At 64.0% G+C, this 115,343-nt stretch carries 99 protein-coding genes and 3 tRNA genes (1 of these 102 running past the window's edge); 64 read left to right on the top strand and 38 right to left on the bottom strand.

The features are described 5' to 3' along the window. From BN2476_RS19455 to phaR, 6 genes are all read left to right on the top strand, one after another. Positions 1 to 574, top strand: partial view of an RluA family pseudouridine synthase gene (locus BN2476_RS19455; protein ID WP_087735790.1) — the final stretch only. Its footprint begins 716 nt before the window's first position; the window shows 574 of its 1,290 coding nt (coding positions 717–1,290); the start codon falls outside the window, past its left edge; its stop codon occupies positions 572 to 574. Next, on the top strand, positions 571 to 1,422 hold the full coding sequence (gene pgeF / locus BN2476_RS19450) for a peptidoglycan editing factor PgeF (RefSeq protein WP_087735789.1): 852 nt from the start codon (positions 571 to 573) through the stop codon (positions 1,420 to 1,422). Before BN2476_RS19455 ends, pgeF begins: the two co-directional genes overlap by 4 nt. 412 nt (positions 1,423 to 1,834) lie before the next feature. Further along, positions 1,835 to 3,847, top strand: coding sequence for a class I poly(R)-hydroxyalkanoic acid synthase (gene phaC, locus BN2476_RS19445; RefSeq protein ID WP_438942888.1), 2,013 nt, complete (start codon positions 1,835 to 1,837; stop codon positions 3,845 to 3,847). Between the two features lie 183 nt (positions 3,848 to 4,030). Continuing rightward, a complete protein-coding gene (locus BN2476_RS19440) occupies positions 4,031 to 5,212 on the top strand; it encodes an acetyl-CoA C-acetyltransferase (protein WP_087735787.1) in 1,182 nt (393 codons plus the stop codon). A gap of 175 nt (positions 5,213 to 5,387) precedes the next feature. Then, positions 5,388 to 6,128: a 3-ketoacyl-ACP reductase gene (locus BN2476_RS19435; protein WP_087735786.1), complete on the top strand. Its 741-nt coding sequence runs from the start codon at positions 5,388 to 5,390 to the stop codon at positions 6,126 to 6,128. Positions 6,129 to 6,276: 148 nt separating this feature from the next. Beyond that, on the top strand, positions 6,277 to 6,855 hold the full coding sequence (gene phaR, locus BN2476_RS19430) for a polyhydroxyalkanoate synthesis repressor PhaR (protein WP_012400378.1): 579 nt from the start codon (positions 6,277 to 6,279) through the stop codon (positions 6,853 to 6,855). Positions 6,856 to 6,966: 111 nt separating this feature from the next. On the opposite strand, the gene BN2476_RS19425 is transcribed toward phaR, so the two are convergent. Together BN2476_RS19425 and BN2476_RS19420 are read right to left on the bottom strand one after the other, a co-directional pair. After that, the gene (locus BN2476_RS19425; protein ID WP_143810992.1) at positions 6,967 to 7,443 is read right to left on the bottom strand and encodes a hypothetical protein; all 477 of its coding nucleotides are present in this window, start codon (positions 7,441 to 7,443) and stop codon (positions 6,967 to 6,969) included. Continuing rightward, positions 7,434 to 7,820, bottom strand: a complete 387-nt coding sequence (locus BN2476_RS19420) for an aggregation-promoting factor C-terminal-like domain-containing protein (protein ID WP_087735784.1) — start codon at positions 7,818 to 7,820, stop codon at positions 7,434 to 7,436. Before BN2476_RS19420 ends, BN2476_RS19425 begins: the two co-directional genes overlap by 10 nt. 481 nt (positions 7,821 to 8,301) lie before the next feature. Here BN2476_RS19420 and rimO point away from each other — a divergent pair, with 481 nt between their 5' ends. The 5 genes from rimO (at position 8,302) to BN2476_RS19395 (ending at position 14,016) form a co-directional block, all read left to right on the top strand. Beyond that, the gene (gene rimO / locus BN2476_RS19415; protein WP_087735783.1) at positions 8,302 to 9,693 is read left to right on the top strand and encodes a 30S ribosomal protein S12 methylthiotransferase RimO; all 1,392 of its coding nucleotides are present in this window, start codon (positions 8,302 to 8,304) and stop codon (positions 9,691 to 9,693) included. 3 nt (positions 9,694 to 9,696) lie between these two features. Then, positions 9,697 to 10,635 (top strand): sugar kinase, encoded by a 939-nt coding sequence (locus BN2476_RS19410; protein WP_087735782.1) that lies wholly within the window; start codon positions 9,697 to 9,699, stop codon positions 10,633 to 10,635. Positions 10,636 to 10,781: 146 nt separating this feature from the next. Then, the gene (gene bktB / locus BN2476_RS19405; protein ID WP_087735781.1) at positions 10,782 to 11,966 is read left to right on the top strand and encodes a beta-ketothiolase BktB; all 1,185 of its coding nucleotides are present in this window, start codon (positions 10,782 to 10,784) and stop codon (positions 11,964 to 11,966) included. Between the two features lie 159 nt (positions 11,967 to 12,125). Continuing rightward, positions 12,126 to 12,767 carry a hypothetical protein gene (locus BN2476_RS19400; RefSeq protein WP_087735780.1) on the top strand — a complete coding sequence of 214 codons (642 nt, stop codon included), beginning with the start codon at positions 12,126 to 12,128 and terminating at the stop codon, positions 12,765 to 12,767. A gap of 61 nt (positions 12,768 to 12,828) precedes the next feature. Continuing rightward, on the top strand, positions 12,829 to 14,016 hold the full coding sequence (locus tag BN2476_RS19395; RefSeq protein WP_087735779.1) for a cystathionine beta-lyase: 1,188 nt from the start codon (positions 12,829 to 12,831) through the stop codon (positions 14,014 to 14,016). A gap of 114 nt (positions 14,017 to 14,130) precedes the next feature. Here BN2476_RS19395 and serB read toward each other — a convergent pair whose 3' ends face one another. Beyond that, complete coding sequence (gene serB / locus BN2476_RS19390; protein WP_087735778.1) at positions 14,131 to 14,970, bottom strand: phosphoserine phosphatase SerB; 840 nt, start codon at positions 14,968 to 14,970, stop codon at positions 14,131 to 14,133. Between the two features lie 210 nt (positions 14,971 to 15,180). On the opposite strand from serB, the gene BN2476_RS19385 reads away from it, so the two are divergent. The 4 genes from BN2476_RS19385 (at position 15,181) to BN2476_RS19370 (ending at position 20,942) form a co-directional block, all read left to right on the top strand. Continuing rightward, complete coding sequence (locus BN2476_RS19385) at positions 15,181 to 16,416, top strand: cytochrome P450 (RefSeq protein ID WP_087735777.1); 1,236 nt, start codon at positions 15,181 to 15,183, stop codon at positions 16,414 to 16,416. A gap of 194 nt (positions 16,417 to 16,610) precedes the next feature. Further along, complete coding sequence (ku, locus tag BN2476_RS19380) at positions 16,611 to 17,609, top strand: non-homologous end joining protein Ku (protein ID WP_087735776.1); 999 nt, start codon at positions 16,611 to 16,613, stop codon at positions 17,607 to 17,609. 54 nt (positions 17,610 to 17,663) lie between these two features. Continuing rightward, complete coding sequence (ligD, locus tag BN2476_RS19375) at positions 17,664 to 20,501, top strand: DNA ligase D (protein WP_087735775.1); 2,838 nt, start codon at positions 17,664 to 17,666, stop codon at positions 20,499 to 20,501. A 102-nt stretch (positions 20,502 to 20,603) separates the two neighbouring features. Next, entirely contained in the window at positions 20,604 to 20,942 is a 339-nt protein-coding gene (locus BN2476_RS19370; RefSeq protein ID WP_087735774.1) for a hypothetical protein, read from the top strand. Positions 20,943 to 21,000: 58 nt separating this feature from the next. Here BN2476_RS19370 and BN2476_RS19365 read toward each other — a convergent pair whose 3' ends face one another. Further along, positions 21,001 to 21,960 (bottom strand): LysR family transcriptional regulator, encoded by a 960-nt coding sequence (locus BN2476_RS19365; RefSeq protein ID WP_087735773.1) that lies wholly within the window; start codon positions 21,958 to 21,960, stop codon positions 21,001 to 21,003. A gap of 152 nt (positions 21,961 to 22,112) precedes the next feature. On the opposite strand from BN2476_RS19365, the gene BN2476_RS19360 reads away from it, so the two are divergent. Together BN2476_RS19360 and BN2476_RS19355 are read left to right on the top strand one after the other, a co-directional pair. Continuing rightward, positions 22,113 to 23,129: a zinc-binding alcohol dehydrogenase family protein gene (locus BN2476_RS19360; protein ID WP_087735962.1), complete on the top strand. Its 1,017-nt coding sequence runs from the start codon at positions 22,113 to 22,115 to the stop codon at positions 23,127 to 23,129. A 351-nt stretch (positions 23,130 to 23,480) separates the two neighbouring features. After that, complete coding sequence (locus BN2476_RS19355) at positions 23,481 to 24,047, top strand: DUF6013 family protein (protein ID WP_087735772.1); 567 nt, start codon at positions 23,481 to 23,483, stop codon at positions 24,045 to 24,047. Positions 24,048 to 24,193: 146 nt separating this feature from the next. Here BN2476_RS19355 and BN2476_RS19350 read toward each other — a convergent pair whose 3' ends face one another. Together BN2476_RS19350 and BN2476_RS19345 are read right to left on the bottom strand one after the other, a co-directional pair. Continuing rightward, positions 24,194 to 25,000, bottom strand: a complete 807-nt coding sequence (locus BN2476_RS19350; protein ID WP_087735771.1) for an ABC transporter permease — start codon at positions 24,998 to 25,000, stop codon at positions 24,194 to 24,196. Continuing rightward, complete coding sequence (locus tag BN2476_RS19345; protein WP_087735961.1) at positions 24,997 to 25,758, bottom strand: ABC transporter ATP-binding protein; 762 nt, start codon at positions 25,756 to 25,758, stop codon at positions 24,997 to 24,999. Before BN2476_RS19345 ends, BN2476_RS19350 begins: the two co-directional genes overlap by 4 nt. Before the next feature lie 104 nt (positions 25,759 to 25,862). Here BN2476_RS19345 and BN2476_RS19340 point away from each other — a divergent pair, with 104 nt between their 5' ends. Beyond that, positions 25,863 to 28,427 carry an AsmA family protein gene (locus tag BN2476_RS19340; RefSeq protein ID WP_087735770.1) on the top strand — a complete coding sequence of 855 codons (2,565 nt, stop codon included), beginning with the start codon at positions 25,863 to 25,865 and terminating at the stop codon, positions 28,425 to 28,427. Between the two features lie 156 nt (positions 28,428 to 28,583). Here the strand turns inward: BN2476_RS19340 and BN2476_RS19335 are convergent, their stop codons facing one another. Continuing rightward, on the bottom strand, positions 28,584 to 29,084 hold the full coding sequence (locus BN2476_RS19335) for a hypothetical protein (RefSeq protein ID WP_087735769.1): 501 nt from the start codon (positions 29,082 to 29,084) through the stop codon (positions 28,584 to 28,586). 598 nt (positions 29,085 to 29,682) lie between these two features. On the opposite strand from BN2476_RS19335, the gene BN2476_RS19325 reads away from it, so the two are divergent. The 3 genes from BN2476_RS19325 to BN2476_RS19315 all read left to right on the top strand — a co-directional run bounded on the left by BN2476_RS19325 (position 29,683) and on the right by BN2476_RS19315 (position 34,054). Beyond that, entirely contained in the window at positions 29,683 to 31,302 is a 1,620-nt protein-coding gene (locus tag BN2476_RS19325; protein WP_087735767.1) for a sensor histidine kinase, read from the top strand. 187 nt (positions 31,303 to 31,489) lie between these two features. Further along, positions 31,490 to 31,981, top strand: coding sequence for a response regulator (locus tag BN2476_RS19320; RefSeq protein WP_087735960.1), 492 nt, complete (start codon positions 31,490 to 31,492; stop codon positions 31,979 to 31,981). An 81-nt stretch (positions 31,982 to 32,062) separates the two neighbouring features. Further along, on the top strand, positions 32,063 to 34,054 hold the full coding sequence (locus BN2476_RS19315) for a hybrid sensor histidine kinase/response regulator (protein WP_087735766.1): 1,992 nt from the start codon (positions 32,063 to 32,065) through the stop codon (positions 34,052 to 34,054). Between the two features lie 143 nt (positions 34,055 to 34,197). Here BN2476_RS19315 and mscL read toward each other — a convergent pair whose 3' ends face one another. From mscL to mfd, 5 genes are all read right to left on the bottom strand, one after another. After that, entirely contained in the window at positions 34,198 to 34,647 is a 450-nt protein-coding gene (gene mscL / locus BN2476_RS19310) for a large conductance mechanosensitive channel protein MscL (RefSeq protein ID WP_087735765.1), read from the bottom strand. Between the two features lie 340 nt (positions 34,648 to 34,987). Beyond that, positions 34,988 to 36,007, bottom strand: coding sequence for a threonine/serine dehydratase family protein (locus BN2476_RS19305; protein WP_087735764.1), 1,020 nt, complete (start codon positions 36,005 to 36,007; stop codon positions 34,988 to 34,990). 83 nt (positions 36,008 to 36,090) lie between these two features. Further along, complete coding sequence (argE, locus tag BN2476_RS19300) at positions 36,091 to 37,338, bottom strand: acetylornithine deacetylase (RefSeq protein ID WP_087735763.1); 1,248 nt, start codon at positions 37,336 to 37,338, stop codon at positions 36,091 to 36,093. Between the two features lie 198 nt (positions 37,339 to 37,536). After that, entirely contained in the window at positions 37,537 to 38,715 is a 1,179-nt protein-coding gene (locus BN2476_RS19295) for a M20 family metallopeptidase (RefSeq protein ID WP_087735762.1), read from the bottom strand. Between the two features lie 13 nt (positions 38,716 to 38,728). Further along, complete coding sequence (mfd, locus tag BN2476_RS19290; protein WP_087735761.1) at positions 38,729 to 42,217, bottom strand: transcription-repair coupling factor; 3,489 nt, start codon at positions 42,215 to 42,217, stop codon at positions 38,729 to 38,731. Positions 42,218 to 42,452: 235 nt separating this feature from the next. Here mfd and ispD point away from each other — a divergent pair, with 235 nt between their 5' ends. Then, a complete protein-coding gene (gene ispD / locus BN2476_RS19285) occupies positions 42,453 to 43,163 on the top strand; it encodes a 2-C-methyl-D-erythritol 4-phosphate cytidylyltransferase (protein WP_087735760.1) in 711 nt (236 codons plus the stop codon). A gap of 72 nt (positions 43,164 to 43,235) precedes the next feature. Beyond that, positions 43,236 to 43,715, top strand: a complete 480-nt coding sequence (gene ispF, locus BN2476_RS19280) for a 2-C-methyl-D-erythritol 2,4-cyclodiphosphate synthase (protein WP_087735759.1) — start codon at positions 43,236 to 43,238, stop codon at positions 43,713 to 43,715. 128 nt (positions 43,716 to 43,843) lie between these two features. Here ispF and BN2476_RS19275 read toward each other — a convergent pair whose 3' ends face one another. From BN2476_RS19275 to ompR, 4 genes are all read right to left on the bottom strand, one after another. Then, positions 43,844 to 44,368 (bottom strand): carboxymuconolactone decarboxylase family protein, encoded by a 525-nt coding sequence (locus tag BN2476_RS19275; RefSeq protein ID WP_087735758.1) that lies wholly within the window; start codon positions 44,366 to 44,368, stop codon positions 43,844 to 43,846. Positions 44,369 to 44,444: 76 nt separating this feature from the next. Continuing rightward, positions 44,445 to 44,993, bottom strand: a complete 549-nt coding sequence (locus tag BN2476_RS19270) for a peroxiredoxin (protein ID WP_087735757.1) — start codon at positions 44,991 to 44,993, stop codon at positions 44,445 to 44,447. A gap of 292 nt (positions 44,994 to 45,285) precedes the next feature. Then, complete coding sequence (locus tag BN2476_RS19265) at positions 45,286 to 46,635, bottom strand: ATP-binding protein (protein WP_087735756.1); 1,350 nt, start codon at positions 46,633 to 46,635, stop codon at positions 45,286 to 45,288. Positions 46,636 to 46,678: 43 nt separating this feature from the next. Beyond that, positions 46,679 to 47,413, bottom strand: a complete 735-nt coding sequence (ompR, locus tag BN2476_RS19260; RefSeq protein ID WP_007585880.1) for an osmolarity response regulator transcription factor OmpR — start codon at positions 47,411 to 47,413, stop codon at positions 46,679 to 46,681. A gap of 229 nt (positions 47,414 to 47,642) precedes the next feature. On the opposite strand from ompR, the gene BN2476_RS19255 reads away from it, so the two are divergent. Beyond that, complete coding sequence (locus BN2476_RS19255; protein ID WP_087735959.1) at positions 47,643 to 47,978, top strand: hypothetical protein; 336 nt, start codon at positions 47,643 to 47,645, stop codon at positions 47,976 to 47,978. Positions 47,979 to 48,075: 97 nt separating this feature from the next. Then, the gene (locus BN2476_RS19250; protein WP_087735755.1) at positions 48,076 to 49,254 is read left to right on the top strand and encodes a DUF1501 domain-containing protein; all 1,179 of its coding nucleotides are present in this window, start codon (positions 48,076 to 48,078) and stop codon (positions 49,252 to 49,254) included. A gap of 12 nt (positions 49,255 to 49,266) precedes the next feature. Here the strand turns inward: BN2476_RS19250 and BN2476_RS19245 are convergent, their stop codons facing one another. Further along, a complete protein-coding gene (locus BN2476_RS19245) occupies positions 49,267 to 50,100 on the bottom strand; it encodes a squalene/phytoene synthase family protein (RefSeq protein ID WP_087735754.1) in 834 nt (277 codons plus the stop codon). A gap of 279 nt (positions 50,101 to 50,379) precedes the next feature. Here BN2476_RS19245 and BN2476_RS19240 point away from each other — a divergent pair. Next, a tRNA-Leu gene (locus BN2476_RS19240) sits at positions 50,380 to 50,466 on the top strand. Between the two features lie 192 nt (positions 50,467 to 50,658). On the opposite strand, the gene BN2476_RS47025 is transcribed toward BN2476_RS19240, so the two are convergent. The 3 genes from BN2476_RS47025 to BN2476_RS19220 all read right to left on the bottom strand — a co-directional run bounded on the left by BN2476_RS47025 (position 50,659) and on the right by BN2476_RS19220 (position 53,204). Next, entirely contained in the window at positions 50,659 to 50,871 is a 213-nt protein-coding gene (locus BN2476_RS47025) for a hypothetical protein (protein WP_087735753.1), read from the bottom strand. 668 nt (positions 50,872 to 51,539) lie between these two features. Beyond that, positions 51,540 to 51,995 (bottom strand): MarR family winged helix-turn-helix transcriptional regulator, encoded by a 456-nt coding sequence (locus tag BN2476_RS19225; protein WP_087735751.1) that lies wholly within the window; start codon positions 51,993 to 51,995, stop codon positions 51,540 to 51,542. A 63-nt stretch (positions 51,996 to 52,058) separates the two neighbouring features. Continuing rightward, complete coding sequence (locus BN2476_RS19220) at positions 52,059 to 53,204, bottom strand: glycerate kinase (RefSeq protein WP_087735750.1); 1,146 nt, start codon at positions 53,202 to 53,204, stop codon at positions 52,059 to 52,061. A 524-nt stretch (positions 53,205 to 53,728) separates the two neighbouring features. Between BN2476_RS19220 and tig the strand changes: the two genes are divergently transcribed. The 8 genes from tig (at position 53,729) to BN2476_RS19180 (ending at position 62,920) form a co-directional block, all read left to right on the top strand. Next, positions 53,729 to 55,075: a trigger factor gene (gene tig, locus BN2476_RS19215; protein ID WP_087735749.1), complete on the top strand. Its 1,347-nt coding sequence runs from the start codon at positions 53,729 to 53,731 to the stop codon at positions 55,073 to 55,075. Positions 55,076 to 55,268: 193 nt separating this feature from the next. Further along, positions 55,269 to 55,928 (top strand): ATP-dependent Clp endopeptidase proteolytic subunit ClpP, encoded by a 660-nt coding sequence (gene clpP / locus BN2476_RS19210; RefSeq protein ID WP_007585897.1) that lies wholly within the window; start codon positions 55,269 to 55,271, stop codon positions 55,926 to 55,928. A gap of 207 nt (positions 55,929 to 56,135) precedes the next feature. After that, positions 56,136 to 57,407 (top strand): ATP-dependent Clp protease ATP-binding subunit ClpX, encoded by a 1,272-nt coding sequence (clpX, locus tag BN2476_RS19205; protein WP_087735748.1) that lies wholly within the window; start codon positions 56,136 to 56,138, stop codon positions 57,405 to 57,407. A gap of 182 nt (positions 57,408 to 57,589) precedes the next feature. Next, a complete protein-coding gene (gene lon, locus BN2476_RS19200; RefSeq protein WP_087735747.1) occupies positions 57,590 to 60,007 on the top strand; it encodes an endopeptidase La in 2,418 nt (805 codons plus the stop codon). A gap of 349 nt (positions 60,008 to 60,356) precedes the next feature. After that, entirely contained in the window at positions 60,357 to 60,629 is a 273-nt protein-coding gene (locus BN2476_RS19195; protein ID WP_007585907.1) for an HU family DNA-binding protein, read from the top strand. Between the two features lie 70 nt (positions 60,630 to 60,699). Beyond that, positions 60,700 to 60,775 (top strand) — tRNA-Val (locus BN2476_RS19190). A gap of 41 nt (positions 60,776 to 60,816) precedes the next feature. Beyond that, positions 60,817 to 60,893: transfer RNA gene (locus BN2476_RS19185), tRNA-Asp, on the top strand. Positions 60,894 to 60,991: 98 nt separating this feature from the next. Then, a complete protein-coding gene (locus BN2476_RS19180) occupies positions 60,992 to 62,920 on the top strand; it encodes a SurA N-terminal domain-containing protein (protein ID WP_087735746.1) in 1,929 nt (642 codons plus the stop codon). A gap of 106 nt (positions 62,921 to 63,026) precedes the next feature. Here the strand turns inward: BN2476_RS19180 and BN2476_RS19175 are convergent, their stop codons facing one another. Continuing rightward, on the bottom strand, positions 63,027 to 63,365 hold the full coding sequence (locus BN2476_RS19175; protein WP_087735745.1) for a hypothetical protein: 339 nt from the start codon (positions 63,363 to 63,365) through the stop codon (positions 63,027 to 63,029). A gap of 144 nt (positions 63,366 to 63,509) precedes the next feature. Continuing rightward, positions 63,510 to 64,253: an arylesterase gene (locus BN2476_RS19170; protein WP_235850884.1), complete on the bottom strand. Its 744-nt coding sequence runs from the start codon at positions 64,251 to 64,253 to the stop codon at positions 63,510 to 63,512. Between BN2476_RS19170 and BN2476_RS19165 the strand changes: the two genes are divergently transcribed. Further along, entirely contained in the window at positions 64,252 to 64,938 is a 687-nt protein-coding gene (locus tag BN2476_RS19165) for an ABC transporter ATP-binding protein (protein ID WP_087735744.1), read from the top strand. The two genes, BN2476_RS19170 and BN2476_RS19165, sit on opposite strands and share 2 nt — an antisense overlap. 106 nt (positions 64,939 to 65,044) lie before the next feature. Here the strand turns inward: BN2476_RS19165 and pgi are convergent, their stop codons facing one another. From pgi to BN2476_RS19150, 3 genes are all read right to left on the bottom strand, one after another. Then, complete coding sequence (gene pgi, locus BN2476_RS19160) at positions 65,045 to 66,667, bottom strand: glucose-6-phosphate isomerase (RefSeq protein ID WP_087735743.1); 1,623 nt, start codon at positions 66,665 to 66,667, stop codon at positions 65,045 to 65,047. Between the two features lie 307 nt (positions 66,668 to 66,974). Beyond that, entirely contained in the window at positions 66,975 to 68,576 is a 1,602-nt protein-coding gene (locus BN2476_RS19155; protein ID WP_087735742.1) for an NAD(P)H-hydrate dehydratase, read from the bottom strand. A 126-nt stretch (positions 68,577 to 68,702) separates the two neighbouring features. Then, positions 68,703 to 70,004, bottom strand: coding sequence for an NAD(P)/FAD-dependent oxidoreductase (locus BN2476_RS19150; RefSeq protein WP_087735957.1), 1,302 nt, complete (start codon positions 70,002 to 70,004; stop codon positions 68,703 to 68,705). Positions 70,005 to 70,461: 457 nt separating this feature from the next. Between BN2476_RS19150 and purL the strand changes: the two genes are divergently transcribed. Next, entirely contained in the window at positions 70,462 to 74,541 is a 4,080-nt protein-coding gene (gene purL, locus BN2476_RS19145) for a phosphoribosylformylglycinamidine synthase (protein WP_087735741.1), read from the top strand. A gap of 182 nt (positions 74,542 to 74,723) precedes the next feature. On the opposite strand, the gene BN2476_RS19140 is transcribed toward purL, so the two are convergent. The 4 genes from BN2476_RS19140 to BN2476_RS19125 all read right to left on the bottom strand — a co-directional run bounded on the left by BN2476_RS19140 (position 74,724) and on the right by BN2476_RS19125 (position 78,136). Next, positions 74,724 to 75,503, bottom strand: a complete 780-nt coding sequence (locus BN2476_RS19140) for a peptidylprolyl isomerase (RefSeq protein ID WP_087735740.1) — start codon at positions 75,501 to 75,503, stop codon at positions 74,724 to 74,726. Between the two features lie 10 nt (positions 75,504 to 75,513). Beyond that, the gene (locus BN2476_RS19135) at positions 75,514 to 75,840 is read right to left on the bottom strand and encodes a BolA family protein (protein WP_087735739.1); all 327 of its coding nucleotides are present in this window, start codon (positions 75,838 to 75,840) and stop codon (positions 75,514 to 75,516) included. Position 75,841: 1 nt separating this feature from the next. Then, entirely contained in the window at positions 75,842 to 76,372 is a 531-nt protein-coding gene (locus BN2476_RS19130; RefSeq protein WP_087735738.1) for a septation protein A, read from the bottom strand. A gap of 246 nt (positions 76,373 to 76,618) precedes the next feature. After that, positions 76,619 to 78,136, bottom strand: a complete 1,518-nt coding sequence (locus BN2476_RS19125) for a protein adenylyltransferase SelO (protein ID WP_500043839.1) — start codon at positions 78,134 to 78,136, stop codon at positions 76,619 to 76,621. Positions 78,137 to 78,338: 202 nt separating this feature from the next. On the opposite strand from BN2476_RS19125, the gene BN2476_RS19120 reads away from it, so the two are divergent. From BN2476_RS19120 to BN2476_RS19100, 5 genes are all read left to right on the top strand, one after another. Beyond that, positions 78,339 to 80,027, top strand: a complete 1,689-nt coding sequence (locus BN2476_RS19120; RefSeq protein WP_087735736.1) for a 3-(methylthio)propionyl-CoA ligase — start codon at positions 78,339 to 78,341, stop codon at positions 80,025 to 80,027. A gap of 170 nt (positions 80,028 to 80,197) precedes the next feature. Further along, positions 80,198 to 82,282 carry a 3-hydroxyacyl-CoA dehydrogenase NAD-binding domain-containing protein gene (locus tag BN2476_RS19115; RefSeq protein WP_087735735.1) on the top strand — a complete coding sequence of 695 codons (2,085 nt, stop codon included), beginning with the start codon at positions 80,198 to 80,200 and terminating at the stop codon, positions 82,280 to 82,282. A 65-nt stretch (positions 82,283 to 82,347) separates the two neighbouring features. After that, the gene (gene pncA, locus BN2476_RS19110) at positions 82,348 to 82,974 is read left to right on the top strand and encodes a bifunctional nicotinamidase/pyrazinamidase (protein ID WP_087735734.1); all 627 of its coding nucleotides are present in this window, start codon (positions 82,348 to 82,350) and stop codon (positions 82,972 to 82,974) included. Positions 82,975 to 83,029: 55 nt separating this feature from the next. Further along, on the top strand, positions 83,030 to 84,208 hold the full coding sequence (locus BN2476_RS19105) for an acetyl-CoA C-acyltransferase (protein ID WP_087735733.1): 1,179 nt from the start codon (positions 83,030 to 83,032) through the stop codon (positions 84,206 to 84,208). Positions 84,209 to 84,576: 368 nt separating this feature from the next. Continuing rightward, on the top strand, positions 84,577 to 85,428 hold the full coding sequence (locus BN2476_RS19100; RefSeq protein WP_087735732.1) for an SH3 domain-containing protein: 852 nt from the start codon (positions 84,577 to 84,579) through the stop codon (positions 85,426 to 85,428). Positions 85,429 to 85,558: 130 nt separating this feature from the next. Here the strand turns inward: BN2476_RS19100 and BN2476_RS19095 are convergent, their stop codons facing one another. Continuing rightward, entirely contained in the window at positions 85,559 to 86,050 is a 492-nt protein-coding gene (locus BN2476_RS19095; RefSeq protein WP_087735731.1) for an LEA/WHy family protein, read from the bottom strand. 291 nt (positions 86,051 to 86,341) lie between these two features. On the opposite strand from BN2476_RS19095, the gene BN2476_RS19085 reads away from it, so the two are divergent. Further along, positions 86,342 to 86,965, top strand: a complete 624-nt coding sequence (locus BN2476_RS19085) for a trimeric intracellular cation channel family protein (RefSeq protein WP_087735729.1) — start codon at positions 86,342 to 86,344, stop codon at positions 86,963 to 86,965. 132 nt (positions 86,966 to 87,097) lie between these two features. Here BN2476_RS19085 and BN2476_RS19080 read toward each other — a convergent pair whose 3' ends face one another. Beyond that, complete coding sequence (locus BN2476_RS19080; protein WP_087735728.1) at positions 87,098 to 87,391, bottom strand: GYD domain-containing protein; 294 nt, start codon at positions 87,389 to 87,391, stop codon at positions 87,098 to 87,100. Positions 87,392 to 87,819: 428 nt separating this feature from the next. On the opposite strand from BN2476_RS19080, the gene BN2476_RS19075 reads away from it, so the two are divergent. From BN2476_RS19075 to BN2476_RS19055, 5 genes are all read left to right on the top strand, one after another. Next, positions 87,820 to 88,119: a Dabb family protein gene (locus BN2476_RS19075; protein WP_162497883.1), complete on the top strand. Its 300-nt coding sequence runs from the start codon at positions 87,820 to 87,822 to the stop codon at positions 88,117 to 88,119. A 30-nt stretch (positions 88,120 to 88,149) separates the two neighbouring features. Continuing rightward, a complete protein-coding gene (locus tag BN2476_RS19070; RefSeq protein ID WP_087735727.1) occupies positions 88,150 to 88,596 on the top strand; it encodes a PaaI family thioesterase in 447 nt (148 codons plus the stop codon). 54 nt (positions 88,597 to 88,650) lie between these two features. Continuing rightward, positions 88,651 to 89,649, top strand: a complete 999-nt coding sequence (locus BN2476_RS19065) for an NADP-dependent oxidoreductase (RefSeq protein WP_087735955.1) — start codon at positions 88,651 to 88,653, stop codon at positions 89,647 to 89,649. A 56-nt stretch (positions 89,650 to 89,705) separates the two neighbouring features. After that, positions 89,706 to 90,575 (top strand): SDR family oxidoreductase, encoded by an 870-nt coding sequence (locus BN2476_RS19060; RefSeq protein ID WP_087735726.1) that lies wholly within the window; start codon positions 89,706 to 89,708, stop codon positions 90,573 to 90,575. A gap of 100 nt (positions 90,576 to 90,675) precedes the next feature. After that, positions 90,676 to 91,635, top strand: a complete 960-nt coding sequence (locus BN2476_RS19055; protein ID WP_087735954.1) for an alpha/beta hydrolase — start codon at positions 90,676 to 90,678, stop codon at positions 91,633 to 91,635. A gap of 28 nt (positions 91,636 to 91,663) precedes the next feature. Here BN2476_RS19055 and BN2476_RS19050 read toward each other — a convergent pair whose 3' ends face one another. Together BN2476_RS19050 and ygfZ are read right to left on the bottom strand one after the other, a co-directional pair. Continuing rightward, a complete protein-coding gene (locus BN2476_RS19050; RefSeq protein WP_087735725.1) occupies positions 91,664 to 92,488 on the bottom strand; it encodes an NRDE family protein in 825 nt (274 codons plus the stop codon). Positions 92,489 to 92,587: 99 nt separating this feature from the next. Then, on the bottom strand, positions 92,588 to 93,634 hold the full coding sequence (ygfZ, locus tag BN2476_RS19045; RefSeq protein ID WP_087735724.1) for a CAF17-like 4Fe-4S cluster assembly/insertion protein YgfZ: 1,047 nt from the start codon (positions 93,632 to 93,634) through the stop codon (positions 92,588 to 92,590). Between the two features lie 78 nt (positions 93,635 to 93,712). Between ygfZ and mltG the strand changes: the two genes are divergently transcribed. The 10 genes from mltG (at position 93,713) to BN2476_RS18995 (ending at position 103,686) form a co-directional block, all read left to right on the top strand. Then, a complete protein-coding gene (gene mltG / locus BN2476_RS19040) occupies positions 93,713 to 94,723 on the top strand; it encodes an endolytic transglycosylase MltG (RefSeq protein ID WP_087735953.1) in 1,011 nt (336 codons plus the stop codon). Continuing rightward, a complete protein-coding gene (gene tmk / locus BN2476_RS19035) occupies positions 94,723 to 95,343 on the top strand; it encodes a dTMP kinase (protein WP_087735723.1) in 621 nt (206 codons plus the stop codon). The genes mltG and tmk overlap by 1 nt, the downstream gene beginning before the upstream one ends. 94 nt (positions 95,344 to 95,437) lie before the next feature. Continuing rightward, on the top strand, positions 95,438 to 96,487 hold the full coding sequence (locus tag BN2476_RS19030; protein WP_087735722.1) for a DNA polymerase III subunit delta': 1,050 nt from the start codon (positions 95,438 to 95,440) through the stop codon (positions 96,485 to 96,487). Positions 96,488 to 96,551: 64 nt separating this feature from the next. After that, positions 96,552 to 97,058 carry a GNAT family N-acetyltransferase gene (locus BN2476_RS19025; RefSeq protein ID WP_087735952.1) on the top strand — a complete coding sequence of 169 codons (507 nt, stop codon included), beginning with the start codon at positions 96,552 to 96,554 and terminating at the stop codon, positions 97,056 to 97,058. Between the two features lie 42 nt (positions 97,059 to 97,100). Continuing rightward, positions 97,101 to 97,892, top strand: coding sequence for a TatD family hydrolase (locus tag BN2476_RS19020; protein ID WP_087735721.1), 792 nt, complete (start codon positions 97,101 to 97,103; stop codon positions 97,890 to 97,892). An 84-nt stretch (positions 97,893 to 97,976) separates the two neighbouring features. Next, a complete protein-coding gene (locus tag BN2476_RS19015) occupies positions 97,977 to 98,717 on the top strand; it encodes an ankyrin repeat domain-containing protein (protein ID WP_438942890.1) in 741 nt (246 codons plus the stop codon). A 111-nt stretch (positions 98,718 to 98,828) separates the two neighbouring features. Then, positions 98,829 to 99,185 carry a Rap1a/Tai family immunity protein gene (locus tag BN2476_RS19010; RefSeq protein WP_087735719.1) on the top strand — a complete coding sequence of 119 codons (357 nt, stop codon included), beginning with the start codon at positions 98,829 to 98,831 and terminating at the stop codon, positions 99,183 to 99,185. Between the two features lie 370 nt (positions 99,186 to 99,555). Beyond that, positions 99,556 to 100,989: an alpha,alpha-trehalose-phosphate synthase (UDP-forming) gene (gene otsA / locus BN2476_RS19005; RefSeq protein ID WP_087735718.1), complete on the top strand. Its 1,434-nt coding sequence runs from the start codon at positions 99,556 to 99,558 to the stop codon at positions 100,987 to 100,989. A gap of 76 nt (positions 100,990 to 101,065) precedes the next feature. Further along, complete coding sequence (locus BN2476_RS19000) at positions 101,066 to 102,223, top strand: AAA family ATPase (protein WP_087735717.1); 1,158 nt, start codon at positions 101,066 to 101,068, stop codon at positions 102,221 to 102,223. A gap of 392 nt (positions 102,224 to 102,615) precedes the next feature. Further along, positions 102,616 to 103,686, top strand: a complete 1,071-nt coding sequence (locus tag BN2476_RS18995) for a glycosyltransferase family 4 protein (RefSeq protein WP_087735951.1) — start codon at positions 102,616 to 102,618, stop codon at positions 103,684 to 103,686. A 258-nt stretch (positions 103,687 to 103,944) separates the two neighbouring features. On the opposite strand, the gene BN2476_RS18990 is transcribed toward BN2476_RS18995, so the two are convergent. From BN2476_RS18990 to BN2476_RS18980, 3 genes are all read right to left on the bottom strand, one after another. Further along, entirely contained in the window at positions 103,945 to 104,532 is a 588-nt protein-coding gene (locus tag BN2476_RS18990; protein WP_087735716.1) for a BPSL1445 family SYLF domain-containing lipoprotein, read from the bottom strand. 443 nt (positions 104,533 to 104,975) lie between these two features. Beyond that, positions 104,976 to 105,422: a hypothetical protein gene (locus tag BN2476_RS18985; RefSeq protein ID WP_087735715.1), complete on the bottom strand. Its 447-nt coding sequence runs from the start codon at positions 105,420 to 105,422 to the stop codon at positions 104,976 to 104,978. Positions 105,423 to 105,773: 351 nt separating this feature from the next. Further along, the gene (locus BN2476_RS18980; protein ID WP_087735714.1) at positions 105,774 to 106,067 is read right to left on the bottom strand and encodes a PsiF family protein; all 294 of its coding nucleotides are present in this window, start codon (positions 106,065 to 106,067) and stop codon (positions 105,774 to 105,776) included. A 242-nt stretch (positions 106,068 to 106,309) separates the two neighbouring features. Between BN2476_RS18980 and BN2476_RS18975 the strand changes: the two genes are divergently transcribed. From BN2476_RS18975 to galU, 3 genes are all read left to right on the top strand, one after another. Next, complete coding sequence (locus BN2476_RS18975; RefSeq protein WP_087735713.1) at positions 106,310 to 106,606, top strand: YciI-like protein; 297 nt, start codon at positions 106,310 to 106,312, stop codon at positions 106,604 to 106,606. A 316-nt stretch (positions 106,607 to 106,922) separates the two neighbouring features. Then, positions 106,923 to 107,078 carry a hypothetical protein gene (locus tag BN2476_RS46505; RefSeq protein ID WP_160111728.1) on the top strand — a complete coding sequence of 52 codons (156 nt, stop codon included), beginning with the start codon at positions 106,923 to 106,925 and terminating at the stop codon, positions 107,076 to 107,078. A 599-nt stretch (positions 107,079 to 107,677) separates the two neighbouring features. Further along, complete coding sequence (gene galU / locus BN2476_RS18965) at positions 107,678 to 108,571, top strand: UTP--glucose-1-phosphate uridylyltransferase GalU (protein WP_087735950.1); 894 nt, start codon at positions 107,678 to 107,680, stop codon at positions 108,569 to 108,571. Between the two features lie 82 nt (positions 108,572 to 108,653). Here the strand turns inward: galU and BN2476_RS18960 are convergent, their stop codons facing one another. Continuing rightward, entirely contained in the window at positions 108,654 to 109,316 is a 663-nt protein-coding gene (locus tag BN2476_RS18960; protein ID WP_087735711.1) for a phosphoribosyltransferase, read from the bottom strand. 37 nt (positions 109,317 to 109,353) lie between these two features. Then, the gene (locus BN2476_RS18955) at positions 109,354 to 110,124 is read right to left on the bottom strand and encodes an IclR family transcriptional regulator domain-containing protein (RefSeq protein ID WP_087735710.1); all 771 of its coding nucleotides are present in this window, start codon (positions 110,122 to 110,124) and stop codon (positions 109,354 to 109,356) included. A 353-nt stretch (positions 110,125 to 110,477) separates the two neighbouring features. On the opposite strand from BN2476_RS18955, the gene shiA reads away from it, so the two are divergent. From shiA to BN2476_RS18935, 4 genes are all read left to right on the top strand, one after another. Beyond that, entirely contained in the window at positions 110,478 to 111,785 is a 1,308-nt protein-coding gene (gene shiA / locus BN2476_RS18950; protein WP_087735709.1) for a shikimate transporter, read from the top strand. A gap of 128 nt (positions 111,786 to 111,913) precedes the next feature. Beyond that, on the top strand, positions 111,914 to 112,759 hold the full coding sequence (locus tag BN2476_RS18945; RefSeq protein WP_087735949.1) for a 3-oxoadipate:acetyl-CoA acetyltransferase: 846 nt from the start codon (positions 111,914 to 111,916) through the stop codon (positions 112,757 to 112,759). Positions 112,760 to 112,786: 27 nt separating this feature from the next. Further along, positions 112,787 to 114,694: a bifunctional sugar phosphate isomerase/epimerase/4-hydroxyphenylpyruvate dioxygenase family protein gene (locus BN2476_RS18940; protein WP_087735708.1), complete on the top strand. Its 1,908-nt coding sequence runs from the start codon at positions 112,787 to 112,789 to the stop codon at positions 114,692 to 114,694. Between the two features lie 188 nt (positions 114,695 to 114,882). Then, positions 114,883 to 115,343: porin (locus tag BN2476_RS18935; RefSeq protein ID WP_143810990.1), on the top strand; the 461-nt coding region annotated here is incomplete at its 3' end.

The raw sequence follows: 115,343 nt of genomic DNA, 5'->3' as shown, positions 1-115,343 counted from the left end.
GGGCAACATGCCGGAAGAAGGCACGATCGACGCGCCCATTGGCCGCGATCCGCGCGAGCGCACGCGCATGGCCGTCGTGACGGGCGCGTCGGGCAAGCCCGCGCGCACGCACTTCAGGCGCATCGATTCGACACTGTGGGAGCGTCAGCCCGTGTCGGCGATCCATTGCGATCTGGAGACGGGGCGCACACATCAGATCCGCGTGCATTGCGCGCATGTCGGCCACCCGCTGCTCGGCGACCCGGTGTATGGCCGCGCGCGCGGCAAGCGCTCGGTGACGCCGCTGCCGGGCGGCTTCGGGCGTCAGGCGCTGCATGCATGGCGGCTCGCGCTGGTTCATCCGCGGACGGGCCGCACGATGCAATGGCGCGCCGACGTGCCCGACGATATCGCTGCCCTGTCCGAAGCGCTGGGGCTGGGCCGCGAGCACGACGACGAGTACGCCGAAGATTACGAAGAATACGAAGCGTTCTACGACGACGAAACCGACGCATCGCCCGATGCGGAGGACTACGTCGACGAAGACGAAGCAGATGGATCACACGGATCACACGACGAGGACGATCGCGCATGACGCTGCCTGACCTGACGATGAACGATGTGCTGCGGCCCGAGTGGCGCGTATCGCCGCGCGTGCATGCGTTCGTCACGACGCGCAACGGCGGGGTGAGTCTGCCGCCGTTCGGCACGTGGCGCGATGGCGTCGACGGGCCGGGCGGGCTGAATCTCGGCAAGAAGTCGGGCGACGATCTCGCGCTTGTCGAAGAGAACCGCGCGCGCGTGCTGCGGCTCACGGGACTCGACGAAGCGGCGTGGCTGTCGCAGGTCCACGGCGCGACCGTCGTGAGCGCCGACGATGCGCTCGCCGCCGCAAAGCGCGGCGAGCTGCCCGTTCAGGCCGACGCGAGCGTGACCGACCGCGCGGGCACGCTGTGCGTCGTGATGATCGCGGACTGCATGCCCGTCCTGCTGTGCGATCCGCAAGGCCGCGCGGTCGGCGCCGCGCATGCTGGCTGGCGAGGGCTCGCGGCAGCTGTCGTCGAAAATACCGCGCAGCGTGTCGCCTCGCTCGCGGGCACTGACATGTCAGCGCTGCACGCTTACCTCGGTCCGTGCATCGGACGGGATGCTTTCGAGGTCGGACCAGACGTGCGTGACGCCTTCATGAAAGGTGTCGGCGGCGCACAACGCGATGAGGTCGCAAGCGCGTTCGACGATCACCCTGTGAACGCGGGTAAATACCTCGCGGATCTGCCCAGTCTCGCACGTCTGCGGCTTGCGCAACTCGGCGTGACGCAGGTGACGGGTGGCGACCATTGCACGGTCACTCAACGCGAGCGCTTTTACTCATATCGACGTGATCGCGAGACGGGCCGAATGGCCGCGATGATCTGGCTCGCTGACGATATTGGGGCGCTCTAAGTCCCGCTGCGCAAAGGTCTTTTTGCTGCGCCCGACACGTCGCGAAGGCGCTTCGCGAGCATTCTTATGCTGCACTGCGCGAACGTAAGAAGACCTATGCGGTTGCGCAGCGCGTAAGCGTTCCGTGCCCGTGTGGATCAGGACGAGAGCCCGTCATTGCGGGCTCTTATTGCATTGCACAGCACGACCGTGCGGCCGATCGCGAAACGCATTGCTGCACATCGGGAAAACGATAATGAAAAAAATCCCGCACTGCGGCAAAATCGGGAGCAAGCATTGACATGCCTTGCGATGGGGCGCAAGAATGTTCTTCACAGGGCAAGGGCGCCACGTGGTCGCGATCCGATCGCGGTCTCCGCGCCAGTACCTGCCTCTCAACCCGTCCGCGAGGACTCTTCGGTCAAAAGCAGGCATGGTTGCATCTCAAACTTCCTCGAATTCTTCTCGCAAGGACACCTCGTCAGACCGCGCTCAGCAAGAAGCGAATGCGGCAGGGGTTCAGCAATGGTTCGACGCATGGATGAACGCATGGCGTTCGCTAGGCGCACCGGCCGCAGCAAATGGCAATCCGTTCAGCGTTCCTCCCATGCCGGACTTCGCGAAAGCGGCGACGGCGCAGGCCGGTTCGCTGCCGTTTTCCAATCCCTTCGTCGAGCAGATCGCCAAACAGTTTGCTCAGGCGCAGGGTCAACCGGACGGTCAGGCCGCGGGCCAGCCGTTCAACGCATTCTTCGGACAGGCGTTCAATCCGCAACTTGCTCAACAGTTCGCGCCGCAGTTTGCGCAACAGTTCACGCAGCAGCTCGCGGGGCTGAAGGTGCCGAGCGCCTCGATTCCACCGGCGCGCCTTCAGCAGTTGCAGTCCGACTATTCGCGTGACGCGATGCAGTTGCTGCAGCAGGCGACCCAGGCGGCGTCGACGGGCATCGAACTCAAGGACCGGCGCTTCAGCTCCGAAGCCTGGAAGACGACGCCCGTCTACACGTACACGGCCGCGTGGTACTTGCTGAACGCGCGCTATCTGCAGGAACTCGTCGACGCGATCGAAACCGACCAGAAGACGCGCGAGCGCATCCGCTTCGCGGTGCAGCAATGGACGGCCGCCGCATCGCCGAGCAACTTCTTCGCGCTCAATCCCGAAGCGCAGAAGACGCTGCTCGAAAGCAACGGCGAGAGCCTGCGCCAGGGCGTGATGAACCTGCTTGGCGACATGCAGCGCGGCAAGATCTCGCAAACGGACGAAACGCGTTTCGGCGTCGGCAAGAATCTCGCGATGACGGAAGGCTCCGTCGTGTTCGAAAACGAACTGATGCAGCTGATCCAGTACAAGCCGCGCACGGCAACGGTCCACGAGCGGCCGCTGTTGATCGTGCCGCCGTGCATCAACAAGTACTACATTCTCGATCTGCAGCCCGACAACTCGCTCGTCGCGCATGCGCTCGAATCGGGGCATCAGGTCTTTCTGATTTCGTGGCGCAACGCGGACCAGTCGATCGCGCAGAAGACGTGGGACGACTACGTGTCCGAAGGCGTTCTGACGGCTCTCGATACCGCACGCCAGATCAGCGGCCGCGAGCAGATCAATACGCTCGGCTTCTGCATCGGCGGCACACTGCTGGCAGCGGCGCTGGCGGTCGCGGCGGCGCGCGGCGAACATCCCGCCGCGTCGATGACGCTGCTCACGTCGTTGCTCGACTTCAGCGATACGGGCGTGCTCGACATCTTCGTCGACGAAGCCCACGTGCAGATGCGCGAGCAGACGATCGGCGGCAAGAACGGCATGCCCCCAGGCCTGATGCGCGGCATCGAGCTCGCGAACACGTTCTCGTTCCTGCGTCCGAACGACCTCGTGTGGAACTACGTCGTCGACAATTATCTGAAGGGCCGCACGCCGATGCCGTTCGACCTGCTGTACTGGAACAGCGATTCGACGAGCCTGCCGGGTCCGATGTATGTCTGGTATCTGCGCAACACGTATCTCGAGAACAGGCTGCGCGTGCCCGGCGCGTTGACGACATGCGGCGAAAAGGTGGACCTGTCGCGCATCGACGTGCCGACCTTCATCTACGGTTCGCGCGAAGACCACATCGTGCCGTGGCAATCGGCGTATGCGTCGGTGCCGCTGCTGACGGGGCCGCGCAAGTTCGTGCTCGGCGCATCGGGCCACATCGCAGGCGTGATCAATCCGCCGTCGAAGAAGAAGCGCAGCTACTGGGCGGTGGCGGGCGACGAGAAGACGCTGCCCGCGAACCCGGACGACTGGTTCGAAGGCGCGACGGAAACGCCGGGCAGCTGGTGGCCCGAATGGACGAACTGGCTCGACCAGTACGGCGGCAAGAAGGTGAAGGCGCCCACGGAGCCGGGCTCCGCCGAATTCCCGGTGATCGAGCCTGCGCCCGGACGCTACGTGCAGGTGCGCGAGTAATCGTTCGGGCGTCGAAGCAACTCACGAGCGGTCGCCGTCGAAGTCGATGAGCGATCGCCGAAAACGGATAACGAGTGACGACGGAGTGAGACAGACGCTGTATCGCAGTAACGCTGACTGACCGGATTAACAACTTGACGGGCTACTGTGGAGCAACTCGCCGCAGCCCCGGAGGAAATCGAAATGACTGACGTAGTGATCGTATCGGCGGCCCGCACGGCTGTCGGCAAATTCGGTGGGTCGCTGGCGAAGATTGCGGCGCCGGAACTGGGCGCCACGGTGATCCGCGCCGTGCTGGAGCGCGCGGGCGTGAAGCCCGAGCAGGTGAGCGAAGTCATCATGGGTCAGGTTTTGACGGCGGGTTCGGGTCAGAACCCGGCGCGCCAGTCGCTGATCAAGGCCGGCCTGCCGATGGCGGTGCCCGGCATGACCATCAACAAGGTGTGCGGCTCGGGCCTGAAGGCCGTGATGCTGGCGGCCAACGCGATCATCGCGGGCGACGCGGACATCGTCGTCGCGGGCGGCCAGGAAAACATGAGCGCCGCGCCGCACGTGCTGCCGGGCTCGCGCGACGGCTTCCGCATGGGCGATGCGAAGCTGATCGACAGCATGATCGTCGACGGCCTGTGGGACGTGTACAACCAGTACCACATGGGTGTGACGGCTGAAAACGTCGCGAAGGAATACGGCATCACGCGCGAAGACCAGGACAAGTTCGCGGCACTTTCGCAAAATAAGGCGGAAGCCGCACAGAAGTCCGGCCGCTTCGATGATGAAATCGTGCCGATCCAGATTCCGCAGAGGAAGGGCGACCCGCTGTCGTTCACGACCGACGAATTTGTGCGCCACGGTGTCACGGCCGAATCGCTTGCGGGCCTGAAGCCGGCGTTCTCGAAGGAAGGCACGGTGACGGCCGCGAACGCGTCGGGCCTCAACGACGGCGCAGCCGCTGTCGTCGTGATGTCGGCGAAGAAGGCCGAGGCGCTGGGTCTCACGCCGATCGCGCGCATCAAGGCATACGCGAACGCGGCTGTCGATCCGAAGGTGATGGGCATGGGTCCCGTGCCGGCGTCGCGCCGCTGTCTGGAGCGCGCGGGCTGGAGCGTGAACGATCTCGACCTGATGGAAATCAACGAGGCGTTCGCCGCGCAGGCGCTGGCCGTGCACAAGCAGATGGGCTGGGACACGTCGAAGATCAACGTGAACGGCGGTGCGATCGCGATCGGCCATCCGATCGGCGCGTCGGGCTGCCGTATTCTCGTCACGCTGCTGCACGAAATGCAGAAGCGCGATGCGAAGAGGGGTCTGGCCTCGCTGTGTATCGGCGGCGGCATGGGCGTGGCGCTGGCAGTCGAGCGTCCGTAAGCAGGACCGTTTCACAAGGAGGCCGCCACGCAGGCCGGTGTTCGCCGAGGCGGCCGGTGCGTGGCGCGGTCCGATGGCCGTGCGGGCGGCGTAATCCGCCGCACGGCCGTGGATATCGCGAAGGGCGAAGCACGAGGCGGCTGGCGTCTCGTAAAACGATAATGGAGTGTGTTTTATGTCACAACGAATTGCGTACGTAACGGGCGGCATGGGTGGCATCGGCACGAGCATTTGCCAGCGTCTGCACAAGGATGGCTTCAGGGTGATCGCGGGCTGCGGCCCGAACTCGCCGCGCCGCGTGAAGTGGCTCGAAGATCAGAAAGCTCTGGGCTTCGACTTCGTTGCTTCGGAAGGCAACGTCGGTGACTGGGAATCCACCAAGGCCGCGTTCGACAAGGTGAAAGCTGAAATCGGTGAAGTCGACGTGCTGGTCAACAATGCGGGTATCACGCGCGACGTCGTGTTCCGCAAGATGACGCACGAAGACTGGACGGCCGTGATCGACACGAACCTGACCAGCCTCTTCAATGTGACGAAGCAGGTGATCGACGGCATGGTCGAGCGCGGCTTTGGCCGTGTGATCAACATCTCGTCGGTGAACGGCCAGAAGGGGCAGTTCGGGCAGACGAACTACTCGACCGCGAAGGCGGGCATTCACGGCTTCACGATGGCCCTCGCGCAAGAAGTGGCCACCAAGGGCGTGACGGTCAACACCGTTTCGCCGGGCTACATCGGCACGGACATGGTGAAATCGATCCGCCCCGATGTGCTGGAAAAGATCGTCGCGACGATTCCGGTGCGCCGTCTCGGCACGCCGGATGAAATCGGGTCGATCGTTGCATGGCTGGCGTCGGAGGAATCGGGCTTCTCGACGGGGGCCGATTTCTCGCTGAACGGCGGCCTGCATATGGGCTGATCCGTGGGCGTTCCGCTTTGTCGCAGCAAGGACGAAGCAGGGCGTTGCATGGTTCAGATGTTTCTGGCGGCGTCTTGTACGCGCAGTGTCATGCTGCGCGTGTGACAGGACGCCGTTTCTGCGCTTCATTCGCGCTCAAAGGCTTTACATGACCACTACTACAAAGAAAACAGCCGAACGACTCATTAAGAAATATCCGAACCGTCGACTGTACGATACAGAGACCAGCACTTACATCACGTTGACTGATGTGAAGCAGCTCGTGCTGGATCAGGAGGATTTCAAGGTCATCGATGCCAAGAGCAACGAAGACCTGACGCGCAGCATTCTGCTGCAGATCATTCTCGAAGAGGAGAGCGGCGGTCTGCCGATGTTCTCTTCGCTGATGCTGTCGCAGATCATCCGTTTTTACGGGCATGCGATGCAGGGCATGATGGGAACGTACCTGGAAAAGAACATCCAGGCGTTCATCGATATTCAGAACAAGCTCGCGGATCAGTCGAAGGGCCTGTACGAAGGCAAGACGATGAATCCGGAGGTCTGGTCGCAGTTCATGAACATGCAGGCCCCGATGATGCAGGGGATGATGACGAGCTATATCGAGCAGTCGAAGAACATGTTCGTGCAGATGCAGGAGCAGATGCAGAACCAGGCGAAGACGATGTTCAGCTCGTTCCCGTTCACGCAGCCTGCGCCACAAGGGAATCCGGAGCCGGAGAAGAAGTAGCCGGCGCAAGCGGTTCTTCGAGCGGGAAAGTTCTTCCTGAGTTTTTCCGGCCAAGACGCCTCGATGAGTCCGCCCGGCGGCGCGCCGGGCGGTGTGGCGTCGGGTGCGCGTTTATTCTTCGTCTGCTTTCAACAGGTGGAAGGACTTGCCGTCGAAGTGGTAGTAGTACGTGCCGCGTCCCTTTTCATTTCGGCTGCCGCGGACGATTAGCAGGCAACTGTCCTTCCGGAATGAAAGAGGCTCGGTTACTTCGAGTGGCCAATCCGACAGCGTGAACGGGACCATCGTGACAGCGCCCGTTCTCGCGTCTATCGCCGCTGCCATGACGCAGCCCGCGCCGCATCCCCAACTGGCCATGACGAAATGACCGGCGAAATCGACGGGATGTTTCTGTGCTTCCCTCAACTGTGTCGCATATCGACGGGTCTCGGCTATCGTCAGTCTCAGGCGGGCTTGCTTTTGCACCGTTTCAGGTGTGGCCGCACAATTTTCGAATTTCGGCAAATCGTCCGACGCGATACACCGAATCGACACGGCGCATAAGATCGAAAGAAAACACAATGATCGGCGCATGACGTTCAGTACCATTGATGTTTCGTCCAGAAATCTTTCGCTGATTTTGCTGAATGATAACGGCCGTAAATGTAACGGATGCCGCCCTGGCATTCTTCAACGGCATTGCCGAAGGACTGGTCGCCATGAGGGTTTAAACCGTATTGAGCGCGGAGCAACTGATAGAGGCCCCGTGCTGTTGATGCGCCGTTGCGCGTGTCGACAATTCCGACAGATTCTTGCGCCATGATCCAAAGGAGATCGTTGAAATCGGCGGATGAAACGCCTTCGAGTTCAATCGCCGTTCTGAGCGCCGACTGAACGTAAGGCGGTACGACACTCGTCGACTTTTCTTGCCAGGATCGCTTTGAATGTTTGATTGGCCTGTGATTGTGGATATGCCGTGCGTTCATTTTTATCCTTGTCTGCTGAGATGCCACGATTCAGCCTGTCGTGTCGAAAACCTGTTCCGGAAAGAATGCAGATAAGAAAATAATGAATGCGCGTTCGTAAATGAATCAGGGCGGTGTAATCATTTGTCAATTTTCCATGATCGATAACAGAGGGGTGCATCTTGTTGACGGGGGCCCTGTGCAGGGACGCAGGTGTCTTGACGAAAGGGCGTCGGTAAGCAGATCCACCCGGTCCCCCATCCCACGCCCACGGTATAATGTGCGGTTGCTTGCGCGGGGCCATTCCGATCAGGCGTCGACCACGCATCGCGCTACAAATACGATCCACATGGCCCCAATTCGCGGCGGCCCGCAGTCGTTCCGCAGTTGTACTTTTCGCCGCCGCACGGTGCACCCACGTTTGCCGCGGTTTGGCGCCCGGGTTGCACGCCCAGGCCTTCATCTATCGCGCCACTCATCGCTTCTCGCCGGACCATTCTCTATGTCGCAGACCTCAACCCCCGCCGCGCCGACCGCTTCGACTCCGAAGGTCGGATTCGTTTCCCTCGGGTGCCCGAAAGCCCTCGTCGACTCCGAACAGATCATCACGCAACTGCGCGCGGAGGGTTATGAGATCTCCGGCACGTATGACGGCGCGGACCTCGTCGTCGTGAACACGTGCGGCTTCATCGACGAAGCCGTCCAGGAAAGTCTCGACGCGATCGGCGAAGCGCTGAACGAGAACGGCAAGGTGATCGTCACCGGCTGTCTGGGCGCGAAGCAGAGCGCAAGCGGCTCGAACCTGATCGAAGAAGTGCATCCGAAGGTGCTCGCCGTGACGGGCCCGCATGCCGTCGGCGAAGTGATGCAGGCCGTGCATAGCCATCTGCCGAAGCCGCATGATCCGTTCGTCGATCTCGTGCCCGCCGCGGGCATCAAGCTCACGCCGCGTCATTACGCGTATCTGAAGATTTCCGAAGGCTGCAATCACCGCTGCACGTTCTGCATCATTCCTTCGATGCGCGGCGATCTCGTCTCGCGGCCCGTCGCCGAAGTCATGCTCGAAGCGGAGAACCTGTTCAAGTCGGGCGTGAAAGAGCTGCTCGTCATTTCGCAGGACACGAGCGCATATGGCGTCGACGTCAAATACCGCACGGGCTTCTGGAACGGCAAGCCGATCAAGACGCGCATGACGGATCTCGTCGGCGCGCTCGGCGAACTGGCCGCGCAATACGGCGCATGGGTGCGTCTGCACTACGTGTATCCGTATCCGAGCGTCGACGAAGTCATTCCGATGATGGCCGACGGTCCGCTGAAGGGGCACGTGCTGCCGTATCTCGACGTGCCGTTCCAGCACGCGCACCCGGAAGTGCTGAAGCGCATGAAGCGCCCGGCGAATGCCGAGAAGGTGCTCGAGCGCGTGCGCGCATGGCGCGAGATCTGCCCGGACCTGACGATCCGCAGCACGTTCATCGCGGGCTTCCCCGGCGAAACGGAAGAGCAGTTCGAAACGCTGCTGGACTTCATCCGCGAGGCGGAACTCGATCGCGTCGGCTGCTTCGCGTACTCGCCCGTCGAAGGCGCCACGGCCAACGAGCTCGACGGCGCGCTGCCCGACGAAGTTCGCGAGGAGCGCCGCGCGCGCTTCATGGAAGTCGCGGAAGAAGTGTCCGCGAAACGCATCGCGCGCAAGGTCGGCAAGACGCTGAAGGTGCTCGTCGACGAGATCAACGCCGACGGCGGCATCGGCCGCACGGCGGCGGACGCGCCGGAGATCGACGGCGTCGTGTATATCGCGCCCGCGACGAAGGCATCGAAGCGCTACAAGGTCGGCGATTTTGTGTCGGTGAAGATCACGGGCGCCGACGGCCACGACCTGTGGGGCGAGGTCTAAACGATGGCGCCGGGCGCGCTCGCCAGCACGCCGTCCGTCTTCGCGCTCGGCGAGGCGATGGTGGAGTTCAACCAGTCGGAGAAAGACCTGCCGACGTATCTGCAGGGCTTTGGCGGCGACACGTCGAACTTCTGCATCGCGGCCGCGCGGCAGGGCGCATCGACGGGCTTCGTATCGGCCGTTGGCGGCGATCAGTTCGGGCGTCTGCTGCTCGATCTGTGGCAGCGCGAGCACGTCGATACGTCGTTCGTGCGCATCGACGATCAGGCGTCGACGGGCGTGTATTTCGTGTCGCACGGCTTGTCCGGGCATCAGTTCGACTACTTGCGCGCCGGTTCCGCCGCGAGCCGCTACGTGCCGCGCGATCTGCCGCTCGACGCGATTGCCGCAGCGAAGGTCATCCATCTGTCGGGCATCAGCCTCGCGATCAGCGTGAGCGCGTGCGATGCAGCTCTCGCCGCCATCGAACACGCGCGCGCGAACCAGGTGCTCGTCAGCTTCGACACGAATCTGCGCCTGAAGCTCTGGCCGCTCGCGCGGGCGCGCGCGGTGATGCTCGATACGATCCGCCAGACGGACATCTGCCTGCCGAGCTGGGATGACGTCACGGAACTGACAGGGCTCACGAAGCGCGACGACATCGTCGATTTCCTGCTTGCGCAAGGACCGCGTATCGTCGCGCTGAAGCTCGGCAAGGAAGGCTCGTATGTCGCGACGCCCGATGAGCGCCGCGTCGTACCGGGTCACGCGGTCAACGCCGTCGATGCGACGGGCGCGGGCGACTGTTTCGGCGGTGCGTTCATCGCGCGCATCGTCGCGGGCGACGACCCGTTCAGGGCCGCGCGCTATGCAAACGTCGCGGCGGCGCTGTCGACGCAAGGCTTCGGCGCCGTCGCGCCGATTCCCGATCGCGCGACTGTCGAAAAACTCCTCGGCGCTTGAGCGCATCGCACGGCGGCCGCTGCACAATAGCGTCAGGGGGCAACGCGCCAATCCGGCAACTCGGGAAGGTTCAGCGGGACATCGTCGCGTGCTGTCTCCACGAAGCGCGCGGCATTCATCTGAGAAACAAGAGAGAGGAGCAAGCGATGCAACGTGAAGTGGTGGTGGTAAGCGGTGTACGGACCGCAATCGGCGATTTCGGCGGCAGCCTGAAGGACTTCGCGCCTACGGATCTGGGCGCGCGTGTCGTGCGCGAGGCGCTGTCGCGCGCGGACGTGGCCGGCGACGAAGTCGGTCACGTCGTGTTCGGCAGCGTGATCCACACGGAGCCGAAGGACATGTATCTCGCGCGCGTTGCGGCGCTGAACGGCGGTGTCGCGCAGCATGCGCCCGCGCTGACCGTGAACCGGCTGTGCGGTTCCGGGCTGCAAGCGATCGTGTCGGCGGCGCAGAGCGTGCTGCTCGGCGATGCGGACGTCGCGATCGGCGGCGGCGCGGAAAGCATGAGCCGCGCGCCGTACATGATGCCGACGGCGCGCTTCGGCCAGCGCATGGGCAACGCGAGCATGGTCGACATGATGCTCGGCGCGCTGCACGATCCGTTTCAGACGATCCACATGGGCGTGACGGCCGAAAACGTCGCGAAGAAGTACGACATCACGCGCGAAGCGCAGGACGCGCTCGCGCTCGAGTCGCATCGCCGCGCCGCGAAGGCAATCGAAGGCGGCTATTTCAAGGAACAGATTCTGCCGGTCACGATTGCGTCGAAGAAGGGCGACACCGTCTTCGACACGGACGAGCACGTGCGCATGAACGCAACCGCCGACGATTTCGCGAAGCTCAAGCCGGTGTTCGCGAAGGAGAACGGCACGGTCACGGCGGGCAACGCGTCGGGCCTCAACGACGCGGCGGCGGCCGTCGTGCTGATGGAGCGCAGCGTCGCCGAGAAGCGCGGCGCGAAGCCGCTCGCGCGGCTCGTCGCGTACGCACACGCGGGCGTCGATCCGAACTACATGGGCATCGGCCCCGTGCCCGCGACGCAGAAGGTGCTGGAGCGCGCCGGCCTGAAGGTCGGCGATCTCGACGTGATCGAGGCGAACGAGGCATTCGCCGCGCAGGCATGCGCCGTCACGCGGGAACTGGGCCTCGACCCCGCCAAGGTGAATCCGAACGGCTCGGGCATTTCGCTCGGTCATCCGATCGGCGCGACGGGCGCGCTGATCACGGTGAAGGCGCTGTACGAGCTGCAGCGCATCGGCGGGCGCTACGCGCTCGTGACGATGTGCATCGGCGGCGGCCAGGGCATTGCCGCGATCTTCGAGCGCATCTGACGAGGAAATGACGTGTGAACAGGGGACGGCGAGCATGTCGCTGTCCCTTCGCTGAACGAACTTGCGGTATAACCGGTCGAAGCCGTTCCCGCCGCGCTGGACGCCGCGAGCGGGACGTCGAAAGCGGGCCATCACAGGCCGGTTGAAAGGAAACAACGGATGCAGAAGATGAGGTCGAAACAGAGGGCGTCGTGGCCCGTGATGATCGCGGTCGCGGCATTGGCCGTCACGGTGGCGCTGCCCGCCGTGACGCGCGCGCAAAGCGATGCCGTGAAGGCGCCGCCGCCGATCCAGTTGCCGTTGAAGCCGAGCCCCGAGTTCGCGAAGTTTCCGCAATATGCGGGCACGCTCGGCAAGCGGCAGATTGTGCTGCGCCTGGGCGCGAAGACAGACGACCCATCCGGCGTGCACGGCGAGTATCAGTTCGCCGATTCGGGCGAGGTGATCCTGATCGCGGGCGATCGCGACGGCGACACGCTCGAAGTCGAAGAGTCGAACGACGGTACGCACATCACGGGCAACTGGGTCGGCAAGTTTGCCGCCGACGGCTCGCTCGAAGGCGAGCGGATGAACGTCGACGATTCCGATCCGCAAGCGTTCTCGTTGCGGCCGCTCGCGGCAGGACAGGCAGCGGCTGGCGCGGCCGGCAAGAGCGCGGCCGCTCAGTTGCCCGCTCAGACACCCGCTCAGTTGCCAGCACAAGCACAGAAACCGGCGCAACAGCCCACGCAACCGCCCGCACAGGCGCACAAGGGCGGCCAGCCCGTCAACGGCGTGAGCAATCTGACGACGGGCGAATAGGCGCGCCTCGCGCATCACAGACGTACTACCTCACGTACTTCGAATCCACCACCAACTGACCATGACTCAAAAGACTCCGAAGCACGGCTTGCAAACACGCATCGTCCAGCCCGCCGATCAGCTGACGCCCGGTTTCGAATCGTTCTCGGTGCCCGTTGCGCGCGCATCGACGGTCGTTTTTCCGGATCTCGCGGCGATGCGCACGCTCGACTGGCGCAACGACGCGCAATGGCGCTACGGCCTGCACGCAACGCCGACGTCGATCACGCTCGCGCAGCGCCTTGCCGCGCTCGAAGGCGGCAATCACGCGCTGTTGCAGCCGTCCGGCCTGTCGTCGATTTCGAACGTGTACTTCGGCCTCGTGAAATCGGGCGACGACGTGTTGATTCCTGACAACGTCTATTCGCCGAACCGTGACCACGCCGAGTGGCTCGCGAAGGACTTCGGCATCAGCGCGCGCTACTACGATCCGCTGATCGGCGCGGGCATCGCCGACCTGATCCAGCCAAACACGAAGCTGATCTGGCTCGAAGCGCCGGGCTCGGTGACGATGGAAGTGTCCGACATTCCCGCGATCACGGCCGTCGCCCGCGCACGCGGCGTCATCACCGCGATCGACAACACGTGGTCGGCGGGCCTCACGTTTCGTCCGTTCGATCACGGCGTCGATATTTCGATGCAGGCGCTCACGAAGTACCAGTCGGGCGGCAGCGACGTGCTGATGGGCGCGACGATCACCGTGGACCGTGACCTGCATCTGAAGCTGAAGCTCGCGCGGATGCGCATGGGCATCGGGGTGTCGTCGGACGATTGCTCGCTGATCCTGCGCAGCCTGCCGTCGATGAAAGTGCGCTTCGAGCAGCATGACAAGAGCGCGCTCGAACTCGCGAAGTGGTTGAAGACGCGGCGCGAAATCGCGGCGGTGCTGCATCCGGCGCTGCCCGACTGCCCGGGCCACGCGTTTTACAAGCGCGATTTCACGGGCGCGGGCGGGCTGTTCTCAGTCGTGTTCAACGAGCGCTATACGCCCGTGCAGATCGACACGTTCTGCGAATCGCTCGAACTGTTCTCGCTAGGCTGGAGCTGGGGCGGCGCGCAGAGTCTCGCGATGCCGTACAACGTCGCGTCGATGCGCACCGAGTCCCAATGGCCGCATCGCGGCACGCTGGTGCGCTTCTACGTCGGCCTCGAAGACGAAGCGGATCTGCGCGCGGATATCGAGCGTTGCCTCGCGGCGCTGGCTGCCTGACGGCTGCATTCGCCGCCTGATTTTAAGTCAGGCGGCTTCGCAAACGGAAAGGCCCGCTCGGTTCCGAGCGGGCCTTTCGCGTTTTCACATCATCGGCGATGCAAGCGCGCCGGCTCAGAAGAGCCGCAACAGCCCATCGAGCCCGACGTGATTGAACGCAACGCTCGCAGCCTCGCGCACGACAGGCTTCGCGCGGAACGCGACCGACAGGCCCGCAACCGACATCATCTTCAGATCGTTCGAGCCGTCGCCCATCGCGATCGCACGCGACGGTTCGATACCGAGCTTGTCGCACGCTTCGCGCAGCGTGCGCGCCTTCACGTCCGCGTTGACGATTTCGCCGAGCACGCGGCCCGTCAGCTTGCCGTCGACGATCTCCAGCGTGTTCGCGCGCGTGAAATCGAGGATGAGGCGCGCCTGTAGCTTTTCGGTGAAGAACGTGAAGCCGCCCGACACCAGCAGCGTCTTCAGACCCGCCGCCTTCGCGCCCGCCAGCATCTTTTCCGCGCCCGGCGACAGACGCAGGCGTTCTTCGTAGACCTTTTCGAGCGCGCTCGCGTCGAGGCCCTTGAGCAGCGCGACGCGGCGCGTGAGGCTTTCGTTGAAATCCTTGATCTCGCCGCGCATCGCCGCTTCCGTGATGGCCGCCACTTCGGCCTTCAATCCGCAGAAATCCGCGATCTCGTCGACGCACTCGATCGTGATCAACGTCGAATCCATGTCCATCGCGACGAGGCCGAAGTCGGTCAACCGGCGGCCCGCTTCGACGAACGCGTAGTCGAGCGAATGCGTCGAGCAGTACACGTCGAGGTCGGCGCGCTGCGCGACGTCGGCGTCGTCGATGCGCACCGCGTGCGGATCGATCACGGTGAGTTTCGAACCGCGCGACAACGCGGCGAGCGGCTTGTGGTGTTCGGCGGCAAGAGGCGCGAGGCTTTGGATGACGAGATTCATGTCGACGCGGAAAATGGGCGCGCAATGTGTGGCATGCGCGCGTGAAATGTGCAGCGGGAGAGCACGGGAAATCCGGCTATTGTAACGGTTCCGCGCGCGACGGCCGGTCGCGCGGGTGGAGCGGCGATGCTCGTGATGGCGGCATGGTTCATACTTTCGAATCGAAGTAATTAGCCGCGACGCGCGGAGAAGAACAACATGGGGACATAAATGAATCCGTCTCATGCGACGACAACCGATGCCGACATCGCCTGCGATTTCGACTTGCGGCATCTCGATGCATCGTTTCACGCCGACCCGTATCCCGTCTATCGCGCGCTGCGCACGCACGAGCCCGTCAAGCGCATGCCCGATGGCTCTCTATTTCTCACGCGCTATCGCGACGTGCAGGCCGTCTATCGCGATCCCAAGACCTTCAGCTCCGACAAGAAAGTCGAGTTCGCGCCCAAATACGGCGCGACGCCGCTTTTCCAACATCACACGACGAGCCTCGTGTTCAACGATCCGCCGCTGCATACACGCGTGCGCAAGCTGATCGCAGGCGCATTGACGGCGCGCGCGATCGCGGCGATGGAAGACGGCCTGGTCCGACTCGTCGACGGCCTGCTCGATCGCGCAGCCGCGCGCGGCGAGATCGATCTGATCAGCGACTTCGCGGCCGCAATTCCCGTCGAAGTGATCGGCAATCTGCTCGACGTGCCGCACGACGAACGCGAGCCGTTGCGCGACTGGTCGCTGGCGATTCTCGGCGCGCTCGAGCCGACGCTCACGCCGGCGCAGCACGAACGCGGCAACCGCGCGGTGACGGAGTTCGTCGCGTATCTGAAGGACCTCGTCGCGCGACGCCGCGCGAAGCCCGGCGATCCACAGCACGACGTGCTCACGCGCCTGATCCAGGGCGAGGAGGGCGGCGAGCAGCTGTCCGAAGTCGAGCTGCTGCAGAACTGCATCTTCATTCTCAACGCCGGCCACGAAACGACGACGAATCTGATCGGCAACGGTCTCGTCACGTTGAGCGTGTGGACGGCCGAGCGGGATGCGTTGCTGCGCGAGCCGGATCTGATCGAAAGCGCCGTCGAGGAATGCCTGCGCTTCGAGAGTTCGAACCAGCTCGGCAACCGGATGACGATCCTCGACACGGAGATCGGCGGCGTGCCTGTGACGGCGGGCACGCCCGTCACGTTGTGCATCGGCGCGGCGAATCGCGATCCCGGGCAGTTTGCCGAGCCCGATTGCTTCGACATCCGACGCACGCCGAACCGCCATCTCGCGTTCGGTTTCGGCATTCATCAGTGCGCGGGACTGTCGCTTGCGCGCCTCGAAGCACGCATCGCGATCGGACGGTTCGTGCGGCGCTTTCCGTCGTACAGAATCAGCGGCGAGCCGACGCGCGGCGGACGCGTGCGTTTTCGCGGCTATGCATCGGTGCCGTGCGCCGTTGCTTGAGCCGGATGAGCCAAGACCCAACGGACGGGAAACTGACTCGAAGCGCACGCCCGTAGCTTTTTCCGCGCACACGCAAGACTTACGGCGCCGCTGGCCGCCGTCGCGGCGATGCGTGGAAGCAGACGCAAGCCGGGTCGCTGAAAGTCTGGGCACGCTTGCTGCTTCGCAAGGAGTTCAACTTCGGGGAGCGCGCTATGCCTCATATGATCTGGAAAGGCGCGATCAGCTTCGGCCTCGTGCATGTGCCCGTGCAACTTTATCCCGCCACGAGGTCCGGGAAGGTCGGCTTCAATCTGCTCGACAAGCGCACGATCGATCCCATCGGCTATCGGCAGATCAACAAGCGCACGGGGAAGGAAGTGACGCGAGACAACATCGTGCGCGGCTACGAGTACAAGAAGGACCGATACGTCGTGCTGACTGACGAGGAGATTCGCGCGGCGAACCCCGAATCGACGCAGACGGTCGACATACTCGCGTTCGTCGAGGCGCCCGATATCTCGTTTCTCTATCTCGACACGCCGTATTACCTCGCGCCCGACCGCAAGGGCGAAAAGGTCTACGCACTGCTGCGCGACGCGATGAAAGAGTCGGGCAAGGTCGGCGTGGCGAGCGTCGTGTTGCACAACAGGCAGCATCTCGCCGCGCTGATTCCCGCCGGGCCCGTGCTCGCGCTCAATACGCTGCGCTGGGCCGAAGAAGTGCGTTCCCTCGACGAATTCAAATTGCCCGACGAAAGCGCGAAGAAGTCGGGCGTCACGGCGCGCGAACTCGACATGGCGAAAAAGCTGATCGACGATATGAGCGATACATGGAACCCGTCCGGGTACAAGGACACGTTTCGCGACGACATTCTCGCGCTCGTCGACAAGAAGGTGCGCGCGGGCAAGATCGAGGAAGTCATGGACTTCGAGACGCCGCGCGAATCGCGCCCATCGGCGGATATTCTCGACTTTTCGGATTTGTTGAAGCGCAGCCTTGGACGCGGCAAGGGCAAACCGGCGGCACGCGCCGCGCGCAATACAGAGGATGCCGAACGGGCGGAAGCGGCGGACCGGGACGAAGAGTCGGAAGAAGCCGAACAGGCGTCCACGAAATCGCGTGCGCCCGCGAAGAAATCGGCGCGCCGCGCGACGGGCACGGCCGCGCGCAAGAGCACGTCATCCACGGCGCGCAAGCGTCGCGCGGCGTGATCCGTCAATGCGGGGCGAACGCAACGCAAACAATGTAAAGCGCAAACAGTCACCATGACGGACAAACTCGAGACCTATCATCGCAAGCGCCGTTTCGACAGGACACCTGAACCGTCGGGGATCGCTGCGCGCGCCACAAGCGCAAAAAGCGCGAAGAGCACGCCGAAGACGAAGCGCGCCACGAATACGCCAGCAACAGCGGCCTCAAAGCACGCGCTGTCGTTCGTGATCCAGGAGCATGACGCGCGTCGTCTGCATTACGACTTCCGTCTCGAACTCGACGGCACGCTGAAGTCGTGGGCCGTGCCGAAAGGGCCGAGTCTCGATCCGTCGGTGAAGCGTCTCGCTGTGCACGTCGAGGATCATCCGTTGGAGTACGGATCGTTCGAAGGCGACATTCCCGAGGGCAACTACGGCGCGGGCTCGGTGATCGTCTGGGATCGCGGCACATGGGAGCCCGTCGGCGGCGAAGCGGGCGCGCGCGAAGCGTATGCGGCGGGCAAGCTCAAGTTTCATCTGGACGGCGAGAAGCTGCGCGGCGGCTGGACGCTCGTGCGCAGCCACATGCAAGGCAGCGGCGACAAGGAGCAGTGGCTGCTCATCAAGGAACGCGACGACGAAGCGCGCAGCGAAGCCGAATTCGACGTGCTCGAAGCGATGCAGGGCAGCGTGATATCCGACGCGCCGGGCGCGCGCGGCGGCGGGGACGGCGCGGGGAAGTGGAAGACCAACGCACAACGCGCAAACGTATCGATCAGGCCAACAAAGGCAACCGCATCGCGCAGAGCCAAAGGCTCGCCCGACGGGCATCCCGACATCGTCGCGACGCGCAGTCCCGAGTCGTTGCGCGAGCTGGCCGTTCATCCGTCGATCGAAGGCGCCGTCGAGGCGAAGATGTCCGCGACGCTCAAGCCGCAACTCGCGACGCTCGTCGATACCGCGCCCGCCGGCGGCGACTGGCTCTACGAAATCAAGTTCGACGGCTATCGGGTGCTCGCCCGTATCGATCATCAGGCGAAAGAGCCCGTCAAAGTCTTCACGCGCGCGGGCAACGACTGGACCGCGAAGTTTCGCAAGCAGGCGCAGGCGTTCGAGCGCATCGGGCTCGACTGCGCGTGGCTCGATGGGGAAGCCGTGGTGCTCGACAGCGACGGCGTGCCGAGCTTCCAGCTGCTGCAAAACGCCTTCGATGCGAACCGGCCGCAGGACATCACGCTCTATCTGTTCGATCTGCCGTATCTGAACGGCTACGATCTGCGGGGCGTGCCGCTCGTGCAGCGGCGCGCGATTCTGCGCGCGCTGATGGAAACCGTCGACGACGACACGCTGCGTTTCTCCGACGACTTCGGCCATGACGCCGGCGAACTGCTGGAGAGCGCATGCGCGATGAACCTCGAAGGGATTATCGGCAAGAGGCGCGACAGTCACTACGCGTCGGGCCGCGCGCCATCGTGGATCAAGCTCAAGTGCCGGCGGCGCCAGGAGTTCGTGATCGGCGGCTATACGGAGCCCGCGGGCAGCCGCGAAGCGTTCGGCGCGCTGCTGCTCGGCGTGTACGACACGAAGGGCAAACTGCAATACGCGGGGCGCGTCGGCACGGGCTTCAATGCGGCCTTGCTGCGCTCGATGAAGCAACAACTCGATGCGCGCGAAACGGCGAAGATGCCGTTCGCGAGCGAGCCGCGCGAACGCAGCCGCACGCCTGTGCATTGGGTGAAGCCCGAACTCGTCGCCGAATGCAATTTCGCGGAATGGACAAGTGACGGCGTCGTGCGGCAGGCGTCGTTCGTCAGCTTGCGCAGCGACAAGCCCGCGAAGCAGATCGTTCACGAAACGCCGCACAAGGGAGCCGACGTGGACCAGATGAACGAAGAGCCGGACGCGGACAACGCGAAGACGTCGATCGCAAAGAGATCGACGGCAAAAGCATCGACGGCGAAGAAGCCGGACGCGCAGGCGGCAAGCGCAACGACTACGAAGCGTTCGGGCTCAACGACAACCGTGGCGGGCGTGCGCATCTCGCACCCCGATCGCGTGATCGACAAGAGCACCGGCGTACGCAAGATCGAACTCGTCGAATACTACGAGTCCGTTGCGTCGTGGATGCTGCCGCATCTGAAGGACCGGCCCGTCGCGCTCGTGCGCGCGCCCGACGATATCGGCGGCGAGCTGTTCTTTCAGAAGCACAGCCAGAAGCTGTCGATTCCAAACATCACGCAGCATCCCGGGCTGGACCCGGATCATCCGCCGCTGCTGACGGTCGAGAGCGACGCGGCGCTCGTCGGCGCGGCGCAGATGGGCACGATCGAGCTGCATACGTGGAATGCGGTCGCCGCGAACATCGAAAAGCCCGACCGCATGGTGTTCGATCTCGACCCGGACCCGGCGCTCGGCTGGAAGCGGATGATCGAGGCGGCGCAGCTCACGCGCGAGCTGCTCAAAGAACTCGGCCTCGCATCGTTCTGCAAGACGAGCGGCGGCAAGGGCCTGCATGTCGTCGTGCCGATCGCGAAGCAGCTCGGCTGGGACGACGTGAAGGCGTTCTCGCAAGCCGTCGCGCAGCACATGGCGAACGCGCTGCCGAAGCACTTCGCCGCGAAGATGGGCGCGCAGAACCGCAAGGGCAAGATCTTCGTCGACTATCTGCGCAACAACCGCGGATCGAGCACTGTGTGCGCGTATTCGTTGCGCGCGCGTCCGGGGCTGGGCGTTTCGGTGCCGCTTGCTTGGGACGAGGTGCCCGATACGACGGCAGGCGATCAGTGGAGCATCGCGAACGTGCATGAACGGCTCGATGCGTTGAAGAGCGATCCGTGGGCCGCCTACGCAAAGACGAAGCAGCGCATCACCGCGCAGATGCGGGGCAGGCTCGATACGGCGGAGCATGAATGAGCGCTGCGTCTTCGAACGACTTCATGGGAGGCCACTCGACAGCGAGGCGCGCAATGTGCTCATGCATGAAAGAAGCACCGCACCTGAACGTGGGAGAGGATCATGAAGACATCGCAGCAGCACGCGACAGGCGACGATCATCAACGGCAGACGCAGCGTCCGGAAGGCAACGACAATTCGAGCTCGCCGGATCGTCCTTTCGAGGACAAGGCCGCACCATTGCCGCATGAAAACGATCAGAGCGCCGGATCGCAGGAAGAGCACGAGCCGCGCGGCGTCGGCAAGCAGGCGCATCGCGATCTCGAACACGGGCTCGAAGACACCGACCTGCGGGGCGGCAGCGACTATCAGGCGCGTACGCAGAACGATGCGAACGTGAACAGGAATTCCGCAACGCGAGGCAAGCAGGACACGTCCACGACTCAAGGCAAACGCCGTTGACCGAACGGCATGCGATGCGCCTGCCGTGCCGTCACCTGAAAGCGCGTGCCGCGTCGCTTCATAGAGGATCGGCGTCCCAGTACGGCGGGTCGCCGAAATGCGCGGCGAGAAAATCGATGAACGCGATTGTCTTCGGCGGCACGAACGCGCGCGACGGATACACCGCCCAGATCGCGACCGTCTCCGCCAGCGGATACGTGTCGAGCACCGTCACCAGCGCGCCGCTGCGCAGATACGGCGCGACGTCCCACGTCGATTTCAGCGCGATGCCGAAGCCCGCCAGCAGCGCATCGCGGATCACCTCGCCGTTGTCGGTCGCGAGCCGGCCGCCGACGCGCACGTTCAGCGGGCCCGTCGGCGTGACGAACGACCAGTCGCGCTGATCGGAGAGGATCACACATTCGTGCTGCGCGAGATCGGCCGGATGGTGCGGCGTACCGCGTTCGGCAAGGTACGACGGCGCGCAGCAGATCACGCGCCGGTTCACCGCGAGGCGCCGCGCGACCAGCGACGAATCCTTCAGCGCACCAAGACGGATGCCGACGTCGACGCCGGCATCGACGAGATCGACGACGGTGTCCGTGAGCCGCAAGTCGACGCTCACGCCGGGATAGCGGCGCAAGAACTGCGCGATCACGGGCGAAACGTGCTGCCGCCCGAACGACGACGGCATCGACACGCGCAACCGTCCCTGCGGCTCCGCCTGCCCACGGCCCACCGATGCGCGCGCGGCCGACGCCGCGTCGAGCAGCGCCTCGGCGCGCGCCATGAAGACTTCGCCGTCCTGCGTGAGGCTGACGCGGCGCGTCGTCCGGTGCAGCAGGCGGGCGCCCAGCAGCCGCTCGAGACTGGCGATGCGCGCGCTCGCGACGGCGGGCGACAGCCCGAACTCGCGTCCCGCCGCCGACACGTTCGCGAGCAGCGCGGCGCGCACGAAGAGCGCGACGTCCAGCAGATCGAGCCGGTCTCGCTCGTCGGCGGAAGACGCAATAGGGAACGCGGCGGCGTCGGGTTTCATCGATTATTTGGAAAATCCAGAAAATGTTTCAGTCATTATGCTGGTTTTCAGAGGGTAAAGAATTTTCTACGATTCAGTCAATGCGAACGGCGCCGCGCGTGCCGCCGAAGCTCGAATCCCGTCAAAGACTTCACACGAATCAAGGAGCCGTCATGAAAGCCGTAGGTCTCACCCGTTACCTGCCCATCGACAATCCCGAGTCGCTCGTCGATATCGAAATCGACAAGCCGCAGCCGACGAGCCACGATATCCTCGTGAAGGTCGAGGCGATTTCCGTGAACCCGGTCGACTACAAGGTGCGCGCGCCGAAGGACACCGTCGAGAAGACGCCGCGCGTGCTCGGCTGGGACGCGGCGGGGATCGTCGAGGCCGTCGGCCCTGATGTGACGCTGTTCAAGGCCGGCGACCCCGTGTTCTACGCGGGCAGCATCACGCGGCCGGGCGCGAACAGCGAGTTCCATCTCGTCGACGAGCGCATCGTCGGCCGCAAGCCGGCGTCGCTGGATTTCACACAGGCGGCCGCGCTGCCACTCACGGCGATCACCGCGTGGGAAGCACTGTTCGATCGCCTCGGCGTGTCGCCGCAGGGCGCGGACGTGGGCAAGTCGGTGCTGATCATCGGCGGCGCGGGCGGCGTCGGCTCGATCGGCATTCAGCTCGCGAAGCAGCTGGCGAAGCTCACCGTGATCGCGACGGCGTCGCGCCCCGAGTCGGCGAAATGGGCGAGCGGGCTCGGCGCGGATCACATTGTCGATCACTTCGGCGACATGCCCGCGCAGCTGAAGCAGCTCGGCTTCGAACAGGTCGATTACGTGCTGATGTTCAACGACACCGACCGCCACTTTCCAGCGGCCGCCGCCGTCATCAAGCCGCAGGGCGGCATTGCGACGATCGTCGAGAACGCGAAGCCGGTTCCCATCGAGCTGCTGAAGGCGAAGAGCGCCGCGTTTCACTGGGAGTTCATGTTCACGCGCTCGATGTTCGGCACGCCGGACATGATCGAGCAGCACAAGCTGCTGACGGAAGTCGCGCGCCTGATCGACGCGGGCACGCTGCGCACGACGGTCGGCGAAAACCTCGGAACGATCAACGCGGAGAATCTGCGCCGCGCACACAAGCTGCTCGAGCAAGGGCGCGCTATCGGCAAGCTGGTGCTGAGCGGGTTCTGATGCCGCGCGTTTGACGCTGTTATCACGTTGCCGCTGCTGCAAGTGAAGGGCGCATGAACCGTCATGCGCCCTTCATGCTCTGGACATGCACTGGACACGCCGCGCCATTCATCCTTCATCCCGATGCCGCATCGAATTCGTGCACGCGGCGACGGTCAAATGGACAAGATCACGGACGGATCGCGCACGCACAAACGCGCGGTTGCGCAAGCGGGGTAATACCCGATTCCCGCGAAGCCCGCGCCCGTCCGCTTGGCGTTAGACTGCTTCTGCATCATGCAAACCTGCTGCGCGCCTTCGGCGCCTCCGCAACGCATGGCCGCGCCAGCAGCACAACAACGAGGTGACAGTATGGGCATCAGCGTCAAACTTCCCGCCGTTTCTGTTGTGACTTCTCTCGCATGCGCCGCTTTCGTGCTCGCCGCGACGCCGGCGCCCGCGCGCGCGGCGACGCCGATCACCGTGACGTCGCAGGCGCCCACGGACGGTCCCATCCGCTATACCGTCAAGGTGACGTCGAAGCAGTTCGGCAACTCGCAGGAAACGCGCACGATCCGCTCCGGGGAATCCGACGACTTCACGTGGAAGACGGTGCCGCCGGGCGGCCCCGTCGCGGCCGATGGCGATTGCCCCAACATGTCGTCATTGCCCGTCGATACGAACGGCGCGATGATCCGCCAGACGCAGATCCGTTTCGCGCCCGTCGTCGCGAAGGACGGCACCGCGACCGTGCAGATGAACTTCCAGGCGCAGACGCCGAAAGGCACGAAGACGGTGACGAACAACGGCAAGTCGCTCAAGTGTCCGAACTACACGAGCGTGAGCCAGGTGCTGCGCTTCACGATGCCGACCAACGGCAGCACGAAGACGCTGACGCTGAGCGACGGCTCGCAGGTGTCGATCACGGCGAAGCGCTAGCGGAGCAGTGGCTCCAGCGGCACCATCGTCGCGCCCGCATGCCACATGAGTCGCATGCGTTGAATGATTGCATGCGGCGTGCATGTATCGACGATCGTCGCTCGTGACGGGCTGCGCGCACGACCACGCGCGCGCCCGGCTGACGTCTAGCTTCGCCCCGATGCGCGCTCGACGAGCCGCGACGCGAGAAACCGGTGCTCGTGCGAAAAGAGCCGCCGGTAAGTGAGCAGCACGGCGCCCACCGTGCCGAGCGCCGACGATGCCGCGATCAGGAACATGATCACGATTTGATAGCGCACGGCCTGCAACGGCGATTGTCCGGCGAGCACCTGGCCTGTCATCATCCCCGGCAGGCTCACGACGCCGACCACGGCCATCTGGTTGAGCGTCGGGATCATGCCCGCGCGCACGGCCTGGCGTGCCGGTCCCTGCGCCGCCTCCCAGCGCGTCGCGCCGAGCGCGAGCGCCATGTCGACGCGGTCTCTGCGCGCCGTCAGTTCCTCCGTCATCCGTTCGATGCCGAGCGACACGCCCGTCAGCGTGTTGCCGAGAATCATCCCGAGAATCGGTATTGCGTATTGCGGCTCGTACCACGGGCGAATGCGGATCACCGCGAAAAGAGCGATTGCCGCGACGAGCCACGCGCTTGCCCAGATCGACATGATGCTGTCTGCGCGCTGTCCCGCGTAGGTGCGCGAGCCGCGTCCCGCGCCCGCGAAGCCCGCGATCAGCGTCATCACGATCATCAGCGGCAGCACGACGTACCAGCGCCCGTATGCGAACACCCATGCGAGCACATAGCCGATCGCGAGCAGCTGGACGACGGTGCGCACGGCTGCCCACGCGAGCTTGCGTTCGAGATCGAGCTTCAGCGCCACCGACACCGCGCCGTTCACGACGATCAAAAGTGCCGCGAGCCCGACATCCCACAGACTGAGGTTTTGCAAGGTCATCGCTTGATCCTGGTTGTGGTGTCGGCGGACGCGTTCGCGCGTGTGGCTGCCTGAGTGCCCGATTGCGCTTCGCCGAGCACGCCTTCGCGCATCGTCAGGTGGCGGGTGCTCACGCGCGCGGCCTGCGCGAGATCGTGCGATACCCACAGCCACGCGCGCGCATCCGGCGCGGCATCGAACCATGCGCGCAGCAGCGCTTCGATCGCACGTGCGGATTCGGGATCGAGCGATGCCGTCGGCTCGTCGAGCAGCAGCACGTCGGGCGCGAGCTGCAACACACGGATCAGCGCGGCGATCTGCGCTTCGCCGCCCGACAGCTCGCTTGCGCGGCGGTCGAGAAAATCGTTCGCGCGCCCGGCTTGCGACGCGAGCTTCGCGGCCTGCTCGCGATCGAAGCGCACGTCGCGATACGCGTGCAGCGTGTACGGGTAGCGCAGATTGTCTTCGACAGTGCCGTCGAGCAGCGCGGGCCGCTGACGCATATACGCGATGTGCCGCCGGTAGCGCGGAATCGCCGCGCGCGCGATGCGCTTGCCTTGCCACAGCACCTCGCCGCCGTCGAGCGGATCGAGCAGCGCGAGCGCGCGCATGAACACGCTCTTGCCGGAGCCCGATGGGCCCGTGATCGAGATGCGCGCACCGGCATCGATGGCGACGCTCGTCGCATGCAGCAGCGTCTCGCCGCGCGCCGCATCGCGCCGCACGATGTCTTTCGCGTGGACGAGCGGTGTGTCCGAGGTGTGGGTGTCGTGAGGCATGGTCAAATGGAATCTGTCGCAGCGCATCATCATAGCGGGCGCATGGGGCGGGCACACCTTGTGCTGCGTTGATTATCGATGGTCGTATTCCCTACGGAGCCCTCATGGCTGTGCTGCACCCGACTGGATTATCCGTCGGCAAAACGATAGGCAAGATCGTCGCGTGGCTCATCGCCGTGCTGATCGTTCTGATCGCCGCACTCGCGGTGTTCATCCTCACATTCGACTGGAATCGCGCGCGTCCGTACGTCAACGACAAGGTGAGCGAAGCCATCGGCCGGCCGTTTGCGATCGAGGGCGATCTGAAGGTCGGGTGGCGGCATCCCGTCGGCGAAACCGGCTGGCGCGCGTGGGTGCCCTGGCCGCGTTTTTCCGCGCAGAACATCACGGTCGCCAATCCCGACTGGACGAAGCAACAGCACTTCGCGACGCTCGACGAAATCGACTTCCAGGTGAAGGTGCTGCCGCTGCTCACGCATGACATCGTGATCCCGGCGATCAATCTCGTGAATCCATCCGTCGATCTCGAACGGCTTCTCGATGGACGCAACAACTGGACCTTCAAGCTGAAGTCGTCGGCGGGTCCGTCGGAATGGAAGCTCGATCTGCACGACATCCAGTTGAACAAAGGCAATATCGCGTTCAGCGACCAGCAGAAGAAGATCGACATGCAGGCCGTCGTCGATACGCTCGGCCAGCCGATTCCGATCGGCGAAGCGCTGAAGCAGCAGGAACAGACGTCGCGCAACGCGTCCGCCGACGTGGTCGGCAAGCAGGGCGCAAAACGGCTGAATGCGCAGGTGCAGCAGGAGGCCGCTTCCGAGGCGGCGGCTGCGTCCGCTGCATCGGCCACGCCTGGCGCGCCTGCTCTGCCAGGGGCATCGGGCGCGTCGGGCGCATCCGCTGCACCGGGTGCTTCGGCGTCTGCCGCGCCGGCGGGCGTGGGCGCATCGAGTCTCGCGAGCGCGGGCGCCAGCGCGGGTGGGTCAACGGCCGTCGCCGCATCGGGCAGCGCGCCCGCCAGCGCAACGGGGACGGCCGTCGCGCAACACCCGAGCGCGCCGCAATATGGGATCGGCTGGACTGTAAAGGGCACGTATAACCGCTCGCCCGTGTCGGGCAGCGGCAAGTTCGGCGGCGTGCTCGCATTGCAGGACGCGTCGCGCCCGTTCCCGGTGCAGGCCGATGTGAAGGCCGGCGATTTGCGCATCGCAATGGTCGGCACCGTCACCGATCCCGCGCATCTCGCCGCTGTCGATCTGCGTCTATGGCTGCAAGGCACGAGCGCCGACCAGCTGTATCAGCTGACGGGCATCACGCTGCCCCAGACGCCGCCGTATGCGACGGAAGGGCATCTGATCGGTAACTTCAAGCGGGGCGCCAGCGTGTTCAGGTATGAAAATTTTACAGGCCGGGTCGGCGGCAGCGATGTGAACGGCACGGTCGTCTATACGCAGCGCGAGACGCGGCCGCTGCTCCAGGGCACGCTCGTATCGAACCTGTTGCAGTTCAAGGATCTCGCGCCCGCCATCGGCGCGGACACCAACGCGAGCAAGAAGAAGCGCGGCGAGACGGCACGCCAGCCTTCGAACAAGGCGCTGCCGACCGAGGAGTTCAAGACCGACCGCTGGAAGGCCATCGATGCCGACGTCAGGTTCACGGGCCGCCGCATCGTCAAGGACCCGGCGCTGCCCATCACCGATCTCGACACGCACGTCGTGATGACGGACGGCGTGCTGTCGCTCGAGCCGCTGAAGTTCGGCGTGGCGGGCGGCTCGCTTGCGTCGAACATTCATCTCGACGGCAGCGCGACGCCGCTCAAGGGCCGCTTCTCGACGGAAGCGCGCCACCTGAAGCTCAAGCAGCTGCTGCCGACCGTGAAGTCGATGCAGAGCGCGCTCGGCGAAATCAACGGCGACGCCGCACTGTCGGCGACGGGCAATTCGCCGGCGGCGCTCGCGGGCACGTCGAACGGCGAAGTGAAGCTGCTCGTCACGGACGGCACGATCAGCCGCCTGCTGATGGAAGCAGCGGGGCTCAACGTTGCGAACGTGGTCTACGAAAAGCTGTTCGGCACGCGCGATGTGAAGATCAATTGCGCAGCCGGCGATTTCGTCGTGACGAACGGCGTGCTCGATTCGCGCGTGTTCGCGCTCGATACGCAGGACGCGGTGATCAATATCGACGGCACGGTGGACATGAAGGACGAGTCGATGGACCTCGGCGTGCATCCGCACACGAAGGGCTTTCGCGTGTTCACGCTGCGCTCGCCGTTGTACGTGAAGGGGACGTTCAAGGACCCGAGCGTGGGCGTGAACGCGGCTGCGCTCGCATTGCGCGGCGGCGCAATGGTCGGCCTCGGCCTGATCAATCCGTTTGCCGCGCTGATTCCGCTGATCGCGCCGAGCAACAACAAGCCGCTGCCGTGTCAGCAACTGCTGACGGCGATGCAGGCGCAGCCTCCGACCGCGCCGCCGCCGGGACAGCGCGAAAAGGCGAAGGGCTCTGTATTGCCGCCGGGCACGCCGGGTGCATCGGCCGTCGAGCCATCCGCGCCCGCGACATCTGCATCGAAGAAGTCGTCCGCGCCGTCGAAGAAGCCCGCTGTGCCCGCTAGCGGCGCGTCGCTGCCGGGGCCCGCGCATGCGGCCGACTACAAGGGAAGTTGAACGCCCGATTCAGCGTGGGACGTCGCGGTGAAAAACGACCCGCATGTTCGACGCAGCGAAAGCCATCGAGCGCTGTGCAATAAAGGAGCAGAGCAGCAGCGCGCGAAAACACCACGGCCGCGAATTTCGCGGCCGTGTTTCGTGAGTTCTGCGGATCTAGCGCAGCGAGCGAGGCGTCGCGTCGCCGGCGGCATCCTGACGCCGCACACCGCGCCGCGTTCCCGCGGCCGTGGCGCGCGTCGCGCCGAATTCCGGCAGGATGCGCGCTCGCGCGCGGCTCGCGAATACGAGAAAACCGAAACCGTCGGCCTCGTACCAGTAGCCGCCGTTCTCCAGTCCGTCTAGCGGCTGTTCGAGCGCATTCGCAATGGATTCGATGCAGCGGCGGCGTAACTCGGCGACAGCGGGATAGGGCGGCTGCGCGCCGCGCACGCTGCACAACAGGACATCGAGCCCTGGCAGCACATGTGCGTAGAGCACCGGCTCGTCTTGCGCGCGAGCGCGCGCAATCTTGGTATCGAGTTGACCGAAGGGCTTGAAGTGCCGCAGCACAGCGAGGAACGACTCGTCGCCGTCCACCTTCGCGCGCCTGCGCTTTTTCGGGAAGGACATAAAAACTCGCCTGAAAAAGAATTGCAAGAAACGCAGCGTCCTCATGCGACCACTCCCGGCTTCGCGCGCCGCACGTCGATCTTTTATAGCATACGAAAATGCCGGATACACGGTGATTCGTCTGTCTCACTCCATCGTCCCGTGCGAACCAGGCCGAATCGCGTCGCCGTGCGCTTTCGCATCCCCTGTGCATCTGGTCTCAATAATAGACTCACCCACGCGCGACGTGTTTCCGGCACCGTAAAAAAAGACATTTTTGTGTGCGCCAGCCCCTTCTGTGCGCACGTTGAAATATCTTTTGTGCCCGTCGATAATGGCCCGGTCCCAGTCGCGGCGCGGCTTCGGCCGCGGCGCACGGCACTGTGTCGAGTCGATCAGCGGAGCGCATGAGTGAAATCATCAATGGCGCATGGTGCGTGTCGACGTTCCACGCTTCACATGCTGCGCATGATGAATGCGCGCGTTTCATGATTCGTGCGGGTTCCGCATGCCCGTCGTCGTGCCTGCTCGCACGTGCGGGTCGCCCGTGATGCAAGAGGCGTGCTGACAGTTCGATGCGCGAAACGTATCGCTGCTGCTCGTGCGCCACGCCCGCTGCTTTCCGCCGTTCTCGCTGTTTCCGCCGCCATCGCGCGATGCGTAGATGAAACTGTTCACAAAGGGCCTGCTGCTGATCGCGTTACCGAGTGCCGTCGAACTGGCGCTGCTAGGCGTCGTGTTCGACATGCAGGAACAAACCGCGCAGGCCGTCGAACGTTCGTCGAACAGCAGGCAGATCCTGTATCAGGCTGCATCCCTCGAAAACCCGATGTTGCGGCAAGTGGCTCGTGTGCGCGCGGGCATCGTCGCAGGCGATCCGTCGTTCATGGATCGTCATGCGGCGTGGGTCGATCTCTCCGAGCGGCTGACGCGGCTCGAAGAGGCCGTTGCGGACACACCCGAGCAGGCCGAGCGCGTGCAGCAGATGCGCGAAGCCGTCGACAGCTATCGCCAACAGGCGATGTCGGTTGCGCAATCGCTGCGCACGGGCGCGACGATGAAGCCCTTCGCCACCCTCGAAGGGGGTGCATTGCCCGCGCAAGCGGTGCGCTTTCGCGACGAGCTGCATGCATTCATCGACGAAGCGACGCGGCTCGAAGCCGAACATAATGCGACGCTCGCGCAGACTCGCACGCGCCAGCAAATCGCGCGGGTGGGCGCCGTGCTCGGCTCGATGCTGATCTGGGCCGCGACGGCGTTCGCGTTCGCGCGCGGCATTGGCAGGCGGCTGAATGTGCTCGCGTCGAACGCGCGACGGCTCGGCAGCGGCAAGCCGTTGCCGGCGCCGCTCGCGGGCAACGACGAAATCGCCGCGCTCGATGCCGCGCTGCACCGCACGAGCGCGCTGCTGCGAGCAGCCGATCTGAATCAGGCGGCGCTCCAGGCGTCGCTGCAGACGCGCGCGGCGGAACTGGCGAGCGTCAACGAAACATTGCACCAGGAGACACAGGACAACGAGCTGTTCATCTACAGCGTGTCGCACGATCTGCGTTCGCCGCTCGTGAACATGCAGGGATTCTCGAAGGAACTGCAGGTTTCGTGCGATGAACTGCGCGCGACGATTGTCGACGCGCGCCTGCCCGCCGACGAACGCAAGCGGCTTGCCGATGTGCTCGACGGCGATGTGCAGGAGTCGCTGCGTTTCGTGCGCTCGTCGGTGACGCGCGCGGCCGCTATCATCGATGCGCTGCTGCGCATCGCGCGCGCCGGGCGGCTCGAATATCACTGGCAGCGCGTGAGCGTGGACCGTGCTGTCGCGCGGGCCGTCGATGCACTGCAAAAGAGGATCGACGAGCGCGAAGCCGTGGTCGTCGTGCGCGAATTGCCGGCGGTATGGGGCGACCCTGCCGCGATCGAGCAGATGTTCAGCCAGTTGATCGCCAATGCGATCAACTTTCTCGATCCGGCGCGGCCGGGGCATATCGAAGTAGGCGCACTCGATGCGGCCGATGCCATGCATGAAAACAGCGCGATGGCGTCGCCGCAAAGAACACGCACCTACTTTGTGCGCGACAATGGCATGGGCATTCCAGCCGCGTATATGCCGAAAGTGTTTCGCGCGTTCCAGCGTTTGCACGGCAATGTCGCGCCGGGCGAGGGCATCGGACTCGCGTTGGTGCGCCGCATGGTCGAACGGCACGGCGGACGCGTGTGGGTCGAATCGGCGGAGGGCGCGGGCTCGACGTTCTTTGTCACGCTGCCCGATCAGCCGTTGCGGGGCTGACGGATACGCAAATGCGTGCGATGCGGCATCGCTCGATCGCTGCATGGCGCAGTGCAAGAAGTGCAGTGCAAGAAGTCGTAAGCTGAGCAACGCATAATGGCGTGCATTGAGTCGTACTGGTTGACGCGGAATCGGAGAAGGTCGTGACAAACGCGCGATGCGCAATGCAAGCGCGCCGGAGGGAACAATGTCACACGGGGAAGCGGTCGGTAAGTCGATTGGCATCGTGCTGATCGAAGACGATGACGGACACGCGACGCTCGTCGAACGCAATCTGCGGCGTGCCGGCATATCAAACGGATTCATACGCTTTGCGGACGGTCAGGAGGCGCTCGACTATTTCTTCGGCGAGCAAACGCCTGGCGATCATGCGAGCGGCCGTCCATCACGCGACGATCTCGCGAATTACGTCGTGCTGCTGGACCTTAAGATGCCTCGCGTGGATGGCTTTGAAGTGCTGCGCCGTCTGAAGGAAACGCCGTCGACGGCGTCGATGCCCGTCATCGTGCTCACGACCACCGACGATCCGCGCGAAATCGAACGTTGCTATGAATCGGGTTGCAACGTCTACATCACGAAGCCGGTCGAATACGATGCGTTCATCGAAGCCGTGCGGCGGCTCGGCTTCTTTCTGCAGGTCGTGAAGCTGCCGTCGGGGCAACGCTACGCGTCTGCGTGAATGCACGAAGGGGCACGCAGTGCTCGCTCATCATGGGCAGTCCGTGCCGCAAGCAGTCCAATTGACGATTGATCATCTGGCATGACTGAAGACGGATCCACGCCGCTCGCCGCGCACGTGCTCGTCGTCGACGACGACGAGGGCATCTTGCGGCTTGCGCGCAAATCGCTGGAGCGCGCCGGCTGCCGCGTCGAGCTCTGCAACAGCGTCGAAAGCGCGCATCGCGCGATCGCCGCGAACGCGCCCGACCTGATCGTGCTCGACTATCAACTCGACGGCGCGGAGACGGGGCTCGATTTTTTCAGGCGTTTGCGCCACGAGGGCGTACGCATTCCCGCGATACTCGTCACCGGCTTCACCGACGAATCGCGTGTGATCGAAGCGCTGCGTTCCGGCGTGTCCGATGTCGTGCCGAAGGCGGGCGATTATCTCGACTATTTGCCCGAAGCCGTCGAACGCGTGTTGTCGCAAGTGCGGCTGCAACGGGCGTCCGCGGAAGCGCTGCTGTTGCGCGAGCGCGAGGCGCATTACCGCACGTTGTCCGAAGCGCTGCCGCATCTCGTGCTGACTTGCAACGCGAATGGCGACTGCGATTTTCTGTCGAAGCAGTGGGTCGACTACACGGGCCTCGACGGTGCGAATGCGCTCGGGCTGGCGTGGCTCGACGCCGTGCACCCCGACGACCGCGAAGATGTGCGCCGCACCTGGCTCAAGACGGTGCGCAGCGACGCCACCTTTTATCGCCACGAATTGCGCATTCGCCGCCACGACGGCGCGTATCGATGGTTCGACGCGCGCATTGCCGCTGTGCGCGACGCGAGCGGCACGGTCAGCAAATGGTTCGGCAGTTGCACGGACATCCATTCGCAGCGCGGAGCCATCGAGGATCGCGAACGGCTGCTCGCTTCCGAACAGGCCGCGCGACAGGCTGCGGAAGAAGCGAACCGTTCGAAGGACCGTTTTCTTGCGATGCTGTCGCATGAATTGCGCACGCCGTTGACGCCTGTTCTCGCGGGCGCGCGCATGCTCGAAATGATGCCGGACCTCCCCGAAGCGGTACGCTCGGGCGTCGTGATGATTCGCCGCAACGTCGAGCTGGAAGCGCGCCTGATCGACGATCTGCTCGATCTCACGCGCGTGGCGAACGGCAAGCTGCGGCTGTCGCTGGAAACGGTCGATGTGCACGAAGTGATCGACAGCGTGCTCGATCTGTTTCGCAGCGAGATCCAGACCAACCAGCAGGACGTGCATGTCAGCAAGACGGCGCAACATCACTACGTGCTGGCCGATCGCGCGCGCTTGCAGCAGATGCTGTGGAACCTGATCCGCAACGCAGCGAAGTTCACGCCGGACGGCGGACATATTTTCGTGCGCACGCGCGACGAAAGAATGCATGTGCAAATATCGGTCGAGGATACGGGTGTCGGCATCGAGCCCGAGCAGATCGGCAAGCTCTTCAACGCGTTCGAGCAGGGCAGCCAGAACATGTCGCGGCAGTTCGGCGGGCTGGGACTCGGGCTCGCGATCACGAAGGCGCTCACCGATGCGCATGGCGGCACCGTCACCGCGCAGAGTCCGGGCGCGCACTGCGGCGCGACGTTCACGATCACGCTGCCGACGGCCGAAGAGCGGCTCGCCGAACCCGCTGCGCCTGTCGCTGCCAGCGTGCAGCCGGCAGGCGGCCTCACGATCCTGCTGATCGAAGATCACGCGGACACGGCGGAAGTGATGGCGCAACTGATGCGCACGCTGGGCCATGAAGTGACCGTCGTCGGGCGCATCGCCGATGCGCTCGCCGCGACGCAGAGCGCGCCGTTCGATCTGATCGTCAGCGACGTCGGCTTGCCGGACGGCACGGGCCTCGATTTCATCAAGGCGTTCCGCGAGCGCGACGATGCGCCCGCCGTCGCGCTAACGGGCTTCGGCAGTGACGAAGATATTCGCCGATGCCTCGAAGCGGGCTTCACGTCGCATCTGACGAAGCCCGTCAACTTCTCGCAGCTCGAACAGGTGATCGAGGGCGCGGCGGCGGCGAAAGCGCAGAAGAATGCAGGCGAGACCAGAACGGGCTAGGCGCGTGCGTCGAACACGCATTCGATAAAGAGCATTCGATAAAAAGCGAAGGGCCTGTTGCGCATCGATGTACGCAACAGGCCCTTCGCGTCATGTGTCGTTTGCACGCGGCACCGAAGCGGCGCCGCGTCGCTCGCACGCGGTCAGCTACGCGGCGAATTCTTCAGCGAGTCGCGGATCTCGCGCAGCAGCAGCACGTCTTCCGGCGTGGGCGGCGGCGCTTCGGGCGCGGCGGGCGCCGGGGCGCGCAGCTTGTTGATGAACTTGACCATCATGAAGATGATGAAGGCGAGAATCACAAAGTTGATCGCGACCGTGATGAACGAGCCATAGCCGAATGCAGCGACGCCCGCCGTTTGCAGATCCTTGTACGAATCGGGATTGCCCTTGAAGTTGGGCGGTATGTGCCCGAGCAGGACGAACTTGTTCGAGAAGTCGAGGCCGCCCGTCGCAACGCCGACGACCGGCATGATCAGGTCTTTCACGACGGAATTGACGATCGTCGAGAACGCTCCACCGATGATCACGCCAACAGCGAGGTCCATTACGTTGCCCTTGAGAGCAAATTCCTTGAATTCCGTGACGAGGCTCATCGGCAGTTCTCCTTGAAGTCGATGGCGACATGATAGCCAACGTTCGGCGCAGCGGGAAATCATTTGGGGATTAATCGCAATGCGCCGCGGCAGAACGCAGGAAGCGATTGTCCTGCCCGTGCAGCACGATGACGCCGATTGTCGAAGCCTGCGCATGCCATGGCCGATGGCACGTCGTATGACACGTCGATTCGACAAACGCGCCGGCAACCGAACGCAAAAATCAGGCTCAAGAATCAGGCGCAAGGAATGCGCATTGAAGCGCTAGCGAAAGAAAGCGCGCAGCGTGAACGCGCGATGACAGCGCGCTCATCGATACGGCCACATCAAGGAAAGCCCATCAAACTTCCACGGCTCGCGCCTGTTCGATATGCGCGGCGAACGACACGGGATCGGTATTCGTCCCACATAGCAGCACGCCGACGCGCTTGCCTTGCAGTTGCTCGCGCAACGGGCCGAGCAGGGCGGCCGTGGCCGCGGCGCATGCGGGCTCGACGGCGAGCTTCAGTTGCGTGAAGAGGGTGAGCATTGCGCCTCGCAGCGCGTCGTCGGTGACGGTGACGAGACGGTCGACATGGCGGCGGCACAGCTCGTAGCTGTATTGCTCCGTATGCGGCGCCATCAGCGAATCGGCGATCGAATGCATGTGGCTCATCTTCACCGTGTGATTCGCAGCGAAGCTGCGGTTCATCACGTCGGCGCCTTCCGGTTCGACGCCGTATACGTGCACGCGCGGATTGGCGAGCCGCAGCGCCGTCGAGATGCCCGCCGCGAGTCCGCCGCCGCCGACGGGCACGATCACCGCATCGAGGTCCGGCGTTTGCGTCGCCCATTCGTAGCCGAGCGTCGCGGTGCCGAGCACCGTGCGATAGCCGTTGAACGGATGCACGAAGTAGCGGCCTTCCTCGGCTTCGATGCGCCGCACGATTTCAAACGCATCCGTCACGTTCTCGGCGATGACGACTTCCGCGCGATATTTGCGGCACAACGCGATGCGTGCGGGATTCGCCGCATGCATCACGACGACCTTCGCGCTGATGCCCATGCGCATCGCCGCATACGCGACGGCCACGGCATGATTGCCGCCCGACACGCAGGTGACGCCCGCGCTGCGCTGCCCCGGGTCGAGCGCGAGCAGATTCGTGAACGCGCCGCGCGCCTTGAAGCTGCCGCCCGCCTGCAGCAGCTCGAACTTGAAGTTCAGCAGCGTGCCTTCGAGCGTCGGGAAATCCATCCGGTCGAACACGGGCGTTCGCACGACCCACGGTGTCAACGCGAAATGCTGCGAGGCGATGTCGTCGAGCGTCGGTATCGGCTCGCCGTCGATCGTGCGGTCGGAGTGCTGCGTGGCAGTGGACATGGCGTGCGTACTCGTTGTGGGGGAGGTCCGCGTTCGATGTCTTGTCGTCGGTTGTCGTCGCTTGTTGTGATGCGTGGCTTGCGTCAATGCGCGTGCGCGTCGACCGACATGCTATGGATGAACTTGCTCAGAAAACGTTCGCACTGCGCGAGCTGCTCGAGCGTGACGAACTCGTTGGCCTTGTGCGCCTGCTGGATGTCGCCCGGTCCGCACACGATGCTCGGAATGCCCGCGCGCGAAAACAGACCTGCTTCCGTGCCGTAGGCGACCTTGCGCTTGTCCTGATCGGCGGTGAGCGCGCGCACGAGTTGCGTGATGGCCGCCTGTTCCGATGCGTCGAGTCCGGGCGCCGCGGCGATCTTCGTGATCTCGATCGCGGCCGCTTCGTGCTCGCGCTTCATTTTCGGCAGCAGCGTCTCGCGCGCGTATTGGTCGATGTGCGCGAAGATCGGCTCGGGATCGAGCGTCGGCAGATTGCGGAACTCGAATTCGAAGCTGCATTCGGCGGGTACTGTGTTGATCGCATTGCCGCCCTTGATCGTGCTGGTCTGCGCCGTCGTGAACGGCACGTCATAAAGTTCGTCGAACGGACCTCGCTCGCGGAACTGATCGGCCATGTCTCGGATGAAACAGATGAGCCGCGCCGCGTACTCGATCGCGTTCAAGCCCTTCGGCGTGAGCGACGAGTGCGCCGCCTGGCCGCGCACGCAACACTGGTACGCGTTGATGCCCTTGTGCGCGATGATGGGCCGCATGCTGGTCGGCTCGCCGACGATGCAGCCGTCCGGCTTGACGCCGCGCTTCATCAGGTCCGCGATCATCAACGGCGCGCCCACGCAGCCCACTTCTTCGTCGAAAGAGAAGGCGAGGTGGATCGGCTTCGCGAGCTTCGTCTGCTGCATCTGCGGGACGAGCGTCAGCGCCGCGCCAATGAAGCCCTTCATATCGCAGGTGCCGCGCCCGTAGAGCTTGTCGCCGCGCACTTCCGGCCGGAACGGATCGCTGTCCCATTGCTGGCCGTCGACGGGCACAACATCCGTGTGACCCGACAGCACGATCCCGCCATTCGTCTCGCCGTCGTGCGCCGGAATCGTCGCGAACAGGTTCGCCCATTTGCCGCTGTCGTCGTGCGTGAGCGTCGCTTCGATGCCGCGCTCGCGCAGCGCGTCGCGCACGGTTTCAATCAGGCCGAGATTCGGATTGCGGCTGACCGTGTCCATCGACACGAGGCGTTCAACCCAGGGAAGCGAAGCAGGAGACGAAGCGTTGGAGGCAACAGCGGAAGAGGAAGACGTTTGTGCGGACAGCGCTTGTTCAGCGACCTGTGACATGACCTTGGCTCCAGCTTGTGTGTCATTCGATGATACCCAAAAAGCACTTAATAATCCAAAGCTCGATGCGCCAGGTGCTTGCGGGGCGTGGCTTTGCGCGGTGCAGCATTCATTTGGCGGGCAATGGAAGCGCTTCCGTCAGCGCCTGGGACTTCGACTGGCCTTGACCTGCTTTGACCTTGTTTGACGCGTCGACCGTCAGTCCAGCAGCGCAAGCAACGCGCGTTCGTAGACGCGATAGACGGGCGCGATGCTCGAAAGTTCGATTCGTTCGTTCGTCGCGTGAATGCCCTCGCAGCGCACGCCGAACCCGCACAGCGCGGGCACGCCCAGCGACGCGAGATAGTTGCCGATGTTCGATGGCCCCGCGACGGCGCACGGCGGTTCCACACCGAGTTCGTCTCGTGCCGCGCGATATAGCGCCATGACGATCGGATGCGAGGCATCCACGCGATACGCGGGCCAGCCCGCGATCCACTCGATCGACGTCGCGAGCGATGCGTCGTAGCCCGCATCGTGAACGCGGACGATCTCAGCAATGCAGCGTTGCGCTTCGCGTTGATCGAAGCGCGGCGTGAGCCGGCAATCGACGCTCAGCTCGCAACGATCCGGCACGCTCGTGAATGTGCCGTCGCCCGCGCGGATGCCCGTCACGGTGAGTTGCGCGGGGCGTTCGAATGCGTGATCGATGGGCAGCTTCGCGTTGTTCAACGCGACGGCGAGATGGGCGCCGCGTATCGCCGCATTGAGGCCGCGCGCGCTACTGCCGCCCGAATGCGCAGCGATGCCGCGCACGACGAGCCGTGCCCGGATGAAGCCGCGCGCGCCCACGACGATGCGATCGATGCCCGGATAGCCGATGAACACGCCGTCGGGCCGGGGCGCGTCGGCGGCATCGAAGAAGGCGCGGGCGCCGCCGAAACGGCCCGTGTGCTCGTCGAGATCGAACAGCACGCCGAGCGTGCCGGCGAATTCGTCGGTGCGCCGTGCGAGCGCGGCGGCCAGATGCGCGAAGATCGCGACGGCGGCCTTGCTATCCGCGCTGCCACGGCCGTGCAGCCAGCCGTCCACGATCTGCGCACCGAGGGGCGGGTACGTCCACGCGGATTCGTCACCGAAGCTCGCTGTGTCGAGCGTCGCGTTGAGCAGATAGTACGGACGTCGCTGCGCGGTGGCTGTGCCTCGTATTTCCGCGTAAAGGCCGAGCGGTTCGCCGTCATCGCCGGAGAGCCGGCGCGTCGCGACCTGATGCGCGCGGCACCATGCTTCGATACAGCCGAGCACGGGCGCGCACGCATCGATTCCGCCTCGGCTCGGGATGCGCACGAGCGCCGTCAGCAGATCGGCGATCGATGCCGTGTCGCTCGTGCCCGTCATGCGTTGAGTGCGCTCAGGACGCGACGCGCTGGTCCGCCGCGCCCTTCGCCGGCGTGCCGAGCGCGCGCAGCGTTTCCTTGACCGTCGCGACGCGCACCGAGAAATCGGGGCTGCGCGTCTCGATGCGCAACTTGTCCTGGCCCGCGAGCTTGATGTGCTTGTGCTTCTGGACCATCTCGATGATCCGCATCGCGTCGATGGGCGGATTCGGAACGAACTGCAAGCCAATGACGGCTTCGCCCGCATCGATCTTCGAGATGCCGAGCGGCTTCGCGGCGAGACGCAGACGGTGCGTTTCGACGAGCGCATGCGCTTGCGGCGGCATCTTGCCGAAGCGGTCGATCAGCTCTTCCTGAATGCCGTCGATCGAATCGCTGTGCTCGCAATTCGCGAGGCGCTTGTACAGCGAGAGACGCTCCTGCACGTCGCCGCAATAGTCGGCGGGCAGAATGGCGGGCGTGTGCAGATTGATCTCCGTCGTGGCCGCCAAAGGCGATGTGAGGTCCGGCTCCTTGCCGTTTTTCAGCGCCTTGACGGCGTCGTTCAGCATGTCGGTGTAAAGCTGGAAACCGATCTCGTGAATCTCGCCCGACTGCTTGTCGCCGAGCACTTCGCCCGTGCCGCGAATCTCGAGGTCGTGCATCGCGAGGTAGAAGCCCGCGCCCAGTTCTTCCATCTGCTGGATCGCTTCGAGCCGCCGTTGCGCCTGCTTGGTCAAGCCCTGCGGATCGTGCACGAGCAGATACGAATACGCCTGGTGATGCGAACGGCCGACGCGTCCGCGCAACTGGTGCAGCTGCGCGAGGCCGAACTTGTCCGAGCGGTGGATCAGGATCGTGTTCGCGCTCGGCACGTCGATGCCCGTTTCGATGATCGTCGTGCAGAGCAGCACGTTCGCGCGCTGTGCAACGAAATCGCGCATCACGCGTTCGAGCTCTCGCTCGTGCATCTGGCCGTGCGCGACGGCAATGCGCGCTTCGGGGACGAGCGCTTCGAGCATCTGCCGGCGGTTCTCGATCGTTTCGACTTCGTTGTGCAGGAAGTACACCTGGCCGCCGCGCTTCAGTTCGCGCAGCATCGCTTCGCGGATCACGCCGTCTTCTTCGCGGCGCACGAAGGTCTTGATCGCGAGCCGCTTTTGCGGCGCCGTCGCGATCACCGAGAAGTCGCGCAGTCCTTCGAGCGCCATGCCGAGCGTGCGCGGAATCGGCGTCGCGGTGAGCGTCAGCACGTCGACTTCGGCGCGCAGCGCTTTCAGCGCTTCCTTCTGGCGCACGCCGAAGCGGTGCTCTTCGTCGATGATCACGAGCCCGAGCCGCTTGAACTGCACATCCGACGACAGCAGCTTGTGCGTGCCGATCACGATGTCGACGCTGCCTTCGTTGATCTGCTGGATCGCGGTGCTGACTTCCTTGCCGGTCTTGAAGCGCGACAGCTCGGCGATGCGCACGGGCCAGTCGGAGAAGCGGTCGCTGAAGGTCTGCGTGTGCTGCTCGGCGAGCAGCGTGGTCGGCGAGAGCAGCGCGACCTGCTTGCCGCCCATGACCGCGATGAAGGCCGCGCGCAACGCGACTTCCGTCTTGCCGAAGCCGACGTCGCCGCACACGAGGCGGTCCATCGGCTTGCCGCTCGTCATGTCGCCGATCACGGCGGCGATCGCGGCCGCCTGGTCGGGCGTTTCCTCGAAGCCGAAGCTCTCCGCGAACTTCACGTAGTCGCGCGGATCGAGCTTGAACGCGTGGCCTTCGCGCGCGGCGCGGCGCGCGTACAGGTTCAGCAGCTCGGCGGCCGTGTCGCGGATCTGCTGCGCGGCCTTGCGCTTGGCCTTTTCCCACTGGCCGGAGCCGAGCGCGTGCAGCGGCGCGCTTTCCGGATCGGCGCCGCTGTAGCGCGAGATCACGTGCAGCTGCGCGACGGGCACGTAGAGCTTGCTGTCGCCCTGGTATTCGAGGTGCAGGAACTCGGTCTCGCCTTCGCCGAGGTCCATCGTCACGAGGCCCATATACCGGCCGATGCCATGCTGCGAGTGCACGACCGGGTCGCCGACCTTCAGCTCCGACAGGTCGCGCACCATCGAATCGACGTTGCTCGCCTGTTCCTGGCGGCGGCGTCCCGCGCGGCGCGCGAGCGGCCCGTACAGCTCCGTTTCGGTGATGATCGCCGCACCTTCGCCGGGAATCGCGAAGCCGTTCGCGAGCGGCGCGACGCCGAGCGTGAAGCGCGCGTCGGCCGTCAGCCAGTCTTCGTAGCTGTCGACGGAAGCGGGGCGCAGTTCGTTTTCCGCGAGCAGTTGCGCGATCGTCTCGCGGCGGCCCGCCGATTCGGCCGCGAACAGCACGCGGTTCGGCGTCGTGTCGAGATACGCGCGCAGCGCCGACACGGGGTCGTCGGCGTGACGGTCGATTGCCAGATTGGGCACCGGCACGGCCCAGCCGCCGCCCGCGTTGCCGGGCAGCGCGAGGCGCGCGAAAGGCTTCGCGAACGTAAAGAAATCTTCGTCCGACAGAAAGAGCCGCTGCGGTTCGAGAATTGGCCGGTCGCGGTCATGCGACAGGAAGCTGTAGCGCTGCTTCGTATCGGCGGTGAAGCGCCGTATCGAGCCGTCGAGGTCGCCGACGAACACGAGCTGCGCGCCTTCGGGCAAATAGTGAAAGAGCGTCGCCGTCTCTTCGAAGAAGAGCGGCAGATAGTATTCGATGCCCGCCGACGGCACGCCGTTGCCGATGTCCTTGTAGATCGACGCGCGGCTCGGATCGCCTTCGAACACTTCACGCCAGCGGCTGCGAAATGCGGTACGCGCGGCTTCGTCGAACGGGAACTCGCGGCCGGGCAAGAGCCGCACGTCCTTCACGGGATAAAGGCTGCGCTGCGAGTCGGGATCGAACGCACGGATCGAGTCGACCTGATCGTCGAACAGGTCGATCCGGTACGGCAGCGGCGAGCCCATCGGGAACAGGTCGATCAGCGAGCCGCGCACGCAGTATTCGCCCGGCCGCACGACCTGGCTCACGTGCTCGTAGCCGGCGAGCGTCAGTTGCGCCTTGAGCTTCGCCTCGTCGAGCCGCTCGCCCTGCGAGAACGAAAACGTGTACGCGGCCATGAACGACGCGGGCGGCATCCGGTAGAGCGCGGTCGTCGCGGGGACGAGCAGGATGTCGCAACGGCCTTCTCCGAGATCGTGCAGCGTCGCGAGGCGCTCGGACACCAGATCCTGGTGCGGCGAGAACGAGTCGTAAGGCAGCGTTTCCCAGTCGGGCAGCAGACGGACGCGCGCATTCGGCGCAAAGAACGCGAGTTCCTGCGACAGCCGCTGCGCATCGACGGCGCTCGCGCAGACGACGGCAAGCAGCGGCATCTGCTGCCGGTAGGCGAGGTGATAGCGGGCGATCAGCAGCGCATCGGACGAGCCGTGCGTGCCGTCGAAAACGAAACGCTGGCCGGCCTTGACCAGCGCGACGGGCGGTTCAGTGAAGGACTGCGTGGATGCGGCGATGTCGGGCATAAAAGTGAAACGGCCTTTGGGGTGACGCGAAGGGTGACGCGGATGAGCGACCAGTCGATTACCAGCGTGAGACCATCGGCACGTGACGCGCCCGGCCAATGGACTGCGCCGGCGGACGCCTCGAAGGCGTGTCGCTGGCGGAACACGAGCGGCAAGTTTACGCGTGTCGGGGCATGCGTGCCGAGGACCTATTATAAAATCCGTCCTTCACTTTGAACTGCGCCGCGTCCTTTCCGTGACTTCCCGCCTGTTTGCCCTGATTCCGTGCGCCGGCACCGGCAGCCGTTCCGGCGCGCCGATGCCCAAGCAATATCGAACCGTCGCGGGCCGCGACATGCTGTATTACTCCCTCGCCGCGTTCGACGCGTGCAGCGAGTTCGCGCAGACGCTCGTGGTCCTCGCGCCCGACGACCAGCACTTCGATGCGCGCCGCTTCGGCAGGCTGCGCTTTGCCGTGCAGCGCTGCGGCGGGGCATCGAGGCAGGCGTCCGTGCTCAACGGGCTGCATGCGCTCGCGCAGTTCGGCGCGCACGACGACGACTGGGTGCTCGTGCACGACGCCGCGCGTCCGGGCATCACGCCCGCGCTGATCCGTGCGCTCGTGAGCGCGCTGAAGGACGACGGCGTGGGCGGCATCATGGCGCTGCCCGTCGCGGATACGCTCAAGCGCGTCGCGCGCGGCACCGACAATCGCATCGATCACACCGAGCCGCGCGACGGCCTGTGGCAGGCTCAGACGCCGCAGATGTTCCGCATCGGCATGTTGCGCGAGGCGATCCTGAGCGCGCAGAGCGACGGCCACGATCTCACCGACGAGGCGAGCGCGATCGAATGGTCCGGCCACGCGCCGAAGCTCGTGCAGGGCAGCTTGCGCAATTTCAAGGTCACATATCCCGAAGACTTCGATCTGGCCGAGGCGATTCTCGGCCGCGGCGCCGCGGGCTGAGCGGCGTGCGCCGTCGCCCGATCGGAGCTCCTTCGCAGTAACGCTTTCACGACATCACGGAACCCCACGCATATGGATTTGAGAATCGGACAAGGCTACGACGTACACGCACTGGTGCCGGGACGGCCGCTCATCATCGGCGGTGTGACGATTCCGTACGAGCGCGGGCTGCTTGGCCACTCGGATGCGGACGTGCTGCTGCACGCGATCACCGATGCGCTCTTCGGCGCAGCCGGGCTCGGCGATATCGGCCGTCACTTTCCCGATACGGCGACCGAATTCAAAGGCGCGAACAGCCGCGTGCTGCTGCGCGAGTGCGCGGCGCGCATTGCGAAGGCAGGCTTCGCGATTCAGAACGTCGACAGCACGGTGATCGCACAGGCGCCCAAGCTCGCGCCGCATATCGACGGGATGCGCGCGAATATCGCGGAAGACCTGAACCTGCCTATCGAGCGCGTCAACGTGAAGGCGAAGACCAACGAGAAGCTCGGCTATCTCGGGCGAGGCGAGGGGATCGAAGCGCAAGCCGCTGTCCTGTTGCTGCGCGGCTGAGTCTGGGCTCATCGCGCGTACGTCCAACGGCCGTACGCAGCCGTACGTCGAAGCCGTATGTCGAAACGCAAAACGCCACGCATCGCGTGGCGTTTTTTCGTGGGCAAGCGCTTATGGCTCGCGCGCCCTTACTTGCCTTCAGCGACGATCACTTGCGCAGCCGCGTTGATCACCGACGCGATCCGGCCGACGTCGCGCAGCTGCGTCGAGCTCATGCCTTCGTTGATCAGCGTATCGAAGTGCGACTTCACGCAAAAATGGCACTTGCCGATGATCGACGCCGCGAGCGCGTACATCTCGAAGCGGCGCTTGTCGACGCCGCCATGCGACGCGTAAGCGTTCATCCGCAAGCCGGCCGGCTGCGATTTCAGATCGGCGTTGCCCGTCATCTCGACGTACGGATACCAGACGTTGTTCATGCCCATCAGCGCGGCGGCCGTCAGCGCGCCGTTGACTTCTTCCGGCGACAGCACGCCCGCTTCGCGGATCGCGGCGATGATCTTCGGGCTCTTCGCAGCGAACGCGGCGGCCAGCGCGACGCCGACAGCATCGTTGCCTTCCAGCGACGAGCGCGCAATCGTGCCATCGAGATTCAGGCGAATGTCTTTAGCGTAGTCGGGAATACATTCCTTAATCGCTGCGATGAATTCCATTGATATCTCCTATCATTTTGCCGATAAAAAAGCCCGCTGGCCTTTTCAAGCTTAGCGGGCTTTCGACTGCACGTACTTACAGCGTTGCGCCGCCGACTGCGCGGTTGCACGGGCACAGTTCGTCCGTCTGCAGGCCGTCCAGAATGCGCAGGACTTCTTCCGGATTACGGCCGACGTTCAGGTTGTTCACCGAAACGTGCTGGATCGTGTTGTCCGGATCGACGATGAACGTCGCGCGCAGTGCAACGCCTGCTTCCTTGTCGCGCACGCCGAGCTGGTCGATCAGTTCGCCCTTCACGTCGCCGAACGCATAGTGGTTCAGCTTGTTCAGGTCCTTGTGCTCACGGCGCCATGCGAGCTTGACGAATTCGTTGTCGACGCTGCCGCCCAGCAGAACGGCGTCGCGCTCTGCGAAGTCCTTCTGCAGCTTGCCGAACTCGACGATTTCCGTCGGGCAAACGAACGTGAAGTCCTTCGGATAGAAATAGATGATCTTCCACTTGCCCGGGAACGACGATTCGGTGATTTCTTCGAACGCCGACACGCCGTTTTCTTCGTGGTTATTGAAACCCGGCTTTGCAGCGGTGACGGTGAAAGCTTCGAGTTTATCGCCGACAGTTTTCATGCGCTTGCTCCTTGTGAATTGGCAAATGAGATTCGAAAACAACCTGCTCAAACTACCTGCTGGCTGTAACGAACGCGTTACACAGTCCAAACTATAACTCTATTGAGCGATCGGATCAATAGTTTTTATCTACTGATTCGGATAGATTTTCTCGAAGACGCCGATAGCCCATATTGGAACGAGCGTTTTGCACTGGTTTCGGGAACAGGTTTTGCCCAAAAAAGCGGCAGTGGGAAACGGCGCTGGGGCGCCGCCTGACTTCTGCCTTCTGGCGGCGTCGTGCCCGAACCGGTCAGACGCTCTTCGCGAGCGGAAACTCGATCGTCACTTCGAGGCCGGGCAGCGGCGTGCGGTTGCGCAGCCGCAATGCGCCGCGATACCGGCCCACCAGGCGCTGCACGATCGCCATGCCGAGACCCGTGCCGTTGGCCTGCGTCCGCGCCGAGTTGACGCGGTAGAACGGCCGCGTGACGAGCGCGAGCTGGTCCTCGGGAATGCCTGGACCTTCGTCGACGACCGACAGTTCGACCCGCGAATGCGACACCCGCGTTTCGAGGATCACGCGCGGAATGCCGTCGTCCTCGGAAAGGCCGTATTTGCGCGCGTTCTCGATCAGATTGCCGACGACTCGACGGATGTCCGTCTCGTCCGCCTCGATCACAGCAGAGGGAGCAAGCCGCGTGACCAGCCGCATGCCGTCTTCGCTCGACATGCGCGCGGCCAGCTCTCCCGCGATCACGGAAAGATCGACCGGCTCCGGATTTCTCTGAACAGGGCGCGCGTAATCGAGGAAGCGCCCGATGATCATGTCCATCTGCTCGATGTCGTCGATCATCGCGTCCTTGGTCGCCTGGTCCGAAGGACTCATTTCGGTTTCCAGACGCAGACGGGCAAGCGGCGTGCGCAGGTCATGCGAAATGCCGGCGAGCATCAGCGCGCGGTCGGCTTCGAGCTGCTCCAGGTCCTGGACCATCTGGTTGAAGCTTCGATTCGTTTCCGCAGCGACGCCCATGCCGCGCTCAGGCAGCTTCTCGGGCGCCTGGCCCGAGCCGACCTTGCGCGCAGCTAGCGCCAGCCGCGCGAACGGCCTGTTCACCAGACTCGTGATGAACGCCGCGCCGAATAGCGATAGCGCGAGCGCGAAGATACCCCAGCCGGCCCATTGCAGGCCCGTCACGTTATCCAGTTGATCGCGGTCGAGCGCGACCCAGTAATCGTCGTCGTCGATCTTGAAGCTGATCCATACGCCGGGAATGTCGTTGACGGACTGCGCGATGATCGTGTCGTCGCCGAGCCGCCCGCGTATGTCATGTTCGATCAGCCGGTTGAGCGACTCGTCAGGCTGCAGCTTGTACTTGTCCGTGGTTTCGCGCGGATACACGCGCACGCCCTCATTGCTTTCCAGGTCTTGCAGCAGCGCGCGCCGCAGATCGGGATCGGAATAGAGGAGCGCGGTGCGCGTGAGCTTCACGATCGCGACGAGCTGCAGCGCCACGCGCTGCGCGCGCGGCTCGCGCTCGATCACGCGGAAGCTCTGGAACCATGCGGCGAGACTGACCGCGATCAGCAGCGCGATCAGCAGGAACGTGCGCCAGAAAAGGCCGCCGAACGCGAGCGTCAGGAGGCGCCGGTCGATCCGCATGCGACCTTCTTGTCGACGAGGAGGAGGAACTGCAACGGCAGGCTTAGGCTGCGCCGTCGGGGATGAAGACATAGCCCAGACCCCAGACTGTCTGGATGAAACGCGGGCTGCCCGGATCGGGCTCGATCAGCTTGCGCAGACGCGAAATCTGCACGTCGAGGCTGCGGTCGAACACTTCATACTCGCGGCCGCGCGCAAGCTCCATCAGCTTTTCACGCGACAGCGGCTGACGCGGATGGCGCGCGAACACCTTGAGCACCGAGAATTCGCCCGTGGTCAGCGGAATTTCCTGACCGGCCTTGGTGAGCGTGCGTGTCGCGAGGTTCAGCGCGAACTCGCCGAACTCGAACACTTCCGACGTCTCGGACGGCGCGCCCGGCAACTCGGACGGCGACTGGCGGCGCAACACCGCGTGAATGCGTGCGACGAGTTCGCGCGGATTGAATGGCTTCGGCAGATAATCGTCGGCGCCCATTTCCAGGCCGACGATGCGATCGACATCTTCACCCTTGGCGGTGAGCATGATGATCGGCGTACGATCGTTGCTGCCGCGCAGGCGGCGGCAGATCGAGAGACCGTCCTCGCCCGGCAGCATCAGGTCGAGCACCAGCAGATCGAAACGTTCGCGCACCCACAGCTTGTTCATCGAGGGTGCGTTTTCGGCAACATAAACGTTAAAGCCCTGCTCGCCGAGATAACGGCGCAGCAGGTCACGCAGACGCGGGTCGTCGTCGACGACGAGGATTTTCGAAGGGTTTTTGGTTTCCATGGTCGGCATCTTAGCGCGATTAGAATAGGGTGCGAGTTTGTAGCAATTATCGCGTAACAGTCAGTTACAAAATTTACCGGGCCTGTGGCACGACGTAAAGCCTTGGCGCTTACACTCCTTTACTGTTTGCGCCAGTTCGGTAGATACTTCACTCGAATAAGGCTCTTGCGCCCGGTTTCAAGCCGGAGTCATTACACGTATCTGAGGTTGCCGGTTGCCGCGCCACGAAGGGAACAAGATGAAGGGAGGGGTCTGGCCGAACATGCGCCTGAGCGTGATCGCAGTGGCAGTTGCGATCATGTTCGTGAGCGCTGCGGGTCCCATCTCCGCGCATGCCGAATCTTCGACAGAACGTATAGCCGAGTCGCGCCCAATCCAGCGTCCGCACATGCGCACCGTGCGTCAACCGCGCAATCCCAACGCCGACCATCCCGCATCCGACGCCATCGTCCGCGCCGCCGCCGTGCCGCCCGATCTCGATCAACGCCGGCGCGACGGGCATATGACGCCGGAAGAAAGGCGTCTGCTGCGGCAGCACATCGAAGACGCCGTACGCGAACTGTACAAGCGCTGACAGGTTTTTGCCTTGCGCGTGCTGCGCGTCCGTGCGCACTCTTGCGCGGCGGCTGCGTCCTTGGCGAAGCACACGCGATACCTCTCGTGAGGCGTGGATGAAACGACGCGAGTTTCTTTCGATGGCGGCTGCAACGGGCGCTGCGCTGTCGATGCCCCGCGCGTTCAGTGCGTCTGTCCCGACGAGCGGTGTACCGTCGCAACCGGATGCGTGTGCAACGGCCGCGAGCCGTCGCGGCAAACTGCTCATCCTGATCGAACTGAAAGGCGGAAACGACGGATTGAATACCGTCGTGCCGTTTGCCGATCCCGCTTACTACGCGCTTCGCAGGCGCATCGCCGTTGCGCGCGATCAGGTGATCGCGCTCGACGAGCGCATCGCGTTGCATCCGTCGTTGCGTCTTCTGTTGCCGTTGTGGCGCAGCGGGCAGCTTGCCGTCGTGCAAGGCGTCGGCTGTGCGCAAGCGAACCCGTCGCATTTCCGGTCGATGGAAATCTGGGACACGGGCTCGCGCGCCAATGTTTATCGGCGCGACGGCTGGCTGGCTCGCGCATTCGCGCAGTGGCGGGTGTCGCACGCCCGCGCGGCGGCTGCCATATTCGGCAGCGTCGAGGCAGGGCCGTTTGCGGGTTTATCGTTTGCTCATGCATCGCACGACGCATGGACGCATGTCCCAGATCCCGACGACGCACCTTGTTTCAATCGAACCAACGTGAACCTGGCCGAAGACGATCGCGTGACGGGCGACCTCTTCAATGCCTCGTTCGCACCGCCATCGCGCCCGGCGACGTTTCTCGACTCGATCGAGGCCGCGTCGCGCACTGCGGTCGTCGGCGCGCAGCAGGGTTCATACGGCGCGATCCGCGTGACGCTCGATGGTTTCGATACGCACGCCAACCAGTCCGAGCGCCATGCCGTGCTGCTCGAACAGTTGGCACAGGGTTGCGCGACGCTTCACGCGGAACTCGTACGGCGCGGCCGCTGGAACGATACGCTGATCATCACGTACTCGGAGTTCGGCCGGTCCGCCCGCGAGAACCCGGCGCGCGGCACCGAACACGGCGGCGCCGCCTCGCACTTCATGATGGGCGGGCGGGTGAGGGGAGGCCTGTACGGACAGTCTCCCGATCTCGCGCGACTCGACGGCACAGGCCAACTGCCTGTCGAGATCGACTTCAGACGGCTGTATGCGACCGTGCTCGGCCCGTTCTGGGGGCTGGAGACACGAGGCATCTTGCACGACGACGTGAAGCCGCTGCCGTTGCTGCGTGCCTGACACGCGTCGACGTCAATGCTTGCGCGCCGCTCGCCACGCGACCCACAGCTTGCGGATCGGCGTGAGCGCAATGCGTTGATGCAGGACGTGATAACCGTCGCGCTCGATTTCGTCGAGCAGCGCCAGCGCCAGCGCCGCCAACGCGCGCAGCGTGCTCTGCGAATGACGCTCGCCCGCGGGCAAACCATCGAGCGCCTTGCGAATCGCATCGCGGGCGCGCGTCGTCTGAAAGCGCATCAGTTCCGTGAACGCATCCGTGTATTTGCGGTTGATCAGGTCGGCAGCCGTCACGTTGTAGCGCTGCATTTCGTCGATGGGGATGTAGATGCGTCCGTGGCGCGCGTCGTTGCCGAGTTCCACGACGATCTGCTCGAGCATCAGCGCCTCGCCGAGTGGCGCGGCCCACGATGATGCCTGCGACGGATCGCGCGCCGTCGCGCGCGCAACCACCGACGCAAACGTGCCGCCGACGCCAGCCATATAGCGACGCAGATTCGGGTAATCGAGGTAGCGGGCCTGGTCGAGATCCATCTCGAAGCCCGCGATCATGGCTTGCAGCGCCGGGTACTCGGCCTGCACGTCGGGCAAATGCGCGGCGAGCGCTTGCGATACGGGGTGCGTCGGCTCACCGGCGACGAGCGCGGCCGCCTCCTTCTGCCACCAGGCGAGTTTCGTGCGGCCCACGGTGGGGTCGGTGGTTTCCTTCACGGTTTCTTCGAACTCGCGGCGCAGCGCAAACAGCGCCGTGAGCAGCGGTTGCCGCGCGATGGGCGCCTGGCGCAGCGCGTAGTAAGTGCTCGAACCGGGAGGCGCCGCTTTTTGCAGGCAATATTCGTCGAAATTCACTGGATTCGCTTGGGGAATGCGGGCGCACACAGCTGTGCGCAAAAGACCGAAAATTGTAGCATTGACGGTATTCGACAGATGCAGACAAGCGCAGACCAATCGGTTAGAATCTCGCGCTTACGCTTTCGGACGCGCTTTTCAATGCGGACGTTCGCGGCTCCAGCGGGTCTTTTACGACACGTTCAGAGTCCTCCGCGCGAATGACATTGCAGTGAAAAAACGCAGCGTCCGGCCGCCGGCGAAATATCGGGCGCTGCAGGTTTGCGGCAACGCCCGGCTGCGAGGATGGCGAAATTGGTAGACGCACCAGGTTTAGGTCCTGACGCCCGCAAGGGTGTAGGGGTTCGAGTCCCCTTCCTCGCACCACTTGTTTTTACGCAGCACCATGTAGAAAGCCCCGCTCGTCGCTGACCGGCGGGGTTTTTTGTTTTTGCACCGCGCGCTCTGCCATGCGCATTCCGCCGCAATACTGCGCGCGATGAACATGGCGCGCGACGACGCCTCGAACCGGAAAACGACGGGCACAAAAAACCCCGCACGAGGGCGGGGCATCGGCCATCACACTGACGGTTCGTCGCTGCTTAGTGGCAGCGCTTCTCCCAGTGATGATGCACGTGTACCCTTGTGGCACACGGGATGATGGTCATACGCGAACGCCGACGACATCCCGGCGAAACCAGCGGCTGCGGCGATCAGCGCCAGAACAACCTTCTTCATTTTTCGATCCTCGAAGTCAGAGAAAAAGCGACTGTCATCGTAGCAAGTCAGCATTACGATTTCCTTCAACCTCGATGCTGTGCAACGCGTTTCGCGCTTCGTTTATAGGGTGATTCGTCGCAGGTCTTATGATTGCGTTGCGGGTGCAACGAGATCTCTTCCAGGCTGCGCGGACGCGATGCGCATGATCCGTGATATGTCTGGCGCACGGGAAAAAGGCGATGGGCGTAGATGGCAAACAAGCCGGATAGCACACTGTGCATCCTTTGAATCTTTGCCGCTTCTTCATGCACTTCGCAATCCATCACCCATCGCGCACTGCCCAATACACATTGCGTGAATGCACACGCATACGACCGCGGGCCTCGCCGTTGGCTGTTTGCAAGCGGACATCGAAAACAACAACGTCTGTTCGCGCTCGGTTGCACGAGAGTCGCGTATCACGACTCCGACGACACTTCGGTACGCGCCGAAGAAGCGATGCACATCGTTGCGGATCTCGGCTGCGCGGGATCGGCATGATTAGTCCATCGCGGCGTTACAGAATCGACGCAAGCTTTGCAGGCGCACGAAGGCACTGCCGTCGGACACCTATGCCGGCCCGATGGCTTGTGAATGAGTGTTTAAGGAATTACGAAGCGGCGAAGTCAACGGCGCAACCAATGCGCCGTCGATCGACAGGCTCGAACTCGCAGCCTGACCTGAGGTGCTTCGTCAGACTGCTATTCGGCGTTTCTCGCGATCGCGCTTTCGATTACCTTGTCGAGCGCTTCGCTAAGCGCGATCTTTTCGCGATCGTCGAGGCAGTCGAACAGATCGGTGTTCCACTTGCGCGCGATGGGCATTATCTTGCGATACAGGGCGCGGCCTTCCGTCGTCAGCGAGACGAGCACGACACGGCCATCCTGCGCGCTCGCTTCGCGTTGTACGAGTCCTTGTCTGATCAACGCTTCGGCTGCGCGGCTCGCCTGACTTTTGTCGAGGTTCGCGTGGCGCGCGAGGTCCATGATCGAGAACGGCCCGAACGATCCGACCGAGGCAATCACGCGCGCTTCGGGCAGCGTCACGTCCAGCCTGGCCATATACCGTTCGCTGATGCCCCGCTCGGAAAGTTTATTCAGCACGTGCAGACGATACGTCAGAAACTGTTCGAGTCCGGCTTTATCGGAGGCCTTCATGGTCTTCCTGTTGTGAGTGGATGCAGTCCCGCGATGTGATTGTTGCTGCATCCGCTCGCGCGGTCAACGCGGGCCATACCTTAGTCGCGTCATCTGCTCGGCTTCGTTCGCAAGAAGGGTGGCCGCGTCGCGGATCGCCACTTCGAGCGTGATGGGACCGGGGGCCGGCGAGAAGCATCCGCTGAAGTGCTCGGCAAGTTTCGGCAACGCTGTGGGGTCGACGGCACCCGATAGCAGCGTGGCCGGCACGCCCGCCGCACGCGCATGGCGGCAGGCGATGAAAGGCGCCTTGCCATGCAGCGTCTGCACGTCTGAGCGGCCTTCGCCCGTGATGAGCCAGTTGGCGCCTTCGAGCGCGGCATCGAGACCGATCTCGCGCGCAACGACTTCCGCGCCCGGCTCGAATTCGGCGCCCAGCATATGCAGCGCGAAGCCGAGGCCGCCCGCCGCGCCCGCGCCAGGCTCGTTGCGCGCCACACGATTCATCGCCGGTTCGACGAGGTCGGCAAAGCGGGCGAGGGCTGCGTCGATGATCGCAACCTGCTCCGGCGTCACGCCTTTCTGCGGACCAAAGATTGCCGTAGCGCCATGGTCGCCCGTCAGCGGATTGTCGACGTCCGACATGCCAATGAACGTCGTCTCGCGCAGACGCGCATCGAGTCCCGATGCATCGACACGCGCCAGTTGCGCGAGCTGCTCGGGCGTCGGGTCGAGCTCATGTCCTTGCGCATCGAACAGCTTGAGCCCGAGACCGACGAGCAGACCCGCGCCGCCGTCGTTCGTGCTGCTGCCGCCTAGCGCGACGAAGAACCGCCGCACGCCCGCGTCGAGCAGCGAACGGATTGCTTCGCCCATGCCGCGCGTGCCGCGCTTTTCGACGGGGACGCCCATGCCGACAGGATCTGTAATGCCGACGATCTCCGCCGTTTCGATGATCGCGCTGCCATCGGCGAGGAGTCCCGTTGCGGCTTCACGCGACGGGCCCGCCGCGCCGCGCAGCGTGAGCATGCGGCGCTCGCCGCCGCGCGTGAGCATGGCGTCGAGCGTGCCTTCGCCGCCGTCCGCCATCGCGCAGACGCGGATGGTCGCATCGGCTCGCGCGCGCAGGATGCCCGTCGCGATGGACTGCGCGACCTGCTCGGCCGAGAGCGAGCCTTTGAATGAGTCGGGTGCAATGACGACGATGGGCGCGGACGGCGTATTCGGCATGGTGTCTCTGTTGAGTTGGAATGGAAGCCATCGACGCGATCACGCGATGCGATGTGGAGCGGCCCGAGCGCATCTGCGCGCGCAGCAGCGTATCAGGTTGTGGTGAAGCTTATCAGCATGCGGTGCGCGACTGAATATACCGGAAGGTATAGGCAGAATTGACTTTGCCTCACAGATGCTGCGTGCGTCAGGACAAGGCAAAAGCACGTCGGGTGACTGCGCGATGGGGCAGATCGGCGTGGGGGGGCTGCTCGAAATCCTCGAAACAGCGAATCGCGGCTAGGCGCGCGAATAGTTTGCTAGAATATTTGGCTCTCTGACCCAAACTGTGCTGCCGGCGGCCTCGCAGCCCGCGGCGAGAGGCACGCGATCGATGTCACACGTGAGTGAGCGAAGCGACGCGGCGACCCTGCGCTATAGCGAATGCAAAACGCAGTGTCGGGCGCAAGACGCAAAGCGGACATCGACAGGCGGCGCAGACAAGATAACTGATTCGCTCGAATAATTTTAGGACGATTGAAGCCATGGCTAACGTTGTTGAAAACCTCGGCAAGCTCGAACGCCGCGTGACGATTTCCCTGCCGAAGGACACCGTGCAGAAGGAAGTGGACGCGCGTATCCGTCAACTCGCGAAGAATGTGCGCATGCCGGGTTTCCGCCCGGGCAAGGTGCCGCTCAAGATGGTGACGCAGCAGTATGCGGGTCAGGTGGAAGCCGAAGTGCTGAGCGACAAGGTTGGCAAGGAATTCTTCGACATCAGCCGCGCGGAAAACCTGCGCGTCGCTGGCCAGCCGAGCTTCAGCCCGAAGACGGATGCGGCCGAAGGCGCCTACGCATTCGACGCCACGTTCGAGGTTTACCCGGAAGTGAAGCTGGGCGACGTGGCGACGGCTGAAATCGAACGCACGAAGACCACGATCAGCGACGCGGAAATCGACCGCACGCTGGACATTCTTCGTAAGCAGCGCGTGCACTTCCACGCTCGCGGCGAAGCTGGCGAGCACGGCGACGGCGGCGCGGACACGGCTGCGAAGGACGGCGACCGCGTGACGGTCGACTTCGTCGGCAAGATCGACGGCGAAGCATTCCAGGGTGGCAGCGCGGACGACTTCGCGTTTGTCCTGGGTGAAGGCCGCATGCTGCCGGAATTCGAAAAGGCGGCGCTCGGTCTGAAGGTCGGCGAGTCGAAGGAATTCGACTTGAACTTCCCCGAGGACTATCACGGCAAGGAAGTCGCCGGCAAGACCGCGCAATTCACGATCACGATGAAGAAGATCGAGTGGCCGCACCTGCCGGAAATCGACGGCGAGTTCGCCAAGTCGCTCGGTATCGAAGACGGCGATCTGACGAAGATGCGCAGCGAAATCAAGGACAACCTCGAGCGCGAAGCGAAGCGCCGCACGCAGGCTGTCGTGAAGAACCAGGTGATGGACGCACTGCTGAAGATCTCCGAGCTCGACGTGCCGAAGGCGCTGATCGAGCAGGACCAGCAGCGCCTCGTCGAAATGGCGCGCCAGGATCTGGCGCAGCGCGGCGTGCCGAACGCGAAGGACGCACCGATTCCCGCCGAAATGTTCGCCGAGCAGGCCGAGCGCCGCGTGAAGCTGGGCCTCGTGCTGGCGGAGCTGGTGAAGGCCAACGACCTGCAGGCGAAGCCCGAACAGATCCGCGCGGAAGTCGACGAATTCGCGAAGAGCTACGAAGACCCGAAGGAAGTCGTCCGCTGGTATTATTCGAACCAGCAACGCCTTGCCGAAATGGAAGCGTATGTCGTTGAGTCCAACGTCGTCGATTTCGTGCTGAGCAAGGCGAAGGTGACGGACAAGGAAGTGAGCTTCGAAGAGCTGGCAAGCGCTACTGCGCAAGCTTAAGCATCGCTGCAACGGCGTGCCGGCTGTCCGAGCGACGGCCCGCACGCCGTTTTTACATGCTGAGAAACCGTACCGATGGCCGATTCATGCTAAAAGAACGCTTGTCGGCGGTTTTTGCACTTGAAGAAGTGCGCGGGCGCACCCAATTGTTCAGAATCGGCTATCAGAACATTTCCTGACAAGGATCCATTGCATGACCTTTCGCGCTCAAATGCTGGACACGTTGACCTCCCAGTCGTCACGGGATCGGGATCTCGAAGCGCAAGCGCTCGGCCTCGTGCCGATCGTCGTCGAAACGAGCGGTCGCGGCGAACGTTCTTATGACATCTACTCGCGCCTGCTGAAGGAGCGCGTGGTTTTCCTGGTTGGCGAAGTGAACGATCAGACGGCGAACCTCGTGATCGCGCAGTTGCTGTTCCTCGAAAGCGAAAATCCGGACAAGGACATCAGCTTCTACATCAACAGCCCGGGTGGCTCGGTATCGGCAGGCATGGCGATCTACGACACGATGCAGTTCATCAAGCCGGACGTGTCAACGCTGTGCATGGGTCTCGCGGCCAGCATGGGCGCGTTCCTGCTCGCTGCGGGCGCGAAGGGCAAGCGTTTCGCGCTGCCGAACGCGCGCGTGATGATCCACCAGCCGCTGGGCGGCGCACGCGGCCAGGCATCGGATATCGAAATTCAGGCACGCGAGATTCTGTACCTGAAGGAGCGTCTGAACCAGTTGCTGTCACATCACACCGGTCAACCTGTCGAGCGGATTCAGCGTGACACGGACCGCGACAACTTCATGTCTGGTGACGACGCGCAGGCGTATGGTCTCGTCGATCAGGTTCTGCATAAGCGTCCGTAAAGATTCGCTGAAACATGACTGATCCGGAGCGCTTTTCCTTCAAATTGGGGGAAGAGCGCCGGCGCAAAACCTTGTGAAATAATAAGACCCGTCTGAACGCCTGCGGCAAACGCCGTCACAGCTTTTGCGCATCCGTCCTACCCCTGACTGAATGGGGTGGGCAAACGGCGTATCATGTCATTCGAGTGTCCGGAGGCTCACACATTTATGGCGGACAAAAAAGGTTCTAACAGCGAAAAGCTGTTGTATTGCTCGTTCTGCGGTAAGAGCCAGCACGAAGTCAAAAAGCTGATTGCTGGCCCGTCGGTATTCATTTGCGATGAATGTATCGACCTTTGCAACGAGATCATTCGCGACGAAGCAGCGGGCGCGGGTCTGGAAACAGGTCTGTCCAAGTCCGATCTGCCGAGTCCTCAGGAAATCCGCGATATCCTCGATCAATACGTGATCGGGCAGGAACGCGCGAAGAAAATTCTCGCGGTCGCGGTGTACAACCACTACAAGCGTCTCAAGCATCTCGACAAGAAGGACGACGTCGAGTTGTCGAAGAGCAACATTCTGCTGATCGGCCCGACGGGCTCCGGCAAGACGCTGCTCGCGCAGACGCTTGCGCGCCTTCTGAACGTGCCGTTCGTGATCGCCGACGCGACCACGCTGACGGAAGCCGGCTACGTCGGCGAAGACGTCGAAAACATCATTCAGAAGCTGCTGCAAAACTGCAACTACGAAGTCGACAAGGCGCAGCGCGGCATTGTCTACATCGACGAAATCGACAAGATCAGCCGCAAGTCGGACAACCCGTCGATTACCCGCGACGTGTCGGGCGAAGGCGTGCAGCAGGCGCTGCTGAAGCTGGTCGAGGGCACGATGGCGTCGGTGCCGCCGCAAGGTGGCCGTAAGCACCCGAACCAGGATTTCATCCAGGTCGACACGACCAACATCCTGTTCATCTGCGGTGGGGCGTTCGACGGCCTCGAGAAAGTCATCGTCGATCGTACGGAAAAAACGGGGATCGGTTTCGGCGCGAGCGTCAAGAGCAAGCAGGATCGCGACGCGGGCGAGGTGCTGCGCGAAGTCGAGCCGGAAGATCTCATCAAATTCGGCCTGATTCCAGAACTGATCGGCCGTCTGCCTGTCGTGGCAACGCTCGGCAAGCTCGACGAAGCCGCGCTGATGAAGATTCTGGTCGAACCGAAGAATGCGCTCGTGAAGCAGTATCACAAGCTGTTCAACATGGAGCGTGTCGAGCTGGAGATCCGTCCGGCGGCGTTGCAGGCCGTTGCGCGCAAGGCGATCCGCCGTAAGACGGGGGCACGTGGCTTGCGGTCGATCCTGGAACAGGCGTTGCTCGACGTGATGTACGAACTGCCGGCAATGAAGGGCGTCAGCAAAGTCATTATTGACGACAATGTCATTGATGGTGACGGAAAACCGCTGTTGATCTACGAAGACGCTCCGAAGGTGGCGGGCTCGAATTGATCGGCTTCCCGATTGTTGAAAAAAAGCCGTTCATGGCGCGTGAACGGCTTTTTTCGTTTATCGTGTCGTCAGGACGGAACGTTTTTCTGGAGTCACTGAACTTTTCCCACACGCGGAGGCTTGCAATCGTTTTATGCGGCCTCAACTACCGAACAAACTGATTCCACTCATGGGGAAATGAAATGTCAGGAACCCAACTCCTCCCGCCGGAACGCGTCACACTTCCGCTGCTCCCGCTGCGCGATGTAGTCGTCTTCCCGCACATGGTGATTCCGCTCTTCGTGGGTCGCCCGAAGTCGATCAAGGCGTTGGAAGCCGCGATGGAAGGCGGCAAGCACATCATGCTTGTCGCCCAGAAAACGGCGGCCAAAGACGAGCCGACCGAAAAGGACATGTATGAAGTAGGGTGTGTCGCCAACATCCTGCAAATGCTCAAGCTGCCCGACGGCACCGTGAAGGTGCTGGTCGAGGGCCTGCAGCGCGCGAAAACGCTGACGGTCGAAGAGCAGGAAACGCAATTCTCGTGCGAAGTCATGCCGCTCGAGCCCGACCACGCCGACAGCGCCGAAACGGAAGCGCTGCGCCGCGCGATCGTGTCGCAGTTCGACCAGTACGTGAAGCTGAACAAGAAGATCCCGCCGGAAATTCTCACGTCGCTGTCGGGCATCGACGAAGCCGGGCGTCTCGCGGATACCATTGCCGCGCATCTGCCGCTCAAGCTCGACCAGAAGCAACAGATTCTCGAAATGTTCCCGGTCATCGAGCGCCTCGAGCATCTGCTCGCGCAACTCGAAGCCGAGATCGACATCCTGCAGGTCGAAAAGCGCATCCGTGGGCGCGTCAAGCGTCAGATGGAGAAGAGCCAGCGCGAGTACTACCTGAACGAACAGGTCAAGGCGATCCAGAAGGAGCTGGGCGAAGGCGAAGAGGGTGCTGATCTCGAAGAACTCGAGAAGCGCATCACGGCCGCGCGCATGCCGAAGGAAGCCAAGAAGAAGGCCGACGCCGAGCTGAAGAAGCTCAAGCTGATGTCGCCGATGTCGGCGGAAGCGACGGTCGTGCGCAACTACATCGATACGCTGATCGGCTTGCCGTGGCGCAAGAAGAGCAAGGTCAACAACGACCTCACGAATGCGGAACGCGTGCTGGACGAAGACCACTTCGGACTCGAAAAGGTCAAGGAACGCATCCTCGAGTACCTCGCGGTCCAACAGCGCGTGGACAAGGTGAAGGCGCCGATCCTGTGCCTCGTAGGACCTCCGGGCGTTGGCAAGACGTCGCTGGGCCAGTCGATTGCGCGCGCAACGAACCGCAAGTTCGTGCGCATGGCGCTGGGCGGCGTGCGTGACGAAGCCGAAATTCGCGGCCACCGTCGTACGTACATCGGTTCGATGCCGGGCAAGATCCTGCAGAGCCTGACCAAGGTCGGCGTGCGCAATCCGCTCTTCCTGCTCGACGAAGTCGACAAGATGGGCATGGATTTCCGCGGCGATCCGTCGTCGGCGCTGCTCGAAGTGCTCGACCCGGAACAGAACCACACGTTCGCCGACCACTACGTCGAAGTGGACTTCGACCTGTCGGACGTGATGTTCGTCGCGACGTCGAACTCGCTGAACATCCCGCCGCCGCTGCTCGACCGGATGGAAGTGATCCGTCTGTCGGGGTACACGGAAGACGAGAAGGTCAGCATCGCGCAACGTTATCTGCTGCCGAAGCAGAAGAAGAACAACGGCCTCAAGGTTGGCGAGATCGAAGTCACGGAAGCCGCCATCCGCGACATCATTCGCTACTACACGCGTGAAGCGGGCGTGCGTTCGCTCGAGCGTGAAATATCGAAGATCTGCCGCAAGGTCGTGAAGATGCTGCTGCTGAAGAAGGCGGACAACGTGGTCACGGTCGACGGGAACAACCTCGACACGTTCCTCGGCGTGCGCAAGTACGACTTTGGTCTGGCCGCGAAGGAAAACCAGATCGGTCAGGTCACGGGCCTCGCGTGGACGGAAGTCGGCGGCGATCTGCTGACGATCGAAGCAGCCGTGATGCCGGGCAAGGGCAACGTGATCCGCACGGGTTCGCTCGGCGACGTGATGAAGGAGTCCGTCGAAGCCGCGCGTTCGGTGGTGCGTTCGCGTTCGCGCCGTCTGGGCATCAAGGACGAAGCGTTCGAGAAGCAGGACATCCACATCCACGTGCCGGAAGGTGCGACGCCGAAGGACGGTCCGTCCGCCGGCATCGCGATGACGACGGCGCTGGTGTCGGTGCTCACGGGCATCCCCGTGCGCGCGGATGTCGCGATGACGGGGGAAATCACGCTGCGCGGCGAAGTGCTGCCGATCGGCGGGCTGAAGGAAAAGCTGCTTGCAGCGCATCGCGGCGGCATTAAGCTCGTGCTGATCCCGGAAGAAAACGTCAAGGATCTGACGGAGATTCCGGACAACGTGAAGAATGCAATCGAAATCGTCCCTGTCCGCTGGATCGATAAGGTTCTCGAACTGGCGCTCGAACGTGTGCCGTCGCCGTTGCCTGAAGAAGAGCCGAAGGCGGCTGCGCCCGTCGGCGAATCGAAGGATGCCGGCGCCAGCGATGTCGTGAAGCACTAAGCGTCTGATCGGCCGGTGGCAGCCGGCGCTGTCAGCAAGAGAAAACCCGCGGCTTGGTCCGCGGGTTTTTTATTTGCGTATGCCGAAGAGAAACTGCGCAAACGTTTTTTCGTGTCCGCTCTCGTGAATACCGTTTTTAACCGGCAGGATTCGTTGCATCTGCATCGGTCTCTTTGCAAGATATTGTTATCGACAAGCCTTCGACGCACCATTCGAATCAGGCCCAACCCCGCTTGACACAAGGGTTTCGGACCATTCTAATGAGTGGCCGGCAAATTATGCCGTGCCGCAAATAACCGGGCGCTTAAGCGCTTTCATGATTGCCCAACTACACACTCGGGGGCTTTAAATGAATAAAACGGAATTAATCGATCACATCGCACAACAAGCCGACATTTCGAAAGCGGCGGCGGGCCGTGCGCTGGATGCCGTGATCGGTGGCGTCAAAGGCACGTTGAAAAAGGGTGGTTCGGTCACGCTGGTCGGCTTCGGCACGTTCGCCGTGGGCAAGCGCACGGCTCGCACGGGCCGCAATCCGCGCACGGGCGCGGCGATCAAGATCAAGGCTGCCAAGGTCCCGAAATTTAGGCCTGGCAAAGCGCTGAAAGATGCGTTAAACTAATGGGCTCGCTGCTTGATGAGATTGTCGATGCAAGTCGGCATGAGCAATCAGGCGGCGGCAATCTCGGAGCGGGTGCTTAGCTCAGTTGGTAGAGCGGCGCCCTTACAAGGCGTAGGTCGGGAGTTCGAGCCTCTCAGCACCCACCAGTTCCAGATTGAAGTGACACGCTGCAGCATATGCGGCAAAAGGAGTGGTAGTTCAGTCGGTTAGAATACCGGCCTGTCACGCCGGGGGTCGCGGGTTCGAGTCCCGTCCACTCCGCCAGTATCCTAGAAAGGCGAACTCCGGTTCGCCTTTTTTATTGCCCGCTGTTGTACTATCGGGCGTTCCGTTTTTGGCACCTGACTATTGCCTCCTCAAGCATGCTCGATTTCTTCCGCAATCACCAACGTCTGATGATGTTCATGCTCATCCTGGTCATTCTGCCGGGCTTGGGCTTTGTGGGTATCCAGGGCTTCCGCGGTTTCTTTGACGAGACCTCGAACGTCGCGAGCGTCAACGGTCACAAGATCACGCGCGCCGAGTTCGACAACGCGTGGCGCCAGCAAATGGACCGCGCGCGACAGATGCTAGGCGCCCAGTTCGACTCGAAGGTGTTCGACACGCCGGAGCGCCGCAAGGACATGCTCGACGGCCTGATTCAACAGCGCGTGCTCGCCGACGAAACGCAACGCCTGCATCTGACCGTTTCCGACGATGCGCTGCGCCGCGCTCTGTTGGCCGACCCCGTGATCGGTTCGCTGAAGAACCCCGACGGGTCGATCGACCTGAACAAATACAAAGAACTCCTCGCGATGCAGGGCATCACGCCCGATCAATATCAGGAGCAGGTCCGCTACGGCATGGCGATGCAGCAGTTGCCGGCCGTGATCACGCAGACGGCGTTCACGCCGAAGACGCTCGCCCAGCATCTGACCGAACTCGCCGAGCAGCAGCGCGAAGTGCAGGGTCTCGCATTCCATGCGAAGGAGTACGAGTCGAAGGTGAAGCCGACCGACGCGCAAATCCAGGCGTACTACGACGCGCACAGCAACGACTTCGCCACGCCCGCGACGGCGACGATCCAGTACCTCGTGATGTCGCCGGCCACGCTCACTGCGTCGGCGAATCCGAGCGACGCCGATCTGAAGAAGTACTACGACGACAACATCGCGCACTTCCGCACGACGGCCGAAGTGCGCGCGAGCCACATCCTGATCGCGGCGCCGAAGGACGCGAGCGCCGCCGACAAGGACAAGGCGAAGCAGAAAGCGCAGGAGATCCTCGCGCAGGTCAAGGCGCATCCGGATCAGTTCGCGCAGCTCGCGCAGCAGGATTCGCAAGACCCGGGTTCGGCATCGAAGGGCGGCGATCTGGGCTATTTCGGCCCGGGCATGATCGCGGGCGGCAAGGCGTTCGACGATGCCGTCTTCAAGATGAAGAAGGACGAGATCAGCGACCTGATCCAGTCGGACTTCGGTTATCACATCGTCAAGGTGACGGACGTGAAGCCGTCGGTGACGAAGCCCTTCGACGAAGTGAAGGACTCGATCGCGAAGGACATGAAGACGCAGCTTGCGGCCAAGGCATTCAGCGACGATTCGGAAGGCTTCACGTCGACAGTCTACGAACAGGCGAAGAGCCTGCAGCCGGCCGCGGACAAGTACAAGCTGCAGATCCAGACCGCGACGGTCACGCCGAAGGCCAACACCGCGCTGCCGCCGGATAGCCCGCTGAACAGCGCGAAGTTCCTCGCTGCCGTCTTTGCGAATGATTCGGTGAAGGACCGCAACAACACGCAGGCCATCGACGTTGGCAGCAACACGCTGGTCGCCGCGCACGTGACCGAGTACAAGCCGGCCGCCGTGCCCGCGCTCGCCGCAGTCAAGGATGCCGTGCGTCAGAAGCTCGTCGCACAACAGGCCGCCGACCTGGCGCGCAAGGAAGGCGAAGCGAAGCTGGCCGATCTGCAGAAGTCGAAGTCGACGGACGGTTTCTCGTCCTCGCTGAAGGTGTCGCGCAACGACGCGCAGGGCGTGCCGGCTGCGGCACTGGGTGCAATTTACAAGGCCGATGCCCAAAAGTTGCCGGCTTACGTCGGTGTCGATCTCGGTGCCGACGGTTACGTGATCTATCGCGTGAATGCCGTGGTTGCGCCGGCTCCGACCGATTCGAAGCGTCTCGCGGCTGCGCAGCAGCAGATTGCATCGGTGAACGCGCAGGCCGAAGCGGAAGCCTATCTCGACGCGCTGCGCGAGCGTTCGAAGGTGAAGATGTACGGCTCGCTCGAAAGCAGCCAGTCGGGCGAGTAAGCCGCTTCGATCGACGCATGAGGCCTTTCCAGGCGGCTTAGTGCAGACAGCAAAAAGCCCCGCACATGCGGGGCTTTTTTTGTTTCGTGACGAGCGCGCGAGGGCGTTACAGGCAGGCGCTGATATCGCCCGTTGCGTCGCTGCCTGCGCCGCCCGCGGCGCGGAATCCAACCCACGTGCCAGTGCCCCGATAGTTCGGACGCACGAGCGCGGCGGCGCCGTTCGGCGGCTGCTGACCGGGGACGTAGACGTCCAGTGCCTGGTCGTTGGCCAAGGTATCTTGTGCCACGACTTGCTGCTGCGACTTGTCCGCCCACTTCTTCGCGATGCATTGGCCGACAGCCCTCGGTGGCTGCTGGCTGGTGCCGACGGATTGCACGCCGGCGGGCTGCGCGGCGCAAGCGGAAATGGCGACAGCCATAGCGACAAGCGGTAAGAATTTCACGTTATCTCCTTCCAGAAATCGCTCGACTCGAGCAGGTGATCGAAATCAGGCGCGTCCCTCTGCTGACCGTGCCTGATCACGTCTCCCCTTATTCGAGACGAGTTGCCGGCGCGCCGTCACGGACGGGCATGAGCGGACGCGCGTTCATTGGGACGTGGTGTGGAGCAGCGGCTTCAGCGCCGGCCACACGTTGTCGAGGAGCAGGGGCTGTGCCTGTTGCGTCGGATGGATCTGATCCGACTGGAACATGTCCGGCTTGTTTTCGATTCCGGCGAGAAGAAATGGGACGAGCGGCACACGCAACTGCTTCGACAACTCGCCGTACAGCCCGTGGAACTTTTGCGTGTAGTCGAGGCCGTAATTGGGCGGTACGTACATGCCGATCAGCAGGACTTTCGCGTGACCCTGCTGGGCTTCCTTGATGATCGTGCGAAGATTGTCTTCGGTCGTGCCGAGCGGGACGCCGCGCAGCGCGTCGTTGGCGCCGAGTTCGACGATCACGATGGCGGGCTTGAGACGCTGCATCAACGCGGGCAGGCGCGCGCGCCCGCCGCTCGTGGTGTCGCCGCTGATGCTCGCATTCGCGACGTTATAATCGATCCGCTCACTCGACAGACGCTGACGCATCAGCGAAACCCAGCCGGTGTCGCGAGGTAGCCCGTATTCGGCTGAGATGCTGTCGCCGAGCACGACGATCGTTGGCTTCGACTGCTGCGCGTTGGTACCTGCCGCCGTCGCCACCGTGGCGCCGGCGTTTGCGCCGACGTTCACGCTATTGGCGGCCTGGGCGTACGCGCAAAACGTCGCGGCGAAGGCGAGGCAAACACCTGCCGCGGTCTGCGCCGCGACCGACGCAGCGACGCGCACTTTCAACCTACGCTTCACCATGCAAAAGAAAACCGATCCAGTCATCGAAGTGCGGGGTTTGTGCAAGAGGGTTAAGGATGCGACAGGTGAGTTGACGATCCTCGACAACATCGACCTGTCGATTCGAGCCAGCAGCCGCGTGGCGATTGTCGGCGCATCGGGCTCGGGCAAGTCTACGCTGCTTGGACTGCTTGCCGGATTGGACAGCGCGACATCGGGGTCGGTTCGTCTGCTCGGCCGGGAACTGACGGAACTCGACGAAGACGGCCGCGCCGCGCTGCGCAACGGTTCGGTCGGCTTCGTGTTCCAGTCGTTCCAGTTGATGCCGCATCTGACGGCGTTTGAAAACGTCACGCTTCCGCTCGAACTGCAAGGCGGTCTGTCTCCGCGCGATGTCAACGCGCGTGCGCGGACGCTGCTCACGCAAGTCGGGCTGGGCGAGCGGATGCGGCACTATCCGAAGCTGCTGTCGGGCGGCGAACAGCAGCGCGTGGCGCTAGCGCGCGCATTCGCGACCCATCCGGCCATTCTTTTCGCCGACGAACCGACGGGCAGCCTCGATGCCGCAACGGGGCACGCCGTCATCGACTTGATGTTCGAGATGAACCGCGCAAACGGCGCGACGCTCGTGCTGGTGACGCACGATGTCGAACTGGCGCGCCGCTGCGATACGACGATAACGATCGAAGCAGGGCGCCTGATCTGAGCGCGAGCCGCAATTGCGTCGGAACGTGCGTGAACCGAGGCGCAAAAACAAAACAGGCCTTTGAGATCAAAGGCCTGTTTGCGTTTGTGTGACTGGCGATGCCCGATCAGCGCTTCAACGCCGAACGTGCGCGCGCGATCAACGCCGATGTCGACGAATCGTGCTTCTTCTCCTCGACGCTCGCCGCATTGAGATCGGCCTCGACGACCTTGCCGAGAATCTTGCCCAGCTCGACGCCCCACTGGTCGAACGAGTTGATGTTCCACACCGTGCCTTGCACCAGCACCTTGTGCTCGTACAGCGCGATCAGCGCGCCGAGCGAGCGGGCGGTGAGGGCGTCGACGAGCAGCGTCGTGGTCGGGCGGTTGCCGGGGAACATGATGTGCGGCACGAGCTCGGGCTTGTCCGGGCCCGCCACCTTCTCGGCTTCTTCGCGCGTGCGGCCGAGCATCAACGCTTCGCTCTGCGCGAAACAGTTCGCGAGCAGCTTCGGATGATGCGAGGCGAGCGGGTGCTCGGGCGTCAGCACCGCGACGAAGTCGATCGGGACGATGGTCGGCCCCTGGTGCAGCATCTGGAAGAACGCGTGCTGTCCATTCGTGCCGGGCTCGCCCCACGTGACTGCCGAGGTGTCGTAGCTGACAAACGAGCCGTCCAGACACGCCTGCTTGCCGTTGCTTTCCATTTCGAGCTGCTGCAGGTAGGACGGCAAATAGTGCAGCGCTTCCGAATACGGCGCGACCAAATAGCTCTGCGAGCCGAAGAAGTTGCGATACCAGATGCCGATCATGCCCATCAGCACGGGCAGATTGCGCTCGAGCGGCGCGCTGCGGAAATGCTCGTCCATATCGTTCGCGCCGGCGAGCAGTTCGTCGAACTGCTTCGGGCCGATGGCGATCATGATCGACAGACCGACGGCCGACCACAGCGAATAGCGCCCACCCACCCAGTCCCACATCTCGAACACGTTGTCCTGCGCGATGCCGAACTTGACGACTTCGGCGGGATTCGCCGACACGCCGACGAAGTGCTTCGCCAGTTCGTTTTGCGGACAGCCCTTCTCGATGAACCAGTCGCGCAGCGAGTTGGCGTTGGTCATCGTTTCGAGCGTCGTGAAGGTCTTGGAGACGATGATGGCGAGCGTCTCTTCGGGATCGATCTGCGTGAGCACGCGATATAGATCCGCGCCATCGACGTTCGAGACGAAATGGGTTGAGATGTCCGGCGTCGCGAGATGATGCAGCGCGTGCACGACCATCTTCGGTCCGAGGTCAGAGCCGCCGATGCCGATGTTCACGACGTGGCGAATGCGCTTGCCCGTGTAGCCCTTCCAGTCGCCGTTGCGGACCTTGTCGGCGAAAGCGGCCATCTTTGCGCGCTCGGCCTGCACCTTGCCGTAGAACGGCGCCGTCGGGCTGCTTGCGCGCAGCGCCGTATGGAGCACCGCGCGGCCTTCCGTCGGATTGACGATGTCGCCGGCGAACATCGCGTCGCGGCGCTTTTCGACGTTGGCCTCGCGCGCGAGTTGCACGAGCAGTTGCAACGTTTCGTCGGTGATGCGGTTCTTCGAAAAGTCCGCTGCGAGACCGCCGCCGGCAAGCGTGAATCGTTCGGCGCGCGTCGGCGCGGGATCGTTCTCGGGTGCAAACCAGTCGCGCAGGCGCGCATCGCGAATCTGTCCGTAGTGTGTTTGCAGCGAGTTCCAGGCGGGGAGCGAGTTGAGAGTCATAACCGTCCGTCTAACGAAGGAAAACGAATGGCCGGCCGCGCATCGTGCGTGCCGGGAGGGATCTGCGGACGCGCAGTCGGCTGAGCGGTACGGTCGCCGGATGCGCGGCGGCGCGCCTCATGCCCCGTCAGCGGGCGTCTGCAGTTCGCGTCGCGGCTGAAGCCTGGCCGACCGACGCAGTCAATCAGTATAGCGGCCCCGGATGACAGCCGGCACGCATGGGGCCGGTACGCCAGATAAAGGGAAGCATGAGCGGGATGTTTCCTGGATGCATGCGCGGGACGCAGGAGCCCACGCTAGCAAACGGTCAGTCCCGTCGTGGATACACGAGCCGGTTCAGCAGCTTTCGCACCATCGGCGCGAGTTCGCCCGCTGTCAGTCCGGCCGGGCCTTCGCCGCGGGCGGTGAGCGCGTCGGCGGCGAGTCCGTGCAGATAGACACCCGCGAGCGCCGCTTCGTACCGCGGCAGACGCTGGCTGAGCAGCGCGCCGATCAGTCCGCCGAGCACGTCGCCCGTGCCGCCCGTCGCCAGCGCCGCATTGCCAGTCGGGTTGACGGCGACGCGGCCATCGGGCGCGGCGATCACCGTGCCTGTGCCTTTCAGCACGACGACGCTTGTGTAGCGCGCGGCGAGCGCGCGCGCGGCCCCGAGGCGGTCGTTCTGCACGGCTTTCGCGTCCGTGCCGAGCAGGCGCGCGGCTTCGAGCGGATGGGGGGTCAGCACGCACGGATCGGCCGCCGATCCCGTCGCCGGTCCAGTCCTGGATGCGCCGCGCTGCTTCACGGCATCCGCCAGATCGGCGTGCCCGGCAATGAGGTTCAGCGCATCGGCGTCGAACAGCTTCGGCACGTCGAGCGGCAGCACGTTGCGCAGCACCTCCACAGCCCGCTCGCGTTTGCCCATTCCGCAGCCGATCGACAACGCGTCCATCTGGTCTAGCGGCAGATCGTCGAGGGGATGCAGCATCAGTTCAGGGTGTGGCGGATCGTAAGGCGGACTGCCGGAGCCCAGAAACGCGACATGCACCTTGCCAGCGCCCGCGTACAGCGCCGCGCGCGCGGCGAGGATCGGCGCGCCGCACATGCCTGTGTCGCCGCCCACGACGGCAATGCTGCCGAACATGCCTTTGTGCGTCGAGTAATCGCGCGGCGGGAAGTGCGGAACAAAGAGGGCGGGCGCGTTCAGCCGGGCGCCGGGCTCACGAGGCGCTTCGACCCCGATGGGCGCGACCGTTACCTCGCCCGCGAGATCGCGCCCAAACGCCATGAAAAGCCCCGGCTTCGCGCCGATGAACGTGACGGTATGCGTCGCGCGCACGGCGACGCCGCCTTCGACGACATTGCCCGTGTCGCTATCGAGCCCGCTCGGCACGTCGAGTGCGAGGACACGGCCATGCGTCTTTGCGCGCGCTGACAGTTGTTGCGCAATCGCCGCGTAAACGCCTTCCAGCGGCCTCGCGAGCCCGATGCCGAACATCCCGTCGACGACCCAGCCGTAGCCGTCCAGCGAGGCCGGCACGGCGCCCGAGATCGGCACGCCCGCCGCGCGCGCTTCGGCCAATGCCCAGCGCGCGTCGTCGGGCTTGACGTCGACGGGCATGCAGACTTCCACCACGACGCCCGCCCGCCGCAGTTCCACCGCGACGACGAGCGCGTCGCCGCCGTTGTTGCCGGGGCCCGCGACGAGCCACACGGGATGGCGTGCATCAACGGAACCGTCATGCGCAAACTGTTCGAGCAGGAAACGGGCGCCCGCGTGCCCCGCGCGGCCCATCAGCGTATGGGTGGGCAAGGCGGCTTCGGCGCTCTTTTCCAGCGCGCGCAGCTCGGCCACGCTCAGGAGCGCGAGCGGCCGGTCATGGGGATTGACGAGGAGCGAGTGCGGGGCGGGCAGAGTGGCATCGGTCATGGCAACCTATCGGAGCATAGGGGAACGTAGGGGAGCGTCGATAGCGACGGGGTACGTTCATGGTAGTGGCATTGCGCGTGCCGATGCCAGCACGCGCAATGGCATAGGACGAGTGACCGTCCCCGATTATGCGCCGAAGCGTTCCGGGCGAAGCGCCGCGATCGTATCGGGCGGCAGTTCCGACGGCGCGCCCGACACGAGGTTTGCGATCAGCTTGCCCGTCCCGAACGCGAGCCCCCAGCCGACGGGGCCATGTCCGGCGTTCACGAAGAGGCGCGGATGCAGCGCGTTGCCCGTTACAGGCAAGCCGTCCGGCGACAACAGCTTCACGCCTTCCCACGGCAGCGCGGCCGAAATGCGCGCGGAACCGGGCACCCAGTCGTGCGTCGCCTGGCCGAGCAGGGCGAGCGCTTCTTTCGTCAGCGGTTCGGGCAGCGGTTGCTTCGTCTGACTCGCGCTTTGCAGCACCGCGCCACCCGCGATGCGCAGCCGGTGATTGCTGCGCGTGATCGTGATGCGCTTGACGGCATCGATCACCGTCGTGTGCGGCGCGAACTCCTCGCGCGCGATCGGCGCGACGAGGTTGTGCAGACGCAGAGGATGCAGCGGCAGATCGAGCTTGAGCTTCTGCAGCAGCGCGAGGCTGCCGACGCCCGCCGCCACGACGACGGCATCCGCGCTGATCACGTCGACTTCGCGCGAACGCGCCGATTCGCCGTTCGCGGGCGCCAGTTCGACGGCCGCGCGCTGGTTGTCCAGCCGGATGCCCGTCACTTCGCGGCCGCACTGGAATTGCACGCCGCCTTGCGCGTCGAGCGTCTGCTTGATCAGCTTCGCGAACAGCGGGCAGTTCGCCGTGCCTTCGCCCTCGATCAGCACGCCGCCCGCGAAGTGCGGCTCGAGCGGAATCGAATGCTCGATGTCCTGGCATTCCTGCGGGCTCAGCACGTGGTGCGGCACTTCGAATTGCCGCAGCAGTTCGAGCGCCGGCTCTGTCAACTCCCAGTCCTGCGCGCTGCGCACGAGATACAGCTGACCCTTCGACTGCTCGAATTCGAGGTTGAAGTGATGTTCGATGTCGGCGAGCGACTCGCGCGCCGATTCGATCAGCGGACGCAGCAGCGCAAACTGCTTCTTGAACGCGTCAGGCTCGGCGAGCGTCGCGAGCTTGCGGATGAATTCGCGCACCGGACCGTTGAAGCCCGTTTTCTTGATCACGCCGCTCTTCGCCGCCTGGCGATGCTGCATGAAGGTCGGGCCGAACCAGACGTCGAGGGAAGTGGGCAGCAGCGTGCCGCCGTGGCCGTACGTGGCGCCCTGGGCGACGGTGGCGTGCCGCTCGACGACGCACACCCGATGACCCGCCGCGCGAAGCTGGTAGGCAGTGGCGACGCCGACGATCCCGCCGCCGATGACAATGACATCCATGGTTAATTCGAGTTGCCCGGGGCGCGCGTGAGGCCAGGCGTATTCCGTATGTGTGACATGCGGCGCAGCGTGAATGGCAGCCCATGCTGCGCCGATCTGATGAAAGGCGGAATGATAGCAGTCAAACGAGTCGCCGGGCATCGCGCCGTTGAGGATGGAAAGAACGGCGGCCGTCCGGGGTAGTGCTTGCTTGCGCAACCGCGCCGAGCCTGCGCCGATGTCACTTGAACGAAACACAAAGTGGCCGCGCGTGCCGCGACCATCGCACGCCGGCAGCGAAAACATGTCGGAGCGAAGTCAGGCACGCCACCCAGGCCAGGTCTGCCGGGCCTTCCCGGGTTATAATCTCGGACTTCCTTACGCCTCACGTCGCCTCCACGCGCGACTGTCCGAGCAATTGCACAGGCAATCGCACGCGGCATCCGGCGACACAACCGATCGACGCAACGTCAAGTCCATGGCCCACTTCTCGTGTTTCCCCGGCGCTTCGGCCCTTTCCGATTTCCGTCAAACCCGCCTGCTCGATACGTTGTCGCGCATCGACGCCAACATCGTCGGCGTGCGCGGCCAGTACCTGCACTTCGTGAACTCGCAGACGCCGCTTTCCTCGGAAGACAGCGCGAAGATCGAAGCGCTGATGCACTACGGCGACCCGTTCGACGCGGGCAAGGATAAAGGCGCCGTCGAAAGCTTTCTCGTGGTGCCGCGCTTCGGCACGGTATCGCCGTGGGCGAGCAAGGCCACGGATATCGCCCATCACTGCGGCCTCACGCACGTGCGCCGCATCGAGCGCGGCGTCGAGTACACAGTCGTGCTGAAGGGCGGCCTGCTCGGCGGCAAGAAGGCGTTGTCGGACGAGGCGCGCGCCGCTGTCGCCGCCGCGCTGCATGACCGGATGACGGAAAGCGTCGCGCCGTCGAGAGATGACGCGATGCACCTGTTCGACGAGCTGCCCGCCAAGCCGCTGCAGACGGTCGCCGTGCTGACGGACGGCCGCAAGGCGCTAGAGAAGGCGAACGCGGAACTCGGCCTCGCGCTCGCCGACGACGAAATCGACTATCTCGTCGATGCGTTCACGAAGCTCGGCCGCAATCCGACCGACGTCGAGCTGATGATGTTCGCGCAGGCCAACAGCGAGCACTGCCGCCACAAGATCTTCAACGCGAGCTGGACGATCGACGGCGAAGCGCAGGACATGTCGCTGTTCAACATGATCCGCAACACGGAAAAGCTCAATCCGCAAGGCACGATCGTCGCGTACTCGGACAACTCGTCGATCATGAAGGGGGGCTTGGCCGAGCGCTGGTTCCCGCGCAAGACGAATAGCAACGGCGAGCCCGGCGAGCGCTATGGCCGTCACGTGGAAATGACGCACACGCTGATGAAGGTCGAGACGCACAACCACCCGACGGCCATCTCGCCGTTCCCGGGCGCCGCGACGGGCGCGGGCGGCGAAATCCGCGACGAAGGCGCGACGGGCCGCGGCGCGCGTCCGAAAGCGGGCCTCACGGGCTTCACGGTGTCGAACCTCGATCTGCCCGATGCGCGCGAGCCGTGGGAAAACGCGCGCGACGCCACGCAGCCCGTCGGCCATCGCAACAGCGCCGACCAGTTCGACACATACGGCCGCCCGGACCGCATCGCGTCGCCGCTGCAGATCATGATCGACGGGCCGCTCGGCGGCGCCGCGTTCAACAACGAATTCGGCCGCCCGAACCTCGGCGGCTATTTCCGCACGTACGAGCAGAACGTCGCGGGTCGCGTGCGCGGCTATCACAAGCCGATCATGATCGCGGGCGGCCTCGGCAACATCTCCGATCAGCACACGCACAAGCACGATCTGCCCGCGGGCTCGCTGCTGATCCAGATCGGCGGTCCCGGCATGCGCATCGGCATGGGCGGCGGCGCGGCCAGCTCGATGGCGACGGGCACCAACACGGCCGAGCTCGACTTCGATTCGGTCCAGCGCGGCAACCCGGAAATCGAGCGGCGCGCGCAGGAAGTGATCAACGCGTGCTGGCAGATGGGCGAGGGCAATCCCATCCTGAGCATCCACGACGTCGGCGCGGGCGGTCTGTCGAATGCGTTTCCTGAACTGGTCGACGGCGCGGACAAGGGGGCCCTCTTCGAACTGCGCAAGGTCCAGCTCGAAGAAAGCGGGCTGTCGCCGCGCGAAATCTGGTCTAACGAAGCGCAAGAGCGCTACGTGCTCGCGATTCCGCCTTCGCGCCTCGAAGAATTCGCCGCGATCTGCGATCGTGAGCGCTGCCCGTTCGCGGTGGTCGGCACGGCCACGGCCGAGCGCCAGCTGAAGCTGATCGACACGGACAACGCCGACGACAATGCGCACCAGCCCGTCGACATGCCGATGGAAGTGCTGCTCGGCAAGCCGCCGCGCATGCACCGTGACGTGGAGCGCGTGTCGACGCCGCTGCAGCCCGTCGATGTTACGCATCTCGCACTGCATGAGGCAGCGATCAACGTGCTGCGTCATCCGACCGTGGCGAGCAAGTCGTTCCTGATCACGATCGGCGACCGCTCGGTGGGCGGCACGACGGCGCGCGACCAGATGGTCGGCCCGTGGCAGGTGCCCGTCGCCGATTGCGCGATCACTACGGTCGATTACGCGGGCTTCCGCGGCGAGGCGATGACAATGGCCGAGCGTACGCCGCTCGCCGTGATCGACGCGCCCGCATCGGGCCGCATGGCCGTCGGCGAAGTGGTGACGAACATCGCGTCGGCCCCGATCGCTTCGCTGGACAAGCTGAAGCTGTCGGCGAACTGGATGGCCGCGTGCGGCAGCCCCGGCGAAGACGCCGCGCTGTACGACACGGTGAAGGCGATCGGCATGGAGCTGTGCCCGGCGCTCGGCATCGGCATTCCCGTCGGCAAGGATTCGCTGTCGATGCGCACGAAGTGGGCCGACGGCAGCGTCGAGAAGGAAGTGATCGCGCCCGTGTCGCTGATTATCTCGGCGTTCGCGCCCGTCGAAGACGTGCGCCGCCATCTGACGCCGCAGTTGCTGAGCCAGAAGGAAGCGGGCGACACCGTGCTGATCGCGATCGACCTCGGCCGTGGCAAGCAGCGCCTGGGAGGCAGCATTCTCGCGCAGGTCACGCAGCAGGTCGGCGACACGGTGCCCGATGTCGACGATCCCGAGGACCTGAAGCGCTTCTTCGCGGCGATCCAGACGCTCAACGCGGACGGCAAGCTGCTTGCATACCACGACCGCTCGGACGGCGGCCTGTGGGCGACCGTCTGCGAAATGGCGTTCGCGGGCCACGTGGGGGTGTCGGTGAACGTCGACATGCTGACGCTCGACCCCGATCACGAATTCGACTACGGCGATGCGAAGGACTGGGCGAAGCAGACGAGCGGCCGCCGCGAAGACCGCACGATCCGCGCGCTCTTCAACGAGGAACTCGGTGCGGTGATCCAGGTGCGCGCCGCCGATCGCGACGCTGTGCTCGGCGCGCTGCGCGAGCATGGTTTGTCGGCGTGCTCGCATGTGATCGGCAAGCCGAACGAGCGCGACACGATCGAAATCTGGCGCGACGCGAAGAAAATCTACGAAGCGCCGCGCACCGAACTGCATCGCACGTGGAGCGAAGTGAGCTGGCGCATCGCGCGTCTGCGCGACAACCCCGCGTGCGCCGATGCCGAGTTCGACGCGCTGCTCGACGCTTCGGACCCCGGCATCCAGCCGCATCTGTCGTTCGATCCGGTCGAGGATGTCGCCGCGCCGTTCATCGGCAAGGGCGCGCGTCCGCGCGTCGCGATCCTGCGCGAGCAGGGCGTGAACTCGCACCTCGAGACCGCGTATGCATTCGACCGCGCGGGCTTCGATGCGCACGACGTGCACATGAGCGATCTGCTGTCGGGCCGCGCGACGCTCGCCGACTTCGCGGGCGCTGTCGCGTGCGGTGGCTTCTCGTATGGCGACGTGCTCGGCGCGGGCGAAGGCTGGGCGAAGACGATCCGCTTCAACGCGCAACTGGCCGATATGTTCGCGGCGTTCTTCGGCCGCAGCGACACGTTCGCGCTCGGCATCTGCAATGGCTGCCAGATGATGAGCAGCCTGGCGTCGATGATCCCTGGCGCGGATGCATGGCCGAAGTTCACGCGCAACAAGTCTGAGAAGTTCGAAGCGCGCTTCTCGCTGGTCGAAGTGCAGTCGTCGCCGTCGATCTTCTTCGCTGGCATGGAAGGCTCGCGCATTCCCGTTGCCGTCGCGCACGGCGAAGGCTTCGCGGACTTCTCGCAGCAGGGCGACGCGGCGCGTGTCGCCGTCGCGATGCGCTACGTCGATCATCGCGGCCAGCCGACCGAGCAGTATCCGTTCAACCCGAACGGCTCGCCTGCCGGCATCACGTCGGTCACGACGCCGGACGGCCGCTTCACCGTGCTGATGCCGCACACGGAGCGCGTGCATCGCAATGTGCAGATGAGCTGGCATCCGCAGGCGTGGAAGGACAGCGCGACGGACGGCAGCCCGTGGATGCGCGTGTTCCAGAACGCGCGCAAGTGGCTGGGCTGATATAGCGGGGGCGCGGTTCGACGGGTCAAACGGTCGAACCGCGAGTCCTTGTTTTGCCGCGATGTTCGCGACGATGCAAGCATGCTGACTGCGCGTCGACTACGAAAAAAGAAAAGCCGCCCGAGGGCGGCTTTTCCACATCTGGCTGACAGTCGACACTGCCAGCAAGCTAACGGCGACGCTTACTGAATCTTCGCCTTCGAGCGCAGGTCCTCTTCGAACGCTTGCAGCTTTTCCTGCTGCATCTGCTGCATGATCTGCTTCTTCACCTGCTCGTACGGCGGCGGCGGCGTCTCACGCACGTCGTCGACGCGGATGATGTGCCAGCCGAACTGCGTATGCACCGGCGTATCCGTCATTTGGCCTTTTTGCAGCTTTTGCGCGGCATCGGCGAATTCCGGCACGTAGGCCTTCGGGTCCGACCAGTCGAGGTCGCCGCCGTTCTTGCCCGAGCCCGGGTCCTTCGAGTACTGCTTCGCGAGGTCTTCGAAGCTCGCGCCACCCTTGATCTTTGCGATCAGATCCTTCGCCTGCTGCTCGTTGTCGACGAGGATGTGGTGCAGGTGATATTCCTTGCCGCCGATCTGTTTGACCAGTTCGTCGTATTTCGCCTTGACTTCGGCGTCAGACGGCTGGTTCTGCTTCAGGTGGTTTTCGATCAGCGCGCGCAGCACGACCGTCTGTTGTGCGACGGCGACCTGCGCCTTCACTTCGGGCTTCGACGGAATGCCTTCGCGGACTGCTTCCTGCATCAGGATTTCGCGGTTCACCAGTTCTTCGCGCACGGCCTGTTGCAGCTTCGGCGAATCCTGTTGACCCTGCTGCACGAGTTGCTGGATCAGCGCATCGGCACGCGACTTGGGAATCGGCGTGCCGTTGACGACGGCGATGTTCTGTGCGAATGCAGGCGCGGCCGCGCAAGCAGCCAGCAAGACCCAATAACGGGTTTTTTTCAAGGTCATCGGAAGTTTCCTAACGGGACAGCAAATTGAATTCTTCTGGCGTGTAAGCCGTGATGGCGAGAGCGTGAATGCCGCGTTGCATGGCATCGGCCAGCGCATCATACACCATGCGATGCCGCGCCACGCGCGCCTTGCCGGCGAAGGCGGCCGCCACGATCGTCACCGCGTAGTGGCCACCCGCCGACGCGCCGGCGTGGCCCGCATGCTGCGCGCTGTCGTCGCGCACGGTGATCGAATCGACGGGCGCGAGCGCGGCCGCGATGCGCGACTCGATCAGCGCGATGCGCTCGGCGGGGCTTGCTCGAAGGAAAACATCAGGGGAAACGTCGTCGCTCATGTCACTCTTCCTTCATATACTTCGACAACCACAGACTCTGCCCGACAATGAACACGACAAGGCAGCCAGTTGCGCCGAACAGCTTGAAGTTGACCCACGCATCGGTGGAAAAGTTGTACGCGACGAACAGGTTGAGGATGCCGAGCAGCACGAAAAACACAGCCCACACGATATTCAGCTGACCCCACACGCGATGCGGCAACTGGATCTGCTTGCCCATCATCGCTTCGATCAGATTCTTGTTGAACGCGATCGCCGATACGACCAGCACGACCGAGAACGCCCAGTAGAGCACGGTCGGCTTCCACTTGATGAAGGTGTCGTTGTGCAGCACGAGCGTCGCGCCGCCGAAAACGGTGACGATGCCGAGACTCACCCACAGCATCGGGTCGACCTTGCGGTGACGGAACGCGACCCAGGCGATCTGCACGAGCGTGGCGGCGATCGCGACGGCCGTCGCCGTGAAAATGCCCCACACCTTGTATGCAACGAAGAACAGGATGATCGGGAACAGATCGAACAGGAATTTCATTATCGGGGTCGGGAGTCCGGGGAAGTTGGGCGCATCCTGCGCGCAGTCTGTGATCGATTCGGGTGACGTGAATGGCGGCAAAGGTCAGTCCGGGCAGTCCGAAAAACGCTTGCCGTCGATCTTGTCCGCGACTGCGCGCATTGGCCCACGCTCGCACGCCCGCGGAAAAAAAAGCGGAGCGCGAGCGACGCTATCTGGCCTCGAATTGTAACGCAGCCTGGTTGATGCAGTGGCGCAAGCGGGTCGTCACGACGAGCAGCTGACTTCCAGCGACGAAGCCCAGTCGGGCGGCAGCCCCGCATACGCTTCATGTTCGGGCTGCTCGTCGAACGGATGGCGCAGCACGCGCGCAAGGCGCTCGACTTCGGAGAAGTCCTTTTCCTTGGCCTTCCGGATCGCCGTTTCAGCCAAATGATTGCGCAGCACGTATTTCGGGTTCACGCGGTTCATCGCTTCGGCGCGCGCGGCGTCGTCGCGCGTTTCGTGTGACAGGCGCGCGCGATAGTCGTTCGCCCACGCATCGAAGGAGGCGCGATCGAGAAACAGGTCGCGCACGGGTGCATCGCCGCTTGCATCGAGCTTCGACAGCTTCGACAGATTGCGGAACGTCAGCGTGAAGTCGGCGCGGTTCGCGTGCATGATTTCGAACAGCTTGTTGACGAGCGCATCATCGCCTTCGCGTTCCGTTTCGAGTCCGAGCTTCGCGCGCATCCGGGCTTCGAGCGCGGGCGCGAAACGCGTCTTGAAGCCTTCGAGCACGCGCTGCGCGTCCTGCACCGCGCGCTCGCCGCGCTGCGCTTCGTCGTAACGCTCGCCGAAGAGCGGCAGCAGGCCCTGCGCCAAACAGAAGAGGTTCCAGTACGCGATCTGCGGCTGCATCCGGTACGCGTAACGGCCCTGCGAATCCGAGTGATTGCAGATGTGATTTGCGTCGAAGCCGTCCATGAAGCCGAACGGACCATAGTCGATCGTGAGACCGAGGATCGACATGTTGTCCGTGTTCATCACCCCATGGCAAAAACCGACCGCCTGCCATTGCGGAATCAGATCGGCCGTCGACAGCACGGCTTCGTTCAGCAGCGCGAGATATGGGTCTTCGGCTTGCCTGCACGCCGGATAAAAGCGGTCGATCACGTGATCGGCCAGCGAGCGCAACGCATCGACGCGATCGTTCGCATAGAAGTGCTCGAAATGCCCGAAGCGCACGAAGCTCGGCGACACGCGCGTGACCACGGCCGCCGTTTCGATTTCTTCGCGGCGCACGGGCTGATCGGAGCCCGTCACGCAGAGCGCGCGCGTGGTCGGAATGCCGAGGTGATGCATCGCCTCGGAGCACAGATATTCGCGGATCGACGAGCGCAGCACCGCGCGGCCGTCGCCCATGCGCGAATAGGGCGTACGTCCGCCGCCTTTCAGCTGCAGCTCGAACCGTTCGCCCGCGTGCTCGACTTCACCGAGCGTGAGCGCGCGGCCATCGCCGAGCTGGCCAGCCCACACGCCGAACTGATGGCCCGAATACACCGATGCATACGGCAGCGAGTCGGACGGCCAGTCGCGCGTGGTGTTGCCCGAGAAGAACTCCGCGAAGCCCAGCGTGCCGGCGAGAGCGGGATCGAAGCCGAGCATGGCCGCGACATCGGGCGCGAAGCCGACGACATACGGCGCAGGCAACGGCGCCGCGGGCAGCCGTGTCAGAAAGACCGTGCCGAGTGCCGCGAAGCTGCCTTTACGCTGGTTGTCGATCGTGCCTGCCGCCGTCGACATGGGACCGGACAAGCCGGCCGATAGCCCTTCATTGCATGGGGAAAACGACATGTTGAGCGCCTCTTTATTAACCGATATTGTAATTGCGCGCCTGCCGCGCTGCAGGGCGCGACTCTGCGGCGCATATCGAATGCCCGCTCAATCGACGGCGCAGCCGCGGTCACGCATTTGAACGAATACACAAACAGGGAGACACCCGCGTATGACGACGCCGCTCTATGGACAGATGATGGACGTGCCGCTGACGGTCTCTTCGTTGCTCGCGCATGCGTCACGCCACTTCGGCACGACGGAGATCGTGTCGAAGCGCATCGAGGGCGACGTGCATCGCTACACGTACCGCGACTGCGAGAAGCGCGCGAAACAGCTTGCGCAGGCGCTGATCGCGCTGGGCGTCGAAATGGGCGACCGGATCGGCACGCTCGCATGGAACGGCTACCGGCATCTTGAAACGTACTTTGGCACGACAGGCTTCGGCGCCGTGTGCCACACGATCAATCCGCGCCTCTTTCCCGATCAGGTCGCATGGATCATCAATCACGCTGACGACCGCTACGTGCTGTTCGACATCACGTTTGCGCCGCTCGTCGACGTGCTCGCGCCGCAATGTCCGAACGTGCTCTGCTGGATCGCGATGACGGACGAGGCGCACATGCCGCGCATGTCGACGGCCGCATCGAGCTACGAAGCGCTGCTCGCGCAGCACGACGGCGACTTCGACTGGCCGCTCATCGACGAACGTTGCGCATCCAACCTTTGCTATACGTCGGGCACGACGGGCAATCCGAAGGGCGCGCTGTACTCGCATCGCTCGTCGGTGCTGCACGCGTTCGGCGCGTCGCTGCCGGATGCGATGGGCTTGTCCGCGCGCGATTCCGTGCTGCCCGTCGTGCCGATGTTCCATGTGAACGCGTGGGGCATTCCGCACGCCGCGCCGCTGACGGGCGCGAAGCTCGTGTTTCCGGGCAAGGATCTCGACGGCAAGTCGCTGTATGAGCTGATGGAAGCCGAGCGCGTCACGTATTCGGCAGGCGTGCCGACCGTTTGGCTCGGGCTGCTGAATCACGTGCGCGAAGCGGGCGTGCGGTTCTCGTCGCTGGAGCGCACGGTGATCGGCGGTTCCGCGTGCCCGCCCGCGATGATCAGGATGTTCCAGGACACGTATGGCGTCGAGGTGATCCACGCGTGGGGCATGACGGAGATGTCGCCGCTCGGCACGTTGTCGAAGCTCACGTGGGAGCAGACGCAGCGCTCGCCGGACGAGCAGCGCAAGCTGCGCGAAAAGCAGGGGCACGCGATGTACGGCGTCGACATGAGGATCGTCGGCGACGACGGGCGCGAACTGCCGTGGGACGGCGTCGCGTTCGGCGATCTGCACGTGCGCGGGCCGTGGGTGATCGACCGGTATTTTCGCAGCGACGCGTCGCCGCTCGTCGACGGCTGGTTCCCGACAGGCGATGTCGCGACCATCGACAAGGACAGCTTCCTGAACATCACCGATCGCAGCAAGGACGTGATCAAGTCGGGCGGGGAGTGGATCAGCTCGATCGACGTCGAGAACATCGCGATCGCGCATCCCGCCGTCGCGGAAGCGGCGTGTATCGCGTGCGCGCATCCGAAGTGGACGGAGCGGCCGCTGCTCGTCGTCGTGAAGCGCCCCGATGCCGACGTGACGCGCGACGAACTGCTCGCGTTCTACAAAGGCAAGATCGCGAAGTGGTGGATTCCCGATGACGTCGTGTTCGTCGACGAACTGCCGCACACGGCGACGGGCAAGCTGCAAAAGCTCAAGCTGCGCGAACGGTTTCGCGATCACGTGCTGCCGTCCGCGCTCGCAACCGAAAACTGCCCGCTCGACGACGAAGCGCACGCGAAAAGCGATCCGTCGTAGATCGCGGGTTAACCCCACTGCAAACGCACCTCGCTTGAATTGAACGAGCGTGCTTTTTTGTGTATTCTGCCTGCTATCGTTAAGGAACGTTAAAACAGCGGACAATGGTCCGCATGTTCCGATCATGGCCGCGTACCCGAATCGCGGCCGCATGGCATGGAGGCAGGCAGATGGCAGTGGACTACACGACATACGACGGCGTCGCCGTCATCACGCTGAACAATCCCCCCGTCAACGGCCTCGGCCTGTCGACGCGCACGGGCATCATCGAGGGCATCGACCGCGCACAGAGCGATCCCGCCATCAAGGCGATCGTGCTGACGGGCGCTGGCAAGGCATTCTCGGGCGGCGCCGATATCACCGAATTCAACACGCCTAAAGCCCTGCAGGAGCCGACGCTGATGACGGTCATCAAGGCCGTCGAAGGCAGCGCGAAGCCGGTTGTCGCCGCGATTCACAGCGTCGCGATGGGCGGCGGGCTCGAACTCGCGCTCGGCGCGCATTATCGCGTTGCGGCGCCCGGCGCGCAGATCGCATTGCCCGAAGTGAAGCTTGGCATTCTGCCGGGTGCGGGCGGCACGCAGCGTCTGCCGCGCGCACTGGGACTGGAAGCGGCGCTCAACATGATCGTATCGGGGACGCCTGTCATGTCGGAGAAGCTCGCGGGCACGGGGCTGTTCGACGAACTGGTCGAAGGCGAACTGCTTGAAAACGCGCTCGCGTTCGCGCGCAAGGTCGGCGCGCAAAGCGGTCCGCATCCGAAGATCCGCGAGCGCAAGATCGAGCATCCGAATGCGGCGGGCTTCATCCAGTTCGCGCGCAACAGCGTCGCGGCCGTCGCGAAGCAGTTCCCGGCACCGCACAAGTGCATCGACGCGATCGAAGCGGGCGTGCTGAAGGGCTTCGAGCAAGGCATGAAAGTGGAGCGCGAATGCTTTCTCGCGCTCGTGCAAACGCCCGAGAGCAAGGCGCTGCGTCACGCGTTCTTCGGCGAGCGCGCGGCGAGCAAGATTCCCGACGTGCCGTCCGATACGCCCGTGCGCGACATCAGGAAAGTGGCCGTGATCGGCGCGGGCACGATGGGCGGCGGCATTGCGATGAACTTCGTCAACGCGGGCCTGCCCGTGATGCTGCTCGAAACGAAACAGGAAGCGCTCGATCGTGGCGTCGCGACGATCCGCAAGAACTACGAGACGACCGTCAAGAAGGGCAAGCTGACGACGGAGGCGCTCGAAGCGCGCATGGCGCTGATCACGCCGACGCTCTCGTATGACGATCTCAAGGACGCCGATCTGATCATCGAAGCCGTGTTCGAAGAGCTCGGCGTGAAAGAGCAGGTGTTCGGGCGCCTCGATGAAGTCGCGAAACCGGGTGCGATCCTCGCGTCGAATACGTCGACGCTCGATCTGAACAAGATCGCTGCGTTCACGAAGCGTCCACAGGACGTGGTCGGCATGCATTTCTTCAGCCCCGCGAACGTGATGAAGCTGCTCGAAGTCGTGCGCGGCAAGGAGACCGCGAAGGACGTGCTCGCCACCGTGATGAAGGTCGCGAAGAAAATCAAAAAGACGGCGGTGGTGTCGGGCGTGTGCGATGGCTTCATCGGCAACCGGATGATCGAGCAGTACATCCGTCAGGCGCTTTTCATGCTCGAAGAAGGCGCGCTGCCCGCACAGGTCGACAAGGCGATCGAGAAGTTCGGCTTCGCGATGGGACCGTTCCGCATGAGCGATCTCGCGGGCAACGATATCGGCTGGGCGATTCGCAAGCGGCGTTATCAGGAACACCCGGAGATGCATTATTCGAAGGTCGCCGACCGTCTGTGCGAGACGGGCCGCTTCGGGCAGAAGACGGGCGGCGGCTGGTACGACTACAAGGCGGGCGACCGCAACGCGTATCCGTCGAAGCAGATCGACGAGATGATCGTCGCGTATTCGAAGGAGCTCGGTGTCGAGCGCCGCAAGATTTCCGACGATGAGATCGTCGAGCGTCTAGTGTTCGCGCTCGTCAACGAAGGCGCGAAGATTCTCGAGGAAGGCATCGCGTCGAAGGCGTCGGACATCGACATGGTCTATCTGACGGGCTACGGCTTCCCGCTGTGGCGCGGCGGTCCGATGCTCTACGCGGATACCGTCGGACTCTATAACGTCGAGCGCGCGATCCGCCGTTATGCGGCGCAAGCGAACGGCGATGCCTGGCAGCTTGCTTCGGGCATCGCCGGGCGCGCGGCGCAAGGGCGCGGGTTCAACGGCTGAACGCGAACGGGCCGCTGGCTCGATCGAAGCCATGGCGTCGAAGCAATAGCGCGGAAGGAACAGCGATGAAAAGTGCCAACGAAGTTCTGCTCGTCGTCGACGTGCAGAACGACTTCATGCCGGGTGGCGCGCTCGCGGTCGCGCGCGGCGACGAAATCGTGCCGCTCGTGAACCGGCTCGCGCGCCGTTTCAGCCACGTCGTGCTGACGCAGGACTGGCATCCGCCGTCGCATGTTTCGTTCGCGGCGAATCACGCGGGACGCCAGCCGTTCGAGACGATCACGCTGCCGTACGGCGAACAGGTGCTGTGGCCGACGCATTGCGTGCAGGACACGCCGGGCGCCGCGCTGCACGCGGACCTCGACATCCCGCATGCGCGAGCGGTGATCCGCAAGGGCCATCACGCGGACGTCGACAGCTACTCGGCGTTTCTCGAAGCAGACGGCAAGACGCCGACGGGCCTTGCCGGCTATTTGCGCGACACGGGCGTGACGCGCGTGTGGTGCTGCGGGCTCGCGACCGACTATTGCGTCGCGTGGTCCGCACTCGACGCGCGCGCGGCGGGCTTCGAGGCCGCCGTCATCGAAGACGCGACCCGCGCGATCGATCTGAACGGCTCGCTGGACAACGCGTGGCGCGACATGCGCGCCGCCGGTGTCGAGCGCGTGCAATCGGCCGACGTGCTCGCCTGAGTTGTCCGGCGCGAAAAGCGAACCTCACACACTCTTTGGAAAGTTGGAGACGTAGATGACTGATGCCGTAATCGTATCGACTGCCCGCACGGGTCTTGCCAAATCGTGGCGCGGCGCGTTCAACATGACGCATGGCGCGACGCTCGGCGGACACGTGACGAAGGCCGCCGTCGAACGCGCGAAGATCGACCCGGCGCGCGTCGAGGACGTGATCATGGGCTGTGCGAATCCCGAAGGCGCGACGGGCTCGAACATCGCGCGGCAGATCGCGTTGCGCGCCGGCCTGCCCGTGACGGTGCCCGGCATGACGGTGAACCGCTTCTGCTCGTCGGGGCTGCAGACAATCGCATCGGCCGCGCAACGCGTGATGGTCGGCGAGGGCGATGTGTTCGTCGCGGGCGGCGTCGAGTCGATCTCGTGCGTGCAGAACGAAATGAATCTGCACATGCTGCGTGAAGGCTGGCTGATGGAGCACAAGCCGGAGATCTACTGGCCGATGTTGCAGACGGCCGAAAACGTCGCGAAGCGCTACTCGATTTCGAAGGAGCGTCAGGACGAATACGGCGTGCAGTCGCAGCAGCGCGCGGCGGCGGCGCAGGAAGCAGGGCGCTTCAACGACGAGATCGTGCCGATGACGGTGCTCGCGGGCGTCGCCGACAAGGCGAGCGGGCGCATGCTCACGAAGGAGGTGACGATCGCCGCCGACGAAGGCATCCGCGCGGATACGACGCTCGAAGGCGTGTCGAAGATCCGCACGGCGGTGCCGGGCGGCGTGATCACGGCGGGCAACGCGAGCCAGTTTTCGGACGGCGCGTCGGCGTGCGTGGTGATGAACGCGAAGGTCGCGGAGCGCGAAGGCCTGCAGCCGCTGGGCATCTTCCGCGGCTTCGCGGTCGCGGGCTGCGAGCCGGACGAAATGGGCATCGGCCCTGTATTCGCTGTGCCGAAACTGCTGAAGCAGGCGGGACTCAAGGTCGACGATATCGGTCTGTGGGAGCTGAACGAAGCGTTCGCCGTGCAGGTGCTGTATTGCCGCGACAAGCTCGGTATTCCGAACGAACGCCTGAACGTCAACGGCGGCGCGATTGCCGTCGGGCATCCGTATGGCGTGTCGGGCGCGCGCCTGACGGGCCATGCGCTGATCGAAGGCAAGCGGCGCGGCGCGAAGTTCGTCGTGGTGACGATGTGCATCGGCGGCGGTCAGGGCGCGGCTGGATTGTTCGAAATCGCCTGATCGCGTTCGAATCGGCTGATGGAAAGCCTGCGTGCGAAAGCACGCGGGCTTTTTTGTTGCGCCATTTCTGTGTGTCGATGGTGCTGCGATTCGACCAAGGTTCGTCCGGCGCGCGACGATGACAACGACGACGCGGGGCAGGCACGGGAATCGCTCGCCATCGTCGACGTGCTTGCGGCTTGAAGTGGTCCATGATGCGCGTGGCGATGGCGTCGGCCGTCGTCGGAGGGCTGCGAAGTTCACCCACAAACAAGGGTGTATGGGAACAGAGTAAGGCGCTAACGCTCCAACTATGTATGGTCTACAGGTTTGCATTGGACCGGAGTAACGCGCTGAAGCGCCAACTCTGGTCGACACAGGAGGGAATCATGCGGATGCGTGTTGCTTGCGTCGCCGTTGCGGGGGCGGCGGCGCTGTCGGTCGCATCGGGTGCTGCGTCGGCGCAATCGCAGGCTTACACGAACGAGGCCGTCTATCTGTACGCCGGACCGGCGCAGGACTATCCCGTCGTCGCGCAATTGCCACCGGGGCAACCCGTGATCGTCTACGGCTGCGTGAGCGGCTATACGTGGTGCGATGTCGAGATCGCGGGCGCGCGCGGCTGGGTCTACGGCGGTTATCTGACGTATCCGTATCAGGGTGACAGCGTCCCGATCATGAATTACGGCGCAGTCATTGGTCTGCCCCTCGTCACGTTCTCGCTGGGGACGTACTGGGACCATTACTATCGCGAGCGCCCATGGTATCCGGATCGCTCGCGCTGGGAACATCATCGGCCGCCGCCACACCAGCCGCCGCCCCCGCCGCAAGGCGCGAACCGGCCGCCGCCATCGACGAATCAGCCGCCACCGTCCGAGCAAGGTCCGCGGCCACTCGGTGCCGAACATGGGCATCGAGCGGGACCGCCGCAAGGTGGCGCCCCGCCGCCAATGCAGGGCGTTGGGCCGCAACCGGCGCAGCCTCCGATGCAGGGCCAAGGCGGTGCACCACGGCCGGCGCAGCCTCCGATGCAGGGCGGTGGGCCACGGCCCCAGCAGCCTCCGATGCAGGGTGGAGGTCCGGCGGGGCCGCCGCCCGTTCAGGGTGGTGGGCATCCACAGGGCCCGCCGCCCGGCCAGGCGGTGGCGCGCCCGACCGGGCCGCCACCGGGGCAAGGGGAACACAATCTGCCGCAGCCGAGAGGCACGATACCGGGAGGCCCATCCACGACGAACCACTGAGTGTCTCGCGGCGACGAGGCGCACTCATCGGCCGCAAGTCGCGGCACGTTCACGCCGTCTTACCAGCGGCGAACGCGCCGCAGATCATGTCACCCCCGATCAGCGGGCGAGCGCGAACCCGCTATAACCGCTACAGCCCGCTCATGTTGCCCATCGGCAGCGACAACGTGCCCTGATCGATGAAGCGCGTGCCGCCCGCGATGCCGCCTGCCAGGCGTCCACGCAGAACGTAGGGCAGGTTGCCTGTCTGCGCGCTGTCGGCGAAGGCGAACGCCTGACGCACGGCGGCGAACGCGGGCACCGTCAACGGCACGCTGATCACTGTTTCGCCGAAACGCGGCACGGTGCCCGCCTCATCGCTGACGCCGCTCGCGAAGGGCTTGCCGTTGAGATCGAGTTCGACGGAAACGCCGTTGTAACCGATGGGTGTGTCGTTCGGGTTCTGCACGCGCAGTTTCAGATTGAAGCGCAATTCCATGCCCTGGCCCGCGAGCGGTTCGATGCCGGCGACGTTCACGCGCAACGGATCGTGGCCGAACATGCCCGCGCAGCCGGCTACCGACAGCATCGCGACGACGAAGAACACCACGCGAAGGGAGCGCAAGACGCGCTGAATGGCCATGTCATGCACCTCATGAAGTAAGCACGCGAAACGGCGTGCATCAGATGAATTCTAGCGGGGCGCAGGGCGGGCGGCGCGCTCGTGCGAGCGCAACGCCGAGTGAAGCGGCGAGCGAGACAACGCCCCCAGCGCGCCCACTTTTCCAATCGCCGCGGCGATGAGACAATCGCGCCGCCCGTCGCGCGCCCTGTCTCGCGCGACCGGTCTCTCGCCGAAGGCGGTGCCCACGAACGACGCCGTCACCACACGTTTTGCCATACCGCCCGGCTCATCTCGAGTGCAACGATCCGCATGAAACCAAAAATGGAAACCATCGTCCTCGCCGCCGATCTCGCCGGCACGTTCATCTTCGCGATCGAGGGCGCGGTGGCGGCGATGCACAGCGGCCTCGATCTGCTCGGCGTGATGGTGATTGCATTCGTCGCGTCGCTCGGCGGCGGCGTGACGCGCGATCTGCTGATCGGCGCGAGCCCGCCGAATGCGATTCGCGACTGGCGCTATCCGGCGCTGACCTTCGTCGCCGGCCTGCTCACTTTCGTCTTTCATTTCGAAGCCGAAGGCTTTCCCGCGTTCTGGCTCATGGTGCTCGACGCAGCGGGGCTGGCGCTGTTCGCGGTCGCGGGCGTCGAGAAGGCGATGCTGTTCGGAATCCGGCCGTTCGTCGCGGCGCTGATGGGCGCGGTGACGGGCGTCGGCGGCGGCGTCATCCGGGATGTGCTGCTCGCGCGCATCCCGTCCGTGCTCGTCGCCGATATCTATGCGACGGCGGCGTTCTTCGGCGCGGTTGTCGTGCTGATCGGGCGTCGCCTGGGGCTGTCTCCCGCGATGGCGGGCGTGATGGGCGGCGGTGCATGCTTCGTGCTGCGCGTGGTCGCGGCCACGCATGGATGGCATCTCCCGCGCGCGAGGATATGAGCGCACTCTGCACGACCGACGCGCATCGCAGGCGTCAATCGCAGGCGTCTCGCACCGGCGTCATCGGTGGCGCAGCGAGCGCATTGGTCGATGCCCTTACGCGCTGCGCCTTCGGGCTATCTCGACGCGCGCCTACTTCAATCCGCCGACGATTCGTTCCATCTCCTCTTCGCCGAACGCGCGCATGGTCGCCGTGCGGACGTTGCCGAGCGCCGCGAGCGCGAGGCCGAGGCGGGTCGTGGTTTCGTCGTCGGGCGAGTCGAACGAGATCACCAGGTCGTACGCGCCCAGCGTCCAGTTCACGGTGCCGATCGTTACGCCCATTGCCTTGCTGGTTTCGCGGAATGCGCGCGAGCGGTTGACTGTGTCTTTCGCGGTGCGCACGCCCTGATCGGTCCAGTTGGCGAGCATGATGTAAGTGGCCATGTTGTCCTCGTGACGGGAAAGGGGAGCAGCCGCGCGCGGGCCGCTATGGCGTTCGAAACGAATGGACGAACGCGGCACGGCGCGCGGGCCGTTTTCTATGCGTGCATAAGGACGCAAAGAGGAAGGAATACAAGGCGGCCGCAGCGCGAGAGGATGGGCGAAGGCCGCGGGTCGTTGATGCCCGATTTCGCGTTGCGCGCTGTTTTCGACTGCTGTGAGATTGCGTTGCGACTGCCTTGCGGATGCCGCGCACGGCCGGGCTGACTGCCTGAAAAGTATAGGCGACGCGGCGCTTCCGAAAGAGCCAATTGCAAGCGCCGATGTGCTTTTGTCCTATGCCGTGCGGCCCGATCGATGCATCCGCACAGTGCGGGTATCATCTGACGACGCGGCTTTCATGCAATGCAGTCAACACCAAAGGTGAACCCTTGATTCGTCATATCGTGATGTGGAAGCTCAAAGCGGCAGAAGGCGCGACGCGCGAACAGAACGCGCTGCTGCTGAAGGAAAAACTCGAGGCATGCCGCGATGCCGTGCCGGGCATCGTGCGACTCGAAGTGGGCATCGCGACGCCTGGGCTCGCTTCGACCTGTGACGTCGTGCTCGTCTGCGACTTCACCGACAAGGCGGCCCTCGACGCGTATCAGGTTCATCCCGCGCACCAGCTCGTGAAGACCTTTCTTGCGCCCATCCGCGAATCGCGCGAGGCCGTCGACTACGAAATCTGAATACCGATGACCCATCAACCCAATCACCTGATGATCGAGAGTCCGTTCATCGATCATCTCGGCGCGCAACTCGTGTCGGCAACGGATGGCGCATGCGAAGTCGTGCTGACGCTGCGTCCCGAGCATCTGAACACATGGGCCGTCGCGCACGGCGGCATCACGATGACGCTCGCCGATTGCGCGCTGGCAATGGCCGCGCGCAGTCTCGCCGCGGACGGCATCGGCGTCGTGACCGTCGAAATGAAAGTGAACTTCATGCAGCCCGGCAGCGGCGAGTTGCGCGCGACAGCCCGCGTGCTGCACCGCTCGACCACGATGGCCTATTGCGAAGGCGAGATTCGCGACAGCGAAGGCCACTTCGTCGCGAAGGCGCTCGGCACGTTCAAGTACATGCGGCGGCTCGCCGTCGGCCGCGAGGTCAGGCAGCAGCGGCTGCGCAGCGATCCATCCGCGAGACCCGGGCCCAGCGACGGCTGAATGCTCGGCCCGCCGCTTGCATCGATGGTCGAACAATCTACGGAGACACCCGTCATGGCCGAAGTCAATCGTCAGATCCTCCTTGTGTCGCGTCCGCAAGGCGCGGCATCCACGGACAATTTCAAGCTCGTCGAAACGCCGCTTGCGCCGCTCGCCGACGGCGAGGTGCGCGTGCGCAATCACTATCTGTCGCTCGATCCGTACATGCGCGGCCGCATGAACGACACGAAATCGTACGCAGCGCCCCAGCCGTTGAACGAAGTGATGATCGGCGGCACGGCGGGTGAAGTGGTCGAGTCGAAGAACGCGGCGTTCAAGGCCGGCGACAAGGTGGTCGGGATGTTCGGCTGGCAGGAGTTCGGCACATCGGATGGCAAAGGCTTGCAGAAGGTCGACGACACCCACGTGCCGCTCTCCGCGTATCTCGGGCCCGTCGGCATGCCGGGCGCGACGGGCTGGTACGGCCTCAACAGGATCATCGCACCAAAGGCGGGCGAGACGGTCGTCGTCAGCGCGGCGAGCGGGGCTGTCGGCAGCGTCGTCGGGCAACTGGCGAAGCTCGCGGGCGCGCGCGCCGTCGGCATTGCGGGCGGCGCGGAGAAATGCCGCTATGTGGTCGAGACGCTCGGCTTCGATGCGTGCGTCGACTACAAGGCGGGCAACCTCTATCAGGACCTGAAGGCGGCGACGCCAACCGGCGTGGACGGCTGCTTCGAGAACGTCGGCGGCGACGGACTCGACGCGACGCTCGCGCGGATGAACGCGTTCGGCCGCATCGCGGTGTGTGGCTATATCGCCGGTTACGACGGCGTGCCCGTGCCGCTCAAGCACCCGTCGTTGATCCTCACGCAGCGTCTGCTCGTGCAGGGCTTCATCATCACCGAACACCTGGACGTGTGGCCCGTTGCGCTGAAGGAGCTGGGCACGCTCGTCGCGCAAAAAAAGCTGCACTATCGCGAGTCGATTGCGCACGGACTGGAGAATGCGCCCGAAGCGTTTCTCGGCATGCTCAAGGGGCGCAACTTCGGCAAGCAGCTCGTCAAGCTGATCTGAGCGCGCGGGCGTCGTCGGATACTCAGTACGCACAATGGTCCACTAAGGGAGTCTGCATGTTCCAGTTCGACGGCAAGGTCGCCGTTATCACGGGCGCTGCGAGCGGCTTTGGCCGCGCGTTCGCGGAAAAGGGCGCGTCGCTCGGCATGAAGCTCGTGCTCGCGGATGTCGATGCGGGCGCGCTCGCGCAAGCGGTCGACGCGCTGCGCGCGTCGGGTGCCGAGGTCGTCGGCGTGACCACGGACGTCTCCGATGGCGCGCAGGTTCAGGCGCTGGCGGATGCCTCGCTCGCAGCCTTCGGCAAGGTCCATCTGCTCTTCAACAACGCGGGCGTCGGCGCGGGCGGCTTCTTGTGGGAAAGCTCGGCGAACGACTGGGACTGGGTGTTCGGCGTCAACGTGATGGGCGTCGCGCATGGCGTGCGCGTGTTCACGCCGATCATGCTCGCGCAGAACGAGCCCGCGCATATCGTCAATACGGCGTCGGTGGCGGGCTTGCTGTCGCCGCCGTCGATGGGCATCTACAACGCGTCGAAGCACGCGGTGGTGTCGCTGACGGAGACGCTGTATCACGATCTGCAGAATGCGGGCGGCCAGGTAAGTTGCTCGCTGCTGTGTCCCGCGTTCGTGCCGACGGGCATCGCGGACGCCGAGCGCACACGTCCCGACTCGTTGCGCAACGGCGCGCAACCGACGCGCTCGCAACAGGCCGCCGACAAGCAGCTACAGCGCGCCGTGCGTTCCGGCAAGCTGAGCGCGGCGGATGTCGCGAGCCTGACGTTCGACGCGATCGCCGGGCGGCGTTTCTATATCCTCACGCATCCCGCGATTCTCGCGACCGTGCGGCTGCGCCACGAGGATATCGAGCAGCAGCGCAATCCGACCGATCCGCTGTCGCTGAAGCCCGAGGTCAAGGAAGCACGTTAGCGCGCGTGACCGATACGGGTGACACGAGCGCTGCCTGGCATCGCGTGGCATCATACGGCGCTCACTCAACCGACGGGCGCTCATGCGCTGCCGACCGAACATGCCGTTGAACCCGAAGATCGAGCAGGTGCTCGACATGATCGCGCGCGCGAAGCGCCCCGCGTATCACGATCTGACCGCGCAGGAAGCGCGCGCGTCATACGAAAAGAGCGCGCCGATACTCGAAGTGCCTGCCGCGCCGATGTTTTCCGTCGAGGACATCGACGTGCCGATGCGCGACGGCGTGCCGATCCGCGTGCGTCTCTATCATCCCGCCGAGCCGCAATGGGCGAACCCCGCGCCCGCGCTCGTCTACTATCACGGCGGCGGCTTCACGGTCGGCAGCGTGAACACGCACGATGCGATCTGCCGGATGTTCGCGCGCGACGCGCAGTGCGTCGTGATGTCGGTCGATTACCGGCTTGCGCCCGAGCACAAGTTTCCAACGGCCGTCGACGATGCGTTCGACGCGCTCAATTGGCTGCAGGAGAACGCGGCGCTCTACGGCATCGACGCACGCCGCATCGCCGTCGGCGGCGATAGCGCGGGTGGCACGCTCGCCACCGTCTGCGCGGTGCTCGCGCGGGACGCGGATATCGAACTCGCGCTGCAACTGCTGATCTATCCGGGCACGACGGGGCATCAGCAGACCGATTCGCACGAACGCCTCTCGGACGGCTATCTGCTGTCCGGCGACACGATTCAATGGTTCTTCGAGCAATACGTGCGCAACGACGACGACCGTCACGACTGGCGTTTCGCGCCGCTCGACGGCACGCGAGGCGCGCCGGATTTTCATCGCGTGGCGCCTGCGTGGATCGCGACGGCCGAATACGATCCGTTGAGCGACGAAGGCGAGGCGTACGCGCACAAGCTGCGCGAGGCGGGCAATGCCGTCGCGTTCAAGTGCTACGCCGGCATGATCCACGAGTTCTTCAAGATGGGCGGCTACGTGCCCGACGTCGCCCGCGCGCATGCGGACGCGGCGGCGGCATTGCGCGCCGCATTCGGCGTCGAATAGGGAGCGTGCTCTGTGGCGCGGCTTTGCGTTACGCGATGTCGAACGTGAAGCAGCGCTCGTAATCGCCGGGGCGTGCCACGCGGTGCGAACCGTTGTCGTCGCTGCGCTCGAGCGCCGACACGCTGAGGCTCCCGTCCTGAGCGAGCACCCGCAACGCCGTAGTGCCCCGCGTGCCGTAGTCTGGCGTATCGATGAAGGCCGCCGACAGCGCGCGTTCGCGCTCGAGCGAAATGCCCGTCGCCGGCAGTTCGTCGTCGCGCGCGACGCGCGGATCGCGCATCAGGCCGACCAGCGTCGCGAGCGGCGCGCGTGCATCGCCGGCGAGCACCTGCGCGAGTTCGGCGCGCTTGTGCACGAGCTTCGGCCACGGCGTGTCGAGCACCGCGTTCGAGATGCCGTGCGTGCCCGGCGCGAGCAGCGTCGGCGCGGCGGGCGAGCGGTTGCAGTACCACGCCAGTTCGCGCCGCGTCCAGTCGCCCACCAGCAGATTGAAGCCGTTATACATGTCGCCGTCTTGCGCGACTTGCAGCAGATAGTCGAGCGGCGGCGTGCCGCTTTCGATGCCGTGGCCGTTCGAGAGCCAGTTGCTGACCAGCGTGCCGCGCGTCGGCGCGTCGGCGCGCATCTCGCTCGGCGCGCGATAGTTGGTGAGCGCGGCGAAGCGTCCGTCGCGCGTCATCCCGAGCCACGTGCCGCCGCCGACGAGATCGCGTCCCGCCAGCAGATTGGGCGCATCGTCCCACCAGTGCATCGGCTCGGCTGTGCGCTTCAGGAATTCGTCGCGATTCGCGGCGAGCGTGAACAGCGGACCGTCGGACGCATCGGGGCGCCAGTCGAACACGATCAGACACATCGGAAAAGGTCTACGTAACGAGAGTGCGTGAATACGGCGGGGACGCGCCGCGCCCGAACAAAAAGGCGCGGCGCACGGGCATGCAGGCGTTGCTGTCGCTCAGATTTCCGCCGGCAGCGCGTAAGGCAACGGCAGGAAAGCGAGCGCCGGACCGTCCGCCGAGCCCAGATGCACGGTGCCGTTTTCGAGTGCGGTCAGCTTGATCTCGACGAGCGCATCGACACCGCCGTCGGGCGCCGCCGCCGTGTTGACGAGCATTCCGCACGGCTGGCCCGGATCGTCCGAATGGAACAGTTCCGCGCCCGGCACGACGCTTTCCGTTTCGCCCGCGACGTTCGCGAGCGCCATGCGCCGTTTGATCGTGCCGCGATACTGGCTGCGCGCGACCACTTCCTGGCCCGGATAGCAGCCCTTGCGGAAATTGACGCCGCCGAGCACGTCGAAGTTGACCATCTGCGGGACGAACTGCTCGGTCACGCGCTGCGTGATGCGCGGCTCGCCCGCGCGGATGTCGAGCCAGTCCCACACGGCAGGCGACACGCGCGCGAGCTTCGCTTCGAGCGCAGGCAGGCGCGCTTCGACTTCGGCAATCGGGCCGACCCACACGTAGCGCAGGCGTCCCGCCGCATCCGGCACGCGCACGAGCGAGCCCGCCGGGCCGTCGACCTTCACGTGCACGCCATCGGGAATCGCGTCGAACACGCCGGAGAGCGCAGCGCGCACGTCACCGGCGAGGCCGATCGCGAGCGTGTCGTCCGTCGCGTCGGACAGCTTCGCTTTCGCGCGCAGCACGAACATCGACAGACGCTTGTGCACGGCGGCCTGCACGTCCTTCGATACCAGCATCCGGATCGTCTCGCCGCTGCACCACATGAGGAACGACGCGAGCAGGCGGCCTTTCGCCGAGCAATAGCCGGCAAGGCGCGCGCTGGCCGCATCGAGATGCTGTGTGTCGTTGGTCAGCTGCGAATGCAGGAATGAGGCGGCGTCGTCGCCCTTCGTATCGATCACGCCGAACTGCGGCAGCGGCATGAAAGCGCCGCGCGAGAGCACGGCGTCGAACTCGTCGCGCGCGGGTCGCGGGAACACGGGAAGCGAAACGGGGGCGGGGACAGCGGTGCCGGTGGCTGCGAGCGGTGCGTTCATGGATTCGGAGAACAGTCAAATCTGACTTTGGCGGAGGCAAGCAAGTATTATATTGGCTTCACTCCAGCCATGTTTCGCATGACCTTTTTGAAGAAATGTCTCATCGCCTGCGTCGTGCTCGCGATGCTGACCGTCGCCGCGGCCTTCGGCGCGTACCACTGGGCCACCACACCCGTCCAACTCGCCACCCCGCAACTCGACGTCACGATCAAGCCGCACAGCAGCCTGCGCAGCGTCACGGCGCAGCTCAACCGGGGCGGCGTGCCCGTCGAGCCTGAGCTTTTCGTCATCATGACGCGCGTGCTCGGCCTGCAGACGGCGCTCAAATCGGGCAACTACGAATTCAAGCAGGGCATCACGCCGTACGAGGTACTGCAAAAAATCGCGCGCGGCGACGTCAACGAGTATGTCGCGACGATCATCGAAGGGTGGACGTTCAGGCACATGCGCACCGAACTCGATTCGAATCCGGCGCTGAAGCACGACACGGCGACCATGTCCGATGCCGACATCCTGAAAGCAATCGGCGCACCGGAAACGCCGACGGGCAAGGGCGAAGGGCTGTTCTTCCCCGATACCTACCTGTTCGACAAGGACACGAGCGATCTCGACGTCTATCGCCGCGCATACCGGCTGATGAAGCTGCGCATCGACGAAGCGTGGGCCGGGCGCGCGCCGGGCCTGCCGTACAAGACGCCGTATGAGGCGCTGACGATGGCGTCGATCGTCGAAAAGGAAACGGGCAAGGCCTCCGACCGGGCGATGGTCGCGGGCGTGTTCGCGAACCGCCTGCGCGCGGGCATGCCGCTGCAGACCGACCCGACCGTCATCTACGGAATGGGCGACAGCTACACGGGCCATCTGCGCAAAAAGGACCTGCAGACGGACACTCCCTACAATACCTACACGCGGATGGGTCTGCCGCCTTCGCCGATCGCGCTGCCGGGCGTCGCGTCGCTGCAGGCCGCGCTCAACCCCGCGCCGACCAGCGCGCTGTATTTCGTCTCGCGCGGCGACGGCAGCAGCATTTTTTCTGACACGCTCGGCGATCACAACAAGGCCGTCGACAAATACATTCGAGGGCAATGATGGCGCGGGGCAAATTCATCACGTTCGAGGGCATCGACGGCGCGGGCAAGACCACGCATTTAGGCTGGTTCCGCGACAGGCTCGAGCAGAAGGTCGCGGCGACGGGCCGTTCCGTCGTCATGACGCGCGAGCCGGGTGGCACGCAGCTCGGCGAAACACTGCGCGACATCCTGCTGCATCAGACGATGGATCTCGAAACCGAGGCGCTGCTGATGTTCGCGGCGCGCCGCGAGCATCTCGCCCAGGTGATCGAGCCGGCGCTCGCGCGTGGCGACTGGGTGCTGTCCGACCGCTTCACCGATGCGACATTCGCGTATCAGGGCGGCGGACGTGGCCTGCCGCGCGACAAGCTGGAGACGCTCGAACGCTGGGTACAGGGCGGTTTCCAGCCGGACCTGACAGTGCTGTTCGACGTGCCGCCCGATACGGCCAGCGAACGCCGCAGCGCGGCGCGCGCCCCGGACCGCTTCGAGAGCGAATCCGACGCGTTCTTCACCCGCACGCGCGCCGAATATCTGCGCCGCGCCGAGGAAGCGCCTTATCGATTCGCTATCATCGACTCGACGCGCAGCATCGCTGAAATTCAGAAGCAACTTGAAAAATTGATTGTATCGCTTTGATTTTAAAGCGTTATAGGAATTTCGTATGGCCGACTGAAATATTCGGCCGATACATGAAAAAGTCTCTTCAACCTATTGAATCAAAAGACAAACAATGATTTATCCGTGGCAAACCGACGACTGGAACCGCCTGCAGCAGCTGCGCGCCCACTGGCCGCACGCATTGCTGCTCCATGGGCAGGCCGGGATCGGCAAGCTGCGCTTCGCCCAGCATCTTGCGCAGGGGCTGTTGTGCGAATCGGCGTTGCCGGACGGCGAGCCGTGCGGCAAATGCGCGGCATGCAACTGGTTCAGCAAGGGCAATCATCCGGACTACCGGATCGTGCTGCCCGAGGCCCTCGCCGCCGAGGCGGGCTTCGTCAACGCCGCAAGCGATGAAAAAGCGGAGAAGGCCGACAAGGCCGACGCCGACGACGGCGGCAAGAAAACGCGCGCGCCCAGCAAGGAAATCAAGATCGAGCAGGTGCGGGCGCTGCTGGACTTTTGCGGCGTCGGCTCGCATCGCGGCGGCGCGCGCGTCGTCGTGCTGTATCCCGCGGAGGCGCTGAATATCGCCGCGGCCAATGCGTTGCTCAAGACGCTCGAAGAGCCGCCTGCGGGCGTCGTGTTCCTGATGGTGTCGGCGCGCATCGACCGCCTGCTGCCGACCATCATCAGCCGCTGCCGTCAATGGCCGATGACGACGCCTTCGCCCGAAGCCGCCACGGACTGGCTCGCGACGCAGGGTATCGACGATGCGCCGGGCCTGCTCGCGGAAGTGGGCGGCGCGCCGCTCACGGCGCTCGCGCTGGCGAGCGACGAGAACCGGCCGCTGCGCGACTGGACGCTGAACCAACTGGCGGCCGGTCCGGACTGCGATGCTTTCGCCTGCGGCGAGACGCTGCAGAAACTGCCCGTGCCGCTCGTGCTCGGCTGGCTGCAACGCTGGATGTACGACCTTCTCGCGCAGTCCACGGCGGGCACGCCGCGCTATTTCCCGGCGGCGGCGTCGGCGCTCGCGCGCTGCGCATCGCTAGCCGATGCGCATGCATTCGCGCGCTTCATGCGGACGGTCACGCGGCAGCGCGCCGTCGAAAACCATCCGCTCAACGCGCGGCTCGTGTTCGAGGAACTGTTTCTCGGCTATCGCGACCTGTTCGCGTAGCCCGCGCGGAGCGGCGCGGCCGCTTCGTTCCGCTTCCTGTCCCATTTCATTGAACGATATCGACATGACCTTTCAGTACCGCGACGCCACGCTCGACGATCTGCCCGAAATCGTCGCCATTTACAACTCGACCGTGCCGTCGCGGCAGGTCACGGCCGATCTGGAGCCCGTCAGCATGGATAGCCGCCGCGCGTGGTTCGATGCGCATGGCCCCGAAAAGCGTCCGCTGTGGGTGGTCGAAGACGAGGGGCGCATCATCGGATGGCTGAGCTTTTCTGATTTCTACGGCCGTCCGGCCTATCAACGTACGTCCGAAGTCAGCATCTATCTGCACGAAGCGGCACGCGGCAAGGGCTTGGGCAAGAAACTGCTTGCGGCCTCGCTGGAGGCGGCGCCGAAACTCGGCATCGATACGGTGCTCGGTTTCGTGTTCGGCCACAATGAGCCGAGCGTGCGGCTTTTCCAATCGTTCGGCTTTACCGCTTGGGGCACGCTGCCGCGCGTTGCGGTGCTGGATGGCGTCGAACGCGATCTGGTCATCCTCGGCAAGCGTCTGGACGGTTCACACTAAGGGCGTTCTGACTCGCCATCGGATTTTTCGCAGGACTTCACCATGTTTGTCGATTCGCATTGCCACATCAACTTCGAGGGACTCGGCGACCGTCTGCCGCAAGTGCTGGAGAACATGCGCTCGCATGCCGTGACGCATGCGCTGTGCGTATCCGTCGACTTTGAAACGCTACCGTCCGTGCTGGACATTGCGAGCGCGTATGACAACGTGTACGCGTCGGTCGGCGTCCATCCCGATCACGAGGACGCGCGCGAGCCGTCCGTCGCCGAGCTGGTCGAGCTGGCGCAGCATCCGAAGGTGGTCGCGATCGGCGAGACGGGGCTCGACTACTACCGGCTCGAAGGCCGCTCGATCGACGACATGGAGTGGCAGCGCGAGCGTTTTCGCGTGCACATCCGCGCCGCGCATCGGACGGGCAAGCCGCTGATCATCCACACGCGCGCATCGTCGGCTGACACGCTGCGGATCATGGCCGAGGAGCGCGCGAGCGAGCCGGGCGGCGTGATGCACTGCTTCACCGAGCCGTGGGCCGTCGCCGAGCAGGCGCTCGCGCAGAATTTCTACATCTCGCTCTCGGGCATCGTGACGTTCAAGAATGCGACCGACGTACAGGACGTCGCGCGCCGCGTGCCGCTCGATCGTTTGCTGATCGAAACCGACTCGCCGTACCTCGCTCCCGTGCCGTATCGCGGCAAGCCGAATGAACCTGCGTACGTGAGCTATGTCGGACGCTTCATCGCGCAGCAACGCGAGATGCCGGACGAAGCGCTCGCCGCTGCGACGACCGAGAACTTCTTCCGCCTGTTCAAGATTCCGGCGCCGGCAGGTGCTTGAGTTGCGAAGTCAGCAATATCAATGGGATAGGAAATTTTCCTAAAGTAAAGCATGAAAAAATACATGATCGAGGGCCATAACGGCATGTCATTCCGTCCGACCATCGCCCGCGCCGTGGGCCTGCGCCGACGTTTCGCGGCGGTGTCGTTGGCGGCGGGTGTCGCGTTCGCGACGCTCGGCGCGCTGCCAGCGCACGCGGCGTCCACCGACACGATGATCAAGGCCGTCAAGTTCGACGATGTGAAGGAAGTGAAGAAGCAACTGGCGAACGGCATGGACCCGAACATGGCCGACAACCAGGGCATGCCGCTCCTGGTGATCGCCGCGCGCGAGAAGTCGGACAAGGTGGTCGCCGCGCTGATCGACAATCCGAAAACGGACGTCGAGATTCTCGACAAGGCCGGCGAAAACGCGATGATGATGGCCGCGCTGAACGGCGACATCGATATCGTGAAGCTGCTGATCGCGAAGGACGCCGAGGTCAACAAGAAGGGCTGGGCGCCGCTGCATTACGCGGCCGCGAACGGTCACGACGATATCGTCAAGCTGCTGCTCGATCACGACGCATACATCGACACGGGTTCGCCGAACGGCACGACGCCGCTGATGATGGCCGCGCGCGGCGGTCACGTGTCGACCGTCAAGCTGCTGCTCGACAGCGGCGCGGACCTGAACGTGAAGAACCAGATCGGCCTCACGGCGCTCGACTTCGCGAAGCAGTACAAGGAGCCGGACGTCGTCGAGGGGCTGACGGCGCGCATGCAGCAGTCGCAGAAGCAGGCGCCCGCCGGCGCGCCTGCAACACCGCAAAACAGTGCAAAATAGCGGCTTCGGCGCGAGTCACCAGGCGCCCGAATTGCAGCCACGCGTCGGTTGGGCGGCAAAGACAGCCGGGCACCGTCCACGTTGCCGGGCTCATACGAGGAAGGAAAAAACATGCTGCGGGTTTTGATTTGCGCCAGCGCGCTCGCCGTGCCGTTGACGGCTGCCGCGTTCACGGGGGGCGACCTCAACAAGCTGTGCACGAAGACGGACGTTGCATCCCGTAGCGCGTGCGCGGCGTACATCGAAGGGGCCGCGGACGGCGTCTTCAACACGATCGATGCGATCGGCGGGACCACGGGCCCGCGCGTCGGCCAGTACTTCTGCCTGCCGCCGGACGCGCGCTCGCAGCAACTGACGGACGCCGTGCGCAAGTACATCGCCGACAATCCGAACGTCGCGGGCTACAACGCGAGCACGGCCGTCTCGCTCGGGCTCGGCAAGGCGTTCCCCTGCAAGTCGGGTAGCTGACAGGCGGCGGGCGTCGTGCCCGCTGCGTCCGTCCGCGCCGCATTCCGACGCGCGCCGTGTTGCATGCACGGCGCGCGTTTTTGCGCTTGCGGCGCGCGTGTGCTTCGTTCGCGTGTCGTTCTTCGTCCCCGCGTCATTTGCGAGTGCTTTGCCGCCGCGCTTTCGTTGCTGGCGCGCGCCTCATGCTTCTTTCTTCGTCGATTTCTCGCGCATCTGGGGACGGCGCCTATGCGGCCGGTCTTTTTGCCTATGCCTTCCGGATGTGCACAAATGTGCAACTGATCCAGTGCGACCACGGTCGAACCAACACTGAACAACGCGCGCCGGCCACGACGACCGGCCGCCTCAACGAAAGTGGAGGGACAACGACATGGGCCGACTGATCGTCGTGTCGAATCGCGTGGCAACGCCGACGGAAACCAAGGGCTCCGCGGGCGGGCTGGCCGTCGGCGTATTCGGCGCCCTGAAGGACACGGGCGGCGTGTGGTTCGGATGGAGCGGCGACGTCGTCAGCGAAACGGTCGCCGAAGCCGGGCCGACACTTGAAGTGGACGGCAGCGTGACGTTCGCCACCACAGGGCTCACGCGCAAGGACTACGACCAGTACTATCGCGGCTTTTCGAATGCGACGCTGTGGCCCGTCTTCCACTACCGCAACGACCTCGCGCGCTACGAGCGCGACGAGTACGCGGGCTACCGGCGCGTCAACGCGTGGCTCGCGCACAAGCTGATCAAGCTGCTCCAGCCCGACGACATCATCTGGGTCCACGACTATCACCTGATTCCATTCGCCGAAGCGCTGCGATCCGAAGGCGTGTCGAACCGCATCGGATTCTTCCTGCATATTCCGTTTCCGTCGCCGCAGATTCTGCTCAACATCCCGCCGCACGAAGAACTGGTCAAGTCGCTGTGCTGCTACGACCTGTTGGGCTTTCAGACCCAAAACGACGAGCTTGCATTTCACGACTATCTGTGCCGGCATGCGCGCGGCACCGTATCGGACGATGGGCAGGTGGAAGCGTTCGGCCGCAAGCTGCGCACGGGTGTGTACCGGATCGGCGTGTTCCCCGATGAGATCGCCGAGCAGGCGAAGCGGTACGAGAGCCGTCAGCATGTGCTCGACCTGAAGCAGAGCCTCGAAGGGCGCAAGCTGATCATGAGCGTGGATCGGCTCGATTATTCGAAAGGGCTCGTCGAGCGATTCCGCGCATTCGAAGCGTTACTGGAGCGCTCGCCCGAGTGGCGCGGCAATGTCTCGCTCGTCCAGATCGCGCCGCCGACGCGCTCCGACGTGACGACATACCAGGACATTCGTCAGCAACTCGAATATGAAGCAGGGCGTATCAACGGAAAATACTCAGGCCTCGACTACACGCCCATTCGTTATCTGAACCAGCAATACGACCGCTGGAAACTGATGTCGCTGTTCCGCGAATCGCAGGTCGGCTTCGTCACGCCGCTGCATGACGGGATGAACCTCGTCGCGAAAGAGTACGTGGCCGCGCAGAATCCGGACGATCCGGGCGTGCTGGTGCTCTCGATGTTCGCGGGCGCAGCGGCGGAACTGAAGGGCGCGCTGATCGTGAATCCGCACGATTCGATCGGCATGTGCGAGGCGTTGCAGCAGGCGCTCGCGATGCCGCTCGCGGAGCGCCAGCAGCGCCACGAAATGGACATGGAAGCATTGCGCAAGAACGATCTCGGCGTGTGGCGCGACTCGTTCCTACGCGATCTGCGCAACGTGCCGGCGCCCGCTGCGTTTCCCGAGAGCTGGTCGTCGGCGCGGGAGGCGAAGGATAAGTGATGCATCGCCGGCATTCATTCGCTATCCGGATCAATCTCGATCGTTTTGAACGAAACGCCCGCCGTTCGGAGCGCGGATGCTGAGCACGCTTGCGATCGCCAACTACCGGTCGCTTCGCGATCTGATCGTGCCGCTCGGGCGGCTGAACATCGTCACGGGACCCAATGGCAGCGGCAAGTCGAGCGTGTACCGCGCGCTGCGCCTGCTGGCCGCGACCGCGCGCGGCGGCGTCATTCCGTCGCTCGCGCGGGAAGGCGGTTTGCAGTCGACGCTCTGGGCCGGTCCCGAGCGTTTTTCCCGTGCGATGCTCGCCGGCGAGACGCCCGTGCAGGGCACGCGCCGCGCGGAGCCCGTGAATCTCAGACTGGGCTTTGCCGGCGACGAATTCGGTTATGCGATCGACCTCGGTCTGCCTGTTCCAGGCGAGACGCAATTTGGACTCGATCCCGTCATCAAGCGCGAGTGCATCTGGAGCGGGCCGGTGCTGCGTCCGTCGGCGCTGCTGGTGGACCGGCACGGCGCAGCGATCCGCGCACGCGGCGACGACGGCGAATGGCAAACTATTCCGCATCCTGTCGCGAGTTTCGACAGCATGATGACGGAGTTCTCCGACCCGCGAAGCGCGCCGGAGATGATCGCGGTACGTGAACAGATCCGCTCCTGGCGCTTCTACGATCACTTCAGAACGGATGCCGAGTCGCCCGTTCGCCTGCCGCAAATCGGCACGCATACGCCCGTGCTCGGCGACGACGGCGCGGATCTCGCCGCTGAGACGATACGCGAGATCGGCGATGCGAATGCACTCGACACCGCGATCGACGATGCGTTTCCCGGCTCGCGCGTGGCGATCACGAACGTCGAAGGGCGCTTCGAAGTGACGATGCAGCAGCAAGGCCTGCTGCGCGCGTTGAAGGGCGCCGAGCTGTCGGACGGCACGCTGCGCTATCTGCTGCTGGTCGCCGCGCTGCTGACGCCGCGTCCGCCCGCGCTGCTCGTGCTGAACGAACCGGAGACGAGCCTGCATCCCGATCTGCTGCCCGCGCTGGGCCGTCTCATCGCGCGAGCTTCGCTGCGCTCGCAGGTGATCGTCGTGTCGCATGCGGCGCGGCTGATTTCGGCGTTGGAGCGCGAGGAGGGCAGCGAGTCGGTCGTGCTCGACAAGCAGTTGGGCGCGACGCGCATCGTCGATGCGGATTCGCGCGATCTGCCCGCGTGGAAGTGGCCTGCGCGATAACGCTATGTACCGCGAAGGGCCAGGCAACGTGCGCGATGCGCGAAGAATCGGGCGTCGTAATCGGGCACCGTAATCGAGTGTTTCCCGACTGTAACAGCGACATGCAATTGAAATACCCCAGGGCCTTTCGCGAATCGGTAGGCAATAATCCGTACATGGAAACGAGACGTGCCAGGTGAAGCGGCGAAGCGCACCCTTTGCTGCGCGAAGCAATCGTGGCGCTTAGGGGTTGTCCGGGTTGACCGGCGTTTGACCCGAGCCGGGCGGCGCATCGACACGCGAGAGTGCATCGAACCGTCGCATCGCGTTTGATCGGCCGTCTGCCTGCTGGCATACTCGTTCGCCACCGACTCGCCGCGTCGGGCCGCATCGTAGCCCGCCTGGAGACACACATGAGAATTGCGCAGATCGCCCCTTTGACCGAATCAGTGCCGCCGAAACTGTATGGCGGCACCGAACGGGTCGTGTCGTATATCACCGAGGCGCTCGTCGACCTCGGGCACGACGTGACGCTTTTTGCAAGCGGCGACTCCGTCACGAGCGCGAAGCTCGAAGCGGTGTGGCCGCGTGCGCTGCGGCTCGATCCCGGCATTCGCGACCGCATCGCGCCGCACATGCTGTTGATGGAACTCGTGCGCCGTCAGGCCGAAGATTTCGACGTGCTCCATTTCCACATGGACTACTACTCTTTTTCGGTATTCAAGCGCCAGGACACGCCGTTCGTCACGACGCTGCACGGACGTCTCGATCTGCCCGAGCAGCAGCCGGTGTTCGATACGTTCAACACGGCACCCGTCATCTCGATCTCGAACGCGCAGCGTCATCCGCTGCCGCAGGCCAAATGGCTTTCCACCGTCTATCACGGGCTGCCCGAGAAGCTGTACGTGCCGCAGCCCGTCGAGCAGAAGTACCTCGCGTTCCTCGGGCGCATTTCGCCTGAAAAGCGCGTCGATACGGCCATCCGCATTGCGGGCCGCTGTGGGCTGCCGATCCGCATCGCCGCGAAGGTGGACGCCGCCGACCGCGAGTACTTCGAACGCGACATCAAGCCGCTGCTCGATCTGCCGTATGTCGAATACATCGGCGAGATCGCCGATGATCAGAAGGCCGAATTCCTGTCGGGCGCGCATGCGCTGCTGTTTCCGATCGACTGGCCCGAGCCGTTCGGGCTCGTCATGATCGAGGCGATGGCGTGCGGCACGCCCGTCATCGCGTTCAATCGCGGCGCGGTGCCCGAAGTCGTAGACGACGGCATATCGGGCTTCATCGTCGAAGATGAAATCGGCGCGGTGGCCGCGATCAATCGTCTGCACAAGCTGCCACGCTCGCTGGTGCGCGAGCACTTCGAAGAACGCTTCACGTCGCACCGGATGGCGCGGCAGTACATCGAGGCGTATCAATCCGTGATCCGCGCGCAGAAGCGCTCGCGCTTCAAGGTGATCGACGCGTCGTCGAGCACCTGACGCGTGCCCGCACAGTCCACGCCGGCGGACGCAAAGGATCGCGGTTAAGAGGCGCGCATAAAGAAAGGGCGATGCAGTGAGTAGCTGCATCGCCCTTTGTCATATTCGCCGTAGACGGTCGGCGACGCCGCACGGTTGATCGACAGCCTGCCGGAACACCGACTGCCTTGCGGACTTGCGTCCGCGTCCCGTCGTCATGCGCAAGAGCGGCCCGGCCCCGATGCACGGAGGAAAGCGGGCCGCGCCGGCGTCAGACGGTCAGATCTTCAGCCGCGATACCTTCGTGCCGTTCAGCGACACGTCGGCCATCAGGCCGGCATTCGTCAGCACGAACGCCTGGACGGGTGCGGTGGCCGTCGTCGTGTCGACAGCGCCGTTCGCGCCGACCTTGACGAGCGCGACCGATGCATCCGCGCCCGCCGACCAGCCATCCGAATTGCGGAATTTGTCGAGTGCGTCCTGCGTCATGAAGAGGAAGATGATCGCCTTCGACTGCGCGCCCGCCGTCAGGCCGAACGAGCCGGAGATCGTGCTGTAGTACCCGACGGAGTGGCCACCGACGCGCAGCGCGCCTTCACCGTACTGTCCGCCGACCACGAAGCCGACCTGCAGCACGGACGGGAACACGAGGACGCCACGTGCCTTCGAGACCAGCTCGCGCGATCCGCTAACCGAGGTGTACAGGCGCGACATCGTGCCGTCGACGCTGGCGTCGATCGACTGGCGTTTGGACATGTCGGTAGCGGCAGATTCCCCGCTGCTCTTGGTGGTGGTGCAGCCGGCCAGTGCAAGACTTCCGAAAGCGAGCGCGGCGGTACTCTTCAGAATGAAGTTTCGTCTTTGCATCGTTTTTCTCCATCGTGGTTCCGGGGTGCAGCCTCAGTTCACGCGGGTTGCCTGTTTAGTTATATCACACGCACAAGAAAGCAAGGGTCTTGCGAACACCGCGCAAACCCTTGTGCGACGGGCGCCCCCGGGATGACCGGCGAATCGTTGGGTAATTCTGGCCGGTCGGTGGACATGTGTCGCAACCGTGTCCCGGCAGCGTCGAACGATCGCGCGACGTCATACGATTGGCTCGCTTTTCCGCGCTCGCCGTGCCATGGAGAGCAGGTCGTATTTACCGGTTTTTGCACCGCGAAAAAATCGCTCGAAAGCTAATGGAAAGTGTTGCGGGAATGCCGCATCCGCGTCTGTCGCGCCGCGATCCACAAGCGCGCCGCATCGCCATCACGCCGGTTTTGTCATCAATGGCGGGCGAGCGCGTGAAGCACGCGAAAGTCAGTGCGCTAATGATTCGCCGGGCTCTTGTTCACGGGCGGCCTCCGCAGCGCGCGCCGCACCATCCCGATGACGACGCCGATCGCGAAGATCGTTGCGGCCGGCACGACCCAATAGCCGACGAACGCATGCCACAGATAGCTGGCGAGCGTGCTCTTGCGGACCTCGTATTCGTTGAGCGCATCCTGCTGACGCGGCGCATTGGCCGCGAGCACGTCGGCGGGACAGCCGGCCGCGCGCGCATCGTCGGGCATGCCGCGACAGCGCGCAGCGGCGCCGGCGGCGCGTTGCGCGTCGGTGAGCTGCCACGTCGTGAGCGCGTTGTTCAGGTCGACCCGGTTATAGGCCATCTCCTCCTGAATCTCTCGCACGGCGACGATCGCCACGGGCACCGCCCAGAATACGATCACCACCAGCCAGCGACGCAGCCAGCGATTCTTGTGTCTCCCAACCATCCTTGCCTCCGTGCGATGCGCGAGGGGCATCAACGACAAGCTGGCGGCCCGTGGGACTTGTTTTAGGTGGGGGTGGGCCGTCTGTGCAGCCATCATAGAAGAAAATGGCCCGCAAAGTGCAGGGCGCGATGCACTGGGCAGCGCCGATATGCGCGCGGCATCGCAAGGCGAGGGGATCGCCAGCACGTGATGTGACGTGACGCGCGACACCGGCAACGGGTACGGCCCAGGTGCAAAAAAAAAACGGCGCCCACACAACGGACGCCGTTTTCGCCTTCTGCTGTTCGATTCTGCTTTCCCCGCGCAATGGACGAAAGCAGCCACGAGACAGCGGTTCGAACCGAACCTCGTTTAGCCCTTGTTGCTCAGGCAGGTCTTCATGAATGCCTTGCGATCGTCGCCTTTCTTGTCGCCGGCTTGCGTGTTGCACATCTTCATCTTGTCCTGTTGCGACATCGGCGTGGAAGCAGCCGCCGGCGTGGCCGCCAGGCAGCTCTTCATGAACGCCTTGCGCTCGTCGCCTTTCTTGTCGCCGGCCTGCTTGTTGCAATCGGCCATCTTCGTTTGCTGGCTGTTCGCGGCGAATGCGGGCGACGCGAGCAGGCCCGTCAGGGCGAGGGCGGTGATAATGGCTTGCATCTTCATGGGACACTCCATCACGGGTTGTGGATGTTGTTGATTGTCGTGAGACGGGCTTCGAGCCGGGCAGGTCGCCTTCGCTGTGATTGGCCGTCACCATTGCTTCGCATGGTGCCTGTCAGAACGAACGGACAGGGCAAACGGTTGACCGGGACGCCGTTCGGAATGCACAGGTGTTTCCCCAGGGTCGCTCGTTCGAACAGTCGGTATCGCTATGCTTTAGTCGTAACCATCCAGGAGTTTTCACTATGCACTATCTGTTGATCTACGATGTGTCATCCGATTATCTCGATCGCCGTGCCGAATTTCGTGGCGCGCATCTGAAGCTCGCGTGGGCGGCCGCCGAGCGCGGCCAGTTGCTGCTGGCGGGCGCGCTGGCCGATCCCGTCGATACCGCCGTGCTGCTGTTCGAAGCCGATTCGTCCGAAGTGCCTGAAGCGTTCGCCAAAGCGGACCCGTACGTGCTCAATGGGCTCGTCACGCAATGGCGCGTGAGGCCCTGGACGACCGTCGTCGGCGAGCACGCGTCAACGCCCGTTCGTTGAACGCGCATCCTTCGCCCGTACATTGCGAGTGCGTCGCAGAAGACAAAAACGACGGCTCGTCGAAGCGGCTACGAGCGCCTCGCGCAGCGGAAAATATGCGGCTCAAAACAGAAAATCCGTCTGCGCGATGGTGTTTCATGCCTGGCTCATCAAGTTGAATCCAACTCCGCCTGTTTTGTTGCGCGCGTTCCACGTTCACGCACATGTGTCATCGCGTCGGCGCGAACGATACATCCGCGACGAAAGCAGTACGAATACAGGCAGGCGGATCGAATACAGCGAAAAGCTGAAGTCACCGAAGCGCGACAGCAAGCGAATGGCAGGCGAATCCGCGCATCGCGTCGATCTCGTGTTCGTTGTCGACGGCTTGCGTCTCGGTACGCGCGCCGATGTCGCCGATGAAACGGACGAGCGAGTGGCGGCCAGTGCCGTATCGCTCATGCGCGATCCGCGGTCGTTGATGAAAAGATGATGCGCGGCCATTCACGACACAGCACGCCGATTGCCTGTCGTAGTGGAACGGACGTGCAAAAAATCGATAAGAATTGATTCAATAATTGAGCGATTGTTTTTCGATGTGGAGAGAATGGCGCAATTCGGTTAGTCGATGAGATTATTTGACGCTTTTTTCGTGTTAGGTTATTGCAGGCAAACTTTTGACAGGGTAGGTCATGAACCTGCATTTGCTCACCGGCGTTGCCGTGCTGTTGCTGCTAATAGGCGTTTCCGCATATCGCGAAGCGCTGCGCAAGAGCCGATCAGCCGTATCCGGATAACTCCGGAAAATATGCCGCAATTCGAGGACAACGAGTGAGCGTCGCGTGCCCGGACGTGCCTGTGCAATAAGCAAGATTTACGTCACACAAGTGAATGCATTGAATCAGATCGTGTCATTATTTCCGAATGCATTTCATATAATGGTTTGACCCGCGAAATGAATCAATAATTAATTGTGGAGTCGTATTTATGGCTCGTTTCGACTAATTTTGCGCTGGTCTTTTCTGGGCACGATATCGCGCCGCCTGTCCTGGCGATTGCATACATTCAATCAACCGAGTGGAAATGCACACCATGCTGAAAGTCACCAAAGCCGTCTTCCCTGTCGCGGGCCTGGGAACGCGTTTTCTGCCCGCCACGAAGGCGAGCCCGAAGGAGATGCTGCCCATCGTCGACAAGCCGCTGATCCAGTACGCAGTCGAAGAAGCGATTGCCGCGGGCATCACCGAGATGATCTTCGTCACGGGCCGCAGCAAGCGCGCAATCGAAGACCACTTCGACAAGTCCTATGAGATCGAAGCGGAACTCGAAGCACGCGGCAAGGAGCAACTGCTCGAGCTCGTGCGCAGCATCAAGCCTTCGAACGTCGACTGCTTCTACGTGCGTCAGGCGGAAGCGCTCGGCCTCGGTCATGCCGTGCTGTGCGCGGAAAAACTGGTCGGCGAAAGTCCGTTCGCCGTCATTCTCGCGGACGACCTGCTGCACAGCGAACAGCCCGTGATGAAGCAGCTCGTCGACGTGTTCAACCACTATCACAGCTCGGTGGTCGGCGTCGAAACCATTGCGCGCGAGGCGAGCCGTTCGTATGGCGTCGTCGACGGCAAGGAATGGGAAGAAGATGTGATCAAGCTGTCGGGCATCGTCGAGAAGCCTGCACCCGAGAAGGCGCCGTCGAATCTGGGCGTGGTCGGCCGCTACGTGCTGATGCCGACGATCTTCCGGCACATTCGCGCGCTGAAGCCCGGCGCGGGCGGCGAGCTGCAACTGACGGATGCATTGGAATCGCTGCTGACGGAAGAGCAGGTGCTGGCCTACCGTTACTTCGGCACGCGTTTCGATTGCGGCAGCAAGCTCGGCTATCTGAAGGCCACCGTCGAATTCGCGCTGCGTCACCCGGAAGTGCGCGCGGAGTTCGAGGACTATCTGCAAAGCTATCTGCCCATGCATCTGACGGCAGCCGCCGCCTGAAAGCCGCGTCTACGGCAACGCCGTCATCTCTACCAGCCGTTGCCTTGTGCATCGGCGCGAGTGAGCGCACGCGTGATCCCGTTCACGCGTGCCCGCTCGCCGGCGATGTGCGTGCGAGTATTTCGCGCACATCGTCGTCGGTGGTTTCGCCGAAATCCGAATAGAACTGGCTCACGCTAAAGAAGAGTTCGGGCGCCGCGACGCAGACGAATTCGTCGACGTCGCTGACGATGCGTTCAGCCGCGTCGTACGGCGCAACGGGCAACGCGGCAACGATTTTCGCCGGCCCGCGCGCGCGCAATGCGCGCGCGGCAGCCTTCATCGATGCGCCCGTGGCGAGTCCATCATCGACGATGATGGCGACACGGCCGGCAACCTCGACGCTCGCGCGCTGAGGATCTCGAAACAGCGCCTCGCGCCGCGCGAGCTGCGTTTTCTCGTCCGCCAGCACGCGGTCGAACTCCGCCTGCGAAACGCCGGACTCGCGCATCAGTTCTTCATCGAGGTAGAGCGCGTCGCCCGACGCGATCGCCCCCATTGCCAGTTCCGGTTGCCACGGCATACCCAGTTTTCTGACGACGAGCACGTCGAGCGGCGCGCCGAGCGCGCACGCCACTTCATACGCAACGGGCACGCCGCCGCGCGGCAGCCCGAGCACGACCACGTCGTCGCGCTGCGCGTAATGCTTCAGTTGATCGGCGAGCGCGCGGCCCGCATCGGCACGATCGGCAAATCGGCAATACATGATTCGCTCCCACGTCCGCTACAAATCCGTTCATCCACTATAGGACGTTGAGCATGGAGAGTGCCGACTCCTGCAACGGACGCAATACGCGATTCAACGCGGCTTCCGTCGATTCCTTACCCATCGGCATGTTCGTGCTGAGCGCCGCGACGACTTCGCCGTGGCGGTTCTTCATCGGCACGGCCACGCCGCGCACGCCGATATCCAGTTGCTGCTCGATCACGGCAAAACCATCGGCCTGCGCGCGGCGGATCTTTTCGAGCAGCCCCGTCCGGTTCGTCACCGTGTGCGGCGTGAAGGGCGCGAGCTCGGTGTCGTTGAGCCACGTCTGCATCGCCTCCTGATCGCGGTGATACGCGAGCAGCACGACGCCCGGCGACGTGAGCGGGGCGGGCACGCGCGCGCCGAGCACGAAGCCCGTCGTCATCACACGCGACGTGCCGTTGCGCGCGATGAACACCAGCTCCCAGCCGTCGAGCACGCTCACATAGACCGACTCGTTGATCGTCGCGCTCAGTTGCTGCAGATAAGGCTGCACCATCTTCGGCAGACGCGCGGAGTCGAAATACGACCAGCCGACGCGCAGCACGCGCGGCGTCAGCCCGTACAGCTTGCCGTCGCCCTGCACATAGCCGAGGTGTTCGAGCGTCAGCAGATAGCGGCGCGCGGCCGTGCGCGTCATGCCCGTCAGTTGCGCGGCCTGGCTCGGCGTGAGGCGCGCGTGCTCGCTGTCGAACGACTCGAGAATGGCTAGCCCTTTTTCGAGCCCCGCGATCCAGTCCCGTTTGTCCAGTGGCGGTCGGTTCATAGCAATTACCCTGGTTCTGCGCGTTTAGCGCATCTGTACGCGCGATTATCGCGCGAACGATCCGTTTTGTTCTTGGGTCGGCGCGCGTTTCCCTCATAGCATCCAATCACGTTCCGAGACGCGGCCAGCGCCTCGAACACCCGACGAAATCATGGAGACACGCGATGACCGCCCCGATGCCCCGCCTGGTGCTAACCCGAAAAGCGCGCGCTGAGCGCACAGGAGCGTGCGATTATCGAACGCTTTCGCCATCGGGGGCATTGCCCGCCCACTGACGCCTGCCTATTCTTGAGCCACTTTCGGCGCCCGGCTCCGCAACCCGCGCTGCAAACACGATATCCGAGACATCCGTCATGACTTCCGCCATTCGTTCCACCGAATCCCCGGCGTACGTGAGCCCCGAAAAGAGCCGCGCGCGCAAGGCCGCCCTTGGCAGCTTCGTCGGCGCCGTCGTCGACTGGTACGACTTTCTGCTGTACGGCATCGTCGCCGCCCTGATCTTCAACGCCGAATTTTTTCCCAACATCAGTCCCGCGATGGGCACGCTCGCGGCGTTCGGCACGTTCGGCGTCGGCTTCCTGTTCCGTCCGCTCGGCGGCTTCGTGTTCGGCCACTATGGCGACCGCCTGGGCCGCAAGCGCATGCTCGTGCTGACCGTGATGATGATGGGCCTCTCGACCGCGTTGATCGGCCTGCTGCCGACCTTCGCTTCGATCGGCTGGTGGGCGCCCGTGCTGCTTGTCCTGCTGCGTGCGATCCAGGGCTTCGCGGTTGGCGGAGAGTGGGGCGGGGCGGCGCTGATGGCCGTCGAAAGCGCGCCCGAAAAGAAGAAGGCGTTCTATAGCAGCGGCGTGCAGGTCGGCTATGGCGTGGGGCTGATTCTCGCGACGGGCATCGTGTCGATCCTCACGTCGACGCTCGACAACGATGCGTTCAAGGCGTGGGGCTGGCGCATTCCATTCGTGTTCAGCGTCGTGCTCGTGCTGATCGGCCTTTGGGTGCGATCGAGCATGGAGGAGTCGAAGGAGTTCGTCGAGAAGGTCGAGAAGACGCATCACCGCGCGCGCCTGCCCATCTTCGACGCGTTGCGCGAAAACCCGAAGGCGTTCCTGCTGATCATCGCGCTGCGTCTCGCCGAGCTGTTCACAATGTACATCGTGACGGCCTTCGCGCTGAGCTATTCGACGAGCAACCTCGGCATGCCGCGTCAGTTCTTCCTGAACATCGGCTTGCTCGTCGGCGCCGTCAGCATCGTGACGATCCCGCTCTTCGCGCTCGCCGCCGACCGCTTCGGACGCCGCCGCGTCTATATCACGGGCGCCGTGATCGGCATGCTGTCGGCCGTGCCGTTCTTTCTCGCGCTCGATGCGCGCTCGACGCTGTGGATCGTGGTCTTCGCCGTGATGCTCGCGAACGTCGCGCACGACATGGTAGTGAGCGTCCAGCAACCGATGTTCACCGAACTCTTCGGCACTGAGTTCCGCTACAGCGGCGCGGGTGTCGGCTATCAGGTGGCGAGCGTGGTCGGCGGCGGCTTCACACCGTTCATCGCGGTCGCGCTGGTCAGCATGGCGGGCGGTTCGTGGCATCCCGTTGCAGCGTATCTGGCGATCGGCTGTCTGCTGTCGGTGCTCGTTGCGTGGAAGATGAAGACGCGCTAAGCCACATCCTTTTCAACGCACGCGAGCATCGCACGCAGATATCGCACGCAAGCCTGGCGCCGTGGCTTGCGAACGATACGTCGAACGCGGCGCGCAGCATCACGCGTTTCATCGAAGAAGGTTTTGCCATGAATCACGATCCGAATCAGCCTTGCATCATCTCCGTCGCGATCACGGGCTCCGTGCCGCGCAAGAAAGACAACCCGGCCGTGCCGATCTCGGTGCCCGAGCAGATCGAAAGCACGCACGAAGCGTATGAAGCGGGCGCGACGCTCGTCCATCTTCACGTGCGCGACGAAGACGAGCGCTCGAGTTCCGACCGCAACCGTTTCGCGGCGCTTCAGGAAGGCATCCGCAAGCACTGCCCGGACATCATCATCCAGTTCTCGACGGGCGGCCGCGGCCGTTCGTTCGAGCAGCGCGGCGCGATGCTCGACCTGCGCCCCGACATGGCCTCGCTTGCGACGGGCTCGGTGAACTTTCCGACGACCGTCTACGAGAACCCGCCCGACTTCGTTCGCGCGCTCGCGCAAACGATGCTCGACTACGACGTGAAGCCCGAAATCGAAATCTTCGATCTGGCGATGCTGTACAGCACCGTCGATCTGGTTCAGCAAGGGCTGTTGAACGAGCCCGTGCACGTGCAGTTCGTGATGGGCGTGAAGAACGCGTTGCCCGCGCGGCGCGAGATTCTCGAATTCGAAGTCGCGCAATTGCAAAAGCTGCTGCCGACGGCGACGTGGACGGCAGCAGGCATCGGCCGTCACCAGCTCGAAGTGAACTACTGGACGCTCGAAATGGGCGGTCATTGCCGCACGGGTCTCGAGGACAACGTGCGCTGGGACAAGGACACGCTTGCGAAGAGCAATGCGCAACTGGTCGAGCGCGTCGCGAAGCTGTGCGGCGAATTCGGCCGTCCCGTCGCGACAGCGAAACAGGCTCGCGAGATGCTGTCGCTCAAACCCGCTGCATAGAAACGAATCTTCATTTACGTCATACCCATGCTTCGCTCCATTGCCACCGTGTCGGTCAGCGGCACGCTCGTCGAGAAGCTCGCCGCGATTCGCGCAGCGGGCTTCGACGGCGTCGAGATCTTCGAGAACGACCTGTTGTATTTCGACGGCTCGCCCGCCGACATCCGCAAGCGTTGCGCCGATCTCGGCCTGCAAATCATGCTGTTCCAGCCGTTTCGCGATTTCGAAGGCGTATCGAACGAACGGCTCGCGCAGAACCTGAACCGCGCGCAGCGCAAGTTCGAGCTGATGCACGAGCTCGGCACCGATCTCGTGCTCGTGTGCAGCAACGTCAGCGCAAACGTGATCGCGGACGATGCACTGATCGTCGATCAGCTCGGCCAGCTTGCACTGCTCGCCGAACGCGAAGGCGTGCGCGTCGGCTTCGAGGCGCTCGCGTGGGGCAAGCATGTCAATTCGTATCGTCACGCATGGCGGCTCGTCGATGCTGTCGATCATCCGAGCCTCGGCCTGATACTCGACAGCTTCCATACGCTGTCGATCGGCGACCCGATCGATCCCATCGCCGACATTCCGGGCGACCGCATCGCGTTCGTGCAGATCGCGGATGCGCCGTTGCAGAAGATGGACGTGCTCGAATGGAGCCGCCACTATCGATGCTTTCCGGGGCAGGGCGACTTCGACGTGGCGGGCTTCGCGGATCGCGTGCTTGCAACGGGTTATCGAGGTCCGTTTTCGCTCGAGATTTTCAACGACGGCTTTCGTGCGGCGCCGACAGCCGCGACGGCCGCTGACGGGTATCGCTCGCTGCTGTATCTCGAAGAGCAGGCCGCGCAGCGACGCGTCGCGCCGGCGGCACAGCAGCCCTTGTTCACGCCGCCTGCGCCGCCGTCGCATTCGGGCTTTCAGTTCATCGAGTTCGCCGTCGATTCGACGAGCGCGCCGCGTCTTGCGCAACGCTTTGCCGAAGCGGGCTTTCATGCGGCGGGCCGGCATCGTTCGAAAGACGTGACGCTCTATCAGCAAGGCGTCGCGTCGATCGTGCTCAACGCCGAAACCGATTCGTTCGCCAGCGGGTTCTTTCATACGCATGGACTGTCGCTGTGCGCCTCGGCGTTTCAGGTCGACGATGCGGCGCGTGTGTTCGAGCGCGCGACGTCGTTCGGCTATGCACCGTTTTCGGGCCGCGTCGGACCGAACGAGCGCGTCGTGCCCAGCGTGCGTGCACCCGATGGCAGTCTGCATTACTTCGTCGATGCGCGGCCCGACGAGCCGACGCTCTACGAAGCCGACTTCGTTCTGAACCCGCCCGCGCCGGATACCGCGCTTTCGAAGGCGGAGCAGGGCAGGCTCGATCGCATCGATCACGTGTGCCTGAACCTGCCCGCCGATGCGCTCGACACCTGGATCCTGTACTTCAAGGCCGTCTTCGGCTTCGAGGCCGAACCCGCGTGGCTGCTTCCCGATCCGTATGGACTCGTGCGCAGCCGCGCGGTGCGCAGCGCCGACGGCTCCGTGCGCATCGTGCTGAACGCATCGCAAGACGCGCATACGTCCGTTGCGGAGTCGTTGAACACGTATCGCGGCTCGGGACTGAGTCACGTGGCCTTCGTCACCGACGACATCTTCGCCGCCGTCGAACAGTTGCGCGCACGCGACGTTCGGCTATTGAAGATCCCGCCAAACTATTACGACGACCTTGAAGCGCGTTACGATTTCCTCGATGGCATGGTGACCAAGATGCGCAATGCCCATGTCCTCTATGACAGGGATGCGCAAGGCGGCGAGTTCTTCCATGTCTACACCGAGCAGATGGACGGCCGCTTCTTTCTCGAAGTCGTCCAACGCACGGGCGGATACGACGGCTACGGCGCGGTCAATGCACCCGTGCGGCTCGCTGCACAAGCTCAACGCAAGAACGGCTCGACGACATGAAAGCGATGCGCATTGGCAGTAACCCTTAGCGGTCCTCGCGATACCCCGGTTTTCCCGCATTAATCCAGCTTTCCCGGCACTACCACGCAGCACTGGCGGCGACGGCCTTCGTATGTCGGTTCGTTTGTTCGCCGCCGACACGCAATGCAAAGCATCGTCATAACAGTCAAACATAAGAGGACTTGGAGATGAAAAGACGTTACCCCGAAGTCAAAGCGGCATTGGCCGGCGCAGCGATGCTGGCCTCGATACCCGCGTTCGCGCAAAGCAGCGTGACGCTGTACGGCATCGTCGACAACGGCATCGGTTATCAGTCGAGCTCGACGACGCTCGGTTCGACGTCGGGCGGCCATTCGGCCTTCAAGATGATCACGGGCGTGTGGGCAGGCAGCCGCTTCGGCCTGAAAGGCGCGGAAGACCTGGGCGGCGGCACGAAGGCGATCTTCACACTGGAAGAGGGCGTCAACGCGAACAACGGCACGATGTCGACGACCAACCTGATGTTCAGCCGCCAGGCATTCGTCGGCGTGACGAACGGCACGTACGGCACGCTCACGGCGGGCCGTCAGTATGCGTCGTACTACCAGCTGCTGTCGCCGTACAGCCCGACCACCTGGCTCACGGGCTTCTATGGCGCGCACCCGGGCGA

Origin of the sequence: Paraburkholderia piptadeniae, assembly GCF_900007165.1 — a bacterium.
Taxonomy (GTDB): Bacteria; Pseudomonadota; Gammaproteobacteria; order Burkholderiales; family Burkholderiaceae; genus Paraburkholderia; species Paraburkholderia piptadeniae.
The sequence above is the reverse complement of the archived record's forward strand: the minus strand, read 5'-3'. Positions and strand labels throughout refer to the sequence as shown.

Bases quoted from the DNA above. Each gene is read 5' to 3' on its own strand.
- pgeF (WP_087735789.1), top strand. From the start codon at position 571: ATGACGCTGCCTGACCTGACGATGAACGATGTGCTGCGGCCCGAGTGG.
- purL (WP_087735741.1), top strand. From the start codon at position 70,462: ATGGCCCACTTCTCGTGTTTCCCCGGCGCTTCGGCCCTTTCCGATTTC.
- BN2476_RS19065 (WP_087735955.1), top strand. From the start codon at position 88,651: ATGGCCGAAGTCAATCGTCAGATCCTCCTTGTGTCGCGTCCGCAAGGC.
- BN2476_RS18955 (WP_087735710.1), bottom strand. From the start codon at position 110,124: ATGAACCGACCGCCACTGGACAAACGGGACTGGATCGCGGGGCTCGAA.
- BN2476_RS19155 (WP_087735742.1), bottom strand. From the start codon at position 68,576: ATGACCGATGCCACTCTGCCCGCCCCGCACTCGCTCCTCGTCAATCCC.
- BN2476_RS18995 (WP_087735951.1), top strand. From the start codon at position 102,616: ATGAGAATTGCGCAGATCGCCCCTTTGACCGAATCAGTGCCGCCGAAA.
- BN2476_RS19420 (WP_087735784.1), bottom strand. From the start codon at position 7,820: ATGAACGCACGGCATATCCACAATCACAGGCCAATCAAACATTCAAAG.
- BN2476_RS19055 (WP_087735954.1), top strand. From the start codon at position 90,676: ATGCCGTTGAACCCGAAGATCGAGCAGGTGCTCGACATGATCGCGCGC.
- ligD (WP_087735775.1), top strand. From the start codon at position 17,664: ATGACGGACAAACTCGAGACCTATCATCGCAAGCGCCGTTTCGACAGG.
- BN2476_RS19125 (WP_500043839.1), bottom strand. From the start codon at position 78,136: ATGTCGACGGCGGCAGGCACGATCGACAACCAGCGTAAAGGCAGCTTC.
- tmk (WP_087735723.1), top strand. From the start codon at position 94,723: ATGGCGCGGGGCAAATTCATCACGTTCGAGGGCATCGACGGCGCGGGC.
- BN2476_RS19165 (WP_087735744.1), top strand. From the start codon at position 64,252: ATGCAAAAGAAAACCGATCCAGTCATCGAAGTGCGGGGTTTGTGCAAG.
- BN2476_RS19305 (WP_087735764.1), bottom strand. From the start codon at position 36,007: ATGTCCACTGCCACGCAGCACTCCGACCGCACGATCGACGGCGAGCCG.
- BN2476_RS19000 (WP_087735717.1), top strand. From the start codon at position 101,066: ATGCTGAGCACGCTTGCGATCGCCAACTACCGGTCGCTTCGCGATCTG.
- BN2476_RS19370 (WP_087735774.1), top strand. From the start codon at position 20,604: ATGAAGACATCGCAGCAGCACGCGACAGGCGACGATCATCAACGGCAG.
- clpX (WP_087735748.1), top strand. From the start codon at position 56,136: ATGGCGGACAAAAAAGGTTCTAACAGCGAAAAGCTGTTGTATTGCTCG.
- BN2476_RS19355 (WP_087735772.1), top strand. From the start codon at position 23,481: ATGGGCATCAGCGTCAAACTTCCCGCCGTTTCTGTTGTGACTTCTCTC.
- BN2476_RS19340 (WP_087735770.1), top strand. From the start codon at position 25,863: ATGGCTGTGCTGCACCCGACTGGATTATCCGTCGGCAAAACGATAGGC.
- BN2476_RS19275 (WP_087735758.1), bottom strand. From the start codon at position 44,368: ATGGAATTCATCGCAGCGATTAAGGAATGTATTCCCGACTACGCTAAA.
- lon (WP_087735747.1), top strand. From the start codon at position 57,590: ATGTCAGGAACCCAACTCCTCCCGCCGGAACGCGTCACACTTCCGCTG.
- BN2476_RS18960 (WP_087735711.1), bottom strand. From the start codon at position 109,316: ATGTATTGCCGATTTGCCGATCGTGCCGATGCGGGCCGCGCGCTCGCC.
- BN2476_RS19270 (WP_087735757.1), bottom strand. From the start codon at position 44,993: ATGAAAACTGTCGGCGATAAACTCGAAGCTTTCACCGTCACCGCTGCA.
- BN2476_RS19425 (WP_143810992.1), bottom strand. From the start codon at position 7,443: ATGGTACTGAACGTCATGCGCCGATCATTGTGTTTTCTTTCGATCTTA.
- BN2476_RS19295 (WP_087735762.1), bottom strand. From the start codon at position 38,715: ATGACGGGCACGAGCGACACGGCATCGATCGCCGATCTGCTGACGGCG.
- BN2476_RS19410 (WP_087735782.1), top strand. From the start codon at position 9,697: ATGGCGCCGGGCGCGCTCGCCAGCACGCCGTCCGTCTTCGCGCTCGGC.
- BN2476_RS19315 (WP_087735766.1), top strand. From the start codon at position 32,063: ATGACTGAAGACGGATCCACGCCGCTCGCCGCGCACGTGCTCGTCGTC.
- BN2476_RS18985 (WP_087735715.1), bottom strand. From the start codon at position 105,422: ATGGTTGGGAGACACAAGAATCGCTGGCTGCGTCGCTGGCTGGTGGTG.
- bktB (WP_087735781.1), top strand. From the start codon at position 10,782: ATGCAACGTGAAGTGGTGGTGGTAAGCGGTGTACGGACCGCAATCGGC.
- BN2476_RS19225 (WP_087735751.1), bottom strand. From the start codon at position 51,995: ATGAAGGCCTCCGATAAAGCCGGACTCGAACAGTTTCTGACGTATCGT.
- ompR (WP_007585880.1), bottom strand. From the start codon at position 47,413: ATGCCGACCATGGAAACCAAAAACCCTTCGAAAATCCTCGTCGTCGAC.
- shiA (WP_087735709.1), top strand. From the start codon at position 110,478: ATGACTTCCGCCATTCGTTCCACCGAATCCCCGGCGTACGTGAGCCCC.
- BN2476_RS19400 (WP_087735780.1), top strand. From the start codon at position 12,126: ATGCAGAAGATGAGGTCGAAACAGAGGGCGTCGTGGCCCGTGATGATC.
- BN2476_RS19050 (WP_087735725.1), bottom strand. From the start codon at position 92,488: ATGTGTCTGATCGTGTTCGACTGGCGCCCCGATGCGTCCGACGGTCCG.
- BN2476_RS19135 (WP_087735739.1), bottom strand. From the start codon at position 75,840: ATGAGCGACGACGTTTCCCCTGATGTTTTCCTTCGAGCAAGCCCCGCC.
- BN2476_RS19140 (WP_087735740.1), bottom strand. From the start codon at position 75,503: ATGACCTTGAAAAAAACCCGTTATTGGGTCTTGCTGGCTGCTTGCGCG.
- BN2476_RS19265 (WP_087735756.1), bottom strand. From the start codon at position 46,635: ATGCGGATCGACCGGCGCCTCCTGACGCTCGCGTTCGGCGGCCTTTTC.
- BN2476_RS47025 (WP_087735753.1), bottom strand. From the start codon at position 50,871: ATGCTGACTTGCTACGATGACAGTCGCTTTTTCTCTGACTTCGAGGAT.
- BN2476_RS19360 (WP_087735962.1), top strand. From the start codon at position 22,113: ATGAAAGCCGTAGGTCTCACCCGTTACCTGCCCATCGACAATCCCGAG.
- BN2476_RS19385 (WP_087735777.1), top strand. From the start codon at position 15,181: ATGAATCCGTCTCATGCGACGACAACCGATGCCGACATCGCCTGCGAT.
- BN2476_RS19320 (WP_087735960.1), top strand. From the start codon at position 31,490: ATGTCACACGGGGAAGCGGTCGGTAAGTCGATTGGCATCGTGCTGATC.
- BN2476_RS19395 (WP_087735779.1), top strand. From the start codon at position 12,829: ATGACTCAAAAGACTCCGAAGCACGGCTTGCAAACACGCATCGTCCAG.
- serB (WP_087735778.1), bottom strand. From the start codon at position 14,970: ATGAATCTCGTCATCCAAAGCCTCGCGCCTCTTGCCGCCGAACACCAC.
- rimO (WP_087735783.1), top strand. From the start codon at position 8,302: ATGTCGCAGACCTCAACCCCCGCCGCGCCGACCGCTTCGACTCCGAAG.
- argE (WP_087735763.1), bottom strand. From the start codon at position 37,338: ATGTCACAGGTCGCTGAACAAGCGCTGTCCGCACAAACGTCTTCCTCT.
- BN2476_RS18940 (WP_087735708.1), top strand. From the start codon at position 112,787: ATGCTTCGCTCCATTGCCACCGTGTCGGTCAGCGGCACGCTCGTCGAG.
- BN2476_RS19070 (WP_087735727.1), top strand. From the start codon at position 88,150: ATGATCGAGAGTCCGTTCATCGATCATCTCGGCGCGCAACTCGTGTCG.
- BN2476_RS19060 (WP_087735726.1), top strand. From the start codon at position 89,706: ATGTTCCAGTTCGACGGCAAGGTCGCCGTTATCACGGGCGCTGCGAGC.
- BN2476_RS19015 (WP_438942890.1), top strand. From the start codon at position 97,977: ATGTCATTCCGTCCGACCATCGCCCGCGCCGTGGGCCTGCGCCGACGT.
- BN2476_RS19335 (WP_087735769.1), bottom strand. From the start codon at position 29,084: ATGAGGACGCTGCGTTTCTTGCAATTCTTTTTCAGGCGAGTTTTTATG.
- BN2476_RS19195 (WP_007585907.1), top strand. From the start codon at position 60,357: ATGAATAAAACGGAATTAATCGATCACATCGCACAACAAGCCGACATT.
- BN2476_RS19130 (WP_087735738.1), bottom strand. From the start codon at position 76,372: ATGAAATTCCTGTTCGATCTGTTCCCGATCATCCTGTTCTTCGTTGCA.
- BN2476_RS18990 (WP_087735716.1), bottom strand. From the start codon at position 104,532: ATGCAAAGACGAAACTTCATTCTGAAGAGTACCGCCGCGCTCGCTTTC.
- BN2476_RS19220 (WP_087735750.1), bottom strand. From the start codon at position 53,204: ATGCCGAATACGCCGTCCGCGCCCATCGTCGTCATTGCACCCGACTCA.
- BN2476_RS19080 (WP_087735728.1), bottom strand. From the start codon at position 87,391: ATGGCCACTTACATCATGCTCGCCAACTGGACCGATCAGGGCGTGCGC.
- BN2476_RS19325 (WP_087735767.1), top strand. From the start codon at position 29,683: ATGAAACTGTTCACAAAGGGCCTGCTGCTGATCGCGTTACCGAGTGCC.
- BN2476_RS46505 (WP_160111728.1), top strand. From the start codon at position 106,923: ATGGCAGGCGAATCCGCGCATCGCGTCGATCTCGTGTTCGTTGTCGAC.
- BN2476_RS19115 (WP_087735735.1), top strand. From the start codon at position 80,198: ATGGCAGTGGACTACACGACATACGACGGCGTCGCCGTCATCACGCTG.
- phaC (WP_438942888.1), top strand. From the start codon at position 1,835: ATGGTTGCATCTCAAACTTCCTCGAATTCTTCTCGCAAGGACACCTCG.
- clpP (WP_007585897.1), top strand. From the start codon at position 55,269: ATGACCTTTCGCGCTCAAATGCTGGACACGTTGACCTCCCAGTCGTCA.
- galU (WP_087735950.1), top strand. From the start codon at position 107,678: ATGCTGAAAGTCACCAAAGCCGTCTTCCCTGTCGCGGGCCTGGGAACG.
- BN2476_RS19150 (WP_087735957.1), bottom strand. From the start codon at position 70,004: ATGGATGTCATTGTCATCGGCGGCGGGATCGTCGGCGTCGCCACTGCC.
- BN2476_RS19350 (WP_087735771.1), bottom strand. From the start codon at position 25,000: ATGACCTTGCAAAACCTCAGTCTGTGGGATGTCGGGCTCGCGGCACTT.
- BN2476_RS19365 (WP_087735773.1), bottom strand. From the start codon at position 21,960: ATGAAACCCGACGCCGCCGCGTTCCCTATTGCGTCTTCCGCCGACGAG.
- BN2476_RS19085 (WP_087735729.1), top strand. From the start codon at position 86,342: ATGAAACCAAAAATGGAAACCATCGTCCTCGCCGCCGATCTCGCCGGC.
- phaR (WP_012400378.1), top strand. From the start codon at position 6,277: ATGACCACTACTACAAAGAAAACAGCCGAACGACTCATTAAGAAATAT.
- BN2476_RS19025 (WP_087735952.1), top strand. From the start codon at position 96,552: ATGACCTTTCAGTACCGCGACGCCACGCTCGACGATCTGCCCGAAATC.
- tig (WP_087735749.1), top strand. From the start codon at position 53,729: ATGGCTAACGTTGTTGAAAACCTCGGCAAGCTCGAACGCCGCGTGACG.
- BN2476_RS19250 (WP_087735755.1), top strand. From the start codon at position 48,076: ATGAAACGACGCGAGTTTCTTTCGATGGCGGCTGCAACGGGCGCTGCG.
- mfd (WP_087735761.1), bottom strand. From the start codon at position 42,217: ATGCCCGACATCGCCGCATCCACGCAGTCCTTCACTGAACCGCCCGTC.
- mscL (WP_087735765.1), bottom strand. From the start codon at position 34,647: ATGAGCCTCGTCACGGAATTCAAGGAATTTGCTCTCAAGGGCAACGTA.
- BN2476_RS19030 (WP_087735722.1), top strand. From the start codon at position 95,438: ATGATTTATCCGTGGCAAACCGACGACTGGAACCGCCTGCAGCAGCTG.
- BN2476_RS19170 (WP_235850884.1), bottom strand. From the start codon at position 64,253: ATGGTGAAGCGTAGGTTGAAAGTGCGCGTCGCTGCGTCGGTCGCGGCG.
- BN2476_RS19440 (WP_087735787.1), top strand. From the start codon at position 4,031: ATGACTGACGTAGTGATCGTATCGGCGGCCCGCACGGCTGTCGGCAAA.
- BN2476_RS19180 (WP_087735746.1), top strand. From the start codon at position 60,992: ATGCTCGATTTCTTCCGCAATCACCAACGTCTGATGATGTTCATGCTC.
- BN2476_RS19020 (WP_087735721.1), top strand. From the start codon at position 97,101: ATGTTTGTCGATTCGCATTGCCACATCAACTTCGAGGGACTCGGCGAC.
- ku (WP_087735776.1), top strand. From the start codon at position 16,611: ATGCCTCATATGATCTGGAAAGGCGCGATCAGCTTCGGCCTCGTGCAT.
- BN2476_RS19010 (WP_087735719.1), top strand. From the start codon at position 98,829: ATGCTGCGGGTTTTGATTTGCGCCAGCGCGCTCGCCGTGCCGTTGACG.
- ygfZ (WP_087735724.1), bottom strand. From the start codon at position 93,634: ATGAACGCACCGCTCGCAGCCACCGGCACCGCTGTCCCCGCCCCCGTT.
- BN2476_RS18980 (WP_087735714.1), bottom strand. From the start codon at position 106,067: ATGAAGATGCAAGCCATTATCACCGCCCTCGCCCTGACGGGCCTGCTC.
- BN2476_RS19100 (WP_087735732.1), top strand. From the start codon at position 84,577: ATGCGGATGCGTGTTGCTTGCGTCGCCGTTGCGGGGGCGGCGGCGCTG.
- pgi (WP_087735743.1), bottom strand. From the start codon at position 66,667: ATGACTCTCAACTCGCTCCCCGCCTGGAACTCGCTGCAAACACACTAC.
- BN2476_RS18975 (WP_087735713.1), top strand. From the start codon at position 106,310: ATGCACTATCTGTTGATCTACGATGTGTCATCCGATTATCTCGATCGC.
- mltG (WP_087735953.1), top strand. From the start codon at position 93,713: ATGACCTTTTTGAAGAAATGTCTCATCGCCTGCGTCGTGCTCGCGATG.
- BN2476_RS18945 (WP_087735949.1), top strand. From the start codon at position 111,914: ATGAATCACGATCCGAATCAGCCTTGCATCATCTCCGTCGCGATCACG.
- BN2476_RS19095 (WP_087735731.1), bottom strand. From the start codon at position 86,050: ATGGCCATTCAGCGCGTCTTGCGCTCCCTTCGCGTGGTGTTCTTCGTC.
- BN2476_RS19255 (WP_087735959.1), top strand. From the start codon at position 47,643: ATGAAGGGAGGGGTCTGGCCGAACATGCGCCTGAGCGTGATCGCAGTG.
- BN2476_RS19345 (WP_087735961.1), bottom strand. From the start codon at position 25,758: ATGCCTCACGACACCCACACCTCGGACACACCGCTCGTCCACGCGAAA.
- BN2476_RS19435 (WP_087735786.1), top strand. From the start codon at position 5,388: ATGTCACAACGAATTGCGTACGTAACGGGCGGCATGGGTGGCATCGGC.
- BN2476_RS19105 (WP_087735733.1), top strand. From the start codon at position 83,030: ATGACTGATGCCGTAATCGTATCGACTGCCCGCACGGGTCTTGCCAAA.
- ispF (WP_087735759.1), top strand. From the start codon at position 43,236: ATGGATTTGAGAATCGGACAAGGCTACGACGTACACGCACTGGTGCCG.
- BN2476_RS19120 (WP_087735736.1), top strand. From the start codon at position 78,339: ATGACGACGCCGCTCTATGGACAGATGATGGACGTGCCGCTGACGGTC.
- otsA (WP_087735718.1), top strand. From the start codon at position 99,556: ATGGGCCGACTGATCGTCGTGTCGAATCGCGTGGCAACGCCGACGGAA.
- pncA (WP_087735734.1), top strand. From the start codon at position 82,348: ATGAAAAGTGCCAACGAAGTTCTGCTCGTCGTCGACGTGCAGAACGAC.